General features: G+C 62.6%; 116 protein-coding genes and 2 tRNA genes (2 of these 118 running past the window's edge). 46 read left to right on the top strand and 72 right to left on the bottom strand.

Translation table 11 applies throughout. The features are described from left to right. A protein-coding gene (locus tag J1C56_RS01145) for a coniferyl aldehyde dehydrogenase (protein WP_214385203.1) crosses the window boundary here: on the top strand, window positions 1-1,170 show its 3' portion. The gene continues 255 nt to the left of window position 1, outside the view; the window shows 1,170 of its 1,425 coding nt (coding positions 256-1,425); its start codon lies off the left edge, out of view; its stop codon occupies window positions 1,168-1,170. Between the two features lie 11 nt (window positions 1,171-1,181). Here J1C56_RS01145 and J1C56_RS01140 read toward each other — a convergent pair whose 3' ends face one another. Both J1C56_RS01140 and J1C56_RS01135 read right to left on the bottom strand, forming a co-directional pair. Next, window positions 1,182-1,652: a DUF1801 domain-containing protein gene (locus J1C56_RS01140; protein ID WP_338001391.1), complete on the bottom strand. Its 471-nt coding sequence runs from the start codon at window positions 1,650-1,652 to the stop codon at window positions 1,182-1,184. 87 nt (window positions 1,653-1,739) lie between these two features. Then, window positions 1,740-2,633: a DMT family transporter gene (locus J1C56_RS01135; RefSeq protein ID WP_184768997.1), complete on the bottom strand. Its 894-nt coding sequence runs from the start codon at window positions 2,631-2,633 to the stop codon at window positions 1,740-1,742. A 189-nt stretch (window positions 2,634-2,822) separates the two neighbouring features. On the opposite strand from J1C56_RS01135, the gene J1C56_RS01130 reads away from it, so the two are divergent. The 4 genes from J1C56_RS01130 (at window position 2,823) to J1C56_RS01115 (ending at window position 6,197) form a co-directional block, all read left to right on the top strand. Further along, window positions 2,823-3,137: a hypothetical protein gene (locus J1C56_RS01130; RefSeq protein WP_214385201.1), complete on the top strand. Its 315-nt coding sequence runs from the start codon at window positions 2,823-2,825 to the stop codon at window positions 3,135-3,137. 217 nt (window positions 3,138-3,354) lie between these two features. Continuing rightward, entirely contained in the window at window positions 3,355-4,077 is a 723-nt protein-coding gene (locus J1C56_RS01125; protein WP_214385199.1) for an SGNH/GDSL hydrolase family protein, read from the top strand. A 235-nt stretch (window positions 4,078-4,312) separates the two neighbouring features. Then, the gene (locus J1C56_RS01120) at window positions 4,313-5,287 is read left to right on the top strand and encodes a YeiH family protein (RefSeq protein ID WP_420797362.1); all 975 of its coding nucleotides are present in this window, start codon (window positions 4,313-4,315) and stop codon (window positions 5,285-5,287) included. A gap of 16 nt (window positions 5,288-5,303) precedes the next feature. Continuing rightward, window positions 5,304-6,197, top strand: coding sequence for a LysR family transcriptional regulator (locus J1C56_RS01115; protein WP_214385195.1), 894 nt, complete (start codon window positions 5,304-5,306; stop codon window positions 6,195-6,197). Window positions 6,198-6,214: 17 nt separating this feature from the next. Here J1C56_RS01115 and J1C56_RS01110 read toward each other — a convergent pair whose 3' ends face one another. Further along, window positions 6,215-6,700: a GNAT family N-acetyltransferase gene (locus tag J1C56_RS01110; RefSeq protein WP_214385193.1), complete on the bottom strand. Its 486-nt coding sequence runs from the start codon at window positions 6,698-6,700 to the stop codon at window positions 6,215-6,217. Window positions 6,701-7,039: 339 nt separating this feature from the next. On the opposite strand from J1C56_RS01110, the gene J1C56_RS01105 reads away from it, so the two are divergent. Next, window positions 7,040-7,480: an NlpC/P60 family protein gene (locus tag J1C56_RS01105; protein WP_214385191.1), complete on the top strand. Its 441-nt coding sequence runs from the start codon at window positions 7,040-7,042 to the stop codon at window positions 7,478-7,480. A 208-nt stretch (window positions 7,481-7,688) separates the two neighbouring features. Here the strand turns inward: J1C56_RS01105 and J1C56_RS01100 are convergent, their stop codons facing one another. Beyond that, a complete protein-coding gene (locus J1C56_RS01100) occupies window positions 7,689-10,985 on the bottom strand; it encodes an autotransporter domain-containing protein (protein WP_246591056.1) in 3,297 nt (1,098 codons plus the stop codon). 240 nt (window positions 10,986-11,225) lie between these two features. Here J1C56_RS01100 and J1C56_RS01095 point away from each other — a divergent pair, with 240 nt between their 5' ends. Then, the gene (locus J1C56_RS01095) at window positions 11,226-12,017 is read left to right on the top strand and encodes a DeoR/GlpR family DNA-binding transcription regulator (RefSeq protein WP_246591055.1); all 792 of its coding nucleotides are present in this window, start codon (window positions 11,226-11,228) and stop codon (window positions 12,015-12,017) included. On the opposite strand, the gene J1C56_RS01090 is transcribed toward J1C56_RS01095, so the two are convergent. The 7 genes from J1C56_RS01090 to J1C56_RS01060 all read right to left on the bottom strand — a co-directional run bounded on the left by J1C56_RS01090 (window position 12,014) and on the right by J1C56_RS01060 (window position 17,283). Continuing rightward, window positions 12,014-12,412: a GFA family protein gene (locus J1C56_RS01090; RefSeq protein ID WP_246591054.1), complete on the bottom strand. Its 399-nt coding sequence runs from the start codon at window positions 12,410-12,412 to the stop codon at window positions 12,014-12,016. The genes J1C56_RS01095 and J1C56_RS01090 overlap by 4 nt on opposite strands. A gap of 124 nt (window positions 12,413-12,536) precedes the next feature. Beyond that, window positions 12,537-12,764 (bottom strand): hypothetical protein, encoded by a 228-nt coding sequence (locus tag J1C56_RS01085; protein ID WP_214385189.1) that lies wholly within the window; start codon window positions 12,762-12,764, stop codon window positions 12,537-12,539. Between the two features lie 251 nt (window positions 12,765-13,015). Next, a complete protein-coding gene (locus J1C56_RS01080) occupies window positions 13,016-13,480 on the bottom strand; it encodes an aminoacyl-tRNA deacylase (protein ID WP_214385187.1) in 465 nt (154 codons plus the stop codon). Window positions 13,481-13,720: 240 nt separating this feature from the next. Then, window positions 13,721-14,653 (bottom strand): alpha/beta fold hydrolase, encoded by a 933-nt coding sequence (locus J1C56_RS01075; RefSeq protein WP_214385185.1) that lies wholly within the window; start codon window positions 14,651-14,653, stop codon window positions 13,721-13,723. Between the two features lie 1,222 nt (window positions 14,654-15,875). Beyond that, complete coding sequence (locus J1C56_RS01070) at window positions 15,876-16,343, bottom strand: SRPBCC family protein (protein ID WP_214385183.1); 468 nt, start codon at window positions 16,341-16,343, stop codon at window positions 15,876-15,878. Window positions 16,344-16,429: 86 nt separating this feature from the next. Next, the gene (locus J1C56_RS01065; protein WP_214385181.1) at window positions 16,430-16,678 is read right to left on the bottom strand and encodes a ParB N-terminal domain-containing protein; all 249 of its coding nucleotides are present in this window, start codon (window positions 16,676-16,678) and stop codon (window positions 16,430-16,432) included. A gap of 98 nt (window positions 16,679-16,776) precedes the next feature. Beyond that, on the bottom strand, window positions 16,777-17,283 hold the full coding sequence (locus J1C56_RS01060) for a hypothetical protein (RefSeq protein ID WP_214385179.1): 507 nt from the start codon (window positions 17,281-17,283) through the stop codon (window positions 16,777-16,779). A 340-nt stretch (window positions 17,284-17,623) separates the two neighbouring features. Here J1C56_RS01060 and J1C56_RS01055 point away from each other — a divergent pair, with 340 nt between their 5' ends. Together J1C56_RS01055 and J1C56_RS01050 are read left to right on the top strand one after the other, a co-directional pair. Further along, the gene (locus tag J1C56_RS01055) at window positions 17,624-17,794 is read left to right on the top strand and encodes a hypothetical protein (RefSeq protein ID WP_154383983.1); all 171 of its coding nucleotides are present in this window, start codon (window positions 17,624-17,626) and stop codon (window positions 17,792-17,794) included. A 66-nt stretch (window positions 17,795-17,860) separates the two neighbouring features. Next, a complete protein-coding gene (locus J1C56_RS01050) occupies window positions 17,861-18,901 on the top strand; it encodes a DUF1176 domain-containing protein (protein ID WP_214385178.1) in 1,041 nt (346 codons plus the stop codon). 5 nt (window positions 18,902-18,906) lie between these two features. Here the strand turns inward: J1C56_RS01050 and J1C56_RS01045 are convergent, their stop codons facing one another. The 7 genes from J1C56_RS01045 to J1C56_RS01015 all read right to left on the bottom strand — a co-directional run bounded on the left by J1C56_RS01045 (window position 18,907) and on the right by J1C56_RS01015 (window position 25,757). Further along, complete coding sequence (locus J1C56_RS01045) at window positions 18,907-19,833, bottom strand: alpha/beta hydrolase family protein (RefSeq protein ID WP_246591146.1); 927 nt, start codon at window positions 19,831-19,833, stop codon at window positions 18,907-18,909. Window positions 19,834-20,028: 195 nt separating this feature from the next. Continuing rightward, on the bottom strand, window positions 20,029-21,639 hold the full coding sequence (locus J1C56_RS01040) for an NTP transferase domain-containing protein (protein ID WP_214385176.1): 1,611 nt from the start codon (window positions 21,637-21,639) through the stop codon (window positions 20,029-20,031). Beyond that, the gene (locus J1C56_RS01035; protein ID WP_214385174.1) at window positions 21,636-22,346 is read right to left on the bottom strand and encodes an XdhC family protein; all 711 of its coding nucleotides are present in this window, start codon (window positions 22,344-22,346) and stop codon (window positions 21,636-21,638) included. The genes J1C56_RS01040 and J1C56_RS01035 overlap by 4 nt, the downstream gene beginning before the upstream one ends. A 4-nt stretch (window positions 22,347-22,350) precedes the next feature. Continuing rightward, window positions 22,351-22,686 (bottom strand): XdhC family protein, encoded by a 336-nt coding sequence (locus J1C56_RS01030; RefSeq protein ID WP_214385173.1) that lies wholly within the window; start codon window positions 22,684-22,686, stop codon window positions 22,351-22,353. A gap of 18 nt (window positions 22,687-22,704) precedes the next feature. After that, window positions 22,705-23,940 (bottom strand): vWA domain-containing protein, encoded by a 1,236-nt coding sequence (locus J1C56_RS01025; RefSeq protein ID WP_214385171.1) that lies wholly within the window; start codon window positions 23,938-23,940, stop codon window positions 22,705-22,707. Window positions 23,941-24,312: 372 nt separating this feature from the next. Further along, window positions 24,313-25,242 carry an AAA family ATPase gene (locus J1C56_RS01020; protein WP_214385169.1) on the bottom strand — a complete coding sequence of 310 codons (930 nt, stop codon included), beginning with the start codon at window positions 25,240-25,242 and terminating at the stop codon, window positions 24,313-24,315. 20 nt (window positions 25,243-25,262) lie between these two features. Next, entirely contained in the window at window positions 25,263-25,757 is a 495-nt protein-coding gene (locus J1C56_RS01015; protein WP_214385167.1) for a flavin reductase, read from the bottom strand. 152 nt (window positions 25,758-25,909) lie between these two features. Here J1C56_RS01015 and J1C56_RS01010 point away from each other — a divergent pair, with 152 nt between their 5' ends. From J1C56_RS01010 to purB, 5 genes are all read left to right on the top strand, one after another. Continuing rightward, window positions 25,910-26,983 carry a branched-chain amino acid ABC transporter substrate-binding protein gene (locus J1C56_RS01010; RefSeq protein WP_214385165.1) on the top strand — a complete coding sequence of 358 codons (1,074 nt, stop codon included), beginning with the start codon at window positions 25,910-25,912 and terminating at the stop codon, window positions 26,981-26,983. After that, a complete protein-coding gene (locus tag J1C56_RS01005; protein ID WP_214385163.1) occupies window positions 26,983-27,993 on the top strand; it encodes a P1 family peptidase in 1,011 nt (336 codons plus the stop codon). The genes J1C56_RS01010 and J1C56_RS01005 overlap by 1 nt, the downstream gene beginning before the upstream one ends. Before the next feature lie 75 nt (window positions 27,994-28,068). Further along, window positions 28,069-28,785, top strand: a complete 717-nt coding sequence (locus J1C56_RS01000) for a DUF2259 domain-containing protein (protein WP_214385161.1) — start codon at window positions 28,069-28,071, stop codon at window positions 28,783-28,785. Window positions 28,786-28,826: 41 nt separating this feature from the next. Next, window positions 28,827-29,321, top strand: coding sequence for a hypothetical protein (locus J1C56_RS00995; RefSeq protein WP_214385160.1), 495 nt, complete (start codon window positions 28,827-28,829; stop codon window positions 29,319-29,321). 60 nt (window positions 29,322-29,381) lie between these two features. Further along, window positions 29,382-30,683 carry an adenylosuccinate lyase gene (gene purB, locus J1C56_RS00990; RefSeq protein ID WP_214385159.1) on the top strand — a complete coding sequence of 434 codons (1,302 nt, stop codon included), beginning with the start codon at window positions 29,382-29,384 and terminating at the stop codon, window positions 30,681-30,683. Between the two features lie 99 nt (window positions 30,684-30,782). Here purB and J1C56_RS00985 read toward each other — a convergent pair whose 3' ends face one another. Together J1C56_RS00985 and J1C56_RS00980 are read right to left on the bottom strand one after the other, a co-directional pair. After that, window positions 30,783-31,073: a putative quinol monooxygenase gene (locus tag J1C56_RS00985; protein WP_214385158.1), complete on the bottom strand. Its 291-nt coding sequence runs from the start codon at window positions 31,071-31,073 to the stop codon at window positions 30,783-30,785. A 102-nt stretch (window positions 31,074-31,175) separates the two neighbouring features. Further along, window positions 31,176-32,078, bottom strand: coding sequence for a VOC family protein (locus J1C56_RS00980; RefSeq protein WP_420797351.1), 903 nt, complete (start codon window positions 32,076-32,078; stop codon window positions 31,176-31,178). Between J1C56_RS00980 and J1C56_RS32720 the strand changes: the two genes are divergently transcribed. Together J1C56_RS32720 and J1C56_RS00970 are read left to right on the top strand one after the other, a co-directional pair. Next, entirely contained in the window at window positions 32,004-32,792 is a 789-nt protein-coding gene (locus J1C56_RS32720; RefSeq protein WP_246591053.1) for a GNAT family N-acetyltransferase, read from the top strand. The two genes, J1C56_RS00980 and J1C56_RS32720, sit on opposite strands and share 75 nt — an antisense overlap. Before the next feature lie 46 nt (window positions 32,793-32,838). After that, window positions 32,839-33,393 (top strand): RBBP9/YdeN family alpha/beta hydrolase, encoded by a 555-nt coding sequence (locus J1C56_RS00970; RefSeq protein ID WP_214385156.1) that lies wholly within the window; start codon window positions 32,839-32,841, stop codon window positions 33,391-33,393. Window positions 33,394-33,434: 41 nt separating this feature from the next. Here J1C56_RS00970 and J1C56_RS00965 read toward each other — a convergent pair whose 3' ends face one another. Together J1C56_RS00965 and J1C56_RS00960 are read right to left on the bottom strand one after the other, a co-directional pair. Next, window positions 33,435-34,205 carry an HpcH/HpaI aldolase family protein gene (locus J1C56_RS00965; RefSeq protein ID WP_214385155.1) on the bottom strand — a complete coding sequence of 257 codons (771 nt, stop codon included), beginning with the start codon at window positions 34,203-34,205 and terminating at the stop codon, window positions 33,435-33,437. 123 nt (window positions 34,206-34,328) lie between these two features. Then, window positions 34,329-34,649, bottom strand: coding sequence for a DUF1476 domain-containing protein (locus J1C56_RS00960; protein ID WP_214385154.1), 321 nt, complete (start codon window positions 34,647-34,649; stop codon window positions 34,329-34,331). Between the two features lie 286 nt (window positions 34,650-34,935). Here J1C56_RS00960 and purC point away from each other — a divergent pair, with 286 nt between their 5' ends. The 5 genes from purC (at window position 34,936) to J1C56_RS00935 (ending at window position 37,428) form a co-directional block, all read left to right on the top strand. Continuing rightward, window positions 34,936-35,703: a phosphoribosylaminoimidazolesuccinocarboxamide synthase gene (purC, locus tag J1C56_RS00955; protein WP_115732345.1), complete on the top strand. Its 768-nt coding sequence runs from the start codon at window positions 34,936-34,938 to the stop codon at window positions 35,701-35,703. Window positions 35,704-35,776: 73 nt separating this feature from the next. After that, window positions 35,777-36,019: a phosphoribosylformylglycinamidine synthase subunit PurS gene (gene purS, locus J1C56_RS00950; protein ID WP_214386607.1), complete on the top strand. Its 243-nt coding sequence runs from the start codon at window positions 35,777-35,779 to the stop codon at window positions 36,017-36,019. Between the two features lie 19 nt (window positions 36,020-36,038). Next, the gene (locus J1C56_RS00945) at window positions 36,039-36,293 is read left to right on the top strand and encodes a hypothetical protein (protein ID WP_214385153.1); all 255 of its coding nucleotides are present in this window, start codon (window positions 36,039-36,041) and stop codon (window positions 36,291-36,293) included. Then, window positions 36,290-36,964, top strand: coding sequence for a phosphoribosylformylglycinamidine synthase subunit PurQ (purQ, locus tag J1C56_RS00940; RefSeq protein ID WP_214385152.1), 675 nt, complete (start codon window positions 36,290-36,292; stop codon window positions 36,962-36,964). Before J1C56_RS00945 ends, purQ begins: the two co-directional genes overlap by 4 nt. A gap of 56 nt (window positions 36,965-37,020) precedes the next feature. Continuing rightward, complete coding sequence (locus J1C56_RS00935; protein WP_214385151.1) at window positions 37,021-37,428, top strand: hypothetical protein; 408 nt, start codon at window positions 37,021-37,023, stop codon at window positions 37,426-37,428. Between the two features lie 116 nt (window positions 37,429-37,544). Here the strand turns inward: J1C56_RS00935 and J1C56_RS00930 are convergent, their stop codons facing one another. Next, window positions 37,545-37,781: a DUF1127 domain-containing protein gene (locus J1C56_RS00930; RefSeq protein ID WP_214385150.1), complete on the bottom strand. Its 237-nt coding sequence runs from the start codon at window positions 37,779-37,781 to the stop codon at window positions 37,545-37,547. 83 nt (window positions 37,782-37,864) lie between these two features. Here J1C56_RS00930 and J1C56_RS00925 point away from each other — a divergent pair, with 83 nt between their 5' ends. The 7 genes from J1C56_RS00925 to J1C56_RS00895 all read left to right on the top strand — a co-directional run bounded on the left by J1C56_RS00925 (window position 37,865) and on the right by J1C56_RS00895 (window position 44,855). After that, the gene (locus J1C56_RS00925; protein WP_214385149.1) at window positions 37,865-39,295 is read left to right on the top strand and encodes an aminotransferase-like domain-containing protein; all 1,431 of its coding nucleotides are present in this window, start codon (window positions 37,865-37,867) and stop codon (window positions 39,293-39,295) included. Window positions 39,296-39,428: 133 nt separating this feature from the next. Further along, the gene (purL, locus tag J1C56_RS00920) at window positions 39,429-41,654 is read left to right on the top strand and encodes a phosphoribosylformylglycinamidine synthase subunit PurL (protein ID WP_214385148.1); all 2,226 of its coding nucleotides are present in this window, start codon (window positions 39,429-39,431) and stop codon (window positions 41,652-41,654) included. 14 nt (window positions 41,655-41,668) lie between these two features. Further along, complete coding sequence (locus tag J1C56_RS00915) at window positions 41,669-41,902, top strand: BolA family protein (protein ID WP_067962623.1); 234 nt, start codon at window positions 41,669-41,671, stop codon at window positions 41,900-41,902. Beyond that, window positions 41,899-42,663, top strand: a complete 765-nt coding sequence (locus tag J1C56_RS00910; protein ID WP_214386605.1) for a class I SAM-dependent methyltransferase — start codon at window positions 41,899-41,901, stop codon at window positions 42,661-42,663. The genes J1C56_RS00915 and J1C56_RS00910 overlap by 4 nt, the downstream gene beginning before the upstream one ends. A 78-nt stretch (window positions 42,664-42,741) precedes the next feature. Beyond that, window positions 42,742-42,966 carry a hypothetical protein gene (locus J1C56_RS00905; RefSeq protein ID WP_214385147.1) on the top strand — a complete coding sequence of 75 codons (225 nt, stop codon included), beginning with the start codon at window positions 42,742-42,744 and terminating at the stop codon, window positions 42,964-42,966. 195 nt (window positions 42,967-43,161) lie between these two features. Continuing rightward, entirely contained in the window at window positions 43,162-43,497 is a 336-nt protein-coding gene (gene grxD / locus J1C56_RS00900; protein ID WP_214385146.1) for a Grx4 family monothiol glutaredoxin, read from the top strand. A 92-nt stretch (window positions 43,498-43,589) separates the two neighbouring features. Further along, a complete protein-coding gene (locus J1C56_RS00895; protein ID WP_246591048.1) occupies window positions 43,590-44,855 on the top strand; it encodes a multidrug effflux MFS transporter in 1,266 nt (421 codons plus the stop codon). A 39-nt stretch (window positions 44,856-44,894) separates the two neighbouring features. On the opposite strand, the gene ttcA is transcribed toward J1C56_RS00895, so the two are convergent. From ttcA to J1C56_RS00875, 4 genes are all read right to left on the bottom strand, one after another. Further along, window positions 44,895-45,749 (bottom strand): tRNA 2-thiocytidine(32) synthetase TtcA, encoded by an 855-nt coding sequence (gene ttcA, locus J1C56_RS00890; protein ID WP_214385145.1) that lies wholly within the window; start codon window positions 45,747-45,749, stop codon window positions 44,895-44,897. 173 nt (window positions 45,750-45,922) lie between these two features. Next, window positions 45,923-46,540, bottom strand: a complete 618-nt coding sequence (gene rpsD / locus J1C56_RS00885; RefSeq protein WP_214385144.1) for a 30S ribosomal protein S4 — start codon at window positions 46,538-46,540, stop codon at window positions 45,923-45,925. A 223-nt stretch (window positions 46,541-46,763) separates the two neighbouring features. Further along, complete coding sequence (locus tag J1C56_RS00880) at window positions 46,764-47,471, bottom strand: 2OG-Fe(II) oxygenase (RefSeq protein WP_214385143.1); 708 nt, start codon at window positions 47,469-47,471, stop codon at window positions 46,764-46,766. Window positions 47,472-47,548: 77 nt separating this feature from the next. After that, window positions 47,549-47,959 carry a winged helix-turn-helix transcriptional regulator gene (locus J1C56_RS00875; protein WP_214385142.1) on the bottom strand — a complete coding sequence of 137 codons (411 nt, stop codon included), beginning with the start codon at window positions 47,957-47,959 and terminating at the stop codon, window positions 47,549-47,551. 148 nt (window positions 47,960-48,107) lie between these two features. Between J1C56_RS00875 and J1C56_RS00870 the strand changes: the two genes are divergently transcribed. Next, window positions 48,108-48,743 carry an NAD(P)-dependent oxidoreductase gene (locus J1C56_RS00870; protein ID WP_214385141.1) on the top strand — a complete coding sequence of 212 codons (636 nt, stop codon included), beginning with the start codon at window positions 48,108-48,110 and terminating at the stop codon, window positions 48,741-48,743. A 17-nt stretch (window positions 48,744-48,760) separates the two neighbouring features. On the opposite strand, the gene J1C56_RS00865 is transcribed toward J1C56_RS00870, so the two are convergent. From J1C56_RS00865 to J1C56_RS00855, 3 genes are read right to left on the bottom strand one after another with little or no spacing between them, the layout of a single operon-like run. Further along, window positions 48,761-48,949 (bottom strand): DUF3008 family protein, encoded by a 189-nt coding sequence (locus tag J1C56_RS00865; RefSeq protein ID WP_214385140.1) that lies wholly within the window; start codon window positions 48,947-48,949, stop codon window positions 48,761-48,763. Window positions 48,950-48,994: 45 nt separating this feature from the next. Then, a complete protein-coding gene (gene murI, locus J1C56_RS00860; RefSeq protein WP_214385139.1) occupies window positions 48,995-49,789 on the bottom strand; it encodes a glutamate racemase in 795 nt (264 codons plus the stop codon). Beyond that, a complete protein-coding gene (locus J1C56_RS00855; RefSeq protein ID WP_214385138.1) occupies window positions 49,782-50,663 on the bottom strand; it encodes an RNA methyltransferase in 882 nt (293 codons plus the stop codon). The genes murI and J1C56_RS00855 overlap by 8 nt, the downstream gene beginning before the upstream one ends. A gap of 422 nt (window positions 50,664-51,085) precedes the next feature. On the opposite strand from J1C56_RS00855, the gene J1C56_RS00850 reads away from it, so the two are divergent. Together J1C56_RS00850 and J1C56_RS00845 are read left to right on the top strand one after the other, a co-directional pair. Then, window positions 51,086-52,297, top strand: coding sequence for an NADP-dependent isocitrate dehydrogenase (locus tag J1C56_RS00850; protein WP_214385137.1), 1,212 nt, complete (start codon window positions 51,086-51,088; stop codon window positions 52,295-52,297). Window positions 52,298-52,319: 22 nt separating this feature from the next. Then, on the top strand, window positions 52,320-53,105 hold the full coding sequence (locus J1C56_RS00845) for a hypothetical protein (RefSeq protein WP_214385136.1): 786 nt from the start codon (window positions 52,320-52,322) through the stop codon (window positions 53,103-53,105). A gap of 29 nt (window positions 53,106-53,134) precedes the next feature. Here J1C56_RS00845 and J1C56_RS00840 read toward each other — a convergent pair whose 3' ends face one another. The 3 genes from J1C56_RS00840 to recA form a co-directional block, all read right to left on the bottom strand. After that, entirely contained in the window at window positions 53,135-53,983 is an 849-nt protein-coding gene (locus J1C56_RS00840; RefSeq protein WP_214385135.1) for an AraC family transcriptional regulator, read from the bottom strand. A gap of 135 nt (window positions 53,984-54,118) precedes the next feature. After that, on the bottom strand, window positions 54,119-56,785 hold the full coding sequence (gene alaS, locus J1C56_RS00835) for an alanine--tRNA ligase (protein ID WP_214385134.1): 2,667 nt from the start codon (window positions 56,783-56,785) through the stop codon (window positions 54,119-54,121). A gap of 236 nt (window positions 56,786-57,021) precedes the next feature. Beyond that, window positions 57,022-58,113, bottom strand: a complete 1,092-nt coding sequence (recA, locus tag J1C56_RS00830) for a recombinase RecA (protein WP_214385133.1) — start codon at window positions 58,111-58,113, stop codon at window positions 57,022-57,024. Window positions 58,114-58,395: 282 nt separating this feature from the next. Here recA and J1C56_RS00825 point away from each other — a divergent pair, with 282 nt between their 5' ends. Both J1C56_RS00825 and J1C56_RS00820 read left to right on the top strand, forming a co-directional pair. Continuing rightward, window positions 58,396-59,337, top strand: coding sequence for a carbohydrate kinase family protein (locus J1C56_RS00825; protein WP_214385132.1), 942 nt, complete (start codon window positions 58,396-58,398; stop codon window positions 59,335-59,337). Window positions 59,338-59,357: 20 nt separating this feature from the next. Next, a complete protein-coding gene (locus J1C56_RS00820; protein WP_214386601.1) occupies window positions 59,358-60,275 on the top strand; it encodes a pseudouridine-5'-phosphate glycosidase in 918 nt (305 codons plus the stop codon). 308 nt (window positions 60,276-60,583) lie between these two features. Here the strand turns inward: J1C56_RS00820 and J1C56_RS00815 are convergent, their stop codons facing one another. From J1C56_RS00815 to J1C56_RS00770, 10 genes are all read right to left on the bottom strand, one after another. Beyond that, window positions 60,584-60,901 (bottom strand): TfoX/Sxy family protein, encoded by a 318-nt coding sequence (locus tag J1C56_RS00815; protein WP_214385131.1) that lies wholly within the window; start codon window positions 60,899-60,901, stop codon window positions 60,584-60,586. Between the two features lie 14 nt (window positions 60,902-60,915). Continuing rightward, window positions 60,916-61,434: a DUF2199 domain-containing protein gene (locus J1C56_RS00810; protein ID WP_214385130.1), complete on the bottom strand. Its 519-nt coding sequence runs from the start codon at window positions 61,432-61,434 to the stop codon at window positions 60,916-60,918. A gap of 9 nt (window positions 61,435-61,443) precedes the next feature. Continuing rightward, complete coding sequence (gene sufA / locus J1C56_RS00805; protein WP_214385129.1) at window positions 61,444-61,830, bottom strand: Fe-S cluster assembly scaffold SufA; 387 nt, start codon at window positions 61,828-61,830, stop codon at window positions 61,444-61,446. Window positions 61,831-61,931: 101 nt separating this feature from the next. Next, entirely contained in the window at window positions 61,932-62,330 is a 399-nt protein-coding gene (locus tag J1C56_RS00800; protein ID WP_214385128.1) for an SUF system Fe-S cluster assembly protein, read from the bottom strand. Between the two features lie 5 nt (window positions 62,331-62,335). Continuing rightward, window positions 62,336-63,571, bottom strand: a complete 1,236-nt coding sequence (locus tag J1C56_RS00795) for a cysteine desulfurase (protein ID WP_214385127.1) — start codon at window positions 63,569-63,571, stop codon at window positions 62,336-62,338. Window positions 63,572-63,637: 66 nt separating this feature from the next. After that, on the bottom strand, window positions 63,638-64,903 hold the full coding sequence (gene sufD, locus J1C56_RS00790) for a Fe-S cluster assembly protein SufD (RefSeq protein ID WP_214385126.1): 1,266 nt from the start codon (window positions 64,901-64,903) through the stop codon (window positions 63,638-63,640). Window positions 64,904-64,913: 10 nt separating this feature from the next. Continuing rightward, entirely contained in the window at window positions 64,914-65,669 is a 756-nt protein-coding gene (sufC, locus tag J1C56_RS00785) for a Fe-S cluster assembly ATPase SufC (RefSeq protein WP_214385125.1), read from the bottom strand. A gap of 83 nt (window positions 65,670-65,752) precedes the next feature. After that, the gene (locus J1C56_RS00780; RefSeq protein ID WP_214385124.1) at window positions 65,753-65,914 is read right to left on the bottom strand and encodes a hypothetical protein; all 162 of its coding nucleotides are present in this window, start codon (window positions 65,912-65,914) and stop codon (window positions 65,753-65,755) included. Continuing rightward, the gene (gene sufB / locus J1C56_RS00775) at window positions 65,914-67,443 is read right to left on the bottom strand and encodes a Fe-S cluster assembly protein SufB (protein WP_214385123.1); all 1,530 of its coding nucleotides are present in this window, start codon (window positions 67,441-67,443) and stop codon (window positions 65,914-65,916) included. The genes J1C56_RS00780 and sufB overlap by 1 nt, the downstream gene beginning before the upstream one ends. A 171-nt stretch (window positions 67,444-67,614) precedes the next feature. After that, window positions 67,615-68,778 (bottom strand): cysteine desulfurase family protein, encoded by a 1,164-nt coding sequence (locus J1C56_RS00770; protein ID WP_214385122.1) that lies wholly within the window; start codon window positions 68,776-68,778, stop codon window positions 67,615-67,617. A 218-nt stretch (window positions 68,779-68,996) separates the two neighbouring features. Here J1C56_RS00770 and J1C56_RS00765 point away from each other — a divergent pair, with 218 nt between their 5' ends. From J1C56_RS00765 to J1C56_RS00755, 3 genes are all read left to right on the top strand, one after another. After that, the gene (locus J1C56_RS00765) at window positions 68,997-69,671 is read left to right on the top strand and encodes an alpha/beta hydrolase (RefSeq protein WP_184768933.1); all 675 of its coding nucleotides are present in this window, start codon (window positions 68,997-68,999) and stop codon (window positions 69,669-69,671) included. Between the two features lie 13 nt (window positions 69,672-69,684). Next, window positions 69,685-70,335 carry an FMN-binding negative transcriptional regulator gene (locus tag J1C56_RS00760; RefSeq protein ID WP_214385121.1) on the top strand — a complete coding sequence of 217 codons (651 nt, stop codon included), beginning with the start codon at window positions 69,685-69,687 and terminating at the stop codon, window positions 70,333-70,335. Window positions 70,336-70,398: 63 nt separating this feature from the next. Further along, the gene (locus tag J1C56_RS00755) at window positions 70,399-70,848 is read left to right on the top strand and encodes a GNAT family N-acetyltransferase (protein ID WP_214385120.1); all 450 of its coding nucleotides are present in this window, start codon (window positions 70,399-70,401) and stop codon (window positions 70,846-70,848) included. A 48-nt stretch (window positions 70,849-70,896) separates the two neighbouring features. On the opposite strand, the gene J1C56_RS00750 is transcribed toward J1C56_RS00755, so the two are convergent. Continuing rightward, window positions 70,897-72,255, bottom strand: coding sequence for an esterase-like activity of phytase family protein (locus tag J1C56_RS00750; protein ID WP_214385119.1), 1,359 nt, complete (start codon window positions 72,253-72,255; stop codon window positions 70,897-70,899). Window positions 72,256-72,481: 226 nt separating this feature from the next. Here J1C56_RS00750 and tyrS point away from each other — a divergent pair, with 226 nt between their 5' ends. After that, window positions 72,482-73,735, top strand: a complete 1,254-nt coding sequence (gene tyrS, locus J1C56_RS00745; protein ID WP_214385118.1) for a tyrosine--tRNA ligase — start codon at window positions 72,482-72,484, stop codon at window positions 73,733-73,735. Window positions 73,736-73,814: 79 nt separating this feature from the next. Here tyrS and J1C56_RS00740 read toward each other — a convergent pair whose 3' ends face one another. Then, window positions 73,815-77,219, bottom strand: coding sequence for a DUF3971 domain-containing protein (locus J1C56_RS00740; RefSeq protein ID WP_214385117.1), 3,405 nt, complete (start codon window positions 77,217-77,219; stop codon window positions 73,815-73,817). 103 nt (window positions 77,220-77,322) lie between these two features. On the opposite strand from J1C56_RS00740, the gene bcp reads away from it, so the two are divergent. Together bcp and J1C56_RS00730 are read left to right on the top strand one after the other, a co-directional pair. After that, window positions 77,323-77,790, top strand: a complete 468-nt coding sequence (bcp, locus tag J1C56_RS00735; RefSeq protein ID WP_214385116.1) for a thioredoxin-dependent thiol peroxidase — start codon at window positions 77,323-77,325, stop codon at window positions 77,788-77,790. A 393-nt stretch (window positions 77,791-78,183) separates the two neighbouring features. Continuing rightward, window positions 78,184-79,449, top strand: coding sequence for a M23 family metallopeptidase (locus J1C56_RS00730; protein WP_214385115.1), 1,266 nt, complete (start codon window positions 78,184-78,186; stop codon window positions 79,447-79,449). Window positions 79,450-79,801: 352 nt separating this feature from the next. Here the strand turns inward: J1C56_RS00730 and J1C56_RS00725 are convergent. Then, window positions 79,802-79,878, bottom strand: a tRNA-Asp gene (locus tag J1C56_RS00725). A 213-nt stretch (window positions 79,879-80,091) separates the two neighbouring features. Here J1C56_RS00725 and J1C56_RS00720 point away from each other — a divergent pair. From J1C56_RS00720 to J1C56_RS00705, 4 genes are all read left to right on the top strand, one after another. Next, window positions 80,092-80,167: transfer RNA gene (locus J1C56_RS00720), tRNA-Val, on the top strand. Between the two features lie 167 nt (window positions 80,168-80,334). After that, on the top strand, window positions 80,335-81,312 hold the full coding sequence (locus J1C56_RS00715; protein WP_214385114.1) for an alpha/beta fold hydrolase: 978 nt from the start codon (window positions 80,335-80,337) through the stop codon (window positions 81,310-81,312). Window positions 81,313-81,396: 84 nt separating this feature from the next. Continuing rightward, on the top strand, window positions 81,397-81,570 hold the full coding sequence (locus J1C56_RS00710; protein ID WP_214385113.1) for a hypothetical protein: 174 nt from the start codon (window positions 81,397-81,399) through the stop codon (window positions 81,568-81,570). A 519-nt stretch (window positions 81,571-82,089) separates the two neighbouring features. After that, window positions 82,090-83,034 carry a LysR family transcriptional regulator gene (locus J1C56_RS00705; RefSeq protein WP_214385112.1) on the top strand — a complete coding sequence of 315 codons (945 nt, stop codon included), beginning with the start codon at window positions 82,090-82,092 and terminating at the stop codon, window positions 83,032-83,034. Here the strand turns inward: J1C56_RS00705 and J1C56_RS00700 are convergent. The 12 genes from J1C56_RS00700 to add (J1C56_RS00645) all read right to left on the bottom strand — a co-directional run bounded on the left by J1C56_RS00700 (window position 82,987) and on the right by add (J1C56_RS00645) (window position 94,865). After that, window positions 82,987-83,280, bottom strand: a complete 294-nt coding sequence (locus J1C56_RS00700; protein ID WP_214385111.1) for a hypothetical protein — start codon at window positions 83,278-83,280, stop codon at window positions 82,987-82,989. The two genes, J1C56_RS00705 and J1C56_RS00700, sit on opposite strands and share 48 nt — an antisense overlap. Before the next feature lie 50 nt (window positions 83,281-83,330). Beyond that, window positions 83,331-84,329: a L,D-transpeptidase gene (locus tag J1C56_RS00695; RefSeq protein ID WP_214385110.1), complete on the bottom strand. Its 999-nt coding sequence runs from the start codon at window positions 84,327-84,329 to the stop codon at window positions 83,331-83,333. A gap of 15 nt (window positions 84,330-84,344) precedes the next feature. Next, entirely contained in the window at window positions 84,345-86,417 is a 2,073-nt protein-coding gene (locus J1C56_RS00690; protein ID WP_246591141.1) for a M13 family metallopeptidase, read from the bottom strand. A gap of 43 nt (window positions 86,418-86,460) precedes the next feature. Next, complete coding sequence (locus tag J1C56_RS00685; protein ID WP_214385108.1) at window positions 86,461-86,781, bottom strand: putative periplasmic lipoprotein; 321 nt, start codon at window positions 86,779-86,781, stop codon at window positions 86,461-86,463. A gap of 42 nt (window positions 86,782-86,823) precedes the next feature. Continuing rightward, window positions 86,824-87,525, bottom strand: a complete 702-nt coding sequence (locus J1C56_RS00680) for an SH3 domain-containing protein (protein WP_214385107.1) — start codon at window positions 87,523-87,525, stop codon at window positions 86,824-86,826. Between the two features lie 217 nt (window positions 87,526-87,742). Further along, window positions 87,743-87,892, bottom strand: coding sequence for a hypothetical protein (locus J1C56_RS00675; protein ID WP_214385106.1), 150 nt, complete (start codon window positions 87,890-87,892; stop codon window positions 87,743-87,745). Between the two features lie 426 nt (window positions 87,893-88,318). Beyond that, entirely contained in the window at window positions 88,319-88,993 is a 675-nt protein-coding gene (locus J1C56_RS00670; protein WP_246591140.1) for a helix-turn-helix domain-containing protein, read from the bottom strand. An 87-nt stretch (window positions 88,994-89,080) separates the two neighbouring features. After that, a complete protein-coding gene (locus J1C56_RS00665; RefSeq protein ID WP_214385105.1) occupies window positions 89,081-90,013 on the bottom strand; it encodes an ABC transporter permease in 933 nt (310 codons plus the stop codon). Further along, a complete protein-coding gene (locus J1C56_RS00660; protein ID WP_214385104.1) occupies window positions 90,010-91,074 on the bottom strand; it encodes an ABC transporter permease in 1,065 nt (354 codons plus the stop codon). The genes J1C56_RS00665 and J1C56_RS00660 overlap by 4 nt, the downstream gene beginning before the upstream one ends. Then, a complete protein-coding gene (locus J1C56_RS00655) occupies window positions 91,071-92,651 on the bottom strand; it encodes an ABC transporter ATP-binding protein (RefSeq protein ID WP_214385103.1) in 1,581 nt (526 codons plus the stop codon). Before J1C56_RS00655 ends, J1C56_RS00660 begins: the two co-directional genes overlap by 4 nt. Before the next feature lie 63 nt (window positions 92,652-92,714). Further along, entirely contained in the window at window positions 92,715-93,626 is a 912-nt protein-coding gene (locus J1C56_RS00650) for a BMP family lipoprotein (protein ID WP_246591042.1), read from the bottom strand. 180 nt (window positions 93,627-93,806) lie between these two features. After that, window positions 93,807-94,865, bottom strand: coding sequence for an adenosine deaminase (gene add, locus J1C56_RS00645; RefSeq protein WP_214385101.1), 1,059 nt, complete (start codon window positions 94,863-94,865; stop codon window positions 93,807-93,809). A 295-nt stretch (window positions 94,866-95,160) separates the two neighbouring features. Here add (J1C56_RS00645) and J1C56_RS33410 point away from each other — a divergent pair, with 295 nt between their 5' ends. After that, entirely contained in the window at window positions 95,161-95,994 is an 834-nt protein-coding gene (locus tag J1C56_RS33410; RefSeq protein WP_214385100.1) for a helix-turn-helix domain-containing protein, read from the top strand. Between the two features lie 52 nt (window positions 95,995-96,046). On the opposite strand, the gene J1C56_RS00635 is transcribed toward J1C56_RS33410, so the two are convergent. From J1C56_RS00635 to J1C56_RS00625, 3 genes are all read right to left on the bottom strand, one after another. Then, window positions 96,047-97,078 (bottom strand): BMP family lipoprotein, encoded by a 1,032-nt coding sequence (locus J1C56_RS00635; protein ID WP_214385099.1) that lies wholly within the window; start codon window positions 97,076-97,078, stop codon window positions 96,047-96,049. A gap of 87 nt (window positions 97,079-97,165) precedes the next feature. Beyond that, complete coding sequence (locus tag J1C56_RS00630) at window positions 97,166-98,179, bottom strand: PDR/VanB family oxidoreductase (protein WP_246591040.1); 1,014 nt, start codon at window positions 98,177-98,179, stop codon at window positions 97,166-97,168. A 78-nt stretch (window positions 98,180-98,257) separates the two neighbouring features. Beyond that, window positions 98,258-99,313 (bottom strand): aromatic ring-hydroxylating oxygenase subunit alpha, encoded by a 1,056-nt coding sequence (locus J1C56_RS00625; protein ID WP_214385098.1) that lies wholly within the window; start codon window positions 99,311-99,313, stop codon window positions 98,258-98,260. Window positions 99,314-99,531: 218 nt separating this feature from the next. Here J1C56_RS00625 and J1C56_RS00620 point away from each other — a divergent pair, with 218 nt between their 5' ends. Beyond that, window positions 99,532-100,365 carry a helix-turn-helix domain-containing protein gene (locus J1C56_RS00620; protein WP_214385097.1) on the top strand — a complete coding sequence of 278 codons (834 nt, stop codon included), beginning with the start codon at window positions 99,532-99,534 and terminating at the stop codon, window positions 100,363-100,365. 103 nt (window positions 100,366-100,468) lie between these two features. On the opposite strand, the gene add (J1C56_RS00615) is transcribed toward J1C56_RS00620, so the two are convergent. Continuing rightward, window positions 100,469-101,503, bottom strand: a complete 1,035-nt coding sequence (gene add / locus J1C56_RS00615) for an adenosine deaminase (RefSeq protein ID WP_214385096.1) — start codon at window positions 101,501-101,503, stop codon at window positions 100,469-100,471. A gap of 243 nt (window positions 101,504-101,746) precedes the next feature. Between add (J1C56_RS00615) and J1C56_RS00610 the strand changes: the two genes are divergently transcribed. Next, the gene (locus J1C56_RS00610) at window positions 101,747-102,586 is read left to right on the top strand and encodes a helix-turn-helix domain-containing protein (protein WP_214385095.1); all 840 of its coding nucleotides are present in this window, start codon (window positions 101,747-101,749) and stop codon (window positions 102,584-102,586) included. Between the two features lie 127 nt (window positions 102,587-102,713). On the opposite strand, the gene J1C56_RS00605 is transcribed toward J1C56_RS00610, so the two are convergent. The 10 genes from J1C56_RS00605 to J1C56_RS00560 form a co-directional block, all read right to left on the bottom strand. Beyond that, entirely contained in the window at window positions 102,714-103,541 is an 828-nt protein-coding gene (locus tag J1C56_RS00605) for an aspartate dehydrogenase (RefSeq protein ID WP_214385094.1), read from the bottom strand. Beyond that, window positions 103,528-104,229 carry an ABC transporter ATP-binding protein gene (locus J1C56_RS00600; RefSeq protein WP_214385093.1) on the bottom strand — a complete coding sequence of 234 codons (702 nt, stop codon included), beginning with the start codon at window positions 104,227-104,229 and terminating at the stop codon, window positions 103,528-103,530. Before J1C56_RS00600 ends, J1C56_RS00605 begins: the two co-directional genes overlap by 14 nt. Next, window positions 104,223-104,981 (bottom strand): ABC transporter ATP-binding protein, encoded by a 759-nt coding sequence (locus tag J1C56_RS00595; protein ID WP_214385092.1) that lies wholly within the window; start codon window positions 104,979-104,981, stop codon window positions 104,223-104,225. The genes J1C56_RS00600 and J1C56_RS00595 overlap by 7 nt, the downstream gene beginning before the upstream one ends. Then, complete coding sequence (locus J1C56_RS00590; protein ID WP_214385091.1) at window positions 104,978-105,961, bottom strand: branched-chain amino acid ABC transporter permease; 984 nt, start codon at window positions 105,959-105,961, stop codon at window positions 104,978-104,980. The genes J1C56_RS00595 and J1C56_RS00590 overlap by 4 nt, the downstream gene beginning before the upstream one ends. Window positions 105,962-105,980: 19 nt before the next feature. Next, window positions 105,981-106,895 carry a branched-chain amino acid ABC transporter permease gene (locus J1C56_RS00585; RefSeq protein ID WP_214385090.1) on the bottom strand — a complete coding sequence of 305 codons (915 nt, stop codon included), beginning with the start codon at window positions 106,893-106,895 and terminating at the stop codon, window positions 105,981-105,983. 77 nt (window positions 106,896-106,972) lie between these two features. After that, complete coding sequence (locus J1C56_RS00580) at window positions 106,973-108,136, bottom strand: ABC transporter substrate-binding protein (RefSeq protein WP_214385089.1); 1,164 nt, start codon at window positions 108,134-108,136, stop codon at window positions 106,973-106,975. Between the two features lie 27 nt (window positions 108,137-108,163). After that, window positions 108,164-109,126 (bottom strand): MBL fold metallo-hydrolase, encoded by a 963-nt coding sequence (locus J1C56_RS00575; protein ID WP_214385088.1) that lies wholly within the window; start codon window positions 109,124-109,126, stop codon window positions 108,164-108,166. Window positions 109,127-109,130: 4 nt separating this feature from the next. Continuing rightward, a complete protein-coding gene (locus tag J1C56_RS00570) occupies window positions 109,131-109,676 on the bottom strand; it encodes a 3-hydroxyanthranilate 3,4-dioxygenase (protein ID WP_214385087.1) in 546 nt (181 codons plus the stop codon). A gap of 45 nt (window positions 109,677-109,721) precedes the next feature. Further along, a complete protein-coding gene (locus tag J1C56_RS00565; RefSeq protein WP_214385086.1) occupies window positions 109,722-110,681 on the bottom strand; it encodes a dihydrodipicolinate synthase family protein in 960 nt (319 codons plus the stop codon). A 45-nt stretch (window positions 110,682-110,726) separates the two neighbouring features. Beyond that, on the bottom strand, window positions 110,727-112,152 hold the 3' portion of the coding sequence (locus J1C56_RS00560; RefSeq protein ID WP_214385085.1) for an NAD-dependent succinate-semialdehyde dehydrogenase. The gene runs 8 nt beyond the window's last position; the window shows 1,426 of its 1,434 coding nt (coding positions 9-1,434); its start codon lies beyond the right edge, outside the window; the stop codon is at window positions 110,727-110,729.

Below are 112,152 nucleotides of genomic sequence, written 5' to 3'. Positions count from 1 at the left end.
AAGTCCTGGATGAAACCCGAGCGCCGCTCGGCGGGCTGGAAGCTGCTACCCGCCAGCGCCGAGATCCGCCACGTGCCGCTCGGCGTCGTCGGCATCATCGCGCCATGGAACTATCCGGTGAACCTGGCGCTGGCGCCGCTGGTCGCTGCCATCGCCGCCGGCAACCACGTCTTCCTCAAGCCCTCCGAACACACGCCGCGCACCGCTACCTTCCTGCAGTCGCTGCTGGCTGACGTCTTTCCGCCGTCGCGCGTGGCGGTAGCGCAGGGTGGCGCCGAGCTGTCGGCCACCTTCTCCGAACTGCCCTTCGACCACCTGTTCTTCACCGGCTCGACCGCCGTCGGCCGCAAGGTCATGGCGGCGGCCGCCCGCAACCTGACGCCTGTAACCCTCGAACTCGGCGGCAAGTCGCCGGCGATCGTCGCCCCGAGTGCCAATCTCGAACGCGCGGCCCGGCGCATCGCCACCGGCAAATTCTTCAATGCCGGCCAGACCTGCATCGCGCCCGACTATGTGCTGGTGCCGAGGGACAAGCGCGACGAGCTCGTTCGCCTGCTCAAGCAGGAGGTCAGTGCCCGCTACAACGGCAAGCAGGGTTTTGACGACTACACCTCCATCGTCAATGACGGCCAGTTCGCCCGCCTGAACGGCCTGCTCGACGATGCAGCAACGCGTGGCCACGAACAGGTTGCGCTGCTCGACGCAGCCTCACTGCCCGCAGGCCGCCAGCGCCTGCTGGCCCCGACCGCCGTGCTCGACCCCGCCCCAGACAGCGCCGTCATGCGCGACGAGATTTTCGGGCCGATCCTGCCCATCGTGAGCTACGGTTCGCTCGACGAGGCCGTCGCCTATGTCGTGGAACGCGACCGGCCGCTGGCGCTCTACTGCTTCGGCGACGACAAGGCCGAGATCGAGGCGATGTTGCAGCGCATCGTCGCCGGCGGCGTCTGCGTCAACGACACGCTCTACCAGTTCGCCTGCGCCGACCTGCCTTTCGGCGGCGTCGGCGCGTCTGGCATGGGCCACTACCATGGCCGCGAGGGTTTTCTCACCTTCTCCAAGGCGATGCCGGTGTTGCGCAAATACGAGCCCTCGGCAAGCGACCTGATCCGCCCGCCCTACAAGGGCCTGACCGACTGGCTTGTTCGGCTGGTGACGAAACTGCACTGACAACTGCGGCGTCAGCGCGATCGCCGGTGATAGGTCAGCGCCATCGCCAGGCAGATCGCCAGCGGTGCCGCCGGCAGCGGGCGGGAGGCGTCGAGCAGGATCGCCCTGTTGCCCTCGTAGGCAAAGACATCGCCAAAATGCGCGCGAAAACTGTCCACCAGCGTCGTGCGGCAGTTGACGAACACCGCGCATGTGCCGCCGCCCGTCTTAGAACAACCCAGCCGTATGGTGGTCCCGCTGCCGCTGGCTTCGGTCAGGTAGGCCGGCTCGCCCCATTTCAGCGTTTCGGTCAGCGGACCGACGCCTGATGTCTCGGCCGCTGTGGCCAAAATCAGCGCGCGCACCTCAAGCAACCGCGCACGCACCGGCACAGGAAACGCGGCGAAAGCCGCTGCCACCGCGTCGGGCATCGCCGTTTCATGCGCAGCCAAGCTGCCCATGTCAGCGTGAAGGCGATCCATCATGTCGGCCCGGTGCATCATCGCGTGCTTCCTGCTCCGCCTTGCATGATTGCATTACCCGAATTGACAAATCCTGCTGAATTCAAACTTTGGCGCCGCCTGCCATCCTCATTTCATGAACAGCAGCGCCATGCCGGCGACCACCAGTGCCGCGCCCGCCCAAGCGCCGCCGGCCGGGCGCTCGCCGGTCCTCGCCCACAGCATCGGCAGGATGATGACAGGCGAGGTCGCCGACAGCGTCGAGACGATGCCGACCTTGCCGCCCGACAGCGCAAACAGCAGCAGCGTCATGCCAACGGCGAGCGCGATGAAGCCGGTCAGCGCCGTCAGCAATGCCACCTTCCAGGTCAGTGGCCCCTTCGGCTTCACTGCAGGGATGGGCAGTTGCAGCAGCACCGTCAGGCAGAAGGCGGCGATGCCAACGCGCAGCATCGAAGCCAGGAACGGGTCGATGCCCGTCGCCATCACCGGCCTGGCGATGATCGAGCCGATCGCCTGACCGGTCGCGGCCCCGAGCCCAAGCGCCACGCCGATCCACAACGGCCCCTTCACCGTCTCCCAGGCATGCAGCTGGTCGCGGCGCTTGCCAAAAAGGATCGCCAGCAGCACGCCGGCGACCGTCAACCCGATGCCGGCGGCGGCCTTGGCGGAAAGATCCTCGCCGAGCATGAGCCAGCCGAGCACGGCGGCAATCGGTGCGTTCAGCGCAAACAGGATGCCTGAACGGCGCGGGCCGAGCCGGTTCAAAGCCGCAAACAGCAGCGTGTCGCCGGCGAAGATGCCGATCAGGCCCGACAGCAGCAACGGCCCGGCAACGCTGGCGTCGAGTTCGCGCCATGTGCCGGTCGCCAGCACATAGAGTGCCAGCAGCCCGGTCACGAAGAGCTGGCGCAGCCGGTTGAACGCCGGCGCGCCAAGATGGCCGGCCGGCCCCGCCGAAATCAACCCGGTGATGGCCCAGCATGTCGCCGCACCCAGTGCTGCAAGCTCGTAAACAGGCATTGGCGACTCGGCTGGCAAGAGGAACGAAGGGCCGAGAGATACCAGAGGCGAAGATGGCATGAAATCCGCCTTGCTCGCACACCGGGCAAGCGCCAGCCCTCTCCGGACAATTGTGGTAAAACCCGCGCCGCGTGGAAACCGCAGATCATCCGCGCTGTCGCCGGCGAAAGGTCCGGCATTGTCTGCTGGATGGATGCCGGCAACATCATAGCCGAACCGTTGCTCCGGCTGTGCCGGGAAACCGTCCGCTTCGGCTACTACAGTGCCAGTTCCGCTGGGACGCTTGGCGCGTGGACGCATCCGGGCATGCTCAGATATCTCGGCCTGCCGGCTGGCTGGAAAGCTGACGCGACCAACTTGAACGGGGCCTGCATCGCCTTCGACAGCCGCAACCCCGCGGCCGTCGATCTGCTCGAGCGATGGGCGAACCTTTCCCTGATCGAAGATTGCATCGCCCCCGGGGTTCCGACCGGAGCAATCACCGCCAGGACCAGGCGCTTCTGACCGTCCTTGCCCATATGGCGGGGCTGCCGGCCAAGGCATCGACAAAACTGCTGGGATACCGGATTCACCAGGACGTCGAAGGCCAGGCCTCTGCCTGAAGCGGATCGGCTTGGCGCCACGAGCAATCAACGCGGATTGCAAGTAGAGCAACGACAAAACTCCACTTCGGAAGTGGCCCTTCGTTTCGTTTTCCAGTTTTCAGAGGTATTGGAAGCGAATGACCTTGATGACCCTAGGCGACAGCCACTCGCTATTCAGTTTTGCAGGAGTTTCCAACGCCAGGATTTTCTGGCGTGGGCCGGTTACCATGCACAGGGCGGCCAGGGATGGTATAGCCTCTTTGGTTCCCAAGAACTGCCGCCCCGAAGTAGGTGACGTGCTCATCCTGTCGTTCGGAGAGATCGACAGCAGGACGCACATTCCGCGCCTTGCCCGCTCCAACGGCCGTCCGACGTCGGAAGAAGCCGACCTCTTGCTCGATCGCTTCGAACAGGCGCTGTTGCACTTTCGCGCCAGTTGCCCGGCAATCGTCGCCTTGTCATGCATCGTGCCATTCAATCCGGCGTTTCTGGAACCGCAATGGTACGGCAGCGACGAACAATGCCGCGTCGACGTGAAGGATATACGCGACCGGATGAACGCCCGCATGGCGGCCATGGGCGTTCCGTTCATCGACTTCCGGGCAGGCTACACCTTGCCTGACGGCTCGATCGCCCCAGCGTTCTCCGATGACAACGTGCACATCGACGCGCGCCACTCCGAGCCGGTGCTGGCCGCCTTGCATGCTGCGTTGCCTGGTGATTTCAGTTTTCGCGAACCGCCCTGGCCGCCCCACCCGTTGGCCGAAGGTCCATATCAGTCACCTTGGAAGCGGTTTCGCCGAGCGGTCCGGGCCCGTTTCAAGGCAATCGTGTTCAAGCAACGCGCTACTGTAACCTAGGCACCGCTGTAGCAGACCAACGCGTCAGTTCCCTGCGGTCTAACCAATCGTCTGTACCGAACGATTCAAGCGATATTACGCGTTGGATTGATCAGAAGCCGGCGCATAGCTTGCACCTGAAATTGACAGGTCCAAGCCCATGAACGCTCTTGCCCGCACCGAAACCGCAATCCCTGCCAGCTCCAACCGGGCGGGGCGCCAGGCGGTGCGCGGTGATCGCAACAGCGCCAGGCTGCTGCCCGGACTGATGCTCGCTGCAGGCATCGCCGCCCTCGCCTTTGTGCTGCGCCACCTGCCGGGCCTCTCCTCCTTCAGCCCGATGATCATTGCCATCGTCCTGGGTATCGCCTTTCACAATCTTGTCGGCACCCCTGCTACAGCCAGGCCCGGCGTGGCGTTTTCGATGCGCAAGGTGCTGCGTTTCGCCATCATCCTGCTTGGCCTGCAACTGACCGCGAGCCAGGTCGCCGAGGTCGGCGCCGCTGGTATCGCCATCATCGCCGCCACGCTTGTCGCAACCTTCGCCTTCACCGTGTGGCTGGGCCGGCTGATCGGCGTCGATGCCAAGCTTGCCGAGCTGATTGCCGCCGGCACCTCGATCTGCGGCGCGTCTGCCGTCATCGCCACCAATACGGTCACCAAGGCGCCCGACGAGGACGTCGCCTATGCGGTCGCCTGCGTCACCGTCTTTGGCTCCATCGCGATGTTTGCCTATCCGCTGCTGCCCGGGCTGCTTCAGCTTGGTCCCCACGCCTATGGCCTGTGGGCAGGCAGCTCGATCCACGAGATCGCCCAGGTCGTCGCCGCAAGCTTCCAGGACGGCCAGCAGGCGGGCGAGTTCGGCACGGTGGCCAAGCTCACCCGCGTCATGATGCTGGCACCTGTTGTGATCGCGCTCGGCCTGGCCGCCCGCCAGCGCGCGAGCGCATCACGAGCCACCCGCAGCAGCACGGCGGCGCCTATGCCCTGGTTCGTGCTCGGCTTCGTCGCCATGGTCGGCATCAACAGCCTCGTCGACATTCCCACCGAGGCAAAGGCGTGGGTCGTTACATCAACCACCTTCCTGCTCGCCATGGCACTCGCCGCCATGGGCCTTGAAACCGACATCCGCAAGCTCCGGGCCAAGGGGCTTCGTCCACTCCTTCTTGGACTTGCCGCGTTCCTTTTCATCGCGACTTTCTCTCTAATGCTGGTCAAGCTTCTGGGCTGAGACCGAAAGGAAAGCCGTGACCCTCGAACAGCTTAGGATCTTCGTTGCCGTCGCCGAACGCGAACATGTCACCCAGGCCGCCCAGGCGCTGAACCTGACGCAATCGGCAACGAGCGCCGCGGTGTCGGCGCTCGAGGCGCGCTACCAGACAAAACTGTTCGACCGCGTCGGCCGCCGCATCGTGCTCACCGACGCCGGCCGCATCTTCCTGTCCGAGGCACGCGCCGTACTGGCGCGCGCCGGCTCGGCCGAAGTGGTGCTTGCCGATCTTGCCGGGCTGAAGCGTGGCTCGCTCAAGCTCGCCGGCAGCCAGACGGTCGCCAACTACTGGCTGCCCAGCATCGCCCATCGTTTCCAGTCGCGCTTTCCCGGCATCGCGCTCGCCATCACCATCGGCAACACCGAAACCGTGGCGGCACAGATCCATGACGGCTCTGCCGATCTCGGTTTTGTCGAGGGCGAAGTCGACGACCCCGCGCTCGCCATCGAAGCGGTCGCCGAAGACGAGCTGGTGCTGGTCGCCGCCCCCGGCCATCCGTGGACCCACACGCCGCCATCCACCTCGGGCGACCTCAAGTCGCAGCGCTGGATCGTGCGCGAGCAGGGTTCGGGCACGCGTGCCCATTTCGAAGCTATCAGGGCGTTGCGCGGCGTCGAAACCGGCAGCCTCGACATCGCGCTCGAACTGCCGTCGAACGAATCCGTGCGCGCGGCGGTGGAAGCAGGTGCCGGCGTCGCCATCATGTCGCGGCTTGTCACCCACGCCTCGCTCAGGGCCGGCACGCTTGTCGCCATCGATTTCACGCTCCCCAAGCGCAGCTTCTTCGTGCTGCGCCACAAGGAGCGTTATGCCACCCGCGCCGCGCGCGAATTCCTCGCACTCGTCAGGAGCGACGATGGCCGCACCTGACGAGGACAAGGGATCATTCAGTTCGCGAAGCTCAGCACGGCTTCGACTTCGTCGTCATAGGTCTCGCCGGTCGTTGAAAAACCAAGGCGCTTGTAGAAGCCTTCCGGGCTCGCCTCGCCCAGACCATAGCTGGTGAAGAGCTCGGCAAAACCCCGCGCCTTCATCTCGCGCACGACGAGCGCGATCGCTTTCTGGCCGAAGCCCATGCCCTGGTACGGGCCGGCGATCATGAAGCGCCACAGGAAGGCGCCGGGGCAATCGATGACGTCGTGGTCGGAACCGATATGCAGCATGACGAAGCCTATCGGCGTGTCGTCGGCATAGACGGCACGAAACCAGGCGTTATCGGAAAAATGCGCCTCGGCGATCGAGGTGCCGTTGTCGGCCACCTTGTTGCGCTGGGCTTCGGTCAGTGTCTCGCTGAGCTCGCAGACTTCGTAGACGGTCTGCGAGGAGATGCGGCGCAACGAGACCTCGGAGGCCGAAGTTATCTGTTCGGTCATGGCAGTTTCCAGGAGTTTGGATATTTGACCCGGCGAATGCCGGCGCGGTTCGTGTCGTCCGCCAACGGGTCGGGCTGTTGCCCAGACCGCACATAAATTCGGATTTCAGGCACGTCAAGCAACACACAGTGCAATTTATGTATTGCGCCCGACATGTAAACAACAGTATGAGCCTCGCCCCGAAGCGAGAGCAAATTGCTTCGGAAACCGCAGCAACATATCAGGCATATATCCTGATATCACTAATGTATTATCCTGGAATGGAGGGTCGAATGGCGCGCATCGCAACAATCATGATCGAGATCGACATACCCACCATCTCAACAGGATATCTGCTCCGTGAATACACGCACAGAAAACTACATAGATAGCGCCATCATCTGGGCTATCTCCCAGCTCGGCAACGAGGACTACTGCTTTCGCTGCCTCTCCTTTGTCGAGGACGCCTATGAAGAGAGCAACGCCATCGAAATCTTCGGCGGCGACTGCGCCAAGGAATCGGCGGACGAATACGGCGTTACCGGCAGCCCGGAGGGCGAGCCACCGCGCGGCGCTTTCGTCTTCTTCGACATGACCGGCGAGTTGTTCGACGTCACGGCCAACTACGGCCATGTCGGGCTTTGCCTCGGCGATGGGCGTGTCATCCATGCCTGGGACGAGGTCCGCATCGACGACATCCGTGCCATCGAGGCACTGGAGCCCGCCGAAGGCTGGACCCAGCCGCGCTACATCGGCTGGGCGCCCGTCGAGCGCATCCTGCAGGGCCACAAGGTCAGGTAAGTCAGGCATCCGCGACCACGGCCCCATGGCCGCGGATGCCTTTTTCGACGCCAGAGACCTTTTTCCTCGCCCTGTCTGCACAGGTACCGGCAGGGCGGAGGTCGCAGTTCCTGGAAGCTGACAGCGAGCTTGGCGTCGATCTTGGTCCGCGAGCACCGGAAGCGGAAAAACCACTTCCGGTTCAGCAAAGCGAAGCTGGCGACAGCGCCTAGAAGCTGACCGCCAGCTTGGCGTCGATGCCGTGGTCGGACGCACCATTGCTCAGCTGGCCGGAATAGCTGATGCCGAGCTTGGCCTTCGGCACGATGTCGAAGTCGATGCCGGCGCCGAGGACCGCCGCGTTCCTGGCGATCGGCGTGCCCGCCACCTCGAAGCCGTCGGAGCCGGCGAAGGCCACCGACGAGACCGGCGTGACGTCGCCGAAGGCATGGCGCCAGCCGATCGTGCCGCGAATGGTCGCATCGACAGCGCCAAGCGCGACATCGGTCGAGCCGCGCACGCCAAACGTCGTGAAGGTGACGTCGTTGCTCGTTGCCTGGCTCGACAGCGCCGCTGCCCCGCCCGTTTCGGTGAAGGCGTCGGTGCGCAGGTTGACGTAGGACAGGTTGGAGAAGCCTTCGATGGCGAAGCGCCCGGCATCGACCTTGTAGCTCGCCTCGCCTAACAGCTGCGCCGTGCCGCCGTCATACCTGGCGGTCAAAGCATCCGCGAAGCCCGTAAACGCAACCGAGCGCGCGGTGTCGAAGCGGTGCCAGCTGTAGGTCGCACCGGCCGTCAGGCCGAAGGCGCCAACCCGCGTGCCGGCATTGATGCCGACATGGTAGTTGTCGCTGCTGCCGTTCGACGAGCCGTTCGCCGCGTCGAAGGCCGAGCGGCTGTAGCCGGCCAGCACGCCGACTCGCCAGCTGTCGCCGACCATCGCGTCGGCACCGCCGACCAGGCCGCCGCTGCTGCGGTCGAAGCCCATGGCGTTGCCGTCGCCATCGCTGCTGCCCCACGAACCGAAGGCGCGGGTCCACAAGGCGAAGCGGTCGGTATCGGCGGGCGCCAGTTCCAGGCCATCATCGCCATAGGCCATGACCGGCATGCTGGCTGCGGTCGCATCGCCAAACGCCTGGCCGATACGGCTGGTGGCGGCATCGACCAGGACGCCGCCGTCCTGCATCATAAGCCCTTGCGCCGATGCATGCACCTCGCCCGAAAGCTGGCCAAACGCCTGCTGCGCGCCGGCCTCGTCGAGATTGACGACAGCGGCGTAAGCCGCATTGCCAAAACCGGTGCTTTCGAGTGCCGCGGCTGCTGCCTTCTGGTTTGGCGTCGTGCCGACATCAACAAAGGTGATGTCGTTGCGGTTGAGCGTCAGCGTCACGTCGTTGGCGCCATAGGCCAGCGACGGATCGAGGAAGGAAAGGTTCGAGCTGACATCGGCAAACGAACCGGTCACGCCGCCGTCGGCGGTGACGATCTTGTAGAGGGTCTGCGGCGCATAGTTGTTGCCGCTCGCCAGGGTCAGCACCGAGCCGCCCTTCAGGATCGCCTTGCCAGTGGCTGCAACCTTGTCGCTCTCGCCCTTGTCGTTGGCCTCGACCTCGAATTTCGATCCCGCCTCGAAGGTGATGTCGCCGGCAACCTTGATCGTGCCGATCGAATTGCCGGGTGCCAGGGTGCCGCCCGAGGCGACCACCGTGTTGCCGAGCGTGCCGATGCCGCCCAGCATGCCGCCGGCACCGATCGTTACCAGCTTCGACGCAGCGATCGAGCCCTGCAGCGAAAGCGCGCCGGCCTTGACGATGGTCTCGCCGGTGTAGCCGTGCGTGCCGTCGAGCAGCAGCGTGCCAAGGCCGAGCTTGGTCAAATTGCCGGCGCCGGAAATCTCCTTGTTGATGCCAACGGCATTGCTGGCGTCAGCGATGTCGAGCGAGCCGCCGCCCGCCTCCAGCACGACGTTGCGGCCCAGCACATGCATGTCGGTGCCTGCGATCCTGAGGCTGCCGCCGTCGAGCCTGAGCTTGGCCTGTTCGCCGCCGAGGGCCGCGTCCTCCTCGACGATGACGGTGCCGCCATCGGCGACCCTCGTCTCGCCGATGAAGCTGTGGTCGTCGATGCAATAGTCGCGGATCGCCTGCTGGAAGCGCGCATCGGTGCTCTTGCAGTCGAGGAGCGTCTTCTTCTCGGCATCCGTCAGCCCGGCCAGGGTCGGCATGCCGTTGGCGTCGGAGATCTGGCCGAGATAGACGTCGTCGCGCATGTTGTTGCGCGAGAGGAAGAATTCCTTGCCCTTCTCGCCGAAGGTCGAGGCATCCTTGCCCCAGACCAGACGCGTCTTGGCCGTGCCATTGTCGTCGTAGCTCTGCAACTGCGGCCCGACCCAGCGCAACGTATGCGCCACCGGCTCGTGGTCGGACATTGGCGTCTTGGAACCATCCGGATTGGTCACGTAGGAGACATCGCGGATGACACCCAGATACTTGTCCGCCGGATCGTCATTGATCACCCACCATTTACCGAACGGTCGCGAGGCCAGGAAATGGTCGATCTTGACCCGGTGCCAGCTCGCCCAGACGTTGGTCGCGTCCTCGCCGTGCGACGGCCAGGTCACCGAGCCGTCATTCAGCGCGTGCGGCGAAAACTGCTCGCGCTCGTTGGGCAGCTGCAGCAGCTGGTACTGCTTCTTGAGGATGTTCATCGTCTGCGGCAGGTTGCCGGTGACAGGATACATCTCGTCGGCGAACAGGTCCGCCGGGATCTGGGCCGCGTTGATCTCGGCCGCCGTCTTGCCCTTCCATTGGGCGATGAAGGCATCGAGCTGCGTCTGGTTCTTCGCGTACTGCTTCAGGAGATCGAGATAGAATGCGTTGCTCGGGCTCTTGAGATAGGTCCTGAGCAGCAGATGCTGCTGGCTCACCGAATGCAGCCCGCGTTCGGAGACGTCGCCGGCGTTGAAGTCGCCGGTCAGGATCACGGGGCCCTGCCCCTTTGCCCAGTTGTTCAGCGCCTTGGCCTGGCCGATGCGGTTGGTCGAGGGATCGAAGTAGTTGAGATGGGTGGTGGCAACGATTGTCTGCGGCTTGCTCACCGTCGCATCGAGCTTGGTGTAGGTGGCGATGACCCCTTGGGTTACCGCGCCAAACGTGCCCGGCAGGCGCGAAAACACGCCGACGTCATTGTCCTGGCGCGTACCGTAGGTGCCGAGGCCGGCAGCCTGCATCAGGCCAGGCAGATCGCGAGCATAGGTGCTGTTGGCGCGGAATTCCTGGAAGGTCAGGACGTCGTAATTGCCCTTGATGAAGAAGTCCGCCGCAACGGCGGGATTGGGCTTGAAGCGGTCGAGCCAGGTGTTCAGCGTCAGGATCCTGATCGAATCCTCCGCCGCCTGTGCAGCCATCGCCGACACGGCCAGTGTCGTGCCGCACAAAAGTGCTGCAGCAAGCGCGCGCAACCGTCTCTGGTGCTGGCCGTGGGTGGCGGCCGGCTGCTCGGCCATGCCGTTGTGGATAGTGCTCATCGCGTAACTCCGTTTTTGCGATGCGACCGCGCATTGTCACAAAACCGCCAGGGCCAGCGTGCGAATGACATGTTGCGGTCACTGAAAAGTACGAAAACGGACATTAATGATGGTAGATGTCACTTTTACAACATTTTCGGAAATGGATACGATTTCCGGAATGGACCGCGCGGCGAATGGCATGGCGGATGAAACTGCCCGACTATCTTGCTAGCTGGAATCGTTGAGACAGGATCGCAGATGCCCAAAACCGACGGACCTGGCATGGACACGGACAACAAGAAGTCGGCCCGTCAGGCCCAGCTGCTCGGCTATCTCGAGAAGAACCACTACGTCTCGATCGAGGAGATCACCACGCTCTACGGGGTGACGACGCAGACCGCGCGTCGCGACATCATGGCGCTCGAACAGGGCGGCAAGGTGCGGCGCCTGCATGGCGGGGCGACGATCTCGGCGCCGGTCGATCCGGCGGTGCTGCGCCAGCGTCGCGTCGAAAACGCCGCCGCCAAGGAACGCATCGGCAGCCTGACCGCCGAACTGGTGCCAGATGGTGCTGCCGTCTTCATCGACACCGGCACCACCTGCGAGGCGGTGGCGCGCGCGCTGGTCAAGCGGCGAGACCTGCGCGTCGTCACGTATTCGCTGCGCGTCGCAACGACCTTGAGCGAAAGCACCAATTTCGCCATCGCCGTGCCCGGCGGCTTCGTCCGCCAGGTCGACGGCGGCGTGTTCCGCGAGGAAACATCCGAATACATCAGGCGCTTCAAGTTCGACGTCGCCATCATCTCGGTCAGCGGCGTCGACCATGACGGCGACATCGGCGACGACGACCATGCCGAGGTCGCGGCCGTCTCCGCCGCCATGGGGCAGTCCGCGCGCACCATCATGGCCGTCGACAGCTCGAAATTCGGCCGCCGCGCACTGGTGCGCCTCGGCTCGCTCTGCGACATCCACACGCTCGTCACCGATACGCTGCCGGAAGAGCGCCTGCTCGCCAGGCTACGCGACAGCGGCGTCGAGATTTGTGTCTAGGTCGGCGCTGCCTCGGCAAATTGCGGCAGGCCGTCATCGAGCTTGAGCCAGGGCTGCTTCGACGACATCCAGATATGCATTGCCGGGCGAAACAGGGCGGGATCGTCGAGCGAGCCCGACGTCACCGCCAGCACGCCGGCCGACTCGCGCCCCGACAGCACGGTCGTGCCGCATTCGGCACAGAAGCCGCGCTTCACATCCGGCGACGAAAACGCCGTTTTCACCGGCCCTGTCATCGCCACCTGCTCGGCACGGAACATCAGCCGCGCGTTGAACGCGGCGCCCACCGCCTTCTGGCAGCTGCGGCAATGGCAGATGCGTTCGTTCAGCGGCGCGGCGTCCACGACGTAACGCACGGCCCCACACATGCAGCCGCCTTCATACCGTTGAACCATGGCAAAGCCCCTCACCCCAGATACCGCTGTTACTGGCATCAGGCATAAGGTGCGGCGCTATCGATTGTCGATGAAAAAGGTAGGGTGACTGCCTCAGGCGGCAGTCACATCGCAGGTTGCGGCATTACGCGCAAAGCGACGTGCACGACGCGGTGGCCGTGCGGAAAGCCAGGCGGTTCTGCCGGCGGGCGCTGGCCCGCGAAGATACGCTTTCCCATACCTGGGCGCCCGAGGTCGCGTGGCGTGCCAGAAGACGAATGTCGTCGGGGCAATAGCCGTCGCGTTCCATGACCTTCAGGATGATCGGATCCTGCAGCAGGTCTTCGAGTGTCAGTTCATGCTGGTCGTCCATAGTCGCCTCCATCCGTGACCATTTCGACATTGCTCAACATAGCCCCGAACCATGACCGCCTAATGGCGGATCCGTGACACGAAGCAGGTATTTTCCCGAGTGGCGAAAAAATCTCTCGCTCTCGATCGGATGGCCCCTTCAGGGCGTTCGGTCCGCCACTCCAGCCCAACGGCTCAAGTGGCAATAGGCATTGTCATCCAATGGCTTGCGTCAAAGGGCGCGCCCCGCCCTTCACGCCCGTCGCATCGCAATCACCAGCTGATGCGGGCCTGCGGCATGCCATACATCAGCCGCGAAAACTCATCGCCTGACACATGCACGAGCGTGCGGTGATCGCCACCTTCGAAATAGACGTCGCTGCCGCGGCGCAGTTGCTCGTCGATCACGCAGGCCACCCTGTAGGGCACGCCAAGAATCGGCACGGCACCTTCGTCGCAGTCGGGAAACAGCGAGCTCGCCTCGTCTTCGGTCGCCAGCCGCACCTTGTCACCGATGATCTCCCGCATCCTGGCAAGATCGACATGGCGCGTCGCCGGCAGCACGGCCAGCACATAGCCGTCATCCCATTTCAGCACCACGCCCTTGGCAAGTGCACTGCCGGGCACGTGGCTCGCTTGCGCCGTCATCATCGAGCAGCCAGTGCGGGAATGCTTGGCGGCATCGTAGCGAATGTGGTTGTCTTCGAGATATTCCTGCATCGTCAATGAGATAGCCATGACCACTTCCTTTCGTGGCATCATCGCGTCACTGCGGCCTGCATGTAGAAGGCGGTATCAACTGCCGCGCGGCAAATTGGGCCGCATCATCGCCAGCTCATTTTCAATCAGTTGCTGGCCGCATCTCAGACACCCTGCAAGGGGCATTCTCAGCGTGGGTGGACGATACCATCCGAAGCCGTGGTCCGGCAAGGAAATTGGCCGGGCACCGCCGATTTCCGACGGTGCCCGGCCATGGGGTTACTGCGATTCCTTGACCTGCTCGTCCCAGGTCTTGACCTTGGTCTCGCCATTGAGGAACGGCAGCACGGTCGTTGCCAGTTCCGGTGCGAAGAAGACGTCATAATGGGTGCGGTTGGGAATGATCGCGAGGCGGTTCTGCGACATGTTCTCGCGCATCCAGCCGGCATCCTTCAGCCCGCCGCCAAGCAGCTGGTAGAACTTCACGATATGCTCGGGCCGGTACATGTCGCTGTCGCCATAGACCAGCATGACCGGCATCTTCAGCGTCTTGACGTCTTCGGCCCAGTCATAGGGCTGGCGCATGAACTCGCCCATCTTGTCGAGCAGTTTCGGGAAATCCTCGACCTTGGGCGCTACCGCCGCATAGGCCTGGTACATCGGCGTCTGCTTCATCATCTCGGCCATGCCGGCGCCGACCTGCGCCTGCATCGGCAGCATTTCGGGATAGAAACCGTCCTGGGCATAGGCGGCGGAAACCAGCGTCAGCCGGCGCACCATCTCGGGGTGCTGCACGGCAAGGCGGAAGGCGACGCCCGAGCCGAAGGAATAGCCGAGCGCGTCGACCTTGGCGTAGCCGAGCTTCTTGACCAGCCCGGCCATGTCGTCGCCCATGTCGATCATGCTCATCTTGCGGTCGGTCAAGGCAGTCCGGCCATGTCCATAAAGGTCGACGGCGATGACCTGCCGGTTCTTCGATAGCCCCGGCAGCACCGGGCCGAACATGTCGATCGAGCCCAGGCCGCCATGCAGCAGCAGCAACGGCTCGCCTTCGCCACGGATCTCGTAATAGTAGTTCACGCCGTTGATCTCGGCATGGCCAGCCTTGACGCCGGCTTCCGTGGTCTTGGTCGTCTCGGCCATCGCCGCTCCTCCGGTCACAACTGCAAATGCCGCCGCCGCCAGCATGGTGATGAAACTGCGCTTGTTCATGTCCTCGTCCTCTTTGTCCGAGCCTCGTGGCTCTTGCCTCTAGGACGAACGGGATTATCGCATGCCGACACTGTGGGAGAATTTTTCCACGGGTGGAAGATTTTCTGCATGGGACCGGCAGGCGGCGACTTCGGGAGATGGCAGTCGGCGGACCTTCAGCGTCGAGATCATTCGCCCCCCTCAGCCCTGCCGGGCATCTCCCCCACAAGGGGGGAGATTAGTCTCGTCGCCTGCCGCGCCCGTCCTGCAACGGGGTCGGATTGCAATGTCAGTGGTTGGGCGAGGCGCCGATGAAGGCGTGATCTCCGTCCTTGTGGGGGGTGAGATGCGGTCCGCGTAGCGGACGAAAAGCCAATTGCTTGGCTTTTCGAGCGTCGAACGCCAGCAGGCCAGAGGGGGGTGCGCAGGATCGCGACGCCAAAGGTTGGCTTCGTCAAGCACTGCCCTCAAAGCTCGCTTGTCACCATCTGTCACCATCCACCGTGGATAGACCCGCCCCTCTTTTCCACGCCCTAAAAACCTCCCGTACAATCCATGCCAGTTCCTCCCGCGGGAACGCCGGTCGCGACGGTGATCAGTGGGGAGGGACCGGCGCCTCCGGCGACGAGCCAACGTAGCTCGTCGCCCGGGGAGGTTCCGCCCAAAGGTTCCCCTCCCGGGACTATGCCCGGGGTGCGCTGGACGATGCGCTAGTGCGGCTGCCGAAAAGCGCAAATGCTTCAAGGCAGCCTGCGGAAGCGGAACGGGCGGAAACAGAAATCGCCGGCGGAGCGCGAGGTCCGCGCCACATATCACTAATCGGCAGGCCCGGCCTCGCGCCCCGCTTCCCGAACCTTTCTCCCGACAAGGGAGTGTTCTTTGACAATGGCCAGACCGGAAACGGGGCGTGGCAGTGAAGAAACTTGGCTCCCCCTCATCCTGAGCCTGTCGAAGGATGGGAAGACGAACTCGGCCGCGATGGAGGCCAACGCCAACGCCGTCATCCCGGCCGAGCGAAGCGAGCGCCGGGATCCATTGACTGGACCATCGTCGAGCACGGCCGGGTCCTCATCCCGGCGACCAATGCAACCGCGAACCCAGCCCCCGGCCGCGCTCATCAATAGGTTGGTCTCGCTTCGCTCGCCCGGGATGACGGCCTGTTCGGGCCTGCGCGCTCGACGCCCCCAGAATCAAAAAAGGCCAGGTCCGCCGAACCTGGCCTCTTCGCAATCAGGCAAAACCCTCAGAGCGTCTTCGCCAGCGCCTCGAGCTGGTCGGCGCACTGGCCCCAGCCTTCGTGGAAGCCCATCTTTTCGTGCGCTTCGCGGTCCTCGACGCTCCAGTGCCGGGCAATGGCGGTGTATCTGGTCTTGCCGCCGCCGATGTCCTCGAAGGTCACGGTCGCCGCCATGAAGGGCTTTTCGGACGGCGTCCAGGCTTCGGTGAAGGCGTCGGTGAAGACCAGCTTCTCGTTCGGCACGACTTCGAGATAGACGCCCGAACTCGGATAGTCGACGCCCTCGGGGCTGCGCATGGTGACAGCGCTTGTGCCGCCGGCGCGGACGTCGAGCTTGGCGCTGGCCGTCGTCCACGGCAGCGGCGCGAACCATTTCGGCAAAAGTTCAGCGTCGGTCCAGCAGCGATAGAGTTTTTCACGCGGTGCGTCGATGATGCGGGTCAGAACCAGTTCGCGGTCGTTGGCAGCAGTCATTGGTGTTCTCCTCGTTGAAATCGGCTTTCGGACCAAGGACGAGCCACACCGAGCACTTCCGACAAGCCGGCACGAAAAAAAGCGGGCTAGTGTTTCCGCGCCTGCACGAGATAGGAATCGATATCGGACTCGCCCAACCATCGCGCCGCCTCGAGCCGATGCAGCCCCTCGACCAGCACGTAGCGCTTGCCGTCGTGGCGCACCTGGATTGGCGTCTTCATGCCGTTTTCAACGATGTCCTCGGCAAGATGGCGAACGGTTTCGGGATGCAGCGTCTTCTTGCGCGCCGTCGGCACATAGATGTCGTCGAGCGGTATCTTCTGGACTCTGAGCATAAGGCCTCCCGGCTGTGGAGATGCAGCATCTGGTAGATAGGACGTCTTGCTGCATCGGCCAAGCGGGCGCCAGGCCGGGACTCAGGCCGAAAGCGGGATCAGCTCTTTTTCTTGGCGGCGCGGCGCTTGGCGTCGTCGATCATCATGTTGGCGAGCTGCATGCGCACCATGGCGCGCTGACGCAGATGCGGCGCCACCCGGTCGGGATGGTTGGCCAGCGCAAAGATGCGGCGCAGCTTTGCGAGATCGGCGGGCTTGGCCTCGCCCAGGCCGAGCTCGGCGGCGATCGCCTCGGGATCTATCGATGGCGGTTCGGGCGCCTCGGGTTCGGCAGGGCCGGTGGCCGCTTCAACGGCGTCGGCCACGGCCTTGGCCCTGACCATGTCGAGCAGGGAGACAAACTCATCTGCGAGTTCTTCGCCCGCCTCGCGGTACCCGGCGGCGGCAGTCTCGCCGGCAACGCGGATGCGGCCGGAGTGCAGCTCCTCGGCAACGGCCAGATAGTCGAAGGGGATCGTCGGCGCGGGCGCAATCTCGGCAGGCTCCGAAACGACAAAAAGGTCGTCGAGCAACGAGGCAAAGTCGCGATTGATCTCGGTGCCCATGCAAGGCCCTCCGCACGAAGCCGCATGATACGGCATTATTTGCCGGAACCATAATCAGGCTCGGTTAAAAATCGTTTCGAAGCTTCGGCCGTATCTTAAAAATGTCGCGGGAAAAAATCGGGCCGCATGGGGGGTAATATGCGGCCCGAAGTCGCCTTGCGGCGAGGAAAGCCGGCAATGCCGGCATCTGAGATACGTAACCAGGGGCGAGATTGTTACGCCCTTCGCGAAAAAAGCTCTGCCGAGGTGGCCTGCATGGCAGCCATGCCTATGTTGCACTGCACAATCGCATTGGAATCACCTATATCTCTCGCTGGGAGGACCAACCGGAGCCTGAGTGATGGGTTTCTACACCGAATTGTTCGCCCGCCCTCGCCCCAAGGAACAGGTCCGCTACCGTGCGGCACTTGCCTTGCTGAACGCGATGAACTCGGCCGACCGCGCCGACATCGGCATCAAGCCTGCCGACTTTCCCCGCATCGCCCGCGAAATGTCGACGCGCCAGGCGTGATGGTCCCGCGCGTCACTGCGCTGCCGCAATCGATGATGCATCATTGCGGCAGGCAGGAGATTCGCAATGAGGACTTTTTCGAAACGGGCAGCAGCCACCGTCGCCTTGACCACCCTGTGGTCATTCCAGGCACTGGCCGCCGATCTGCCTTACCTCGATGATCGATCCGACGCGGCCGCCGTCGTGCGCTCGCTCTACAATGCGGTCAGCCGCAAGGAATATGCCCGCGCCTGGGACTATTTCGGCGAGACCAAGCCGGCGAAGGATTTTGCCGAATTCGCCAAGGGGTACGAGGCGACCGAGCGCGTCGATGTCGAAACCGGCGCCGTCGGCTCGGAAGGTGCCGCCGGCTCGATCTTCTACAACATCCCGGTCGCCATCCGTGCCGTCGACAAGGACGGCAGCGAGAAGGTTTTCGCCGGCTGCTACACCGCCCGGCAGGTCAACGGCTCTATCCAGGAGCCGCCATTCACCCCGATCCAGCTCGACAAGGGGACACTCAAGCCTGCGGAAGGCGAACTGACGGACGCGCTGCCCAAGCAATGCGGCGACGCTCCGCATGTTGAAACCGACGCAGTGCTTGAACTCGCCAAAAAGACGTTCGCGGCCAGCCACAAGGCGCAATGCGACACCGCCAGAGAAGGCGACGACGCTGCGCTGAGCTACAAGATTTCGTATCACAACAAGACCGACGCCGCCGACGCCCCAGCCAGCGAAGCCCGGCTGTTCCGCTTCTTCTGCCAGATGGGCGCCTACAACGAGACCCATGTCTATTATCTGTGGAACGAAGCCGACGGCCTCAACGAGCAGCATTTCGCCACGCCCGAACTCGACGTCCACTACGAAGGCGACAATCCCGACGGCAAGCTCGAGAGCGTCAACGTCATTGGCTATCGCTCCGAAAACACGCTGGTCAACTCGTCCTTTGACGAAAAGACAATGACGCTGCTGTCGCACTCGAAGTGGCGCGGCGTTGGCGACGCCTCATCGGACGGCACCTGGATTTTCCGCGACGGCGCGTTTGCGCTGGTCCGCTACGACGTCGATGCGTCCTATGACGGCGAGATCAATCCCGAGACCGTGCTCGACTACAATTCGGGGCCTTGAGGCTACTACCTCGCGGCCAGCATCCAGTTGAGCGTCTCGCGCCAGTCGATCATGCGGATCGGCGTGCCGTGCGTGCCGGTCTCGAAGCGGACGAAACGCGCGGGGTAGCCTGCTTTCTTGGCCAGGATCGAGCGGAAGAATGCCTCCTGCTTGTCGATCGGAAAAACCGGGTCCTTGCTGCCCTGGCCGAAGAACACCGGCACCTTGGCCGCGAAGGCCGGGGACTTGAGAAAGCCGTCGTCCCACAGCGAACCAAGCAGCATCAGTCCGCTCAATTGCCTGGCTGCCTTGGCATCACGCGCCAGGCCCCAGCATAGCTGGCCGCCCATCGAGCCGCAGGCGACGACGATCCTGGCGGCAGGCGATTGCGCCGCGTAGTGATCGATGAGAGCGGATACCTCTGAAACACCCTTGTCGCCGAAATCGGAGAAGTCAGGCGACAAATAGAGCCCGCCATTGGCGGCCATCAGGTTCTTGATGCGGTTGAAGTTGCCGCCGAAAGTGAAGTCGTCGACGCCCTGCTTGCGGCTGCCGCCCTGGCCGTGAAGATAAAGCACGATGACCGAAGCACCCTCGGTCTTGCCGACCGCCACGTGCCTGATGTCGCCGGCGTCGGTCTTGAGCACCAGGTCCTGCTGCACCTTGCGGACGCCCGTCGAGACGTATTTGCCCTGCACCCGGCGCTCCGGCACCTGGTCGCGCTCGTTGATGTCGCGCATCTCGCGATAGTCGACGACGCGGTAGGCCTCGCCCTCGGAGGAGAGAATCGCCGGATAGGCGAAGAGGTCGTCCTTGTAGGGGGCGAGAGTTTGGGCCAGTGCGGGAAATGAAATGAATGCGGCAAGGACTGGCAGAATCAGGCGGCGTAAGCGGGCTTGAAGCCAAGCGCTCGACGCTGCCCCCCTCTGTCCTGCCGGACATCTCCCCCACAAGGGGGGAGATTGGCTGTCATCGATGCGTTCGCCAACTTGCAGCCACACGAGGCCAGCGCAGCTGCTGATCTCCCCCCTTGTGGGGGAGATGGCCGGCAGGCCAGAGGGGGGCGCGAGGGAATGAGACTTCGATCTGAAAGCCTTGAGAGACATTGCCAAGGCTTGCGTGCTAGCCATGCTATTTGTCAACTGCATTCAATCCTGCAGTACCCCGCCCGCCCCTTCGAGCGCTTCGGGCGTATCGACATCGACGCCAGCACCCTTGCCGATCTCGACGTCGATGACATCGACGCCTTCGCTTTCGATCAGATGCCTGGCGCCGGTGTCACCTTCGAGATGGGCTACGGCGGCAAACAGCGAGCGCGGCAGGATGACAGGGTTGCCGCGCTTGCCGTCATGGGTGGCGCGGACGATGGCGCGGGCTTCGGCGCGTTCGAAAGATTCGATCAGCCGGTCGAGGTCGGCCGGCAACACCTCGGGCATGTCGCCGAGAACGATCAGCGCGCCGGCGGCATCCTCGGGAAGTGCTGAAACACCCACCTTGAGCGAACTGGCGAGGCCGCTAGCGAAGTCGGCATTGTAGACGACAGGGATGTCGAGCCCGGCGAGGGCTTCGCGGATGCGGCTGGCCTGATGGCCTGACACGACGACGGTGCTTTCGGCTTTCGAGGCAAGGACCCGCTCGGCGGTGCGGCGCACGAGCGGCTTGGCCCCAAACAGCGCCATCAGTTTGTTGGGCCCGCCCATGCGGCTGGAGCGGCCGGCGGCGAGCAGCACGGCATGCACCTTCGGAACCGGTGGAATGGCGGACAGGTCGCGCGGCTGCGGCCGGGTCGGGATTTCCATCAGCAAACCGCCGACGCCCATGCCGGCAATGTCGGCCGCGGTCACCTCGAGCCCTGACATCAGCCGGTCGAGCACCCAGTCGAAACCGTTTTCCTTGGGGCTGCGGGCGCAGCCGGGCGCGCCAATTACCGCCGTCGTTCCGATATGGCCAAGCACCAAAAGATTGCCGGGGTCGACCGGCATGCCCGAGCGAACAACGATACCGCCGGCGGCACGGATGGCAGCGGGAATGACGTCGTCGAAATCACTGAGCGCCGAAGCCCCGAAGATCACGACCATGTCGTGGTCGCGGGCCAGCGCCCTCGCCGCCTCGGCTACCGCCCCGGCTTCGTGGGGGGTGCGCCGCTCGGCGGTCAACCGGCTGCCCGAGCGTGCCAGCCGGTGCTCTGTCAGGCGGCTCGTCTTGTCGAGCACGCTTGCCTTCACGCTCGGCAGCACGGTCTGGATGACGCCGACGCGCTTAGGCACGAACGCATTGACGGCAAAGACCTCGCCGGCGGCGCACAGTTCGGTCGCCTGCCGCACGAGGTGGCCGCCGACAGCGAAGGGAATGATCTTCACCGTCGCGACCATCTGGCCCTTCTCGACGGTCGCATAGCGGGCGAGCGTGGCGACGGTGATCGACGGGTCGATGGCGTTGAGCGCGTCTATCAGGCCGGCATCGACAGTGAAGACACCGGCCTCTTGCGCATGCAGATTGACCCGGCCCGTCGCCGCCTGCCTCACCTCGACATGGCGGTGCTGCATGCTTGCCGCTATCGCTTCGGCAGCCCTGTCCTCGCCGAGGTCGCCCGGCTCCAACACCGCAACGACGATTTCCGTCAGCCCCGCGGCCTCAAGGATGGCGATGTCTTCGGCGGCGAGCACATGCCCCTTTCGATAGCGGTGGTCGCCGGCGCTGGTGGAATGTGCGAGCACCGCGCCCGTTGCCTGTCCGACAGCTATCGTGCCGAATTTCACGCCGCCTCGCTTTTTGCCTTGGCGCCCAGACCGCGCGAACGGAAAGCCGCAATGACCTGAGCCAGCACCGCAACGGCGATCTCGGCCGGATTGGCAGCACCAATGTCGAGGCCGATTGGCGCGTTGATGCGCTCGATCTGATCAGGCGTGGCGCCCATGCCGAGAAGCCTCTCGACCCGCTTGGCATGCGTCTTTCGGCTGCCTAGAGCGCCGACATAAAAGCACTCGGCATCAAGCGCTGCCTTGAGCGCGAAGTCGTCGATCTTGGGATCATGGGTCACCGCAGCAAGCGCTGCGTAACGGTCGAGCGGGCAGTGTTTCAGAACGTCCTCGGGCCATTCGGCATGGAGGGTGACATCAGGAAAACGATCGTCGCTGGCAAACGCCGTGCGCGGGTCGATGATCTCGAGCGGAAAGCCAGCGATCTTGGCCATCGGCGCAAGCGCCTGGCTGATATGGACGGCGCCAATCACCACCAGACGCGGTTGCGGCAGATGCACGTTGAGGAAAAACTGGCGGCCTTCGGCATCGACGGCCCCGGACAGGCCGGTGCGGAACGCCTTGACGATGGCAATGCCGAGATCGCCGGCAACCGCATCGCCCTCCTTGACGACGCGATCGCGGCCATCACCGATGTCGGTGACGAGAATGGCGGCGCGGCGCGCACGGCGCTCGGCATTCAGGGTCTTCAGTGCAAACGGATCCATCGCCTCAACCCAATCGCTCGACATAGACCCGGATGCGGCCACCGCAGGACAGGCCGACCTGCCATGCCGTTTCGTCGGCGACGCCGAACTCAAGCATCTTCGGTTTGCCGCTCTCAATCACATCGAGCGCTTCGGAAATCACTGCACCCTCGACGCAACCGCCCGAGACCGAGCCGTGGAAGGTGCCCTCGGCGTCGATGACAAGATGGCTGCCGACGGGGCGTGGCGCCGAACCCCAGGTCTCGACCACGGTGGCAATGGCGACATCCTTGCCGTCCTTCATCCAGCCTTCGGCGATGATCAGCGGGTCGCGGGCCTCATCGAGAAACTTGCTTGGCATGGAACCTCCTTCGCGACCTTACGCCGCCCGGCGCTGGCCGTCGATCATCCACAATCTGGGGTCGCTTTGGCGCGATGCGGGCGCGCCGAGCGAGGCACAAAGATCGCCGAGCGCGTTGAGATTGTGCACCGGACGGAACTCGTCAACATAAGGCAGCATGGCGCGAACGCCGCGGGCGCGCGCCTCGAAACCGTCGAAGCGCAAAAGCGGGTTGAGCCAGATCAGCCGCCGGCATGATTTCTTGAGCCGCTCCATCTCCTCGGAAAGCCCAGCGACATCGTCGCGCTCGAGCCCGTCGGTGATCAGCAGGACCACCGCGCCCTGCCCGAGCACGCGGCGCGACCACAGCCGGTTGAACTCGCCGAGCGTGTCGCCGATGCGGGTGCCGCCCGACCAGTCCTTGACCGCGGCAGAACAGTCGGCAAGGGCGGCATCGGGATCGCGATGCCGCATCTGACGGGTCAGGTTGGTCAGCCGGGTACCAAAGACGAAGGTATGGACCCGCCTTCGCTTTTCGGTCAGCGCATGCAGGAAATGCAGGAAGATGCGCGTGTACTGGCTCATCGAGCCGGAGATATCGGCGAGCACCACGAGCGGCGGATGCACCTCGCGGACGGAGCGGAACTTCGGCAGGATCAACTGACCGCCGGTACGGGCGGCCGCACGCATCATGGCGCGCGGGTCGATCTTGGCGCCATGCGGATCGGGCTTGAAGCGGCGCGTCCGCACCGTGTCGAACGGCAGCCTGAGCGCTGCGATCTCGCGGCGCGCGTCCGATATCTCGCTGGCCGTCATCTGCGCAAAATCCTTGCCGCGCAGCATCTCGTTGCCTGACACGGTGAAACGGGCGTCGACCTCGATCTCGGGGATCTCGCGCGGGGGCTGGCTGTTATGGTGGCCCTCGAACATCGCCTGGCTGACGCGGTTTTCGGCAGCGCGGGGCTTCTGCTTCTCGCGCCGATCGGGTGCGACAGGCGAAAACATCGCCAGCATCTTTTCGATCAGCTCGCGTGACTTCCAGAACAGCCGGAAGGCCTCGTCGAAGGTGGCGTGATCCTCGTGCCGGCTGACCAGCACGGCGTGCAGGGTCCAGTAGAAGTCGTCACGCGAGCCGATGCCCGAGGCCAGCACGGCTTCGATGGCGTCCATGACCGAGGCCGGGCCGACGCGCATGCCTGCCTTGCGCAGCGCGCGGGCGAAATAAACGATGTTGTCGGCGATGCGGCCGTCGGGCGTTGCGCTGTTCGGGGTCATGTCGCCATGCCCCCTGCGCCGTTACCGGCTTCAGTGATGTTACGGCATGGATTCCCGACACTCTCCGCTCGCTTTGCTCGCTCACGAGGTCGGGAATGACGAATGTGAGGAGGCGCCTCCTCAAATCCCAGACCTCTGCGATTGGCTGCGAGCGGCATGCGTTTGCGATTGGCGGCGACGGTCATGAAGGTCGTCATTCCCGACCTCGTGAGCGAGTGAAACGAGCGGAGAGTGTCGGGAATCCATGCCGTGACATCAAAGCAATCGAGAGCGGACACATGGCCGGGTTCTGCCAAATCGAAGCGACCGTCGAGCCCACGCCCGCAGGTTCTACCAGATGGGATGACGTAGGCGAATGGAACGCCATATCAGCTACTCCGCCGCCGCAAGCTCCGCCTTCACCTCGTTGAGGATGCGGCGGCCTTCGCCCTGTTCGATGCGTGCGATGTCGTCCTGGTATTTTAGCAGCACGCCGATCGTGTCCGAAATCGTCTCGGGATCGAGCGCAATCTTGTCGAGTTCAGTCAGCGCCGAGGCCCAGTCGATGGTTTCGGCGACACCCGGCACCTTGAACAGCTCGATCTCGCGCAGCCTCTGGATGAAGCTTACGACCTCCGCCGAAAGCCGCTTGTTGGCTTGTGGCACCTTGCGGCTGACGATCTCCAGCTCGCGCTCGGCGTTGGGGTAGTCGACCCAATGATAAAGGCAGCGGCGCTTCAAGGCGTCGTGGATTTCGCGGGTGCGGTTGGTGGTGATGATGACGATCGGCGGCTCCTCGGCCTTGATCGTGCCAAGCTCGGGCACCGTCACCTGGTAGTCGGAGAGGATTTCGAGCAGGAAGGCTTCGAAAGCCTCGTCGGTGCGGTCGAGTTCGTCGATCAGGAAGACCGGAGCGGCCCCGGCCTTGCCGGTCAGCGCGTCCAGCACCGGTCGGCGGATCAGGTATTTCTCGGAAAAGACGTTCTTTTCCATATCCGAGCGGTCGACCTTGCCGACAGCCTCCTCCATGCGGATCTCGATCATCTGCGCCGCATAGTTCCACTCGTAGACGGCGGAGGAAACGTCGAGGCCTTCGTAACATTGCAGCCGGATCAGCCGGCGCCCGAGCGCACTCGCCAGCACCTTGGCGATCTCGGTCTTGCCGACGCCGGCCTCGCCTTCGAGGAACAGCGGCCGGTTCATGCGCAAGGACAGAAACAGCACCGTCGCCAACGCCCGGTCGGCGATGTAGTCCGCACTGGTCAGCATAGCCAGCGTCTCGTCGATCGTTTGCGGGATGGGACGAGGCGTGCGGTCGGTCATGGCGTTTCCGGAAAAGCGGGCTACAGCACGTGGTAGCTGCGACCGTGATAGATCAGCGGACGAAGGTTATCGCCGATACGAAGGCCTGTCACCTTGCCGAACATGATACGGTGCGTGGCCATCTCCTTGGCGTCGATCAGCTCACAGTCGAACACCGCGACGGCATCGAGCAGTACGGGCGCGCCGGAGGCGAGCACCTGCCATTCGGCAAGCGCGAATCGCTTTTCGGGCGACATGCCGGTGACGCCCGAAAACGCCACGGCCAGCGGCTCGTGCCTGGCGGCGAGCGTGTTGAGCGCGAAGTTGCCGTTTTTGACAAACAAATCGTTGTTGGGGTTCTCGCGATTGACGCAGACGAGAACAGTGGGCGGGCTGTCTGAGACCGAGCAGGCGGCAATGACGGTGGTGCCGCGCTTGCCGGCCGGACCGTCGGTGGTCACCAGATGCACCGCGCCGGCAAAATGGCTCATCGCATCCCGGTAGGCCTGCGGCCCGACTTCAAACTTCTTCAACACCGGATTTTCCTGCAACCAACCATACCGCTATATATGGCCGCGTCGCCCGGCTCACAAGCGAGTATGCCACAAGCACGTTGCGCTTGGCCGGGCCAGGCAGTAGGTCAGGTAAATCGCGCAAACTTGGGCGTGCAGAGGATTTTTCGGACCGAATGCGAGCCGCGACGGCCTTCACCACGCTCCTTACCGCATCGCTCCTGGCGCTGACCGCCCATGCCGAGCCGGTGAGGATTGGCGTGGCGGCTCCCCTGTCGGGCCCGTCGGCGATCCTTGGCGAACAGGTCAAGGCCGGTGCGCAGCTTGCGGCCGCGAAGGTGGGGGCGTCGCTCGTCGTCGCCGACGACCGCTGTACCGCGGAAGGCGGCGCGAAAGCAGCGCAGGGCTTCGTCGACGCCAAGGTGTCGGTTGCCACAGGCTTTCTCTGCACCGAAGCCATCGAGGCCGCCCTGCCCGTGCTCAAGGCCGCCAGCATCCCGGTCATCACCGTCGGCGTCCGCACCGACAGCCTGACCGAACTGCACGACAAGACCGGCTGGCTCGTGTTTCGGCTTGGGCCGCGCGGCGACGGCGAGCGCAACGCGGCAGCCGCGATCCTGACCCGACTGTGGAACGACGAGCTCTTCGCCATCGTCGACGACGGCACGATCTATGGCCGCGAGCTGGCCGAGAGTTTGCGCGCCAGCGCCGAGCAGGCCGGATTGAAGCCGGTGTTCTTCGACACCTACAGGCCCCAGCTCGACAACCAGGTCGCGCTGATCGGCCGGCTGCGCAAGGCTGGCGCGACGCACGTGTTCGTCGGCGGCGACGGCGAAGACATCGCCGTGATGGGGCGCGACGCCGCCTCGCTCGGTATCGACATCGTCTTTGCCGGCGGCGAGACACTGCGCATCGCCGACCGCGCGGTGCCCCCGGCCAAAGGCACGCTGATGGTCGCGCCGCCTGAATGGTCCACTATCGCAAATCCCGAGATGCGCGCGGCGTTCGAGGCCGCCAACACCATGACCGACGGCTACACCTTGCCCGGTTACGCTGCCGTGGAAATCGCCGACGCCGCGGCGAGGCTCGCCTCTGCGGGCGGAAAGCCTGTCGCGGACGTGCTGACCGGCCAGGATTTCGACACTGCCATCGGCAAGATCCGCTTCGACGCCAAGGGCGACCTCAGCGAGAGCCCGTTTCGGCTGTTTCGTTTCGACGGAACCAACTACCTGCCTGTAGAGACCCAATAATGCTGAAAGCCGGACCGCTGAACCTGATCACCGACGTCGCTGGCCTGCGCGTCGGCAACGCCACTGATGAAAAGGTGAAGTCGGGCGTAACGGTGGTGGTCTGCGACACACCTGCCGTCGCCGCCGTGCAGGTGCTGGGCGGCGCGCCGGGAACGCGCGAGACCGACCTGCTCGAAGCGCACAACACTGTCGAGACCATCAATGCGATCACCCTTTCGGGCGGCTCGGCCTTCGGCCTCGATGCCGCGTCTGGCGTGCAGGCGGCATTGCGCGAAAAGGGCATCGGCTTTGCCATACGCGACCAGGTGATCCCGATCGTGCCGGCGGCGATCCTGTTCGACATGCTGAACGGCGGCAACAAGGACTGGGGGCGTTATCCGCCCTATCGCGAGCTTGGCTACGACGCGGTACAGGCGGCCACGCGCGAATTCGCGCTCGGCACGGCGGGCGCCGGCACCGGCGCGCTGACCGCCGGGCTCAAGGGCGGGCTGGGCTCGGCTTCGACTGTCATGCCGAACGGCGTGACTGTCGGTGCACTGGTCGCAGTCAACGCGACGGGATCTGTGACTGTCGGGCGCTCCAGGCACTTCTGGGCAGCGCCGTTCGAGCTGGACGGCGAGTTTGGCAACCTCGGTTATCCCTCGCCGCTGCCTGGCGATGCCGCTCGTGTCTTCAAGAAATACGAGGAACTGGACAATGCCGTCGCCAACACCACGATAGCGGTGATTGCCACCGACGCGGTGCTGACCAAGGCCGCGGCCAAGCGGCTGGCGATATCGGCGCATGACGGTTTCACCCGCGCCATCTGGCCAGTGCACACGCCGTTCGACGGCGACCTGGTGTTCGCTCTGGCAACAGGCGCAAGCGGAATTGAGATCGGGCAGGCTGACGTCGTCGACTTCTTCGCCGCCGCGGCGTCGACAATGGCGCGCGCGATCGCACGCGGCGTGCATGCGGCGACCGCCGTACCAGGCGACATCATGCCTGTGTGGTCGGCGCGCAAAGGCTGAACAAAGCCCTTTGTTGACGGTATGTTAGCGCCTTCGTTTGAAAAATCGATTCAGCTGGAAAGAGGGGCCACCGCCATGAAAGTGATGAAGCTTCTTTGCCTCGCAGCCATGTGCGCTGCCTCGCCTGCGGCTCAGGCGGGCGACGCAGCCGAACTCAACGTGCTTGGCTTCAGCGCCGACGGCAAGGTATTCGCCTTCGAGGAATACGGCATCCAGGACGGCTCGGGCTTTGCCTATGCCAACCGCTTCTACATCGACACCACGTCGGACAAGTTCCTGCCCGGCACGCCGGTGCGCGTGCAGATGGAGGACGAGAACGTCGGCCTCGACGCGGCGCGCGCGGAAGCGCGCAAGCGCGGCGACAAGATCGTCAAGGAGGATGAGCTCGCCGCCAATCGCGGCCGCCTCGCCGGCTTCAACGCGGTGACCGAGACAAGTGCCGACCCGCACAGGATGACGGTCAATCCGCGCCCGGTGTTTCCGCCGATCGATCCGCAGCTCGAGTTCAAGCTCGAGGAGATTTCGCTCGGCGAGATCGAGCGCTGCCCCGGCATCGGACCGGTAAAGGGCTTCAAGCTGGTGCGTGTCGGCGATGGCGGCAAGACCGAAGTGCTGCAGGAGGACAAGGACGTGCCGCTGAGCCGCGGCTGCCCGACCGGCTACCGCATCGGCGGCGTGCAGACCTTCTTCGGCGATGGCGGCACGCCTGCCTATGCGGTGCTGGTCACCGTCATCCGCCATGGCTTCGAGGGACCGGACCACCGCTGGATCGCGGTGACGGGGCGGATGTGAGCGACAGCATTGCTGCCGGCGCGGCCCGGACCACGAGACAGATGCGCATACGCCACAAGCTAGGCCAGGCCCTGCCGTCACTACGGCTGGCGGTCCTTGGTGCTGCCGTATGGGGCTTTGCCATGGGCGCCAGCGCGTTCCTGACGCTTTTGGTGGACCATTGGGAAACGCCGGTACGGGTCCGTTCGGTGGTGCTTCTGTTCGCGCTGGGCGGGGCTATCGCCTTCCCCATCGGCTGGACGCTGGCGCGACTGCTGTCACACGGCCGGGGGCGCGAGACGGCATTCGCATCCGCGTTCGTGTCGCTTGGTGTGCTGACGATCGGCCTGACCGGACTGTTCTACGCGCTGCAATACAGAACCTACTATGCCGAGTGGCACGCGCCGGCCTTCACCATCACCTGGGCATTCCAGTTCGTCTTCACCGGGCTTGTCGCGCTCTATCAATTCGCCGTCCTGGGCCTGCGGCTCTACTTTCCCGGCGGATTCGTCGCCCTTTTCGCCGCAGCACTGTGGTTTGCCTGCCGTTCGCGTTGAGCATTGCGCCCACCTCTGTTAGGGGAGCCGCAACGAAACTTCAGCAGGACGAGCCCCGCCATGATCCCTCGCTATTCGCGGCCCGAGATGGTCGACATCTGGTCTCCTGAAACCCGGTTCCGGATCTGGTTCGAGATCGAGGCCCATGCCTGCGACGCTCTGGCCGAGATTGGCGTGATCCCCAAGGAAGCGGCAAAGACGATCTGGGAAAAGGGTAGTGCCGCCAAGTTCGACGTCGAGCGCATCGACGAGATCGAGCGCGTCACAAAGCATGACGTCATCGCGTTCCTGACCCATCTCGCCGAATTCGTCGGCCCGGATTCGCGCTTCATCCACCAGGGCATGACCTCGTCCGACGTGCTCGACACCTGCCTTTCCGTGCAGCTGGTGCGCGCCACTGACCTTCTGCTCGCCGATATCGACGCGCTGCTGGCCGCTCTCAAGCGCCGCGCCTTCGAGCACAAGGACACTGTCACCATCGGCCGCAGCCACGGCATCCACGCCGAACCGACGACCTTCGGCGTCAAGCTGGCTTTGGCCTTCGCCGAGTTCACCCGCTGCCGCGAGCGGCTGGTGCATGCGCGCGAAGACATCGCCACCTGCGCCATTTCGGGCGCCGTCGGCACCTTCGCCAACATCGACCCGCGCGTCGAGGAACATGTCGCCGCCAAGCTCGGCCTGAAGCCGGAGCCGGTATCGACACAGGTCATCCCGCGCGACCGCCATGCGATGTTCTTTGCGACACTGGGCGTCATCGCCTCGTCGATCGAGCGCGTCGCGACCGAAATCCGCCACCTGCAGCGCACCGAAGTGCTGGAAGCGGAAGAGTATTTCTCGCCGGGCCAGAAGGGCTCGTCGGCAATGCCGCACAAGCGCAACCCGGTGCTGACCGAAAACCTGACCGGCCTCGCCCGCATGGTCCGCTCTTATGCCGCCCCGGCGATGGAGAACGTGGCGCTGTGGCACGAGCGCGACATCTCGCACTCCTCGGTCGAGCGCATGATCGGCCCGGATGCGACCGTGACGCTCGACTTCGCGCTGGCGCGCCTGACCAACGTCATCGACAAGCTCGTCGTCTATCCCGACAACATGCTCAAGAACATGAACAAGTTCCGCGGTCTTGTGCATTCGCAGCGTGTGCTGCTGGCACTGACGCAGGCCGGCGTGTCCCGCGAGGACGCCTACCGCCTGGTCCAGCGCAACGCCATGAAGGTCTGGGAAGAAGGCAAGGATTTCCTTGAGGAACTTTTGGCCGACAAGGACGTGACTGCCGCCCTGCCGGAAGCCGAAATCCGCGAAAAGTTCGACCTCGGCTATCACACCAAGCATGTCGACACGATTTTCAGCCGCGTATTCGGCTGAGATGGAAATGCAGGGCCGGTCGTAAGGCCCGCATGAATGAAGAGGCCTTCACGGCGATCTGCCGCGAGGGCCTTTTTGTTTCTAGACACCTGACGATCGTCAGGCCGCAAACGCGTCCATCAGGATGAAGGTCGCATCCTGTCGCTGATATCCGTTGATCAGCGGCACCAGCCGCGTGAAATGCTCGGTCTGGCAATGGAAATCCAGAGCCGCGCGATCAGGCCATTCCTCGATGAAGACGAAATGGCCGGGATCCTTCTGATCGACATACAGATCATAGGCAATGCACAGCGGTTCGAGCTTGGTCTTCTCGACAAGCTCGGCATAGAGCGGCAGCACGATTTCGATGAACTCAGGCTTGATGAAATCCTGAGCGATGACCTTCAACATGAACGACCCTCGATGATGCACGGCAACAAAACGAACCTGCCGGATCGGCAGGTTCGTTTCCGCCTAGCACATGCCGCGGCCAGACGATGTCAGGAGCAACGCTCAGCCCGGCTGGCCCGGCAGCGCCCGGATGACGGTACCCCACGGATCTTCGTAGCTCGAAGCAGCCTTGGCGTCGGCCGAGCGCATCTCGACCCAGGCAAGGCCGGTGCGCGAGAGGTCACGCTTTCCGGCACCGGGGCTCTGCCAGGAATTGGCGCCGATGTGGTGGTGGTAGCCGCCTGAGGACAGGAACACGGCGCTGTTGCCGTATTTCGCCACCGTGTCGAAGCCAAATTGCGTCTTCCACCAATCGGCAGCTGCCGCCGGATCGCCGACGCGCAGATGGACGTGGCCGACGATGCTGTTTTCCGGCATGCCCCGCCAGCCGGCATCGCCAGCCGACACCTCGGCGACGATCGAGGGGATATCCAGTTGATCGGTGGCCATGGCGACCTGCGAACCGTTCCATTTCCAGCTGTCATGCGGCCGGTCGCGGTAGATCTCGATGCCGTTGCCCTCGGGATCGGTCAGGTAGAGCGCCTCGCTGACCAGATGATCGGATGCGCCGTCGACAGGAATGCGCCTGTCGATGGCGTGCTTGATCCAGCGGCCGAGATCGGCACGGCTGGGCAACAGGAAGGCGGTGTGAAACAGGCCCGCACTGCGCGGATCGTCGGGCTTGGCTGCCTTGTCGGCCTCGATGTCGAGCAAGGCTCGGCTGCCAGCACCCAAGGTGATGGTTTCGCCGTCGCGGCTCAGTTCCTGCAGACCGACGACATCGCGATAGAAACCTGCCAATGCGTCGGCATCCCGCGCCTTGAGGCCAACGCGGGCAACGCTGATCGGGGTCGTCGCTGCAAAGGGAATGTTGCTCATCGTGGGCTCCGTATGGCCGGTCCGCACTCCGGCACCGAATGCGAGGAGTGCCGCGCTGCCAACCAGTTTGCGTCGTGTCAGTTCCAAAATCCACTCTCCGGCCAACACGGCTGTTTGTCTCCAGCCATAGATCGGCTGGGCGCATCGTTCACACAAGTCAGCAAAGACCGAACACCGCGTTCAACGATTCGATATCAATCGGAAAATCGCGCAACCGAGCCGAGGATCGTTGGCAAAAGTTCGTTGTGCCAGGCGGCAATCACCGGAGACAATCCTATCTCCGGCCAGCTACCTGTCCGGCTCATCAATGCGATCCGGGTGAACGTCATGAATGACAATGCACATACAACGCTCAGGCCGGCACGGAGCGGGGACGGACAAGCGGTGTTCGATGTGACGCGGCATTCCGTGCGCGAGCTTGCGCAGGGCCACTATTCCGCCGAACAGATTGCCGGATGGATGGGCAACCGAACGCCGGACACTTACGAAGCCCTCATTGCCAAAGGGCTGATGGTTGTTGCCGAGCAAGACGACAGGGTCGTCGGCTTCGTCGATTCCGAGCCGGGCGAGGTGACGCGGCTGTTCCTTCTTGCCGGCGCGGCAGGCTCAGGTCTCGGCAAAGTGCTGCTCGAAATCGGCATCCAGAATGCGCGGCGGGACCATGACGGACCAATCAAGGTCGAATCGACTATCAATGCCGAGGGCTTTTATCGCCGCCACGGTTTTCGCACGGTCGAGCGAGGCTATTTCTCGCATGGCGTCGGCGGCGAACCGATCGAGATCGTGCACATGGAACTGTGAGTTGCCCCGGCTTGCACCGGCGAGATCGGATCGCTACATCCCCGACATGAAGGTAAAAGACGCCGATATCATCATCGTGCCCGGATACACCAATTCGGGGCCATCCCACTGGCAGAGCCGCTGGGAGGAAAAGCTGTCGACCGCGCGCCGCGTCGAGCAGGACGAGTGGACGAAGCCGGTGCGCGAAGACTGGACTGCCAAGGTCATCGCTGCCGTCAACGCGGCGGAACGGCCGGTGGTGCTGGTTGCGCACTCGCTCGGCATCCCGACGGCGATCCACGCCATTCCCGGCTTCAAGAAATACGTCGCGGGCGGCTTCTTCGTGGCCCCGCCTGATGTTTCCAATCCGGCGATCCGGCCAAAGCACCTGATGACGTTCGGGCCCTACCCGCGCGATCCGCTGCCGTTCCCGTCGGTCGTGGTCGCCAGCAGCAACGACCCCTATTGCAAGCTCGACGTCGCCGAAGACATCGCCGCCGCTTGGGGCTCCATGTTCGTCGAAGCAGGCGATTCAGGCCACATCAATGCCGATTCCGGCCACGGGCCCTGGCCGGAGGGGTCGATGGTGTTCGCGCAGTTCCTGTCGCGCCTGCAAGGCTAACCCGGAAATCGTGGGTGCCGCCAAAGACGGCGCTTGGCGCCTTAGCCGAGCGACTTCTTGAGATCGGCAAGCAAGCTTGCCGCACCGCTTGAAATCAGCTGGTGCTCGGAGCCCGTCGCCAGCAACTGGTAGCCCATGTCGACGAAACGCCCTGCGATGGCAGGATCGGTGACATAGATCCCGGCATGCTTGCCGGCGGCGCGGGTCCGCCTGCCGACGTCGGCGACTGTTCCCATCATGTCCTCGAGCGTCGAATTGATCGTCTCGCCCTTCGTCCAGGCAATGGAGAAATCGCCCGGCCCAAGGAAAATGCCGTCAATGCCGGGCGTTTCCAGGATGCCGTCGAGCACGGCGACGGCGGCATGAGTCTCGACCATGGCGAAGGAGACGGTGCGGGCATTGCTTTCCTTCAGCCATTTGACCGAATCCTTGCTGCCATGACGTGGCGAAGCGAAGGTCGGCCCCCATGAGCGCTCGCCCAGTGGTGGATACTTTATCGCGGCGGCAAAGCGCCTGGCGTCCTCGACTGAATTGACCATCGGCGCGATGACCGCCTCGGCGCCGAAATCGAGCGCCCGGCTCGCCATGTCGAATCGGCCAACCGGAACGCGCACGAGCGAGTGCTTGCCTGCCCGCAGCACGGGGGCGATCGAACGCAGCACGCTGTCTTCATTGTGGCCGCCATGCTGCATGTCGAGGGTGACGGCATCAAAGCCCTGCCCGGCAAGGATCTCGACCGTCAGTGCATCCGGCACGCCTGACCAGGCGGTGATGATCGTCTCGTTGGCATGCAGTCTCTCGGCAAGCGACATTTTTCTCTCTCCCTAAGTCCGCAGCTATTTCAACCGGAAGCCGGCATCGGCGCAAACAAAAACCGCCCGGAATCCGGGCGGCTCGTTGGTCCAGAAAACTGGAGCCCAGCTATGCTGGCTGGATCAGGTGTTCTTGATCTGGTCGATCGCCTGCGCCATCAGCTCGTCCATGGTGCGGCGGATCTGATGGTCGGACTGGTCGACGCCGGCTTTGTCGAAATCGCCGCGGATCTTGCGGAAAACGTCATGATCGCCGGCTTCCTCGATATCGGAAACCACGACTTCCTTGGCGTAAGCGTCGGCGTCGGCGCCCGACTTGCCCAGCTTTTCGGCAGCCCAGAGGCCGAGCGCCTTGTTGCGCCGCGCGTTCGCCTTGAAACGCAGCTCTTCGTCGAAGACGAACTTGCGTTCAAAACCTTCTTCGCGGTCTTTCATGTTGCTCATGGCAATCCTCCAAGGAGTAGGAAATCGATTCGACGTCCGGTGCATATGATATCGACTTCCTCAAACCAAAAGCCCGGCGCCCGGTCAATATCTCTCTTTTGCGCCATTTGGGTGTGCGGTGCGGCATTTCCGTACCAAAAGGAGTTGATTGGCGGGAAATGATGATTGAGCAATGGGCCCGATTAAGATAGAGACCGGCCTTGAAACCCACTGCCGCCGCGGCTTTGCGGCGTGAGAAAGGGACCGGTAACTTGCCGTCCACCCTTCCAACCAGAGAATCATTCAAATGAAGAATCGCCGCCGCATCTACGAAGGCAAGGCCAAGATCCTTTATGAAGGCCCCGAGCCGGGCACCCTGATCCAGTTTTTCAAGGACGACGCCACGGCCTTCAACAAGAAGAAGCATGAGGTCGTCGACGGCAAGGGCGTGCTCAACAACCGCATTTCCGAGCACATCTTCAACCACCTGAACCGCATGGGCATTCCGACCCACTTCATCCGCCGGCTCAACATGCGCGAGCAGCTGATCAAGGAAGTCGAGATCATCCCGCTCGAGGTCGTCGTGCGCAACGTCGCCGCCGGTTCGCTGGCCAAGCGCCTTGGCATCGAGGAAGGCACGGTTCTGCCGCGCTCGATCATCGAGTTCTACTACAAGGCCGACGCGCTCGACGACCCGATGGTCTCGGAAGAGCACGTCACCGCCTTCGGCTGGGCAAGCCCGCAGGAAATCGACGACATCATGGCGCTGGCCATCCGAGTCAACGACTTCCTCTCCGGCCTGTTCATGGGCGTCGGCATCCAGCTCGTCGACTTCAAGATCGAATGCGGCCGCCTGTTCGAGGGCGACATGATGCGCATCGTGGTAGCCGACGAGATTTCGCCTGACAGCTGCCGCCTGTGGGACGTCGCCACCCAGGACAAGCTCGACAAGGACCGTTTCCGCCGCGACATGGGCGGACTTGTCGAGGCCTACCAGGAAGTGGCGCGCCGCCTCGGCATCATGAACGAAAACGAGACCCCTCGCCCGACCGGGCCGGTTCTCGTCAAGCACTGACAATTCCAAGCACGGGCGCGAGTAACTTCGCGCCCGAAACATTTCCAGTCGACACTTTCGGAGTGAAATGCCCGTGATCAAGGCCCGCGTCACCGTCACCCTCAAAAACGGCGTCCTGGACCCGCAAGGCAAGGCGATCGAGCATGCGCTTGATGGCCTCGGCTTCGGCGGCATAGGCTCCGTGCGCCAGGGCAAGGTCTTTGACGTTGAAATCGAAGGCGCCGACAAGGCAAAGGCGGAAGCCGACCTCAACGCCATGTGCGAGAAGCTTCTGGCGAACACGGTGATTGAGAATTATAGTGTGACGCTTATCTGAGGTTGCACCGGAGGGTGTAGTGGCAGAAGTCACCAATGACCTGATGTACGAACTGCTGAAGCGGATGAATCACGACCTGTCCGAACTTCGCCAGGATGTGTCCGAGGTCAAAAGGGAACTTAATGTCATTCGCGGCCACATGGTCGGGATACAGAGTGACATTCATAATATCTACGGTGTTCTTGCGCGCCACGACGAACGGCTAGAGCGCATCGAGCGTCGTCTGGAACTGCGTGAACTCGCCGAACCTCAGAGGCCTTACGAACCGAAATGAAATCAGCAGTCGTCCTCCTCCCCGGCCTGAACCGTGACCGCGACATGATCGCGGCGCTGACCAAGATTTCGGGCAAGGCGCCCGTCACCGTATGGCAGACCGACACGGAAATCCCCGATGTCGACCTGATCGCCATCCCCGGCGGCTTCTCCTTCGGCGACTATCTGCGCTGCGGTGCGATCGCCGCCCGGATGCCGGTGATGCGCGCAGTGGCCGAAAAGGCCGCCAAGGGCGTGCAGGTCGTCGGCGTCTGCAACGGCTTCCAGATCCTGGTCGAGGCCGGCCTCCTGCCCGGCGCCTTGATGCGCAACACTTCGCTCAAGTTCGTCTGCCGCGAAGTGAAGCTCGAGATCGCCAACGCCAACACGGCCTTCACCCGCAACTACGCAGCCGGCCAGGTCATCCGCTGCCCGGTGGCGCACCATGACGGCAACTATTTCACCGATCCAGAGACGCTTGCGCGTATCGAAGGCGAAGGCCAGGTGGTGTTCCGCTATGCCGAAGGCACCAATCCGAACGGCTCGATCAACGACATCGCCGGCATCATCAACGAGAAGGGCAACGTGCTCGGCCTGATGCCGCATCCGGAGAACCTGATCGAGACAGCGCATGGCGGCAATGATGGCCGTGCCCTGTTCGAAAGCGCGCTCGGGCTGCCCAAGGCAGCTTGAGTGGCGTCCGGGAATTCCCTTCAGTTCATCGACATGGAAAAGGCAGGCGTCGGCGCATGAAATCACTGCGGATTCTGGCGGCAACGGCCGCGGTCATCGGTTTGGCAGCCTGCAATTCAAGCCCAAAGACGCCGGCACCGTCGGTGTCGGGAAAGAGTGCCTCGCTTCGCTCCATGGAACAGGTGGCGATCGCCGCGCACAAATGCTGGTTCGCCAGCAAGGATCCGGCCTTCGCGAAGTACCAGATGGCCAACGAGCTCAACAATTTCGGTGGCACGCCGCGCTTCCTGGTGGTGCCGGCGAAGCAATATGGCGCAAGGCCGCTGCTGGTGGTGCAAGCACAAGGCAATTCCAGCCAGGTCCAGGTGTTCGGTCCCCTGATGGATCAGGCGCTGGGCGCACGCATCAGCTCGGACGTCAACCGTTGGCGCTCCGGCAACCCATCCTGCACCGGCACCGCCTGACGGAGCCAACGGCGCGCATCGATGCGCGCCGAAGAAAAGAGGTGGAGGCACCGGGGAGCGCCTCCACCAATGTCGAACTGCCCGTGGGTCGGGACAATCCGAAAAGCCGTGACCAATCAGTCGTAGAAAGGGCGAAGCCCTTCGCGATAGGCATCGCAACGCGAGATGCCGATATCCGACAGCTGATCATCCGTGAGTTCCAGCAGGGACATCCGGGTGCGGCGGCGCTCAACGCAGTGCGCAAGCCAGCGCATCAGCCGGGAAAGCGCATTTGCCCTTTTGCGGGGCGAGCCACGCTCCATCTGTGAAGATGCACCTGTGACGCCCCCGCCAATTGCATCCATTGTACTCATAGCGATGATCCAAATTGTATCTATTTTCGACAATGAATGCTATGAATTGACTCAACGATGATCGCAATGTAGGAATTGTCACCATGACAATTTGGCTTCCCGATCTCTCATCCGGCGCCGGGCCGCTTTATCTGCGGCTGGCGGAACGCATCGAAAGCGACATCGACAGCGGGGTGCTGGCCTCCGGAACCAAGCTGCCGCCGCAGCGCAACCTTGCCTACGACATCGGCGTGACCATCGGCACGGTGGGCCGCGCCTACGCCTTGCTGCGCGAACGCGGGCTGGTCAGCGGCGAAGTCGGGCGCGGCACTTACATTCTGGCGCGCCACACCTTGGCGCGCCACACCGAGCAGGTGGCTCCCAGCCCTGTTACCACCCTGCCCTTCGAAGGTTCGCGCGCCGTCGAAGCCCCACCGGGAAAGCTGCATTTCGACAGCACCGCGGCACCCAATGTCGGCCAGGCCAAGACAATCGAGTCAATCCTGGCCGTGATCAGCCGGGACAATCCCGACGATGTGACGAGCTACACCAGGACCTTTCCCGAACATTGGTTCGAGGCAGGCAGCGTCTGGCTTTCACGCAACGGCTTTCGCCTCGCCCCCGATACGATCGTGCCGACGCTCGGCGCACATGCGGCGGTGATGGCCATCATCGCTGCAGTGACACAGCCGGGCGACCACATCCTGTTCGAGCATGTGACCTACACCCAGATCGCGCGCAGCGCCGGGCTGATCGGGCGGCGCATGGCGCTGGTCAATTCGGACGAGCACGGCGTCGATCCTGACGATTTCGAGGCGGTCTGCGCGCAAAAACACCCCAAGCTGGCGTTCCTGATGCCGACCGCGCAGAACCCCACGGGCGTGATCATGCCGGGCGAACGGCGCGCGGCGATTGCAGCGATTGCCCGCAGGTACAATGTGCTGCTGGTCGAAGACGACATCTATGGCGCGTTGACGGACGACCGCACGCCTCAACTGGCCGAGTTCGCGCCGGAGCGCGTCTTCGTCGTTGGTGGCCTGTCGAAATCGGTGGCGGCCGGCGTGCGTGGCGGCTGGGTTTCGTGCCCGACGCATTTTCGTCACAGCATTCGCGTCGCCCACAAGATGGTGACCGGCGGCATGCCGTTCCTGCTGGCCGAACTCTGCGCGCAACTCGTGCTGTCAGGCGAGGCCACGGCAATCCGCGCCCGCTCGATTGCCGAGATCAACGCCCGCCTCGACATCGTTCGCGCAGCACTTGGCGGCTATGATTTCAATATCACCCCCAACATCCCGTTCGTCTGGCTGGCGCTGCCGGAACCATGGAATTCGGGCACGTTCAAGAATGCCGCCTATGGCCAGGGCGTGCTCGTCGACGACGAGGACGAATTCAAGGCCGGACGCTCGGACCAGGTGTTCCACCGCGTCAGGATAGGCATTTCCGCGCCACGCACGCGCGGCGACGTCGAAAGGGGCCTGGCCACGGTCCGCCGCCTGCTCGACGAGGGCGATGCCGGCTACGACAGTTTCGGTTGAGACGGCGCCAAGCTGCGGCGGATGGCTGTTTCCGTGCCATAAAGGGTGACTTTCTGGCCATTGACGGTATATCCCGGGCCAATCATGCGCTATGGAGCCACCAACGCTCCCCCAACGGATTCTGCGATCTACGATGACCATTCAGAATGACGTGAAGATCACCAGCGAACTCATCGCCGCGCACGGGCTCAAGCCGGACGAATACCAGCGTATCCTTGACCTTGTCGGACGCGAGCCGACCTTCACCGAACTAGGCATCTTCTCGGCGATGTGGAACGAGCATTGCTCGTACAAGTCGTCCAAGAAGTGGCTGCGCACGCTGCCGACCAAGGGCGACGTCGTCATCCAGGGCCCAGGCGAGAATGCCGGCGTCGTCGACATCGGTGACGGCGACTGCGTGGTCTTCAAGATGGAGAGCCACAACCACCCCTCCTTCATCGAGCCCTATCAGGGTGCGGCGACCGGCGTCGGCGGCATCTTGCGCGACGTCTTCACCATGGGCGCCCGCCCGGTTGCCTCGATGAACGCGCTGCGCTTCGGCGCGCCTGACCATCCCAAGACCCGCCACCTCGTTTCGGGCGTGGTTGCCGGCGTCGGCGGCTACGGCAATGCCTTCGGCGTGCCGACCGTTGGCGGCGAAGTGAATTTCGACGCCCGCTACAATGGCAACATACTAGTCAACGCCTTTGCCGCTGGCCTCGCCAAGACCGACGGCATCTTCCTGTCGCAGGCCAAGGGCGTCGGCCTGCCGGTCGTCTATCTCGGTGCAAAGACCGGCCGCGACGGTGTTGGCGGCGCGACCATGGCTTCGGCCGAATTCGACGACAAGATCGACGAGAAGCGCCCGACCGTGCAGGTCGGCGATCCGTTCACCGAGAAGTGCCTGCTGGAAGCGTGCCTGGAGCTTATGGCTTCCGGCGCGGTCATCGCCATCCAGGACATGGGTGCAGCGGGCCTCACCTGCTCGGCGGTCGAGATGGGCGCCAAGGGCGACCTCGGCATCGAGCTCGACCTCGACAAGGTGCCGGTGCGCGAAGAGCGCATGAGCGCCTATGAGATGATGCTGTCGGAGAGCCAGGAGCGCATGCTCATGGTGCTGCGGCCGGAGAAGGAAGAGGAAGCCGAGGCGATCTTCGTCAAGTGGGGCCTCGACTTCGCCATCGTCGGCAAGACCACCGACGACCTGCGTTTCCGCGTGCTTCACCAGGGCGTCGAGGTTGCCAACCTGCCGATCAAGGAACTCGGCGACGAAGCACCTGAATATGATCGCCCGTGGGTCGAGTCGGCCAAGCGCGCGCCGCTTTCGGCCGACGACATTCCGCAGGCCGATGTCGCCGACGCGCTGCTCAAGATGCTCGGCGGACCGGACCTCTCCAGCCGCCGCTGGGTGTGGGAACAATACGACACGATGATCCAGGGCAACTCGCTGCAGCGCCCCGGCGGCGACGCTGGCGTCGTTCGTGTCGAGGGCCATGCCACCAAGGCGCTGGCGTTTTCGTCTGACGTGACGCCGCGCTACTGCGAGGCCGATCCTTACGAAGGCGGCAAGCAGGCGGTGGCCGAATGCTGGCGCAACCTGACCGCCACCGGCTCGCTGCCGCTGGCTGCCACCGACAACCTCAATTTCGGCAATCCCGAGCGACCCGAAATCATGGGGCAATTGGTCGGTGCGGTGAAAGGCATCGGCGAGGCCTGCCGGGCGCTCGGCTTCCCGATCGTTTCGGGCAACGTGTCGCTGTACAACGAGACCAACGGCCAGGGCATCCTGCCGACACCGACAATCGGCGGCGTCGGCCTGATCGACGACTGGTCGAAGATGGCCAAGGCCTGCTTTGCCAAGGAAGGCGAAGTGATCCTTCTGGTCGGCGGCCCGGCCAAGTGGGGCACCCACCTTGCCCAATCGATCTACATGCGCGACGTCCACGGCCGCACGGACGGCCCACCGCCGGCAGTCGATCTCGAGCACGAGAAGAAGGTCGGCGATTTCGTCCGCAAGCTGATCCGCAATGGCACCGCGACCGCCGCGCACGACCTGTCGGATGGCGGCCTCGCCGTTTCGCTTGCCGAAATGGCGATAGCATCGGGCATCGGCGCCACGGTTCCGGGCCTGAGCGGCACCAACCCCATCCCGGTGTTCTTCGGCGAGGACCAGGGCCGCTACCTGGTGACCGTCAAGCTTGACCCCAAGTCGGCCGAGATGCAGGAATTGTGGAACGAGGCCAAGGCGCTCGGCATCCATGCACCGTGGATCGGCACGACAGGCGGCCAGGAATTGAAACTGGGCGAGGCGCGCGCCATATCAATCGACGAGTTGACCACGGCTCACGAATCCTGGTTCCCTCGGTTCATGAACAACTGATCGGGAAAAACGACATGGCAATGGACGCACACGACATCGAGCGCATGATCAAGGACGGCATTCCGGATGCTCGGGTGACCATCCGCGATCTCGCCGGCGACGGCGATCATTATGCCGCCGAAGTCGTGTCGGAAAGCTTCCGCGGCAAAACCCGCGTGCAGCAGCACCAGATGGTCTATGACGCGCTGAAGGGCAATATGGGCGGGGTGCTGCACGCGCTCGCCCTGCAGACCAGCATTCCGGAATAACGTCCCTCGCCCGTCGATGCCCGATAGCTCTGACACCGACAGCGAACAGATCGCCCGGCGCGCTTACGCGACCTTCGCCGAGCGCTACGACGCCGCAGCGTCGACCAAGCCACACAAACGCGCTTTATGAGCGCCCGGCTTCGTGGGCGCTGCTTGGCGACGTAAAATGCCAGGACGTCGTCGACGCAGGCTGCGGCTCCGGCATCTGTTCGGAGAAGCTGGCGCGGGAAGGTGCTAAGGTTAGCGCCTTCGATATCACGCCTGAAATGACCAAACTGGCACGGAAGCGATGCGCTGGGCTCGATGTCGATGTCCGCGAAGGCGATCTGGCCAAACCGCTGGACTGGCTGGCGAGCGACAGCGCCGACGCGATCCTGTGTTCGCTGGCGCTCGATTATGTCGAGGAACTCAGGCCGGTATTTGCCGAATTCCACCGCATTGCCCGGCCGGGAGGGCGGCTGGTCTTTTCGATGGGGCACCCGATGCGCGACTGGGCCGATCCGCGCACGCGTGGCGTCGCCGATTACTTCGCGACGAACCGCTGGGGCCTGCATTGGGGCGGCTTTGGCGAGCCCAACCCTTACGTTGAATCCTACCGGCGGCCGCTTCAGGACATACTGAACGGCCTGAGCGACGCCCGCTGGCGCCTCGACCGTTTTGTCGAACCGTTGCCGATGGCCGAAATGGCGGTCGTCGATCCGGAGCATTTCGCCGAGCTCAGCCATTCGCCAGCGTTCATCTGCGTGCGCGCGATCAAGTAGGCCAGGAAGCTGAATGCCTCGACATCGATTGGCCGATCTTTTATCCAAAACGTTCCACAGAACAGGAACTTGCCGCTCATGTCATTGATCAACGACCTGGTGCAAGGCGTCGTCGACGGCGTGCTGAAGGACATTCTGAAGAAACCGTCGAGCACGTCGAAGCGTACCCGCCGGCGCAAGCGCACGACCTCGACAAGTTCGGCAACACTGCGCCAGATCGAGAAGCTTTTGAGGCCAGCCAAGAAGCAGACAAGCCGCAAACGCACGGTTCGCTCGCGTTCCAAGGTGCGCAGGCGCCCCTAGCGATCGGCGCGTTGGCGAACGCAATCGCGCCAGGCTCTGGACGAGAGGAGCGAGTATGCTATTGCGGCTTTCTGGTTTTCGGGTCGACGTGCCGCTTGGAAAGCTCGACTGTTGCAACCACATAGTAGCAAGTGCTAGCAGTCTAGCGGATATTGCCGGCTACACGAGTTCGGCCAGATTGAGGTTTAGGGCGCCATGAGCGGAATCAACGAGTACATCGATAGCGAAGTGAAGAGCCAGGATGTCGTGGTTTTCATGAAGGGAACGCCGGGCTTTCCGCAGTGCGGCTTTTCCGGCCAGGTCGTCCAGATCCTCGACTACCTCGGGGTCGACTACAAGGGCGTCAACGTCCTGACCTCGAACGACCTTCGCCAGGGCATCAAGGACTACTCGAACTGGCCGACGATCCCCCAGCTCTACGTCAAGGGCGAGTTCGTCGGCGGCTGCGACATCATCCGCGAGATGTTCCAGGCCGGCGAGTTGCAGTCTTTCCTTGAAGAGAAGGGCGTGAGCGTCAAGGGCGCCGCCTGACCTAGAATTACCGGCTCCGGCCTGTTCCGGGGTCCCGTTTGTGGCAAATGCGCCGGCTTTCCGGCGCATTTCCGTTTGAATTGGATTCCTGAATGGAACAGAAAGTCTCTTCGAGCGCCCAGCAGGGCGTATTCCCGATTCCGCGTTGGGAATTCATCGCGCTCGCCGCCGCTTTGATGGCCGTCAACGCGCTCGCCGTCGACATCATGCTGCCGGCGCTGCAGCAGATCGGTGCTGCCCTCAACGTCGAGAGCGAAAACCACCGCCAGTACGTGATAACAGCCTACTTCGCCGGCCTCGCGCTGGCGCTGCTTGCCTATGGCCCGATCTCCGACCGATTCGGCCGGCGCAAGCCGTTGCTGTTTGGCCTTGGCATCTACGTGCTCGCAGCCTTCGCGGCTGCCTTCGCGCCGAGCTTCGAAACGCTGCTTGCGCTGCGCTTCGTCCAGGGCATCGGGGCAGCCTCGACGCGGGTGATCGCGGTGTCGGTGGTGCGCGACCGCTTCGGCGGAAGGCAGATGGCCGAGATCATGTCGCTGATCTTCATGGTGTTCATGATCGTGCCGGTCGTGGCGCCCGCCATGGGCCAGATCGTAATGCTGTTTTCGGAATGGCACATGATCTTCATCGTCATGGCGGTGTCGGCGCTTGCAATCACGCTGTGGGCGGCGATCCGCCTGCCCGAGACGATGCATCCCGAGGACCGGCGGCCGCTGTCGATCCTGTCGATCGCCAAGGGCTTCCGCACCGTGCTGACGACGCGCATGTCGCTGTGGTACACGCTCGCCTCGATGACGATCTTCGGGGCGCTGTTCGGCTTCATCAACTCGGCGCAGCAGGTCTATGTCGGCCTCTACGGCCTCGGCGTCTGGTTTCCGCTGGTGTTCGCGGCCATCGCCGGCATGATGTCGGTGTCGTCGTTCCTCAACTCGCGCCTGGTCGGCAAGCTCGGCATGCGCAAGCTTTCGCACGGCGCGTTGATCGGCTTCCTGCTCGTGAGCGCGATCTGGCTCATCTGGTCGCTGACCGGACCAGTGCCCTTCCCAGCATTCATCGTGCTGTTTGCCCTGGCGATGTTCCAGTTCGGCTGGATTGGCTCCAACTTCAACTCCATCGCCATGGAGCCGCTCGGCCATATCGCCGGCACGGCCTCATCAGTGCAGGGCTTCATGCAGACGCTGGGTGGCGGCTTGATCGGGGCGGCCATCGGCCAGTCCTTCGACGGCACCACAGTGCCATTGGCCGTCGGCTTCTGCGGCGTTGCCGCCATCGGCCTCGTGATGGTGCTGATTGCCGAGAAGGGCAAGCTGTTCCGCGGCCAGCACGACGTCAAACCGGTGCTGACCGAGGTCCACTGAGCGTAGCTACAGCCCGAAAGCCGGAACCGGTTTTCGGGCTTATGCCCCAGTCGGCATCAGGCCGGCAAAATCGAACAGCTTGCGATCGAGCAGATGCGACGGGCGCGTATTCGCAAGCGCCCGCAGCATCGTGTCCTTGCGGCCCGGCATGCGCTTTTCGATGTCGTCGAGCATCGCCTTCATGGCGTTGCGCTGGAGCCCTTCCTGGCTGCCGCACAGGTCGCAGGGGATGATCGGGAACTTCATGCCCTCGGCGAACTTGGCGAGGTCGGCCTCGGCGCATAAGGCCAGCGGCCTGAGCACCATGACGTCGCCCTCATCGTTCATCAGCTTGGGCGGCATGGCGGCAAGGCGGCCGCCATGGAACATGTTCATGAAAAAGGTCTCGAGGATGTCCTCGCGGTGGTGGCCGAGCACCAGCGCCGAACAGCCCTCCTCGCGCGCGATGCGATAGAGGTGCCCGCGCCGCAGGCGTGAACACAGCGAGCAATAGGTGTTGCCCTCCGCGATCTTCTCGGTGACCACCGAATAGGTGTCGCGATATTCGATGCGGTGGGCAATGCCATTGGCGTTGAGGTAGTCGGGCAGCACGTTCTTGGGAAAGTTCGGCTGGCCCTGGTCGAGATTGCAGGCAAGCAGCTCGACCGGCAGCAGGCCGCGCCATTTGAGATCCATCAGGACAGCGAGCAGGCCGTAGGAATCCTTGCCGCCCGACAGCGCCACCAGCCAGCGTTCGCCCGGCCTGGCCATGGCGTAGTCCTCGATGGCCTGGCGGGTCAACCGCAACAGCCGCTTGCGCAGCTTGTTGAACTCCACCGAGGACGGCGCGTCGCGATAGAGCGGGAACGCGCCTTCGGCAGGCTCGGCCAGTACATCTGCTTCGTGAATACCCATGGGGCCTTCCTTACACTCGGCATCGGCGGGCCAACGCCCGACTTCACCACTTAGAGCGGCATATTTCGCATTATCGGCTGCGGTGCAAGGCGCAGCCGATCGTGCACACGACGCACAAACGAAAAGAGCGGCCGTTTCCGGCCGCTCTCTTGAATTCGATGCTATCCGAAGGATTAGCGCGAATAGAATTCGACGACGAGGTTCGGTTCCATCTGCACTGCGTACGGAACGTCCGACAGGCCAGGAACGCGAGCAAAGGTCGCGACCATCTTGTTGTGATCGACTTCGATGTAGTCAGGAACGTCGCGCTCGGCGAGACCAACGGCCTCGAGCACGATGACCAGCTGCTTCGACTTCTCGCGGACCTCGATCACGTCGCCAGCCTTGCAGCGGTACGAGCTGATGTTGGTGCGGACGCCGTTGACGTTGACGTGGCCGTGGTTGACGAACTGACGGGCTGCGAAAATGGTCGGCACGAACTTGGCGCGGTAGACGACCGCATCCAGACGCGACTCGAGCAGGCCGATCAGGTTCTCGGAGGTGTCGCCCTTGCGGCGGTTGGCCTCTTCGTAGGTCTTGCGGAACTGCTTTTCCGAAACGTCGCCGTAGTGACCCTTCAGCTTCTGCTTGGCGCGCAGCTGCAGACCGAAGTCCGACATCTTGCCCTTGCGGCGCTGGCCATGCTGGCCGGGGCCGTATTCACGCTTGTTGACCGGGGACTTCGGACGGCCCCAGATGTTCTCGCCAAGACGGCGATCGATTTTGTATTTCGCGGATTCGCGCTTGCTCATCGCATTCCCTTTCAAAATGATACACCCGAAACCTCGTGTTTCGAGTGAAGGAAACGCGCCCTCCTCTGGCCCCCGTTTTCGGAGCCTGACAGGATCTTCCACGCACGCATTGCGGAAAGGCCCACGGGACACGTCAAATGAAACACCGGGCGTTTCGGCCCGGCGTTGGCGGCTAACTAGGCGAAACATCCCACAATGTCAACGCTTGGGGCCGGCAGCCGGCTCATTTCGCGTCGTGGAAGATGACGCCCATCGTGAAGCGCGCGCCGGAGCGGATGCGGCTGACACCGTGGCGCATCTTTACCCGGTAATCGCCGCGCGAGCCAGCCTTGGGCCGGTCGTTGACGGCAAACAGCGCGCCCTGCCCGATGCCGAGCGGCACCACCTCTGCGCGCGACTGCATACGCGGTCGCTGTTCTGTCATGACGAACTCGCCGCCCTCGAACTCGGCCTGTGGATCGGAGAGCAGAATCACCAGTTGGACCGGAAAGAGGTGCACTCCGTAAACGTCCTGGTGCAGACAGTTGTAGTCGCCCGCGCCATACTTCAGCAGAAGCGGCGTCGGCTTGGTCTGCCCGTCCGCCTGGCATTCGGCAAGGAAGGCGTCGATATCTGGCGGGTAATGCCGGTCGAGCCCCATGCGCTCGTTCCAGCCATTGGCGAAGGGAGCGAGGCGTTCGTAGAAGCCTCGGCGAAGACCGGCGATTACCTGGGGAAGCGGGTTGGCGAAGTACTTGTACTCGCCGGACCCAAATCCATGCCGCTGCATGACGATGCGGCTGCGGAAATGCTCGTCGTGGTCGTAAAGCGCCCTCAATTCGAGGCAAGTCTGCCGGTCGAGCAACGGGCCAGTCGGCGCGACACCGAACTCATCGAGGTCGCGAAGGATCACATCCCAGTCCAGCCTCGAAACTACATTGTCGGCGTGCATAGCGGCGCTCCATTTCACATTGGAGCCGAGGCTAGGCCGTTACATCAATCACCGCATTCCGATTCCTGCGGTGACGATCACGCCTCGAGATCGAACGCCTCCCTCGCCTGACGCATACGGTCGCGATTGCTTGCAGCCCAGCTGCCGAGCGATGCGATCGGCACGGCTATCGACTGTCCGAGCTCCGTCAGCGCGTATTCGACCTCGGGTGGCGTTGTCGGCCGCACAGTGCGGGTGACCAGCCCGTCGCGCTCGAGCGAGCGCAAGGTGACCGTCAGCATGCGTTGCGAGATGCCTTCGATCGAGCGCTTGAGCGCGTTGAAACGCACCGACTGCTCCTGAAGGTTGATGATCACAAGGATGCTCCAGGTGTCGCCGACGCGGTCGAGCACCTCGCGAATGGGGCACGTGTTGCGGCCGTCGGCTTCGAAGCCCGGCGTGGCGTGCAGCAGCGGCACCGCCACGGGTGCTTTCACTGGTGCGTTCATGTGGTTCTCCTGAGGTAACCTGGGCACGAAATCATGCGTTCTTTTCGCGCCCTTCCGTTCGATCTATATAGTTATCGTTGGTAACCTGATTACAGATCATACCTGCTTTTGCCGCGAAAGGCAAAACAGCCCGAACAGGAGAACAGTCATGAAAATCGCTCTCATCGGCGCATCCGGCTTTGTCGGCACCACCGTACTCAAGGAAGCGGCCGCACGCGGCCACAAGGTCACGGCGATCGTTCGCAGCCCGGAAAAGGTCGAGCAGATCGACGGCGTAACCGCGGTCAAGGCCGATGCCAGCGACGCCGAGGCGCTCAAGGCCGCGATTTCCGGCAGCGACGTGATCGTCTCGGCCTTCAACGGCGGCTGGGGCGATCCTGAGATCTATGCCAAGCACCTCGCCGGCTCAAAGGCGATCGTTGCGGCGGCCAAGGCGGCTGGCAAGCGCGTGATCGTGGTCGGTGGCGCCGGCAGCCTCGAAATCGACGGCAAGCAGCTCGTCGACGGCCCGCACTTCCCCGACGCCTACAAGGACGGTGCGCGGGCGGCACGCGACGCGCTCGCGGCACTGCGTACGGAGACCGGGGTGGAATGGTCGTTCGTGTCGCCAGCCATCATGATGGCTCCGGGCGAGCGCACCGGAAAATTCCGCATCGGTGGCGACCAGCCGGTATTCGACGCCAAGGGCGAAAGCCACATCTCGGTGGAAGACCTGGCCGTCGCCATCGTCGATGAAGCCGAGACGCCCAAGCATACCGGCAAGCGCTTCACCCTGGGCTACTGACGTCGTTCGGCCGGAACTCATTGCTTTGCCTTGTGCTCTGGCAAACCCTTGTGCTTGGTTTCGGCGAACTCTTCGAGCTGCTTTTCGGTCATCGACTCGTACATTTCCTTCGATGCGCCGAAAAGTTCGCTCTTCTTGGTTTCGCCTCGCTTGGCGGAAAGGGCCGCTCCGGCGGCCTTCTGCTGAGCTTTTGACGTCGCGGGCATGACGTTTCTCCTTACCTCTGGGTTTGGGAAACGCATGCCCTGCCGTCATGTTCCCTGAATTGTCAGCCCAAAGCCCTGCATCAGACGGCGGGTGGCGAAATCGGTCCGGTTCGAGGTGAAGACAGCGATATCGGGACCGGCATCGTCGCGCCTGCCGCGCGAGCCATCGAGCAGCGACAATGCGCGGCGCGCGATAGCCTCGGCCGGGTCGATCCAGTCGACCGGCCAGGGCGCCGTCTTGCGCATGCGGTTGACCAGGAACGGGTAGTGCGTGCAGGCGAGCACGACGATGTCGGTGCGGCGACCGTCCTGCTCGATGAAGCAAGGCGCGATCTCGTCCTTGACCGCCTGCTCATCGACAAAGCCGTCGCGCATGTAGATTTCGGCCATCTGCGCCAGCCGGTCGCTGCCGACCAGCCGGACATGGCATTTCGTCGCCCATTGGGTGATCAGGTCACGCGTGTATTGCCGCTTGACCGTGCCTGGCGTCGCCAGCACCGAAACCAGGCCTGAACGGGTCCGCTCCGCCGCCGGTTTGATCGCCGGTACCGTGCCGACAAACGGATGGCCGGAAAATGCCTGGCGCAGCGCGTCGATGACCAGCGTGGACGCCGTATTGCAGGGAACGACCGAAATCTCCGGGTCGAAACGCTCAAGCAGCCCGCCGAACAGATCAAGGATGCGTGCCTTCAGCGCTGGCTCCTCCCACGCGCCGTAGGGGAATGCCGCATCGTCGGCGACGTAGACGAATCGGCGCTCGGGCATCAGCACACGCGCCTCACGCAGCACCGTCAGCCCGCCAATGCCTGAATCAAACATCAGGATCGGGCGGTCAGTCATTGTCGAGCCCCCTGCCACCGACCGGCGGCGTGTCGTCTTCATCGCTATCCGCGCCGCCGGAATGGGCGGCATGGTCGACCTTCGCCTTGCGGTCGGGGTAGCCGGCACCGCGCGGTTCCTTGGGCGAAAAATAGTCGAGCGAGGCCACCACGCCGCGCAAAACCTTGAGTTCAGGCGCGAAGAAGCCGGGCCGCGTCAGCACCGAGCGCAAATTGTCGACCATCTTGGGCTTCTTGGCCGCCGGGCGGAAATAGCCCCGCGTATCGAGGGCAGATTCAAGATGGTTGAACAGCCCGTGCAGTTGGTCCTTGGTCGCCGGCGTCATTTCGGGGCCGCTGAAATTGGTCTGCGTCTCATCTTCCAGGCCAGACTTCATCCATTCATAGGACATCAACAGCACCGCCTGGGCGATGTTGAGGGAGGCGAACCTGGGATCGACCGGGAAGGTGACGATCTCGTCGGCAAGGCTCACTTCCTCGTTGTAGAGGCCGAAACGCTCGCGTCCGAACAAGATGCCGGTGCGAAGTCCCGAAGCGGCATGGCCGCGCAGCGTCCGCCCGGCTTCGACGGGTCCGGCGACACGCTTGAAACCGTCGCGCTGACGCGCTGTGGTGGCAAAGACAAAATTGAGATCGGCAACGGCGGATGCGAGATCTGGGAAGACCACGACTCCGTCGATGACATGATCGGCGTTGCTGGCGGCAGCCCTCGCCTTCTCGTTCGGCCAGCCATCGCGGGGATTGACCAGGCGCAACTCGCCGAGGCCGAAATTGGCCATGGCGCGCGCCACCATGCCGATGTTCTCGCCGAGCTGAGGCTCGACAAGAATGATCACCGGTGCGGCGGGTTGTGCGGGGATTGGGGTGTCTGACATTGCTGCGATTGAACCGAGAATTGCGCCTTTTGCGCGTCCCTGCCACATTCGGCGCTGAAAATGAAGTTCTGGTAAGGAACAAGCATGGCGGACGACCTTGCGGACCAGATCCGGGCTTTCATCGGCGACGACCTTATGATGGGAAGGATGGTGGCATGCTCGTGCGCGAGGATGCCATCACGGGCTGGATCGCCGCCTCGCGCTTTGTCTGGCCGATGTCCGTCAAAGACCAACGAAGAAATGACTTGCGCGGCTGCGACGGCACGTGTCGGCCGGAGACGATTCATACATTGTCAGCAGACACGTCCAAGGTAGCAAGGGCAATCATTTGCGCGCTCCGATTCGCTTTGGTATAGGGGCCGCACTCCCAATCGTGAACCCTCCGGAACCGGCTGGTTCCAGGCAAGAAGAGGCATTTTCCCATGGCGAAGATCAAGGTGGCCAAGCCCGTCGTCGAGCTCGACGGCGATGAGATGACCCGCATCATCTGGCAGTTCATCAAGGACAAGCTGATCCACCCCTATCTCGATCTCAACCTGGAATATTACGACCTCGGCATCGAGCACCGCGACGCCACCAACGACCAGGTGACGATCGACGCCGCCAACGCCATCAACAAGCACGGCGTCGGCGTGAAGTGCGCCACCATCACCCCTGACGAGCAGCGCGTCGAAGAATTCAAGCTCAAGAAGATGTGGAAGTCGCCAAACGGCACCATCCGCAACATCCTCGGCGGCACCATCTTCCGCGAGCCGATCATCATGAAGAACGTGCCCCGCCTGGTGCCGGGCTGGACCAAGCCGATCATCGTCGGCCGTCACGCTTTCGGCGACCAGTACAAGGCGACCGATTTCAAATTCCCCGGCAAGGGCAAGCTGTCGATCAAGTTCGTCGGCGACGACGGCCAAGTGATCGAGCATGACGTGTTCGACGCGCCGGGCGCCGGCGTTGCCATGGCCATGTACAACCTCGACGAGTCGATCCGCGAATTCGCCCGCGCCTCGCTCAATTACGGCCTGCTGCGCAACTACCCGGTCTATCTGTCGACCAAGAACACCATCCTCAAGGCCTATGACGGCCGCTTCAAGGACATCTTCCAGGACGTCTACGAGAAGGAATTCGAAGCCGAGTTCAAGGCGCGCAAGCTCTGGTACGAACACCGCCTGATCGACGACATGGTGGCTTCGAGCCTGAAGTGGTCGGGCGGCTATGTCTGGGCCTGCAAGAACTATGACGGCGACGTCCAGTCCGACACGGTGGCGCAGGGCTTCGGCTCGCTCGGCCTGATGACCTCGGTGCTGATGACGCCGGATGGCAAGACGGTGGAAGCAGAAGCCGCCCACGGCACCGTGACCCGCCACTACCGCCAGCACCAGAAGGGCGAGGAAACCTCGACCAACTCGATCGCCTCGATCTTCGCCTGGACCCGTGGCCTGGCCCACCGCGCCAAGCTCGACGACAACGCCGATCTGAAGCGTTTCTCCGAGACGCTGGAGCGCGTCTGCATCCAGACCGTCGAAAGCGGCTTCATGACAAAGGACCTGTCGCTGCTAATCGGTCCCGACCAGCCCTGGCTGTCGACCACCGGTTTCCTCGACAAGATCGACGAGAACCTGCAGAAGGCGATGGGCTGATAGCCTAAGACAGGCCGAACCAGTGCGTGCCGTCCACGTGACGTTTGCGACCGCGAACTATTCGCAGGCCGCCAAATTGCTTGCGAAGACGGCGCGCCGGTTCGGCCTTGAGACGCTTGTCTATACGCCGGACCATCCGGTTCTGCGCGATTTGGCGCAGCGATACCCATCCATCATGAGCGCGCGGCGGGGAGCCGGCTATTGGCTCTGGAAGCCATTTGTCATCATGGATGTCCTGAACAGCGTGCCGGATGGCACGTCGGTTCTCTATACCGATGTCGCCATGACCTTCATCGCCGACCCGGCTCCACTCATCGCGTTGGCGGAAAAGCACCCTGTGAGCCTCTTCCAAATGGGCGGTGCGATGCGGCAATCGATATGGACCAAGCGCGACTGCTTCGTCGAATTGAATGCCGACACGGAAGAATTCTGGTCGCTGCCGCAGTTATGGGCTGGAATGCAGCTTTACCGGGCCGGACCGGAAGCCAGGCAGTTTGCGACGCGCCTATCCGAAGCCATGGCGAGCGAAGCATGTCTGACCGATGCGCCGAACATTCATAACCTGCCCAACCTGCCAGGCTTCGTTGATCACCGACACGACCAGTCGGTGCTGACCATCCTTGCGAAAAGACACAACGCGGCGCTTTTCCCCGACCCGTCGCAATTTGGGCCGTGGGATTCAGGACTGTCCGGCGAAATGCCATTTCGCCAGACTGTCTTTCTTCATCGCCGGCGAAACCAGCCGCTGCACAAATGGGTGATCCGGCGGCTTCGCCGCCAGTACACCGGTGGCCGCGAGTTCATCTGACGGCCACTGATGTCTCCACGAACCGCTGCTCAGGCCAATGGCAGGTGGATGTCGGTCAGAAGCTCTGACGGCGCCACGTCGCGCGGGTTGTTGACGTATTCCTCGAACATGAGCGCATCGCGCAGCTGGCGGCCCGATTTCGGCAGCCATTCGGCATAGAGCCATTTGTAGGCCTTGTGCATCTCGGCATAGGGGCCCTTGTGGCGCAGAACGGCATAGTCGCCGCCCGAGATTGCGCGACGCTCGAGCGGTGCGGCGGCGGGTGCAGAGGCGTCGGCACTGACGCAGGCGACGGAGCGCAGCTTGTCCTCGGCAACGAGATCGGGATCGTCGAGATAGACGCCGATCATGCGCATGTCGGGCCGCGCCTGGCCACGGGCGTAGAGCGTGCCGAACAGCTGCTCGAAAGCCTGGCCGATCTGCAGGTAGGAGCCTTGATGGGCGACGCCAACTAGGCTGGTGTCAGGGATATTGCGGATGTGAACGTCGAACACGTGGGAAGCCTTTCCTCTGTGGGTTTCGAAGAGCTTGTGGCTTCCCTCCCTCCGGTAGCGCGCCGGCGGCATGCCGTAGACGGCCTTGAAGATGCGGTTGAACGACTGGACATTGGGATAGCCAGACCGCTTTGCAATTTCGCCGACACTCAGATCCGTTCCCACGATGTCACCTGCGGCGCGGTGCAGCCTGAGACGCTTGACGGTGGCGGCAAGCGTCTCGCCGTAGATGGCGCGGTAGATCCTGTGCCAGTGATAGCTCGACATGCAGGCGATGTCGGCCAGGCGGTCCATATCCAGCTCCTCGTCGAGGTGCGCGTGGATGTGTGCCGAAACCCTTCTCAGGCGGGTTTCATACACCGCCCATGCCGTCTCACCGTTCATGCCAAACCTCTTGCAAATCGATCGGCTGGACAGAACCATAGCCCGGTTTGACAAATCCTGCTGACTTGCGGCGCGTGCCGGAAACAAAAAAGGCCCGCCAAGCGGGCCTTTTTCGAGTTTCGATAGATGCCCGGTTCAGGCAGCCGTCATCGCAGCCTTGACCGCCGCGACCGCATCGGCTGCCTTGGTGGCGTCGGGGCCGCCGGCCTGGGCCATGTCGGCACGGCCGCCACCGCCCTGGCCGCCGAGTGCAGCGGATGCCACACGGACCAAGTCGACAGCGCTGAAACGCTTGGTCAGGTCTTCAGTGACGGCGACCACGACGCTCGCCTTGCCATCGTCGCCCGAACCGACAAACACCACCACGCCCGAACCGAGCGAGGCCTTGCCGGAATCGGCGAGCGGCTTGAGGTCCTTCGGCGCCACGCCTGATACCACCTTGCCAAGGAAGCTGACGCCAGCGACAGTCTCGCTCTCATCGGCGGAACCGGCACCATTGGAGCCTCCGAGCGCCAGCTTCTTGCGCGCCTCGGTGAGCTCGCGTTCGAGCTTCTTGCGCTCCTCGACAAGTGCCTCGACCCGCGCCAGCACGTCGGCGGGCGAAACCTTGAGCGATGCCGCAACAGCCTTCAGGCGGCGATCCTGCTCGTCGAGGTGGCGACGGGCGGCTTCGCCGGTCAGCGCCTCGATACGGCGGACGCCGGCGGCAACCGCGCTGTCGGAGACGATGCGCACCAGGCCGATATCACCGGTGGCGGTGACATGCGTGCCGCCGCAGAGCTCGACGGAATAGGGCCGGTTGGCCTTGGCGCCGTGGATACCGGTGCCCATCGCAACGACGCGGACCTCATCGCCGTATTTTTCGCCGAACAGCGCCATGGCGCCTTCGGCAATGGCGTCGTCAACGCTCATCAGGCGCGTCGTGACCGGGCTGTTCTGGACAACGATTTCGTTCGACATGCGCTCGACCTGCTCGAGCTCGTCCGCAGAGATCGGCTTGTTGTGCGAGATGTCGAAGCGCAGGCGCTCAGGCGCCACCAGCGAGCCCTTCTGCGCCACATGGGTGCCGAGCACCTCGCGCAGCGCCTCGTGGATAAGGTGGGTCGCCGAGTGGTTCGAACGCAGGCGGGTCCGCCTGTTATGGTCGACCTTCAGCTCGACGACGGCACCGGTCTTGAGCTTGCCGCTGGTCACCTTGCCGTAGTGGACGAACAGGCCGTCGGCCTTCTTCTGTGTATCGGTGACCTCGATGGTGAAACCTTCGCCCGACATGGTGCCGGTGTCGCCCATCTGGCCGCCGGATTCGCCGTAGAATGGCGTCTGGTTGACGACGATGGCAACGGTGTCGCCTGCCGCAGCGCTTGCGACTTCGGCACCGTCCTTGATCAGGGTCAGGACAACGCCTTCGGCCTGCTCGGTCTCGTAGCCGAGGAACTCGGTGGCGCCGTTCCTGTCCTTGATGCCGAACCAGACCGTCTCGGTTGCGGCTTCGCCTGAACCGGCCCAGTTGGCGCGGGCTTCCGCCTTCTGGCGCGCCATGGCATCGGTGAAGCCGGCGAGGTCGACCGAGATGCTGCGCTGGCGCAGCGCGTCCTGCGTCAGATCGAGCGGGAAGCCATAGGTGTCGTAGAGCTTGAATGCGGTCTCCCCGTCAAGCATGTCGCCGGAGCCAAGCGTCTCGGTGGCATCGGCGAGCAGGCCGAGGCCACGCACCAGCGTCTTGCGGAAACGGGTTTCCTCAAGCTTCAGCGTCTCGGTGATGAGCGCTTCGCCACGGCCGAGCTCCGGATAGGCCTGGGCCATTTCGCGGACAAGCGCCGGCACGAGCTTCCACATCAGTGGTTCGTTGGCGCCGAGCAGCTGCGCGTGGCGCATGGCGCGGCGCATGATGCGGCGGAGCACGTAGCCACGTCCTTCGTTCGACGGCAGCACGCCATCGGCGACGAGGAAGCAGGACGAGCGCAGGTGATCGGCGATCACGCGATACGAACCGACGTTGCTCGCGTCCGGCCCGCGGCCGATCGCCGATGAAGCCGCATCGATGAGATGGCGGAACAGGTCGGTCTCGAAGACGGTCTCGACGCCCTGGAGGATCGAGGCCATGCGTTCGAGGCCCATGCCGGTGTCGATGGATGGGCGCGGCAGATCGATGCGCTGCTCCTTCGTCACCTGCTCGTACTGCATGAAGACGAGGTTCCAGAACTCGAGGAAGCGGTCGCCATCCTCCTCGGGGCTGCCGGGAGGGCCGCCCCAGATATGATCACCGCGATCGATGAAGATCTCCGAGCACGGACCGCAAGGACCGGTGTCGCCCATGGCCCAGAAATTATCCGACGTGGCGATACGGATGATGCGGTCGTCGGAGAAACCGGCGATCTTCTTCCAGTAGCCGGCCGCCTCGTCGTCGGTGTGGTAGACGGTGACGAGCAGCTTGTCCTTGTTCAGCCCGTATTCCTTGGTGATCAGATTCCAGGCAAGCTCAATGGCGTGCTCCTTGAAATAGTCGCCAAACGAGAAATTGCCGAGCATCTCGAAGAAGGTGAGATGGCGGGCAGTGTAGCCGACATTGTCGAGATCGTTGTGCTTGCCGCCGGCACGCACGCTCTTCTGGGCGGTCGCGGCGCGCGAATAGGAACGCTTCTCAAGACCGGTGAAGACGTTCTTGAACTGCACCATGCCGGCATTGGTGAACATCAAGGTCGGGTCGTTGCGCGGTACGAGCGGACTGGAGGCCACCACCTCGTGCCCGTTCTTCTTGAAGTAGTCGAGAAATGTCGACCGGATCTCGTTCACGCCACTCATATTGCCGCCTTTGATCGCCGCCCTGGACAGATGCCCGCCCTTCGCAGGCGGAAATTGGAACTGGCCTTTTAGCGGCCCGCCAGACCACTGTCCAGAAACACCGGACCGGCAAAAGCCCGCAATTCCGCCGCCCGGATCGTCAAAGCCGGCTGCACAAACGCAAACCGCCGGCACGATGGCCGGCGGTCGCATGGATTGGCTGTCCTGGACCTTATCGATCCCCCCCCTGGGCGCTGTTACATCGCCCCGGCTTCGTCCTCGCCGTCATCCTCCTCGCGCGAGCCGTTCTCAAGGAACTTCTCTGCGATCAGCCCGGCATTCTGCCTGAGCAGCGCTTCAATCTCGCGCGCAGCGTCGGGATTATTGCGCAGGAACAGCTTGGCGTTCTCGCGACCCTGGCCAAGACGCTGCGAGTTGTAGGAGAACCAGGCGCCCGACTTCTCGACAACGCCCGCCTTGACGCCGAGATCGACAAGCTCGCCGGTCTTGGAAACGCCTTCGCCATACATGATGTCGAACTCGACCTGCTTGAAGGGCGGGGCCAGCTTGTTCTTGACCACCTTGACGCGGGTCTGGTTGCCAACGACCTCGTCGCGGTCCTTGACCGAGCCGATGCGACGAATGTCGAGGCGGACCGAAGCGTAGAACTTGAGCGCGTTGCCGCCGGTCGTCGTTTCGGGCGAGCCATACATGACGCCGATCTTCATGCGGATCTGATTGATGAAGATGACCATGGTGTTGGAGCGCGAGATCGAGGCGGTCAGCTTGCGCAGCGCCTGGCTCATCAGGCGCGCCTGCAGGCCGGGCAGCGACTCGCCCATCTCGCCTTCGATTTCGGCGCGTGGCGTCAAAGCCGCCACCGAGTCGACGACAAGAACGTCGATGGCGCCGGAGCGCACCAGCGTGTCGCAGATTTCGAGCGCCTGCTCGCCAGTGTCCGGCTGCGAGATCAGCAGATTTTCCAGATCAACGCCGAGCTTGCGGGCATAGACCGGATCGAGCGCGTGCTCGGCGTCGACAAAGGCGCAGATGCCGCCCTTCTTCTGGGCTTCAGCAACGGTGTGCAACGCCAGCGTCGTCTTGCCCGAGCTTTCCGGTCCATAGATTTCGACGATACGCCCACGCGGCAGGCCGCCGACGCCGAGCGCGATGTCTAGACCGAGCGAACCGGTGGAGACGGTCGCGATCTCGACAACCTGCTCATTGGCACCGAGACGCATGATCGAGCCCTTGCCGAAGGCGCGTTCGATCTGCGACAGCGCCGCGTCCAGAGCCTTGGATTTGTCCACCGAATTTTCCTCTACAAGCCGCAATGAATTCTGAGCCATGATACATCACCCCGTAGTCGTCAATGAAGGCCGGACTGTCCGATGCCGATATAAATTTGTACTGGTTTTGTTCACATTTGGCAATAGCAGTCAACGCATTGATATAGAATGATATTCATTGGTATGTTCTTTTTTTGTTTTCAAACGACACGCGATCGGATGTCGCATGGGCCCGACCGCCAATGTGCCAGCAAAGCCAGTCATTGCGAATCGCCGGCGGTTGCCGCCCCTCGCATGGAACACTAAGTTCGCCGCCTTAAACGCCCACCGGACCGCCTCAGCATGAAGTCACCCAGGATCCTCGCCGTCGGCGGCGCCCATGTCGATCGACGCGGACGCATGACCGCGCCATTCGTGCCGGGTGCCTCTATCCCCGGCGCGATGAGCGAGGAGGTCGGCGGCGGTGCTTTCAACGCTTTGCGCGGTGCGGTGCGACGGGGGGCCGTGGGTTCGCTGATGTCGGTGCGCGGTGGCGATGCCGCCGGCGAGGCTGTCGCCGCGGAGATTGCGGCCAATGGCATCGCCGACCTGTCGGCAGTTTTCCTCGACCGGGCAACGCCGAGCTATACGGCACTGCTCGACCGCGATGGCGACGTGGTGGCTGCCCTTGCCGACATGGGACTCTACGAGCTCGCCTTCCCCAAGCAGATGCGCCGCGCCAAGCTGCGCGAAGCCATCGGCACGGTGGATGCAGTGCTTTGCGACGCCAACCTTCCCGAAACAGCCCTTTGGCGCCTGGCGGAGGTCGCACAGCCAGTGCCATTGTTTGCCATCGCCATCTCGCCGGCCAAGGCGGTGCGGCTGACGCCTGTCCTCGACAAGCTGTCGTGCCTGTTCATGAACCGGCGCGAAGCGGCGGTGCTCGCCGGCATCGACGTCGACGCGGATGCCCGCGAACTCGCGCGCGGACTAAGAGCTGTCGGCCTAAGGCGCGGCGTGGTGACCGCCGGCGGCAGCGCGGTGTTCGCCTATGACTGCGACAGCCTTTCGATCATCGCGCCCCCTGCCCCCCGGCGGGTCGTCGATGTCACCGGCGCGGGCGACGCGCTCGCCGGTGCGACGACTGTGGCACTGCTGCGCGGGCTGCCACTTGATGCCGCGCTCAGGCAAGGCATTGCGGCAGCGGTGTTGGCGATCGAGAGCGCTTCGGCCGTGCCCGAACTCGATCAGACAGCCTTTGACGCGGCGCTGGCCCTTGTGCCGCACGCCTCGGAAATGGCATGACGCGGTCCAAGGAGACCAACATGACGCCTGAAACCGCCCGCCCCTTCATCGACATCCATGCACCCGTGGCCGCAGCCCTTGCAGCCGGCAAGCCGGTCGTGGCGCTCGAAAGCACCATCATCACCCATGGCATGCCTTATCCCGACAATTCGGCGATGGCGGCGAATGTCGAGAAGATTATCTCGGATGCAGGTGCTGTGCCCGCAACCATCGCGGTCGTCAACGGCCGCATCAAGATCGGCCTGTCGGATGGCGAGCGCGAGTCGCTGGCGATGACCGACGGGGCGATGAAGCTGTCGCGCGCCGACATTGCCTTTGCCATTGCCGAAGGCCGCACCGGCGGCACCACGGTTGCCGCAACGATGATCGCGGCTCATCTCGTCGGCATCAAGGTGTTCGCCACCGGCGGCATCGGCGGCGTGCACAAGGGTGCAGAGAAGAGCTTCGACATCTCCGCCGATCTGGACGAACTGGCGCGCACGCCCGTGATCGTGGTGTCGGCCGGCGCCAAGGCGATCCTCGACATCGAAAAGACGCTCGAAGTGCTGGAAACGCGTGGCGTGCCAGTCGTCGCCTACGGTTCCGACATCGTGCCGGCCTTCTGGTCGCGCAAGTCGCCCTATGCGGCACCGCTCAGGCTCGACGCAGCTGAAAAGATTGCGCGCCTCTATGAGACGCGTGCCGCACTTGGGCTCGACGGCGGCTTGCTGGTGGCCAATCCGGTGCCCGAAAGCGACGAAATCCCGACCGAACAGATGGCCGGCTACATCGAGGCAGCGCAGAAGGCGGCCGAAGCCCAGAACATCTCGGGCAAGGCGGTGACGCCGTTCCTGCTGGCCAAGATCCTGGAACTGACCGACGGCGCAAGCCTCAAGACCAACATCGCGCTGGTTGAGAACAACGCCCGGCTTGCGGCCAAGATCGCTCGAGAACTCTGAGGCTGCCTTCGTGCGTCCTTCGAGGCTCGCCCTTCGGGCGAGCACCTCAGGATGAGGATCGTGGAGCGCTCAGCTGTTGACCCTGCAAGGGCGCGGCGGACGATGTCGTGCCGCTCCCTCACCGGTTCGCCCCTTCGACAAGCTCAGGGCAAACCACCTCCCTCCCACATCAGTGGGTCGAGGAAACCAAGCTGAAAATGCCCTGACGCCTATCCCCAAGGTGCCCTAGAAGGGGAAGGCCGCGTGCCACGATCCTCATCCTGAGGTGTGAGCGCAGCGAGCCTCGAAGGACGCACCACGCAGAGGCGCTACCTCCTGGTACGAAGTGCGGCCTCATAGGCCTTACGCGTCCATATCGCCAACTCGTCGGGATCGTCGATGGCATTGTCGGGGATCGACCAATAGGGCATGTGGACCGGCCGGCCCTTGCCGTCATAGGCCCAGCGCTTCGCGCCTGCCGCCTCGAAATCGGGCGCGCTCACCACATCGGCCTTGAGCAGGATGTCGCCGCGCACCTCGACGCCGACGATCAGGCCATCGTGATAAATGCCCTTGCCGCCAAACATCTTGCGGATGGTGATCTCCCCAAGACTGGCGAAGACCTCGCGAATGGCGTCGTCGCTCATCGGTTACCCCTTGCCTATCCGCTGTGCATCATCGCCGCCCAGCGCTCGATCTGGACCGGTTCGATCCCGTCGCGCTGTGCAACGAACAAAGGATGATCGGTCTCGTGCAGAGCCACGCGCGGCCGAAGCCCGTCCGGCTGGAACCAGACATCGGCATTGAAGTACATGGTTCCAGGATATTCGGGAACGTCATGCATGAGATAGCCGAAGCAACCGCCTTCGGCGTAGCCGCCGGTGCCGAAACCCGCGCGGTAGATGTCCCAGCTGCGCTCCGACACCGACATCCAGACGCCGAAGCGGAATTCGACGGACATTTTCGGCACGGGAAAAGGCAGAAGGCAGCGGATGAAGCGGTCCACCTCGCCGGTCAAATAGCGGACCTCGCAAAAATCGTCATCCAGGCCGGACGCGGCCCGCGTGGCCTCATCAAGCGCGTCCCAATCGACGGGCTCGCCGAACATCATGTCCATCGGCAGGCCGACATGCTCTTCACCGCAACATGAGCACCGCCAGCGATACGCTTCGGCGCTCATCGGGAGCAACTACACTGCGCTTTGCGCGCGCGCCTCGGCAAGTGCCTTGAGGTCGGCGGGCTTCAGTTCGACCGACTCGCCACAGCCACAGGCCGAACTCTGGTTCGGATTGGAAAAGGTGAAGCCGGTGCGCAGCGTCGTGGTCTCGAAATCCATCTGGGTGCCGAACAGGAACAAGGCCGCCTCAGGCGCGACATAGACATGGGCGCCGTCGCGCTCGATGTGGTCGTCCTTGGGGTTGGGCTCGGTCACCAGGTCGACCGTGTATTCCATGCCGGCGCAGCCGCCCTTCTTGATGCCGAGGCGGATCCCTTGCGCGTTTTCGCGCGTGGCCATGATCTCGCGCACGCGCTCGGCGGCCCTGTCGGTCATCGTGATGACGGCGAAGCGTCCCATTCCAGTCTCCATTCATCGCCGGGTTCAAGGCCCGGGGAATGACTCATTCCAAACTAAGATGGTGAAGATTGCATGTCCTTGCAAGCACCACCATCAATGGCTCAATACCAGCCGACAGCGACCTGTGCCTCTTCCGACATGCGATCGGGGGTCCATGGCGGGTCGAAGGTCATGGTGACCTCGACGCCCGACACGCCTTCGACGGCGCCGACGGCGTTCTGCACCCAGCCGGGCATTTCGCCGGCAACCGGGCAGCCGGGTGCGGTCAGCGTCATGTCGATCTTGACGGTGCGGTCGTCTTCGATGTCGATCTTGTAGATCAGGCCGAGTTCGTAGATGTCGGCGGGAATTTCCGGGTCGTAGACCGTCTTCAGCGCCGAGACGATGTCGTCGGTCAGCCGCGCGAGGTCGTCGGCTGGAATGGCCGAGGCCGAAACGATACCCTTGCCCGCCGTTTCCGGCGCGGTGTCGTCAACTGTGGCAGCGATAGCGTCTTCCATGGTGCTCACCCGAAGAATTTACGCGCTTTTTCAAGCGCTTCGGCCAAAACGTCAATCTCGGCCTTGGTGTTGTACATACCGAACGACGCCCTGCATGTGGAGGTTACGCCGAAGCGTTTCAACAGCGGCTGGGCGCAATGGGTGCCGGCGCGAACGGCGACGCCCTGGCGGTCGATGACCATCGACACGTCGTGGGCGTGGATGCCCTGCAGCTCGAAGGAGACGATGGCGCCCTTGCCGGGCGCATCGCCGAAGATGCGCAGCGAATTGATGGAGCGCAGCCGCTCGTGGGCATAGTCGCGCAGCATCGCCTCGTGGGCGGCGATGCGCTCGCGGCCGATGCTGTCCATGTAGTCGAGTGCCGCGCCCAGGCCGATCGCCTGGACGATCGGCGGCGTGCCTGCTTCGAAACGATGCGGCGGCTCGTTGTAGGTGACGATGTCTTCGGTGACCTCAACGATCATCTCGCCACCCCCCTGGAAGGGGCGCATGCGCTCGAGCAGCTCGCGCTTGCCGTAAAGCACGCCGATACCAGAAGGACCGTAGAGCTTATGGCCGGTCATGACGAAGAAGTCGCAGTCGAGGTCCTGCACGTCGATGGGCATGTGGACAGCGCTCTGGCTGCCGTCGACAAGAACGGGGATACCGCGCTCATGGGCGATGCGGCAGATCTCCTTGATCGGCGTGACAGTGCCGAGCGCGTTCGACATGTGGGTGATCGCGACCAGCTTGGTGCGGTCGGTCAGGCGACTCTCGAATTCCTCGACGTGGAAGGTGCCAAGATCGTCGACCGGCACCCAGACAAGCTTGGCGCCCTGGCGTTCCCGGATGAAATGCCACGGCACGATGTTGGAATGGTGCTCCATGATCGACAGCACGATCTCGTCGCCCTCGCCGATGTTGGGCATGCCGTAGCCATAAGCGACGGTGTTGATCGCCGAAGTGGCGTTGGAGGTGAAGACGATCTGGTTGACATCAGGAGCATTGAGGAAGCGGCGCACGCTTTCGCGGGCCTTTTCATAGGCATCGGTCGCGGCATTGGACAGGAAATGCAGGCCGCGGTGAACATTGGCGTATTCGTTGGCATAGGCGTTGGCGATGGTGTCGATGACCACCTGCGGCTTCTGGGCCGAGGCGCCATTGTCGAGATAGACGAGCGGCTTGCCGTAGACCTCGCGCGACAGGATCGGGAAGTCGCGGCGGATCGCCTCGACGTCATAGGTTTCGACCTTTTGATCCATCAACAAATTCCCATACCTTCATTCGCCCGCCGGCGCTTTTCCCCGCGAACGGGGAAAAGGATCTGGTCAGGCGTGCGTCGCAAACCAGCTGGTCAGCAGCTCTTCCAGCGGTTCAACGACCGTTTCGTCATCGAGTTCTTCGATAACTTCGGCCAGGAACGCCCGGACCAGCAGACCACGTGCGGTCTTTTCGTCGACACCGCGCGCCATCAGATAGAACAGATGATTGCGGTCGATCTCGGTGACCGTCGCGCCGTGGCCGCAAGCCACGTCGTCGGCGAAGATTTCGAGCTCGGGCTTGGTCGAGAACTCGCCGTCGTCGGACAGAAGCAGCGTGTTGCAGGCCATGCGGGCGTCGGTCTTCTGCGCCACCTGATGGACGTTGATGCGGCCCTGGAACACACCCTTGGCGCGGCCGGTGACGACGTTGCGCACCACTTCCGTCGACGAGGTGTGCGGCACGGTATGGTCGAGCACCATGGTGACGTCGACATGGCTGTCGCCGGCAAGCAGGTTGACGCCGCGCAACTTGAAATCAGCGCCTTCGCCCGAAGCCTTGACGATGATTTCCTGGCGAACGAGCTTGCCGCCGGCATTCATCACGAACAGCGTGAGCTTGGCGTTCTTGCCGAGTTCGGCCTTGAACTGGGCGAGATGGGTCGCGGTCTCCGGCTGGTCCTGGACGATCAGCCACAGCACCTCGGCATCATCGCCAAGCAGCAGCTGGCTGACGGAGCTGACAAGGCCTGCACCCTCGCCCGTCTGGCGTTCGACGATGGTTGCCTTGGCGCCTGCGCCGACACGAACCGGCAGGCGGACGTGGACCTGGCCGCCGGCCTGGATGTTCTGCAGCTCGATCGGCTTTTCGACCTGGGCGCCGTCTTCGATGTCGACGAAATAGCCGTCGGCAACGAAGGCGGTGTTGAGCGCGCCGACGGCATCGTCGATGCCATAGGTCACCAGTGCCGGTGCGTAGCTGCCGTCGACGAGCTTGTCGCCGAGCCGCTGGAACGTGACACCATCGACGGAAGGCGTAGCCGCCGACACGCCGTTGACGATCGAAAGCAGGGTCGAACCTTCGAGCAGGGCCGCAATCGGCTTGGCTTCCGCGCTGGCGTCGAAGGCCGGCACCGAGGCCAGAAGACGACGCAGGTCGGTGTAGTGCCAGGATTCGACGCGGCGGGTCGGCAGGCCGGCCTTGATCTGCTCAATCGCATTGTCGCGCTTGACCATGACCGCGCCGTCGCCGGGCAGGAGCGAAAGCCGCTCGCCGAAGGCATCGACGATCGCCGCCTCCGCCGGGGTACGCTGTATTTCAGCACGCATGTTCATCGTCGACACCTCACGCAGCCTCTTCGATGATCCCGGCGTAGCCGTTCTCTTCGAGTTCGAGCGCCAGCGACTTGTCGCCCGACTTGATGACCTGGCCCTTATAGAGCACGTGCACCGTATCCGGCACGATGTGGTCGAGCAGGCGCTGGTAGTGGGTGATGACGATGATGGCGCGGTCGGGCGAACGCAGCGCATTGACGCCATCCGAAACGATCTTGAGCGCGTCGATGTCGAGGCCGGAATCGGTCTCGTCCAACACGCACAGCTTCGGCTCGAGAAGCTTCATCTGCAGGATCTCGGCGCGCTTCTTTTCGCCGCCGGAGAAGCCGACATTGACCGGACGCTTGAGCATGTTGAAATCCATCTCAAGCGTGCTGGCGGCATCCTTCACGCGCTTGATGAAATCAGGAATCTTGAGCGGTTCCTCGCCGCGCGCCTTGCGCTGCGAGTTCATCGCGACCTTGAGGAACTCCATGGTGGCGACGCCAGGTATCTCCATCGGATACTGGAACGCCAGGAACAGGCCCTTGGCAGCGCGTTCGGCCGGATCCATCTCCAGGATCGACTCGCCATTGTAGAGAATGTCGCCCTCGGTCACTTCGTAGTCGTCGCGACCGGCCAGGATGTAGGACAGCGTCGACTTGCCGGAGCCGTTGGGGCCCATGATGGCGGCGACTTCGCCCGCCTTCACGGTCAGGTTCAGGCCGCGAATGATTTCGGTGCCGCTCTCGGCGATACGGGCATGCAGGTTCTTGATCTCAAGCATTTTTCTTCAGCTTTCTTCACTTCTGGCGCCGAGGCGGGCGGCGCAATTCCTGTCACAGACGTTGCCGGCGCGACGTCGGGCTCTCAAATCCCGAATGTGCGACGCAGCAACGGCAAAAGGGCTGCAGCAACGATGCCAGTGATGGTCCCGACAACCAGCCGCGCCGGGCGCGACTGGAATGACGGCGCCGTCGCGGCGAGCCCGCCGCAAACGACCGCGTAAAAGACCATCGACACCGGGTCCATCAGCCGACGCTTCCTTCAAGGCTGATGCCGATGAGCTTTTGCGCCTCGACGGCGAACTCCATCGGCAGTTCCTGGATCACTTCCTTGACGAAGCCGTTGACGATCAGCGCAATCGCTTCTTCCTCGGGAATGCCGCGCTGCATGACGTAGAACTTCTGGTCGTCGGAGATCTTGGAGGTCGTCGCCTCGTGCTCGAACTGGGCGGTGGCGTTCTTGGCTTCGATATACGGCACGGTATGCGCGCCGCACTGGTTGCCGATCAGCAACGAGTCGCACTGGGTGAAGTTGCGTGCGTTGGTGGCCTTGCGGTGGGCCGAAACCTGGCCGCGATAAGTGTTCTGCGAGAAACCGGCGGCGATGCCCTTGGAGATGATGCGGCTCGACGTGTTCTTGCCGAGATGGATCATCTTGGTGCCGGAGTCGACCTGCTGGTAGCCGTTCGACACCGCGATCGAATAGAACTCGCCCCTGGAATCGTCGCCGCGCAGGATGCAGCTCGGATATTTCCAGGTGATGGCCGAGCCGGTTTCGACCTGGGTCCACGAAATCTTCGAGCGGTCGCCACGGCAGTCGCCACGCTTGGTGACGAAGTTGTAGATGCCGCCCTTGCCCTGGGCATCGCCCGGGTACCAGTTCTGGACGGTCGAATACTTGATCTCGGCGTCATCGAGCGCGACCAGCTCGACCACGGCGGCGTGAAGCTGGTTTTCGTCGCGCTGGGGTGCAGTGCAGCCTTCGAGATAAGAGACATAGGCCCCTTCCTCGCAGATGATCAGCGTGCGCTCGAACTGGCCGGTGTTCTTCTCGTTGATGCGGAAATAGGTCGACAGCTCCATCGGGCAGCGAACGCCCTTGGGCACGAACACGAAGGAGCCATCGGTAAAGACGGCCGAATTCAGCGTGGCGTAATAGTTGTCGGTCGTCGGCACCACTGTGCCGAGATATTTCTTCACCAGCTCGGGATGCTCGCGGATGGCTTCCGAGATCGAGCAGAAGATGACGCCGGCCTTGGCCAGCTCGTCCTTGAAGGTGGTAACGACCGAAACCGAATCGAACACGGCGTCGACAGCGACGCGGCCCGACTTGTAGACGTTGTCGCCAAGCTCTTCATCAGACAGGCCGTCGACCGGAGCCGCTTCCTTCTGGACGCCGGCGAGGATTTCCTGCTCGCGAAGCGGAATGCCCAGCTTTTCGTAGACCTTCAGGATCTCGGGATCGACTTCGTCGAGCGAAGTCGGTCCGGGCGTGCTCTTGGGCGCGGCGTAGAAGTAGATGTCCTGGAAGTCGATCTTGGGATAGTTGACGCGCGCCCAGTTCGGCTCCTCAAGCGTCAGCCAGCGACGATAGGCGCCGAGGCGCCATTCGAGCATCCATTCGGGTTCGCCCTTCTTGGCCGAGATGAAGCGGACAATGTCTTCGCTGAGGCCCTTGGGAGCCTTGTCCATCTCGATGAAGGATTCGAAGCCGTATTTGTATTGGTCGACGTCGATCTTGCGGACCTGCTCGATCGTTTCCTGCACAGCAGGCATAAGCGTTCTCCATCCACGCCGGGGTCAAGGCCCGACAGTTTTCAAACTATGGCACCGCTGCAGCGGCGTAAGTTCCATATAGTGTGCTTTTGCCGGAAATTCACCCGGAAGAACGCCTTCGGCGTCCCTGACACACCCGTTCACTGGCCCTTGGGCCAAATTTCCCGCCGATCAGGGGGCTTTCGTACGATCCGCGCGGCGCAAAAGAAGCGCAGCGAGGGCAGTCTCGAATTTTTCCACGTCCGCCTCGGCCGTGTTCCGGCCGATCGAAACGCGCAGCGCACCGAGATTGTCGGCAAAGCCCATCGCCTTCAGCACATGGCTGGGGCCGACCTTGCCCGACGAACACGCGGAACCGGCCGAGAGCGCGACGCCTGCGAGATCGAAGGCGATCTGTGCCGTCTCGGCCTTGACGCCCGGAATAGCGAAGAATGTCGTATTGGCAAGCCGTTCGGCTGCCTTTCCGAAGATTTCAGCATCGGGAACAAGCCGGATCACCGTATTTTCGATGCGGTCGCGCATGGCGCGAACCGCGTCGACCCCGGCCAATCCGGCCAAAGCGTCGCGCGCCGCAGCGCCAAATCCTGCAATAGCCGGCAGGTTCTCGGTGCCGCCGCGATGGCCCTTTTCCTGGCCCCCGCCGGTGACCAGCGGCGCCGGCATCATCAGGTCAGCGGTGGCGACGATCGCTCCCGCGCCCTTGGGTCCGCCGATCTTGTGCGAGGAGAGAATCAGATAATCGGCATAAGCCTCTGACATATCGAGAGGAATGCGCCCTGCAGCCTGGACTGCGTCGAGCACGAGCACGCCGCCCGCGGCCTTCACCAGGCTGACGATATCGCGGACGGGCTGGATGACCCCGGTCTCGTTGTTGGCGGCGTGGATCGCGACCAGCGGCAGGCCTTCCGACTTGTCGTGGGCCGCAAGCGCTGTTTCCAGAGCAGCAAGGTCGACAATGCCGTTGCTGTCGACGCCAAGCCGCGTGATGCGTTCAGCCGGGAAACGGCCGCCGTTCAGAATGCAGGGATGGTCCGCTTCAGTGACATAGAGGCGCGACATGCGCACAGCGCCGCGGCCCATGCGCCAGTCAGGCGAAAGCAGCGTGGTAGCGGCTTCGGTCGCGCCCGAGGTGAAGACCACATGCTCGGCCTTGGCGCCGACGAGGGCGGCAACATCGCGCCTGGCATCCTCGATGATCTTGCGGGCTGCCCTGCCCTCGCTGTGGACCGACGACGGGTTGGCTGCCACATCGAGCGCCGCAACCACAGCCGCATGCGCTACCGGCAGTAGCGGCGCACTGGCATTGTAGTCGAGATAGGCACGCGATCCGGCCATTTCCGTTCAATCTGCCCTGTCAAATCACGTTTGGGTGTCAGGACGCGCAATTTCCTTGAAATTCCAAGGCGAGCCGTCCTATCTACCCGCTTTGCCAAACGGGCGGTCTCGCCACCCAGTTTTGAACAGTTCTAAACTAGCTTCTAAGAAGGCGCGTCCCTCGCGTCAAGGCTGGACACAGGATTGTTTCATCGGCTTTGCGTCAAGTGGAGTAGTTTATGCCAGAGGTCATTTTCACCGGTCCGGCGGGTCGCCTGGAAGGTCGTTATCAGCCGTCCAAGGAAAAGAACGCGCCGATCGCCATCATACTGCACCCCCACCCGCAGTTTGGCGGCACGATGAACAACAAGATCGTGTACGACCTCTTCTACATGTTCCAGAAGCGCGACTTCACGACGCTGCGCTTCAATTTCCGCGGCATCGGCCGCAGCCAAGGCGAATTCGACCACGGCACCGGCGAGTTATCGGATGCGGCCGCAGCACTCGACTGGGTGCAGTCGCTGCATCCCGATTCCAAGAGCTGCTGGGTCGCTGGTTACTCTTTCGGCTCGTGGATCGGCATGCAGCTTCTGATGCGCCGGCCGGAGATCGAAGGCTTCATCTCGGTGGCGCCGCAGCCCAACACCTACGACTTCTCGTTCCTGGCGCCCTGCCCGTCGTCGGGCCTGATCATCCATGGCGATGCCGACAAGGTGGCGCCGCCCAAGGACGTGCAGGGGCTGGTCGACAAGCTGCACACGCAAAAGGGCATCACCATCACCCAGAAGACGCTTGCCGGCGCCAACCACTTCTTCGGCAACGATCCGGAGCTGGTGATCGAAGAATGCGCCGATTATCTCGACCGCCGTCTCGCCGGCGAACTTTCGGACCCGCGTCCGAAGCGCCTGCGCTAGAGGAGACACGCGCATGTATCAGCCTCCGCTGTTTCGCGAGACGCGGCCCGAGGTTCTGCATGCGCTGATCCGCAACCATCGGCTCGGCCTTCTGATCTGCAATGGATCGGAGGGCCCGGTGGCCAACCCGCTGCCATTCCTGCTCGACGCCGACGTCGGGCCGAACGGCAGGCTGCGCGCGCATCTGGCGCGCGCCAACCCGCAATGGCGGTTGCTGGCCGAGACGCCCGACATGCCTGTGCTGGTGGTGTTCCAGGGCGCCGACAGCTACGTCACGCCGTCCTGGTACGAAACCAAGCGCGAAACCGGCAAGGTGGTTCCGACCTGGAACTATGCGACGGTGCAGGTGCGCGGCAAGGCACGGGTGATCGACGACAAGGACTGGCTTGCCGGGCAGATCGCGGAGCTAACCGCCAGCCAGGAAACCGGACGGACAGAACCCTGGCAGGTGACCGACGCGCCTGACACCTACATCGCGGCCCAGATCAAGGGCATCATCGGGCTCGAGATCGACATCGCCAGCATCGACGGCAAGTGGAAGGTCAGCCAGAACCGGCCTGTCGGCGACCGCGTCGGCGTGGCCGAAGGCATCGAGGCCGAGCAGCAGCCCGGCGACGACATGGCGCAACTGGTCCGCCAGTATGGCGGGCTCGCGGGCGAATAGCCCTCCGCTGTTCCTGCGCCTCGTATGCGCCTACGTGTCATGATATCGAACGCAGTGGACCAAGTGAGCTTTCGGCCATTCCGCCGCGACGATCTTGCCACCTATGCAGCATGGTTCGACGACGAGGAGGTGGCGCGGCGCGTCAGCTTTCCCGATGCTGATTGGTTCGACTACGTCATGGCCCCGTCCAGCATCGCCCATGCTGTGGTGGCAGTACGGACACCCAGTGAAGCACCGCTTGGCGTCCTGCAATATGACGAAGAGGCCGAGGGAGGCATCAACCTCCTGATCGCCGTCGACCCGGCACGGCGCGGCCAGGGTTTCGGCAAGCGCATACTGGCAGCCTTCGTTGAACATATCGACCACAGCTATACGCATATCGGCGGCTACATCGAGGACAACAATTTCGCCTCGATCGCCTGTGTCGAGCGCTGCGGCTTCATCCGCCAGATCGAAGCACCGGACGACGGATTCTTGTTTTATCGCAAGCTACTTGGCGCCAAGATTTCATAAAATGAATCCGGGCCGCAAGCGCAGCCCGGATGTTGGTACAGCCGAACCTTACTTGGCCTTCAGGAACTCGCCGACCTCGAGCAGGACGAACTCGTTGTCGTCAGCCTTATCCAGCGAGCGGCCAGCCGAGAACGGCAGGTTGTTGTCGTCGCCGACGACGATGTGTGTGTCGTCGACCAGATCGACGTTCTCGATGGTGTTGAAGGGCATGTCGTAAAAACCCTCGCCGCCGCCCTGCCGCTTCTTGTTGTCGGGATCGGCGATGTTCATCAGGTCGATATAGCCGATCTTTCGGACAGCGCCGCCGACATTGGCGTCGGACATCTCGATCTTGTAGATGCGCTTGAACAGAGCCGGGTTGGCGAAGCAGTCCGGCTTGGGGTTCTTGGCATCAGCGCATGCCTTGGCGGCAACGCCGGCACCCTGGTCGCGCTCGATGACGAGGGCCGTGGTGGCATCGATCATGTTGAAGTCGCCGATGGCATCGCCGCCGGCGGACAGCGGATAGAGCCAGCTGCGGCCGGTCCATTCCTTCTTGGCGGCATCGAACTCGATGACACGCAGCGCACGGTTGCCTTCCGCCTGCTCCATCGTGCCGTCTTCCTTGAACAGCGCACCTTCGAGCAGGCCGTAGAGCTTGGAGCCGTCCTTCGACTGGGCGAGGCCCTCATAGCCGCCGGAGCGCTTGAGGTTGAACGTCGGCATCGGCAGCGACGGGTTGGCCTGGAGCGTCAGCGTCGGATGGTCGGGCGACTTGACCGGCTTGCCATCGACGACGGTGCCGACGACATCGGTCAGCTTGCCGTCGAGGTCGAACTTGAGCAGGAAGGGCCCGAACTCCTCGCCGACCCAGAAGCCGTCGGCAACCGGCTGGATCGACTCGACGTCGAAGTCACCGCCGGTGAGAAAGCGGGTGTCGGAGCCTTCGAGCACGATCGGGAACGGCGCCTTGCGGTCAGGATCGGTCAGGAACAGGGTCTTGATACGGTTCATCGTGCCCTTGTCCCAGTCGAACGAGACGTGGTGCAGCATCAGCGCGGCATCGGTGGAGTTCAGCTTGTTGCCGAAACCATTGTCCGATAGCGACCAGAACGTGCCGTCGCCGACGGCCTTGATGCCCGAGAAGCCCTGCACGGGCTGGCCGTCGAAGGGCAGCGAGAGCCCGGTCAGGCGGACGCCGTCCTTGCCCGGGACGGTGCCGAGGCCTTCGGAGCGCTTGCGGTCGGCGGTCGTGAACTTGCCCGATGTGCGCAGGTGCTCGGGCGCATTTTCAGGTGCTGCGATGATGGTGTTTGCCGGCAGGATCGCGTGACCGGCGAGCGTTGCCTTGAACTCCGTCTCGCCCGCGAAGGCGGAAGCGGTGGTGAGCGCGAGAACGGCCGCAGCCAGATAAAGAGAGCGTCGCATGGTGGACCCCGATTGGTTGAAGGAACGCCCTCCAGCTAGGTCCACGCCATGTCGGGCGGGTGACGCCTCGGTGAAAGTTTGATGAAGTCCCCGATCGTCTTGTTGCCCTCAAGGAAGGCATCAGGCCCCGCCAACCTTGTGATTCCAGCACTTCAGATGCTAAAGCGCTCGCGTCGCCGATCACATGCACGATCTGCCGTACCAATCGTCCGCCGAGAGAGAAACAATGTCCGTCTTCAAGTCCGATTTCCTGCGCACCCTTTCCGAGCGCGGCTTCATCCACCAGACCTCCGATGACGCCGGCCTCGATGATCTCTTCTGCAAGGAAACCGTGTCGGGCTATATCGGCTTCGACCCGACGGCATCGAGCCTGCATGCCGGCGGCCTGATCCAGATCATGATGCTGTACTGGATGCAGCAGACAGGGCATCGCCCCGTCCCGCTGATGGGCGGCGGCACCGGCATGGTCGGCGACCCGTCCTTCAAGGACGAGGCGCGCAAGCTGATGACGCCTGAGATGATCCAGTCGAACATCGACGGTATCAAGCAGGTGTTTTCGAACTACCTGACCTTCGGCGACGGTCCTCGCGATGCGATGATGGTCAACAACGCCGAGTGGCTCTTGCCGCTCAACTATCTCGAATTCCTGCGCGATGTCGGCCAGCATTTCTCGGTCAACCGGATGCTGAGCTTCGATTCCGTCAAGCAGCGCCTCGACCGCGAGCAGTCGCTGTCGTTCCTTGAATTCAACTACATGATCCTGCAGGCCTACGACTTCGTCGAGCTCAACAAGCGCTACGGCCTGCGCCTGCAGATGGGCGGCTCCGACCAGTGGGGCAACATCATCAATGGCATCGACCTTGGCCATCGCCTCGGCACGCCGCAGCTCTACGCCTTGACCTCGCCGCTGCTGACTACCTCGTCCGGCGCCAAGATGGGTAAGTCGATGAACGGTGCCGTCTGGCTCAACGCCGACATGCTGTCGCCCTATGATTTCTGGCAGTACTGGCGCAACACCGAGGACGCCGACGTCGAGCGCTTCCTCAAGCTCTACACGGCAATGCCGCTCGACGAGATCGCGCGCCTGGCAGCCCTCGGCGGCTCGGAGATCAACGACGCCAAGAAAGTGCTGGCGACCGAGGTGACGGCCATGCTGCATGGCCGCGCCGCAGCCGAGCAGTCGGCGGAGACCGCGCGCAAGACCTTCGAGGAAGGCGCGCTTGCCGACACGCTGCCGACGGTCGAGGTACCAGGCGACGAGCTGAAAGCCGGCATCGGCCTGCTCTCGCTGGTCGTTCGCGCCGGGCTTGCAGCATCCAATGGCGAGGCACGCCGCCACGTCCAGGGCGGCGCGGTGCGCGTCAACGATCAACCAGTCAATGACGAACGCCGGGCAGTGACCACGGCGGACCTCACGCCCGAAGGCGTGGTCAAGCTTTCGCTCGGCAAGAAAAAGCACATTCTGGTGCGCCCGGCCTGATTAGCCGCGCCTCGCGTGATAGCAAAATGGCCGGCCTTGCCGGCCATTTTCATGTCTGGAGACGAGCGTTGGCTTGAGCTCAATATTCGAAGATCGCCCGGAAGATGCCCGGCGCGATGACCGACAGCGGGTTGACGTGCAGCTTGGGCGTATTGGCGTCGCCCGACAGCTTGTAGGTGACTCCGATCAGGCCACGGTCGCGGCCGTTGCCCAGGATGACGCCAACCAGCGGCAGTTCGCCGAAGATGCGGTTGAGGCCATAGGCCGGCATGAAAGTGCCGGTCATGTTCATCTGGCCCTGCTGGTCGTAGAGCACGCCCTGGAAGGTCGTGCCGATCAGTGGCCCGCGCAAAACCCCGTTTTCCAGCGCCAGGTATTTCTCGCGCTTGTCGATCTGGGCGAAGCCGCGCTCGAATTTCACCTTGGACACGTCAATGTCCTTGCGCACCGCCTGGTTGAGGCTGCGGTCGTCGCCCGCCGGTTTGCTGGAGACGATCGACGCAAGCCTCGGCTCGTTGACCACCACGAAATCGCGCACGTCGACCTGGCCCTTGAGCGGCCCGTCGCCTGTCGATTCCAGGGCAAGCGCCAGGCTGCCGCCCTGCATGCGGGCATAGACGTCGAGGAAGCGCAGGATGGCACCGGCATCGGCCGAGCGTACATCAAGGCGCCTGCCGCCGCCTTGCAGCACATTGCTGACGGTTATCAGTCCACTCGAACTCGCCGTCGCGTTGACCTTCAGGCTGCCTACCTTCGATCCGGCGCCTGAATATTCGAGCGTGACGTTCGACAGTTTTTCGCCGCTGAAACCGATCAGCGCCCCGATATTGGCACTGACCGAGACCGAGGATCCACCGGTCGACTTGCTGGCCTTGTCGGTGTCGGCCATGAACTGCTTGATCAGCGCGCGCGCGTCGAGCGCATTGCCGTTGACCTTGACCGCAAAGCCTTTGCCCGAACGCTTGATCTTGACCGACACGTCATCGTCGCGGTTCAGCTTCACCTCGTCGAAACTGGCCGAAGACAGGCTTGCATCAACGAACGAAATACCGCCCTTGATGCTGAAGCTTTTGCCGCTCAGGTCGAAATCCGACAATGTCGCGCGCGAACCGTCGCTGTTCATGACAAACGAAGCCTTGGCGGGGATGCCTGGGCCCTTGCTCCAGCCGACCCATGGGAGATCAAGACGGGCCGCCGTCAAGTCGGCGACGATGTTGCGCTTGCCTTCCTCGAGTTGCTCGACATCGACCTTGATGGTGCCCGACAGCAGATCGGACAGGCCGGGCACCATCGCATTGCGCGTCTTGTCATCGAGCACCAGCTGGACGTTGCGTTGCTTTTCGACGCCGTCCTTGCCCAGCGGCTCGACGAGGTCCAGTTCGGCAGGCACCCCGTTGAGCTTGCCCTTGGCCGCAATCACCGCCTTGTCTGGCGTGACGGTGATGTTGCCGTCCGCCTCCGTCAATTTCTGGCCATCGAGCGGCTTGGCGACCGCCAGGCCTTCATAATCGAGCGCCACCTTCCAATCGAGCTTGTCGGTGTCGATGCCGCTGGTCAGCGGGATGTCGGCCTTGACGTTGCCGGTGACGTCGCCGGTCAGTTCCTCGGGCAGGATGCCGACGTGACGCATGGCATTGATCGGCTCGTAGGAAGCCAGCTCCGCCACGGCATCGGCGGTGCCGGCAACGTCGATGTCGAGCGAACCGATGACCGGCATGACATTGGCCTTCGCCACCTTCAGCTTGCCGTTGCTGGCGGCAACCGTGCGGCCGCTCGGCATGAAAACCGTGCCTTGCGACAGCGACACATCGACGTCGTTGCCGTGGAACTCGACAATGCCCTTGGCGTCGCGAATGGGCGGAATGCGGCCTGCCGTGTCGAAGCGCGAGCCATCGATTTCGAAACGGCCGAACACTTCCTGCGCATTGAGCGGCACGCCGTTGCCGAGCCGGTCGGGCTTGACGTCGAACTGGACATTGCCATCCACCACACGGCCGCCATACAGGTTCTGCAGCACCCAGAGCCGGGCATTTTTCGCCGAGAACCAGGGCCACAGCTGCTTCACATGCGCCACCGACATGTCGTGGACGTTGAACGCGACGAAGATGCCGGGCGCCCTGCCATCGACGAACTGCACCGAAGCCTTGCCCAATGCCTCGCCGCCCGGCCCAGATTTCAGGCCGATCTGCTCGGCGGACAGCGTCTTGGTGACGACATCATATGTGCCGGCGACACGAGCCAGGAAGCTGAGTGCCGGTTCAGGCGATTCGCCCGGCGCCAGGCGCGATTCGCGGCTGATCAGTTCGAAACGGTAGGCCGGATTGTCGCTGGCGACGCCGGTGGCCGGGCGTGGTCCGACAGCGCCATTGAAATCGAAGGTCGAACGGCCCGTCTGAACCAGCAACTGGCGGACATCGATCTTGTTTTCGCCGTCGGCGAGCCTCAGGTCGAGCGTGACGTCGCCAACAAGCTGGCCGCGCTCGTGAAGATCCAGCGTCGATTTGGCAATCGACCCCTTGGCGACCAATTCGGAACCGTCACCGCCGCTGCCTTCGCGGCCGGTGATGACGAGGTCGGCGGACCCGATGCGGCTGGCCTTGGCCGCCGGCACATCGGTCATGCCGGCGAACGGGTCGGTCATAGACACCGTGGCATTGAGCGAGGCGATACGCTCGGCGCCTTCAGCGCGCGCGACCGAAGCCTCAAGCTCGACATCACGGCCGTCGACGTCGACATTGGCACCGACGCGCAGTTCACCCAAGCGCGTCTTGGCCAGCGAGGCATGGACGACGCGCACGACCTTGACCTCGCCACCCGTGGGCAAGACGAAATCGACGTTGGACAGCGCGATCTCACGCATCGCGTCGAACTGGACGGCGTTGAAGCCGCGGTGAATGCCTCGGAATGTCTCGTTCAGCAGCTTCTGCGGGTCGATCAGGCCGTCCTGGTTGCGCAGCGCAACACTCCAGTCGGAGCCGCCCCTTTCCGGCATGGCATCGACGACAATCCGGGCATCCGAAATCCTGGCGTTGCCGAGGCGCACGTTGCCCGTGAGCAATGGCAAGAGGCGGATGCCGAATCGCATCAGGCCGGCCTCGGCCATGGGGGAGCCGTCAGCGCGCTTGAGCTTGACGTCGGGCACCTCGACCGCGATCAGCCTGAGCCCGTCGAGCGTCAGCCGCGCCTGTCCCATCGAGACGTCGACATCGACGCCGGCAAGGCCTTCGATCGCATGCTCGGCCTCGGCACGCAGCCTGTCCTGGCCGAAACCGGAATAGCTGAGCGCTTCGATCGCGATGATCGCCAAAAGCACCAACGAACCAAGGACCGCGACCGCAGCAAGCACGCAATGGCCCGCACGCCGCCGCACGGAGATACGTGGACGCGGCAGTTCCTGGCCCGCAGCCGACGGCATGGCGCCGAGATCGGTAATCTCATCGCGCCTGAACCGGATTTTCTCGTGCCGGGGCACTTCCTGATCCACGCTATGTCCCGTAGTCGTTTCGGTCGTGGACGAATCCAAGTCCGGCATTATTAACCTGACATCCTTGCCGGCTCACCCCGTAACTTCAAACAAGGGTATCGATATGTCTGAACTCGAGACTGGCCAATCCGCCCCGCAATTCACGCTGCCGCGCGACGGTGGGGGCATTCTGACGCTTTCCGACTTCGCCGGCAAACCTGTTGTCCTCTATTTCTATCCCAAGGACGATACGTCCGGCTGCACAGCCCAGGCGATCGACTTCACCCAGCTCAAGCCCCAGTTCGAAAAGGCTGGAGCGCTGGTCATCGGCGTTTCGCCCGACAGCGCCAAGAAACACGACAAATTCAAGGCCAAGCACCAAATTGGCATCGACCTTGTCGCCGACGAAGAGCGAAAGGCGCTCGAGGCCTATGGCGTGTGGACCGAAAAATCGATGTATGGCCGCAAATATCTGGGCGTGGAGCGCTCGACCTTTCTCATTGGTGCCGACGGCAGAATCGCAAGGATCTGGCGCAAGGTGAAGGTGTCTGGCCATGCCGCCGAGGTGCTGGAGGCAGTGAAGGCGCTCTAGCGAAAATCGCACGCCACGGAACCGTTCCCCTCTCCCGACGTTTCTCACCGGAGAACCTTATAGGGAGAAATAAGATGTTCCGCAGCATCATTCTATGGATGATCGGCATTCCGATCCCCATCATCATACTTCTGTGGCTGTTCCTGCGCTGACAACTGCGATTCGTTGATGTCATTTGGCGGTATTTCTACATACCGTTTAATTCACGACGAAAATTCCTCATAACTTTCCATTTCTTGCGAAGAGATCCCTGCCGTGCTCTTGCACGGCGGGGTTTCTTTTCTTGAACTTGGATCTACCAGCGATCTGGCATCGAGGCAGCGGCGCAAAGCTTTGTTAACCCTAATAATGTGTAATCGGATCGTCGCTGTCTCGTGATGAGAGTTCGGTCCGGTGAAAGCAGCAAGTCAGTCCGCCGTGTTCGGCAGGCGCAAAGAACCCCATACCGTCATCATTGCACGCGGCAACGAGATTCGGCATTTCACCGTGCGCCCCTGGGCCGCCGCGGCCGCCGGCTCGGCACTCGCCGCTGTCGCCATCGGCTATCTCCTGGCCACGTCCTACCTGGTGCTGCGCGACGACCTGATTGGTGCCGCAACAGCGCGCCAGGCCCGCATGCAGCATGCCTATGAAGACCGCATCTCGGCCCTTCGCGCCCAGGTGGATCGCATCACCAGCCGGCAATTGCTCGACCAGCAACTGATGGAAACCAAGGTCAGCGAACTGCTGGAGCGGCAATCGCAACTCAGCCAGCGCAACGGCAGGCTCGGCCCGATCCTTGACAAGGCGGCGGCCTCGGAGACGGCTGAACCCGTGCCTGCTGGCAAGACGGACGAACGTGCCGAAATTTCAGCCACGCCAGGGCTGCCCCTCGCCTACGCGGCGGCCGACGCAACAGCAGTGCGCCCCTTCTCGTTCTGGTCGACCAGGTCGGCCGAGCCTGACGACGAAAGCCGGGCCGACCGGGCCGACAAGCTGTTCGTCGCCATCAACAAGTCCCTGCGCAGCATCGAGGACGACCAGGCCCAACGCATCGATGCGCTTGCCGACAACGCCTACCAAACCGCGGGAGCGATCACCGACGCGCTTGAGGGCGCCGGCCTGCCTGTTGCTGCGGATTTCGGAAAATCGGGCGTTGGCGGCCCTCTGGTGACGCTCGACAACCCGATGGCCTTCGACAGCAAGGTCAAGGAACTCGACGAGGCGCTCGACACGCTCGACCGGCTCAAGAAGGAGGCGCGCAAGCTGCCGCTCGCCAATCCGGCCGCCGGCCGTTCGATATCGAGCACGTTCGGGGTCCGCACCGACCCGCTGATCGGCACGCCCGCCCTGCATTCGGGCATGGATTTTCGTGCGCCTTACGGCTCGCCGGCGCGCGCCACCGCCGCTGGCACCGTCACCAAGGCGGGCTGGAACGGCGGCTATGGTCGCATGGTCGAGATCGACCATGGCGGCGGCTTCACCACACGCTACGCGCATCTGAGCAAGACCCTCGTCGCCCCCGACCAGAAGGTCGTGGTCGGCGACGAGGTCGGCGAGGTCGGCAGCAGCGGCCGCTCGACCGGCCCGCACCTGCACTATGAGGTGCGCCGCGACGGCGAAGCGCTCGACCCGCTTCGCTTCATCAAGACCGGCAAGAAGCTCGGCCAGTATCTCTGAGCACACCTTCGAGAAGCGGCGTCCGGGAAGAGTCATCCACAGGCTCAAGAGGCTGTAGCGCATCCAAGGCGCATGGCGTTGCCGCGAATCTACGTGAAACCAGAATCATTCTGCGAGAGCAGTGCGCGAACTCAAACGGCTGGGGCGTACGTTGCCGGCTGTGCGCCGCGCTCTGCTGGAATCGCTATCAACGGGCCCCGCGCGCGTGCGCGATTCGCGCCTGGTACTGCTGGAAACAGCGGCCCGACTTACATTGGCAGGATGGAGGGATTTGGCGCCATCCAGCGCCTTTGGCGCCTGCGGCAAACTTAATCTAGAGGATCAGTCGGCAAAGGCTAAGCCTTTGAAAAACTGGCGCGAGTGACGGGGCTCGAACCCGCGACCTCCGGCGTGACAGGCCGGCACTCTAACCGACTGAGCTACACCCGCGCTCTGGACGTTGGCGCTGGGCGCCGCGTCGTTGGCGGTGAATTACGGCGTTCGATGGGAGGTGTCAAGCGACATCGAAGAGATAATCGACAATCTTCGTCGTCTATTTTTCGAAGTCCACAAAACCCGGCTTTCGAGTGCATCCGCCTACCCTTGCGGCATGTATTTGAACTTGCAGATCACAGGCGAACCGCTTATTGGTCCGCGCGGTTGGGGCGATTAGCTCAGTTGGTAGAGCGCTTCGTTTACACCGAAGATGTCGGCGGTTCGAGCCCGTCATCGCCCACCATTTTTCCTTGCGCCATGCCAAACCAGCAATAAGCCGCTGCAGATTCTTGGTTCTGGCCGGGCGCATTCGCCTAGCGCGCGCAAAGGTGCATTTCCGAATCCACGTTATGTGCATCAGCAGTTGGCAAGGCATGAGCTGCAATGAACTCGCAATGTTGATAGCGCCATATGCGCAAATTGACCCCGTTTTGCACCCTCGAACAACTCGACAGCATGAAGCAGCTTTGGCTGCCACCGCAAGCTTTGGGAGAATTTCTGATGCCGGCCCAGTCTGCATTCAAGTCCGACACGGCAAGAGACAGGGTTCTTGATGACTATCATTTGCTGCTCGCGCGATGGCCGGTATCTTATGAAAGCCGTTTCATCGATACCGATTTCGGCAAGGCCCATCTTATAGCTTCCGGCAATCCGACGGCGTCTCCGCTCGTGCTGCTGCATGGCGGGGGTGGCAACGCGACGATGTGGATTCATAACATCGCTATCCTAGCTGCGAAGTTTCGTGTCTATGCCCCTGATGTCATCGGCGACGTCGGCAGGAGCACAGGCGTGCGACCAAGCTATGCATCCGGCGGCTACGTTCGCTGGCTGGCGCAAGTGCTCGACGGTCTCGGCCTTGAACAAACGGCACTCGCCGGGACTTCTTTCGGCTCATGGCTCGCTGCCGATTTTGCGCTCAAACACCCGGAGCGCGTGCGAGGATTGGCATTGCTCGCACCGCCCCATATCGAGCCGCTGCGTTTGAGCTTTATGCTGAGGGCGGTTCTGGCGACCATCGCTCCAACCGACTCAAGAGTTCGCAGTTTTTATCGCCTTGTCTCATCGCTGCATGCACCGCAGCCGACTGAGCTGGTTATGCAGGATTTCGTCACACGTTGGCGGTCGCAACGGCAAAGCCCACCGCCGCCACCAAGGATATCAGCAGACGATCTGCGACGCTTGCCGCCGCGAACCTTATTTCTACTGGGGCAAGATGATGCCCTTTACGATGTAAACAAAGCAGCGGCGCGTATTCGCGCCAATGCGCCAGCCTGCGAAGTTGCGCTGTTGGCGCAAGCTGGGCATACGCTGACAGTGGACAGGCCCCGGGAGGTCAGCGAGGCGTTGATGGAGTTTCTTGCTGAAGTTCCAGCACCAGCTGCCCTTTGACAAGGAGGCCTGCGCCGCAGCAGCGGAATAGCTAGGATTTTCGGCGAAATGGATCGCTGCGTTCTCTGCAAGCGAGGCTTCGCGATGAGCGCGCCCGACCCGCAAGATGTCCACGCGAGCAAGCATGTCGGCGGTACCCACGTTGGTCATCACCGATCCGGCGAACTCGATCAGTTGACGCAGAGCTTGCGGAAAACTGAGATCGAAGCGGTCGCTGAAGTCGGTCAGGTCGGTCAGGTATACGTTTTCGACCCGTGACCGCGCCGGAAATATGCTTGGCGAACTTGTGCTGTACTCGCGGTCGCGTGTCGGCGATGATGAGCACCTTCTCATCCGCCCCCGCAGGAGTTCTGCCAGCCGCTAGACGGAGTTCGTGATCGCGTTGGTCGCCGGCCAGGCGCACCCAGGTGACATTTGGCGGGACGGCAGCCAAGTCGAGCGCTCCGCCCTGGTCAAGGTGCTCGCGCACCTGCAGCAGCCACCGGCCAAACGCCAATTCGCCGACCCGCTCCCACCGTTGTGAGATTTGAAGCTGGCCAACTATTGGAAAGTCACGGCAGACATGCGCTTCTTAATCAGCAAGCTGGTCCCCAAAACCGAAAATGGCCTGCATCGGATCACCCAACACGCAGGTCCGCAGAGTCTGCGCTGCATAGACGTGGGCATGCCGTCATCTGGACCAAAATTGGGCAGTGTCCGGCGCATTAGACGGAATGTTCGAACAATGGCTCAAATTCGGTATAGTTGCTTTAGCTCTCATGCCGTTGGCGAGGATTGATGTCGAGCAGTAAGCAGAACAATCTTCGTTCGCTTCAAACGTTCGAAGCCGTGGCGCGTCATCTTTCGTTGACGAAAGCGGCGACTGAACTCGGAGTGACACAGAGTGCCGTAAGCCACCAGCTTCGCCGCCTGACCGATCAGATTGGCGAACGCCTTATGATGAAGTCGGGGAGAAGCATTGTCCTGACGTCAGCGGGAGAGGCGCTGGCGCGAAAGCTTGGGGCAGCCTTTGGTGATATCGACAGATCGCTGTCGGAGGTCATCGGTCGGAATCGCAAGCTTGTCCGCTTAGCCATTTGCAGCAGCTTCGCTCCAGGTTGGCTTGTCCCCCGGCTGTCGAGCTTTCACCAAGCCAATCCCGAGGTGGGCTTGCAGTTGTGTATGTACGCGCGCGAACCAGTGCTTACCGATGCCGTTGCGGATGCATTTGTCACGACATTCCCTGAAGTGCCTGGCTTCTGGTCACTGCTCGTAAGGCGAGAAATGCTCGTTCCGGTGGTATCAGGCCGAAAGCCCGATCTAGATCAGATCGTGCCGCGCTTGATCACCACCGATCTGGAGCCGGCCAGGATCGGTGCTGACTGGAAAATCTGCGCAGCGCAAGGAATCCTGCCGTTCGAAATTCCTGCCAGCCAGGACTGGCTGTTCGCGTCGCACTACATCGTTGCGCTCGAAATGGTCCGGCAAGGCCTGGGCGCGGCTCTGGTCCCGGACTTCCTGGTTGAAAGAGAGCTAGCGGACGGCACTCTGAAAGTGATCTCCGATGGTGGCGTCGCTACCAATGAAGATTACTATCTGTGCATCAAGGAAAGCCGGCGCTCCGAAGCACCACTTGATGCGGTGGCGCGTTGGTTCCGGCTGCAGACCAACGGCCAAGGCAAACACGCAGCGCGCCTAGTTGACGGCGCAGACGCCGTTAGCGCCACCCTTGCCGGTATATGACACATCTGCGGAACCATCTGGATTGATGCTGAGCGAAATGGTTACGCCGCCGTCTTTGATCTCGTAGTAATTCTCGTTGAAGACTTTGAGCTTGCCTTCCTTGCCGTTGATGTAAACGGGACCGCCCTCGTCCGCATGTACCTCGATGCCGGTAGGGCACGTGGCGTTGACAAGCGGAATTTTGGCGGCGGCCTCCCCGGCAAACGCCACGCCAAACGCCGCGAAAATCAAAACATGCGACTTCATCTGTGCCTCCTTTGGACGTTTGTTAAACTTCCTCACCAGCGCCCGTGACGCTAGTAGAGGCCCTCACCCGTAAAGATAGTGAAATTGTCGGCGGTCCGATTTTTGGAACCACTCGACTCGTCGGTAATGACCAGAGTCATGCCCTGCCTCATCGCCTTCTGAACTTTCTTCAATATGTCTGGATGCGCCTTCACTCGCCGCAACGCATTATCATCGGCATTCTTGCTGCGGGAAGACATCGCCATCGACACCCACGTTAGCTCTTTCGTCCCTTCGTTGACCTGAGTGAGCGTATAAACGTGCCTGCCTATCGGCTTTTCCGGCTGTGCTATGTCGACTTTTCCGGTGGCGACGATCCTGGCATTGTCCCACAGGCTGATCGACCGGTCCTTTGCGCTGACAACGATGCTGGTCGCACTGGTTTCCTGGCTGCGCCCTTGCGCGTATTGGTAGTGCTTTATCGAGGCGTCCACCGCGCCGAATTCCTGGCTCGCATAGTTGCCGAGAACCATGCCGGGATGCACCACCGAGGCCGGCTGTGAATTCTCGTCGGCGATGATGACGGTCATGTCGAGCTTGGTGATCCCGCAGAGAAGTTCCGAGAAACCCAGCGGCAATCGCACACAGCCGTGAGACGCAGGATAGCCGGGCAGGTTGCCGGCATGCAGCGCTATCCCAGACCAGGTCAGCCGGTTCATGTTGGGCATTGGTGCGTTGTTGTAGGTGCTGGAACGGTGATGCTTGTCCTTCTGCAGGATCTTGAAGACGCCTGTCGGAGTGCCGTGCCCCGCCTTTCCGGTCGAGCAGGACGATGCTGCGATCCTGATGCCGTTTCGATAGACATGGACCATCTGGTCGGGAACGGAAACGATGATCACGACAGGCCCGGTCGGCGACCTCTCGGGGAACCAGTTGTATTCGCCATTCTGAAGGAAATCCGCGGTCTTGTTGACCCTGGTGTCGGCAAGCGCGCTCGCGATCAAACCCGACCCCACGGAAGCGGCGACACCCAGTCCGAACGCGCGTCTGCTGATACCGTTGTTAGGCAAAGATAGTATCCTTGGTCACCATGCCTTTACGCGCTTCTCGGGCGGCAGCCACATAGGATCGCCTTGCTTGATGTCGAATGCTTCATAGAAGGCGTCGAGGTGCTGGAGCGGCGCCACGGCTCGATAGTTGTTCGGCGGATGGCCATCACCTGCAACGATGGCGCGCAGGTATTGGTCCGTGGCCTTCCAGGTCCACATTTGGGCCCAGGATATGAAACAGCGCTGCGCCGGCGTCAGCCCATCTATTTTGACGTTCTCGCTCGGGTGCTCCTTCAGATAATCCATCAACGCAGCGTAGGCGAGCGTGATGCCTCCCACATCGGCCATGTTCTCCCGGACATTCAGGGGGCCATTGGCATGGAGACCGGGTAGGACTTCAAATGCGTTGGCCTGGTCAATCAGCTTCTGCGCCTCGGCTTCGAAGGCCTTGGCGTCTGAAGGCGTCCACCAGTCACGGAAGTTGCCCTGCGCATCGTATTGCCGGCCGCCGCTGTCGAAGCCATGGACCATCTCGTGGCCGATGATGCCGCCAATCCTGCAAAAATACACAGCGGCATCCATGTCGGGCAGGAAAGCGGGCGCTTGCAGGATGGCGGCCGTAACCTCGAACCCATTGATCGATGGCGTATATCCCGCATTGATGACGATTGGCAGCGTGGCGGAAGAGCTGTTGAACTCTTCGTGTACCGTCGGCTTCCCCTGCTTTTCGATTTCCCGCTTTTGGCCGAAAGCGCCAATATTGATAACATCGGCCACAAGGTCCGGCCCGATCTCGACACTTGAGTAGTCTATCCAATGGTCCGGGTAGCCGACGCGATAGTAGAATTTGTTCACCTTCTCGAGAGCCGCGGCACGGGTGGCCTCAGACAGCCATGCGCGCGATGGTATCCGCTCACGGAACGCGGTCAGGATGCGTTCGACCATGTCCAGCGCCTTTTGCTTGTTCTCTTCAGGGAAGAAGCTCTGGACGTAGATCTGGCTGACCGGGTGTCCGAGGTTGTCTTGCAGCAGTTTCAGCAGCCGCTCCTGTCGCGGCTGTTGAACGCCGACCCCGGTCAGGGCTTCCTGCAGCGCCAGTTCCGGCGCGTCGAACGCCGTCGTCAGGACAGGGCTGAACGACCTTACAATGCGAAAGGCAATGTAGTCCTTGATTTCGCCAAGCGGCCGCTCCCGCAGCAGTTTCGATAGCACCGGCAGATAGTGCGGTTCGTACATCACGACCGACTGAGGGACTTCATACCCGACGCTGCGGAAGTAAGCTTTGAGGTCCAGTTCAGGAATCTGGGCCTGCAACTCATCGAATGTCGCCTTCGTGAAGCGGTTGCGCGGGTCGGCGCCTTCGGCCGGAGACAATTTTGCGGCGTGGAGTTCGGTCTCGACGCTCAGCGTGAGGTCGGCGATTCGGGCTGCCTCTTCATCGGGGTATCCAGCGATCTGCATGACCGACGCGACGTACTTGCGATATGCCGCACGACGCGGGTCATCCGGTGCCTCGGCCAGGATCGAATCGAAGCCGGCTTCTATCCCGAAGCCTCCTCCAACGGCATAGAACGCGTTCCGCGTCGTGTCGGCCGGATCGTTCAAGGTCGCAAACGCGGCAAAAAGGATCGGTCCGTTGACATAGATTTGCCGGGCCATGACCTGAACCAGATCGTCGAACGACTTTATCGCCGCAACGCGGTCAAGCTCGCCACGGATTGGCTCAATGCCGGCAGCATCGAGCTTAGCTGTATCCATGTACGCGTTGTAGAGACTCCCGACCTGCTGCACCGGGGTGCCTTTCGGCGCGTTAGCAGCCTCCTCGCCCGCTTTCGCAACGGCAAGCGACATCTGGCCGCGTAGCCTCTCGGCCATGACATCGAAAACGCCGTAGCTCGACAGGCGGGCGGGACGCTCCACCCTGTCGAGCCAGGCTCCCGACGCATACCGATAGAAGTCCATCCCTGGCCTGACGCCCGGATCCATGTTGGAGATGGAGAAGACGAGCTTGTCGGCGTCGAGGGCCGGAAGACCGGCAGCATCCTCAGCGCGCGCGGAACCTGCGACCAGCGCGGCAAGGAAGAACGTGGCGGCAGCACGCAGGCGCATCGATCTCACGGCGTTCTCCTCCCACGCTCCGCAGTCTCGCCGATCAGAGCTTGCCCTCGTCCGTCAACGACATCACATTGGCGACGACGCCGCTGTTGGACACCGTGCACTGCCACCGCGCGCGCTCCGGACCGACGCCAATGGTGACCTGCGAGTTCGCCTCGGAATAGAGCATGTCGAGAATGACGCCCTGCTGGGTGTTGGTGGTACGGGCCACCTCGCGAAGGCAGGCGTTTCGTGCGACCTGGGGCACGCTTTGGTCCATCATAGGCGCTGCCGCGCCGGCAGGCACGGACGAGCCGGAATCGGTCGAGCAGCCGGCTATGAGCAACGATGCTACGAGCAGGAAATAGTATCGGTTCATGTCAGTCCTCCCTGAAACTCACTCTTGCGAACACGACCGTTGCTAACCGCCCGACTCGATCAGGAACCGTCCCGCCGCCCAGCCCGAACCGCCGCCGTCGCGCCGCTCGACCTTGCACCAGCGTATCTGGCCGTTCATGCGGCAGCCGAGATTGCGCAGGACCGCGCCATTGCGTAAGCGAACGATGATCGGGGCCTGCGCCGTCGGGCGTGACCGGACATTGAGCCGGTCTCCCGGCGGGACATTCGCCACTTCCCAGAAATCGGGGCCGCCCGAAAAGCCGTCGGCGTAGTCCGGTTGAGGCTCAGCATCGTCGCCAGAGGCCGGATCGCCGCCGGTAACCTCCACCTTGAGACTGTAGTCCGCGGTTTCGTTTCGGCGCGCCGCGTTGCGCATCAGGTACACCTGGATGCGATAGTCGCCGCTCGACCGAACGATCACATCGGCCAGTTCACCCGACGTCGAGCTGTTATAGATCGCCTCCGACACGCGGGGCGCCCAGATGTTGAAGTAGTTGCTCGCATTGTCGGTCCGCAGGCTAGCCGCAAGACGTTGCCCTGCGCGGACGTTGACACGGTAGTTGACCGTCTCGTAGCCCGCGATGCTGTCCTGCACGGTCTTCGAGGAACGTCCGCTTGCGAAACTTATACGTTCGGATCGCTCCTGCGCGCACACAGGCTGAACAACCGGCAGCAAAATAATTCCAAAAAGGATTGCTCCAAGGGCGGCAGCCAACTTGATCATTAGACCTCCCAAGGAAGTGCGCCGCAGCAGCCATCGCTTTACGTCAGGATGTTGCACGACTGAGCCCAACAGGACTAGTGAATTAATTTGCCGTTCCTGGAGCAAATCTAATGAGTTGGCCTGCGCCAGTGTGATCAGCCCGGCTATGATTTCGCTGGCGTCCACGAGACAGCCGGACGACAGGACTGCCCGGCGAGAGGTTCAGTTGGCCCGAGGCCTAGATTTGCAGATCCGACAGTCCGGCAAGGACCACGGCGTAAGACACTAAGCAGCAGATCCAGATGAACAGGTAGTTGAGCGAGGTTCTGGTGATGGCCCAGCGCCGCCAGAAATATCCGATAGGCGTCAGCAGCACGAACGGCACCATGGTCCGCAGCTGTGGATTGCGGCGACTGCGATTGAGATTTCTCGCATCGGCCCCCGCCAGCAGCAGGCCGATCCAGAAGCCGATGATCGGGATGGTGTCGCCCGGCGCGTGCGCGAACTTAGATGTCGGGCGCTTGCCGCATCCTCGCTCCCGACCCCCATCAATCCAAACTCATCGACGGCTCTTATGAGCGTCGGTTCTTGCCTTTGCTCACCATGCGCTATCTCAGCGTCGAGGGACGCGCTGGCGATTTCGGGACGGGCCGGGTCGCAACCACAAGCGTGCTTGCGGCGCCACCGACATGCGGCATTCACAGGCTGATATCGCCCATTTGCAGATGAGGGCTTGCAGCCTAATGCGATCCTGGCGTCGCTATTTTTGCCAGGAACTGCGAACGGCGGTCGAGCAAGAGAAGTGGCCCCAAGGTCAATCCTCTCCGCCGCCAACGCCATATGAAATGATCGACAGGAAGCGAATGGGGAGTTTGACCAGCTCGTCGGGGCCGTGCGGGGCGTCGGCATCAAAGAACAAACTGTCACCTGGCATCAGCCTGTAGACCGAATTGCCGTGGCGGTAGCTGACCTCGCCTTCGAGCAGGTAAAGCAGCTCCATTCCGGCATGCTGAAACAGCGGAAACGTGTCGGTGTCCTTGGTCAGCGTGATGAGATAGGGCTCGACGAAGATCCCGCCCGTGTTGGAGCCGATGTAACCCAGGAGGTTGTATTGATGGCCGGCTCGCGTGCCGCGCCGTCCGACCTCGACACCCGTTCCTGCCTTTACGAAGACAGCGGTGCGCTCCTGTTCGAAGCGCTTGAGCAAGGACGAGAGCGGGACAGCCAAAGCCTGAGCCAGCGCCTGCAACGTGGCCAGTGACGGCGAGATATGCCCATTTTCAATCTTGGACATCATGCCGAGCGATACGCTGGCGGCATCCGCAAGCTCCGCGAGGGTCATGCCATGACGCTTTCGACAGAAGCGCACCTCGCGCCCGATCGCTGTCTGCAAGCGGTTTTCACCGCTGTCGCGTAACGAATGCGGATTCTGGCAAAGGCTTGCGGGTTGCTCGACCAGGTCGTTCTGCTGCTCGCCAGGGAGCGCCAAGAGTGCGAGATGCGCGTCTTCCACTGTCGTTGACCTCCCGCTCAGAGTTGCTGGAAAAAGCTTCGCTCGGACACGCTATCGCCCGCGTCACTCGCGCGCGTAAGGAAACCCAAGCATTGCCGGCTGGCCGGTCCGGAAGCGAACCCCCATCAAAAGGATAATCGAGGCGATGTAGGGCAAAGCGAGCAACAACTGGCGCGGCACGCCGACGCCGACCACCTGGGCGTGCGTGGCGACAGCTTCCAGGAAGGCAAAGGCCACCACCGCCAACAGAACGCCCTTGGGCTTCCAGTTTCCGGCGATCAGCGCAACGACCACGATCCAGCCGCGGCCGGCCGAGAAGTCGGCGATGAAGCGATCGGAGAAGGCGAGCATCAGGAAGCCACCGCCGAGCCCGGTCATGGCACTGCCGAACATCACGGCACCATACTGGCGAACGGGCACGCTCAGTCCCTTGACGTCGAGCGCCTTGGGGTTCTCACCGAGGCAACGCAGTTCCAGGCCATAACGCGTGCGGTAAAGCAGGAACCAGATAGCGGGAACGATAAAGAAGGCGGCATAGGTCAAGAGACGCTGTGAGAACAGCACCGGGCCGATGAAGGGGATGTCGGACAGGAAGGGCAGCGGCACGTCTTCAAAACCGGAGAATGAGGGTTGCGGACCACCGTGAACGTAGCTTTGAAACCAGTACAGCGTGATGCCGCCGGCAAAGAGGTTGAGGCCGAGGCCGGTGACGAAATGATCGACGCGCATCGTTGCCGTCATGAAGGCGATGATCAGCCCCATGACGGCTCCTGCCAGGACCGCCGCCAGCACCGCCAGCCACAAGGATCCTGTCGCCGTCGCCACGAAATAGGCGACGAACGAGCCCATCAGCATCGTGCCTTCGACGCCCATGTTCCAGATCCCGGCGCGCTGGGTGACGAGTTCGCCCATCGCCGAAAACAGCAATGGGGTCATCGTTCGCAGGGTCGCGGCGAAGATGCTGATGAGGATGGCTTCCTGAAACAATCCGCTCATGACGCGGTACCCCTGACGATCTTGTAACGCGCCATCACGCTGGCACAGAGGACGAAAAGCAGGATGATGCCCTGCATGGCGGGAACCAGAGACGCGGGAATGTCGCTGACCACCCGCATCGACACGGCACCGCTTGCCAGCCCGCCAAACAGCAGCCCCGCAAGTACGGTGCCGAGTGGTCGCAGGCCGCCGATCATGCCGACGATGATGCCGGCATAGCCAAGCCCGACAAGGTTGTCGGCCTTCAGCCTGTGGCCGACGCCGTAGAGTTCGATGACGCCCGCAAGGGCCGCGAGCCCGCCGCTGATGCACATCACCACGACGATGGTCTTGGCGATGTTGGTGCCCTTGTGGCCGAGCGCGACGGGATTGGTCCCCAGCGCCTTGATCTCGTAGCCAAGTGCCGTGCGGTCGAGCATGACGGCACCGCAGATCGCGGCAATGAAGGGCAACAGCACGCCGAAATGTAGCTTCGTTCCAAACAGCAGCGGCAGATGTTCCGCCGCCGGAAGCGGCACAGACTGCTGGTAGGAGGCGCCGTCGCCAATTTCGGCCCAGGGGCCGCCCGCCAGCAGGTAGGACAACAGGTAGATGGCAAGGTAGTTGGTCATCACCGTCGAGACGATCTCGTTGACGCCAAAGCGGGTCTTGAGGATCGCGCAGGCGCCGCCCAGCAGAAGCCCGCCGGCGACGCCGAACAGGATAACCCCGGGAAAGAACAGCAGTGGCGGCAGGCCAGACAGGACCTGACTGCCGAGATAGCCGGCCATTGCGCCGGCGAAGACCTGGCCTTCCTGGCCGATGCTCCATATCTGGGCGCGGAAGGCGATGACGGTCGCCAGGCCCGTCAGGATCAGCGGCGTCGACTTGATGAGCGTCGTCATCATCGCTTTCTGCGAGCCAAAGGCACCGAAGAACAAGGTCCTGAACGCCTCGAGGGGATCAGCGCCGGCCGTCGCCACAATGAGCGCGGAGGCCAGCATGCCCGCGACCAGTGCGGCCACCAGCGTGCCGGCGGTCCACCATGGATTGGCTTCAATGCGCCGTTCGATCCGGATCATCGTCCAGCCTCCATCCTGCGTCCGGCCATCATCATGCCGACTTCTTCCACTGTCGTTGTCTTGGGATCGACGACGCCGACGATCTCGCCCTTGAACATCACCGCGATGCGGTCGGCGAGATTGAACAGGTCGCTGAGCTCTTCCGAGGCAAGCAGGATCGCGAAGCCCTCTTCGCGCTTCTGCAGCAATTGGGCGTAGACATATTCGATGACGCCGATGTCGAGGCCGCGTGTCGGCTGGTTGGCGAGCAGCAGCCCCGATGAATGCAGGAACTCGCGTGCCAGGATGACCTTCTGGGCGTTGCCACCGGACAGATTTTCGACCGGCACTTCGTCGTCGCGCGCGGCGATCTGGTACCGGGCCATCATCGTCTTCGACAGCGCCGCGATCTTGGTACGATCCAGAAAGAGGCCGCTGCGGTACTTGGCGTTACGCTGCCAGCCGAGGATGAGGTTTTCGGCAATGCTGAACGGCCCGACAAGGCCCTCGCGAAAACGGTCGTCGGGAATGTGCCCGACGCCCCTGTCCATCATCGCCCGCGGCGTGAGCCGGCTGACGTCCTCGCCGTTCAGCCTGATCGTGCCTTCGCGCGCCCAGCGCACGCCCGAAAGCACCTCGAAAAGCTCCTTCTGGCCATTGCCTGCAACGCCGGCGATGCCGAGGATTTCGTGCCGCGCGATCGACAGCGACACCTGGTTCAGGACGGCCTCGTTCCAGTAGCCCCTGGCGCCGAGACCACTGACTTCGAGCACGGTATCGCCGGGCGCGATTGTCGATTTGTTGACCGAAAACGACACCTCGCGGCCAACCATGAGCCTCGCCAGTTCCTCAGGCGAGGTATCCCTGGTCTGGACGGTGGCAACAGTCTTGCCCTTGCGCAGAACGGTGACGCGGTTCGACTGCATCACTTCGGCGACCTTGTGGGTGATCAGGATGATCGACATGCCGTTGGCGCACATCTTGCGCATGATCGCGAACAGGCGCGCGGACTCATCAGGTGTCAGCACCGCCGTCGGTTCGTCGAGGATGAGGATCTGTACGTCGAGGTAAAGCGCCTTGAGGATCTCGACCCATTGCTGGCGCCCCACCGCCAGTTGCCAGACATAGGCGTCGAGATCGATCTCGATGCCGTAGGCTTCGCAGAGGCTATTCAGCTTTTGCCTGGCCGCCCTGTCGTCCAGCCGCCAGCCGGATTTCTGGGTGCCGACAATGATGTTCTCCAGCACGGTGAACTCCGGCACCAGCACGAAATGCTGATGCACCATGCCGATGCCGAGCTTGATCGCGTCCCTTGGCGAATGCATCTCGACGGGCTGGCCACGCACGATGATCTGCCCGGCATCCGGCGTGCAGAAACCGAAGATGCAGGACGACAAGGTCGACTTGCCCGCGCCGTTTTCGCCGAACAGGCAATGGATTTCGCCAACCTCCAGGTCGAAGTCGACGCCGTCATTGGCCGTCACGCCGGCAAAGCGCTTGGTCAGACCTGCAACGTGCAGCGCCAGAGGTTTATCCTCAGTACCCGCCTTTCTGGCATTCGCCGGCGTCGGATCTTTGATGCTCGGTAAGAGCGACATGGTGGTTCCTTGATCAAGTTCACTCAAAAAATGGCGCAAGCAGCAGTGGAGGTGGCGCAGCGGCTAATCGGACTTAGGCTCCGACAGGTCGACTGGAATTTCGAGTTCACCCGAGGCGATCTTTGCCTTCAGCGTCTCAACTTCCGTCCGAACGTCCACTGGCAGGCTCGCTTCCAGATCATGGTAGGGAGCAAACGCGGCTCCGCCATCCTTCATGCCGAACCAATGCTCCTTGAGGTTGCCGCCATAAGGCTTGCCTTCAGCCTTGTGGCTCCACCAGTTTTCGATGATCCACGTCATATCAGGGTCCCAGACGGCTACGGTGCTGCTGAGGATCGTGGCCGGCGAAAAGTTGCTTTCATCCTGGAAACTACCGAAGCACAGGATTTTCGCGGCCTCGCACGGCTTGAAATTGCCGGACAGCTGGAAAATCACATCGGCTCCGGCCGCAATCTGGGCGCCGGCATATTCAGCCGCCTTGGCTGGATCATACCAGGATCCGACGAACGCTACTTTCCGGGCGATCGCCGGATTGACCGCCCGCGCACCGGCGAAAAATGCGTTGATCGAGTCATTGATGTCCTCGATGGAAAAGGGCGCGACGACGCCAAGCACATCGGATTTGGTCATCCGCCCTGCCAAAACGCCAAGCAGATAGGCAGGTTCGTGGAGACGCTTGTAGACCCAATACTGATTGCCACCGAGGCCCTCATTGCCGGCACCGACCACGACGAAGAGAATTTCCGGAAACTCGTCCTTCAGCTTCTTGACCTGGTCGGAATAGGTGCTGTGTGCCCAGATGATGTCGTAGTCGCCGCTTTCGGCGAACAGGCGCATCGCATCGCCGGCGTCGTCGCCCCATAGCGGTTCAGTCGACTTCCACTCGATGTCGAGGCCATGTGGCTTTGCTTGCTTGACGCGCTCGAGCGACTTGATCAGCGTTGCATCGAAGCCGTGGTCAAGACCAGCCGACAAGATGACCGCGATGCGGAGCTTTTCGGGTGAGCTTGCGTACGTGCCGTTTGTGTGTCCGAAAACGGCGAACAAAGTCAGCGCCCAGATGGCGAGTAGTCGTCTTGATAATTGACCTAACATTCCATTGCTCCCATTGATTTTCAGGCGGCGCTTATGTTTTTTTGTTACGCCGTCGCAGCCTTATGCAGACGTGAGTGCATCACTGTTTTCCGCATCCAGAAGAGCAATCTGCTCATCGATCTCGCGTGACCATGATGCGCGCCAATCCCGCTTGACGGACTCGTCGAGCCACGACGCCTCGAGCGAATTGAGCGCAAGCGTCTTCAATGCGGCGGCATCGAGATTCATGTTCGTGGCAAGCAGCTGATATTCGTTGGCCAGATCGGTCTCGAACATTGGCGGATCATCCGCTGCGACAACGATCGTGAGTCCGGCTTCGATCATTTGCCGAATAGGATGATCCTTCGCGGCAAGATCGCGCCAGATCGTCACCCCAACGGTTGAACTCGGGCAGATGGTGAAGACGGTCCGGTCAGCGCGACAGCGCGCGACCAGATCGAGATCCTCCATCACACGATAACCGTGGTCGATGCGCTCGACCTTCAGCAAATCCAGCGAGTCCCGCACGTTGGACGCCGGACCGCCCTCTCCGGCATGAGCAGTGCGATGAAGTCCCGCCTGGCGCGCCCGATCGAAAAGCGGCTTGAATTGTGCTGGCGGGAAAGGTGTTTCGTCAAAATCGAGACCGATGCCAATCACCTTGTCGGTTCGGTGGGCAAGCACCATGTCCAGAAACTCGAAACCACGCTCAAGCCCATGTTCGCGATTGTGCGCGGGTATCAGCTTCGAAATCAGCCCGAAGTCCGTCTCGATGTCGTCCATTGCGCGGAATATGCCGGCGAGCATGGTCTGATAGGCCACGCCGCATTCCAGGTGCACATGCGGACTGAAGAAGAACTCGACGTAGCGAGCGCCGCTGTTGGCGCAGCTCTGGAGCGCCTCGTAGGTGATGAGATGGAAATCATCGGCATCAATCACCGACCTGGAAGCCATACTATAGACTTTGAGGAAATCCAGAAGATTGTCATAGCGATAGAGATCAGAGACAATCTTGAATTGCGGAACTTCCAGCTTGTTTTTCCTGGAAATCTTAAGAAATGTCTCCGGATTTATCGCGCCCTCCAGATGAAGATGGAGTTCAGTTTTAGGTATACTTCGTATAAATTCCTGCAGATCCACTGATCTTCTCCGTCTGTGTATCGAAGCTTGAGACCCGTATCGCTCGATACGCTTCACCGGAACCGACCCGGCGCAACAGTCATTCCTGTCGACAATCACGGATGGATTTCCGTCCTCGATCGGATCTGGCTGTCTCTTCGCTACGACCGGATTGTCGTGCATCAGGGTGCCAAGCGGAATATCGCCGCCGATCCGAAGCATGTCTTGAATTAAGATTACGTTTGTCTAATGTTCTGAATTCCTGGAAGGCGGCGGGACCTGCCGCCACGGGCGAATAGCTGGGTGGAGCGAGCGAGTGGACAGTGTTGTAGATCCCGAACACGGCTTCTCGTTTGGCGAAGCCGACTACTCAACCGGAGGGGTCTACGGACCACTGACCAGACGCTATGCGACCTTGCTGATGATGCACGAAGGCAGCGCCAAGGTGACATGCGATGAGGAAGTCACCATCGTCGAACCCGGGCAATGCGGCTTCATCCTGTGCGAAGGCGTTTCGCTCTTCGAATATGAGAAAGGCGCGCGCGACAGGGTGAGCTGGTGCGAGGGATTTCCCGCCAGTCTGCCGGAGTCCGTTGCCTTGCGCATGCGCGACGTCCCGTCTCAAATTCCAATATCCGACCGGCTGTCAACACTTGTGCGCCTGGGGCTGGAACTGGGCTCAGGGACAGGCGCCTACGTCAACATGCTCCGCAACAACCTGGGGCAGTCGCTGTTCACCGCCTATTTCCATGAAGCACAGGTCTCGGAGCTGGAGCGTCACATCCCCCGTTCGATTCATCAAGCCCGGCGCTATCTGGAGGATAATTTCGAAAAGGAGATGACTGTCGGCCATGTGGCGGATGTGGTGGCCGTCACGCCCCAGCACCTGATCTCATCGTTCCGAAAACACATCGGAGTGACACCTGTCCGCTATCTCTGGCAGGTACGGGCGAACCGTGGCAAGCAGCGCCTGTTGCATACCGGTTTGACGATCGCAGAAATCGCGTATCAATGCGGCTACAAGAACCCCTTTCATTTCTCGCGGCAGATCAAGCTGCATTTCGGCATGTCGCCTACGGAACTGCGTGCCAATATGGATTACCGCAAACCAAGTCGTGTCGCCGAAAACGCAGTGAACATGGTCTTTTGACCGAGCCACGCCTCCCGCCGGACCGACCTCTCGGCCCGGCGGGAGCGTTGTCTCAATTGGGCTTGGGGGCTGATGTATCGAGCGGCACCTTGAACTCGCCTGAGATGATCTTGGCCTTCAGCGCCTCGACCTCTGATATCACCGGTTGCGGCAGCGTTGCCTCGAAGCCGTGATAGGGAGCCATGTCGGCACCGCCATCCTTCATGCCGCGCCATATCCGCTCCGTGCTTCCGGCGAGCGGCTTTCCTTCGACCTTGTGCTGCCACCAGGCGTCGACGACGTGCATGATGTCCGGATCCCAGCGGATCACGGTGCTGCTGACGATGGTGGTCGGGGAGAAGCTGGACTGATCCTGATTGCTGCCGAAGCAGATGATCTTGGCGGCTTCGCATTCCTTGAAGTTGTCGGTCTGCTGGAAGATGACGTCGGCGCCCGTTGCGATCTGAGCATGGGTGTATTCGGCCGACTTGGCCGGGTCATACCAGGACTCGATGAAAACGACCTTTTCCTTGATCGACGGATTTACCGATCTCGCTCCGGCGAAGAAGGCGTTGATCGAATCGTTCACATCGTCGGCGGGAAATGTGCCCACCGTGCCAAGCACGTTGGACTTGGTCATGCGGCCGGCGATGACGCCAAGCAGGTAGGCAGGCTCGTGGACACGCTTGTAGAGCATGTACTGGTTGCCGCCCAAGCCTTCGTTCCCAGACCCGGTAACGACGAAGAGTATCTCCGGGAACTCATCCTTCAGCTTCTTGACCTGGTCGGAATAGGTGCTGTGGGCCCAGATGACGTCATACTGGCCACTTTCGGCGAACAGCCGCATGGCGTCGCCTGCATCGTCGCCCCATAGCGGGTCGGTGTATTTCCAGCTCAGCTCAAGCCCATGCGGCCTGGCCGCCTTCACCCGCTCGAGCGATTCAATCAGCGTGCCGTCCCAGCCGCTTTCCACGCCGGAAGCCAGAATGACAGCGATGCGGAGCTTGTCCGGGTTTTCGGCGCGCGACACCGACGAAAGCGCAAACAGCGCAAGCACAGCCATTGCCAAGGAGGCAACGAGCCTGCCGGTCAATCGTCCAATCATGATTTCTAACTCCCATTGGTTGTCTAGTCCGGTTCGGTCCGGCCCTGCTTTGCCCGGTGTAGGTCCACCGGTGCATATTTCCCTCGTTCACAAATCCAGCACGACGATTTCCGACAACGCCCGCGAACAGCACGGCGTCATCTGGTCATTGGCGGCATGTTCGGCATCGGTCAGATAGAGGTCGCGGTGGTCAGGCAACCCGGCAAGGACGCGCGTCACGCAGGTTCCGCAGATGCCTTGCTCGCAGGATACCGGGATCTCGATGCCGTTGGCGCCGAGCACCGAGACCACGCTTTCGCCTGCCGCGATGGCAAAAACCTCGCCGGTGCTGGCAATCTGGACGGCAAACGGCCTGTCATCGCTTGACCCGACATCAGCGATCTTGCCGAAATACTCGCGGTGAATGGTTTCCTTCGGCCACGACCGTTCGGCTTCGCCGATGACGGCGTCCATGAAGCCGCGTGGTCCGCAAACATAGAGATGCGTGCCCTTTGGGCTCGACTGCAACAATTCCGCGATGTTCAGTTTCTGCTCGGCTGGCCCGTCGTCGAGATGGAAGTGAACCTGCCTGTTGAAAGCAGCCGCATCGAGCTCGGCGCGAAAGGCCATCCGGTCGGCGTTTCGGGCGCAATAGTGCAGCGCGAAGTCCCGTCCCAGGGCCGACAGCCTGTGGGCCATCGACAGGATCGGCGTGATGCCAATGCCACCGGCCAGCAGCAGTGAGGACGGAGACTGTTCGTTGAGCGGAAAGGCGTTGCGTGGGTGGCTGACCTCGATCACGTCGCCTGACTTCAGCATATCGTGCATGAAGATCGAGCCACCAGCGCCCTGCCGGTCACGCAGCACACCCAGACGGTAGCAGTGGCGCTCACGCGGATCGTTGCGAAGCGAATACTGGCGAACAAGCCCGTTGGGCATGAAGACATCGACATGCGACCCCGCCGTGAATTCCGGCAAGTCCTCGCCACCGTCATCGACCAGTTCGAAGCCTGCAATATCCTGGGCTTCGCTGGTTTTGGCGGCGATCCGGACTTGCAGACGCGCGGAACGGTTGACCTGGTGGATCATAGCATTTCCATGGGCAGACAGCGCGATGTTCATGCTCGGCTCCTTCCTGGCCTGTCAGGCAACACGTGGAACTTTGCGGCAACGATCCCGAATTCGCTGAATTGGCCGGGCTCAACTTGCGATCGGCGCGCCGAGCCCGAACTTCTTGGCAAGCGCACGCCGGTATTCAAGCGACAGGCGATCGCACGGAACGTGGATTTCTTCAGTCAGATCGAGCGGCAGGTCTTCCGGTCGCTGCTCCTCGACCATCGACTTGTCTTCGTCGTTGATCAGCATCTGGAACTTCTTCCAGTATTCGCCGTCCGGATTGCCGGTCGTGTCGGTGAGCAGCTGGAAGATGCGGGTTTCGCGGGCGGAAACCGGACACACCGTATCCGCCAGATATTGCACGTAGTCCGAGCCTTCCGGATCGATGATGATGATCGTCGAGAACGGATAGGTCAGCTCATAGCTGTAGACGACGTTGCGCTCGGCGCCCTCGACGCCATCGGGATAGTAGTTGGCGCCGTTCGGGTATGGATAAGAGAACCGCAGCCCGAATTCCGCGTGATCGACCGTGTATTGCGGAATCGGAACCGCTGTCGCCGAACCAAAGCTCTCGGCATGAACCCATGGGAAATGGGCGACATCGTTGAAGTTTTCGACATGGCGGCTCGCCGCCGCATTCCAGGTATCCTTGGGCAGATGGACCGTCTTCCAGGCCGCGTTGGAAAGTCCGGGCCATTCAGGGATCGGCCAGATCGGTTCACCGTTGAGGCATACCCAGATTATGCCGTATCGCTCCTCCGACAGCACAGTCAGCAGCCTCAGCTTGGGCGGAATCTTCGCCGTCGGATCGGTCATCGACGGGATCTTGGTGCACTGTCCGCCATGGTCGAAATGCAGCCCATGCATCGGGCAGACGATCTGGCCGTCGGCCATCCAGCCGGAGCTGATCCTGGTGCCGCGGTGAGGACAGATATCGCGAGCGACTGCTACGCCCTGCGGTGTCCGGTAGAGCACAAGGTCGACATCCAGGAGGCGGGCCCGCACAGGCTTTTCGCCAACTTCGTGAGCATATTCCACCGGATGCCAGAACGAGGAGAGGATATGCCAGTCGCTTTCCGCGAATGTGCATCCGGGCGGCAGCTCGCTTTTCGTTTTCGAGTTGTCGACGGGCAAAAACATAAGTTCAGCTCCCTGGAGCCCGGCCCGATTTGCCATATCTGGTTCGTCGGATCGGCTTTGATTTTCGTAGCTGAATAGTCGGCGAACAGAGGTTTTCGAGGAATGTCCTTGCCGGCCTAAAGGATACCTTGAATGAAGATCGCCATAAGCCGCCGCTTGAAATAGCTGGATAGCGGCGTACCGTGAGTCTTCGTCCCGTTAACGAGTGGAGCCAGCCATTGCAGACGATTGTCGACCCGGAGCATGGCTTCACTTTCGGCGAGGCGATGTACAGTGCGGGTGGGGTATATGGCCCGCTTCGCAATCGCTACGTCACGCTGCTGCTGGTCCACGAAGGAACGGCAAGGGTGACGTGCGACGAAGAAGTGACGATCGTGGATAGCGGCGAGTGCGGCGTCTTTCGCAACGAACGACAGGTTTTGTTCGAATATGGCAATGGTGATCGCTGCAGGGTGAGCTGGTGCGAAGGCTCACCAGGACTGCTGACGGACTCGATTGCGCGGCTTCTGCGCGAGGTGCCCGCCAAGATTCCGATATCAGAGCCGCTTGAAGCGCTTCAGCGCCTTGGCGTCGAACTGGGCTCCGGATCCACAGCCAATCTCAACATGCTGCGCAACGCCCTGGGGCAGGCTCTTTACGCGGCCTATTTTCACGAAGCCCACGTTTCAGAGCGTGATCGGCATATTCCCCGACCCGTCCATCGCGCCAGAAACTACATCGAAGAAAATTCCGAAAAGGATGTCACGATCAACAGCCTGGCGGCGTTGGTCGCGCGAACGCCGCAGCATCTCATCCTGTCGTTTCGCAAACATATCGGGGTCACACCGGCCCGCTATCTCTGGCAGGTACGCGCAAAACGGGCACGTCATCTGCTCTTGCACAGCGGCCTGACGATTGCGGAAATCGCATATCAATGCGGCTACAAGAACCCCTACCATTTCTCGCGTCAGATCAAGCAGCTTTTCGGCATGTCGCCAACTGAAGTGCGCGCGAACATGGGCTACCACAAGCCAAGCGAAGTTGCCGAGGATACGGTCGATATCGCATATTGAACGGCGGGGACTTTTCGTCGTCAGCCGGGCCCGCGACAAGGCAAGCCCAGCTGACGCAGCAGGTTGTGAGCGCGCCGGTACTGGCGACGCTGGAACGCCGCGCCTAGTTGGGCGACAACGCCGTCATCAGGCCGTCGATCTCTTCCGACCACTCCTGCAGCCACCGACGCTTTGTCGTTGCATCAAGCCAGGAGCCGTCGATGCCCGCCAGGATGGCGTCCCGGATGTCGCGCGGGGTGAACTTCAGCAGTTCGACCGCCTTTACGTATTCGTTCTCGAGGTCGGTGAAGAACATTGGCGGATCGTCGCTGTGGATCGAAAGCGTCAGGCCAAAATCGAGCATCTGGCGAATGGCGTGATCAGGCGCCGACAGATCATGCCACGCCGAAGTGACCGCTGCGGTTGAAGGGCATACGGTGAAGAGCACCCCCTCATCCTTGCAGCGCTGCATCAACTGCATGTCATTGACGACATTGTAGCCATGATCGATGCGTTCGACCTTCAAAGCGTCAAGCGAGCCCCTGATGTAGGCGGCCGGTCCCGTTTCGCCCGCATGTGCGGTCACATGCAGCCCGGACTTGCGCGCATGGGCAAAGACGTCGGCGAAGGGCTCGGGCGGAAATGGCGCCTCGTTGAAGTCCAGCCCGATGCCGATCACTTCATCGGTTCGATGCGCGAGGATCAGTTCGACCATCTCTTGCCCTGCCGCCGGCCCGCGTTCGCGATTGATGCCAGGCACGATGCGGCTGACAACGCGAAAATCCTTCTCGGCGTCCTTCATGCCGGTCAGGATACCCTTGAGCTGCGTCTCGTATGCAACCCCGCAATCCAGATGCGCATGCGGGCTGAAGAAGAATTCGACATAACGCGCGCCGCTTCTCGCGCAGCGCTCCAGCATCTCATAGGTGATGCGCCGGAAATCATCGACGTCGACGACGCTTGCCGACACCGCGGAGTAGATGACGAGGAAATCCTCGAGGCTCTTGAAGCGATAGAGATCCTTGGCATCGTCGACCGGGGGCAGATGCACGCCGTTCTTCCTGGCCAGGTCCAGCGCGGTTTGCGGGTGGATGGCGCCTTCCAGATGAAGGTGAAGCTCTGTCTTTGGGACTTTCCTGATGAACTCTTGGATATTCACTGGTCTTCTCCACTGCCAACGTAGCTCGCGACTTGCATTGGGCGGACGCCAGGTGGACCATTCTGGCCACATATCGCAGGCTGCGTCTCATCGCTCGTCGCAATGGCAGGAGTGTCATGCATCGAGGCATCAAACGAAATATCGCCGGCGCCGCGATGCATATCTTGAATAAAGATAGCGACGATCCAACGTTGCGGGGCTCAGGCCAATCGCTCAAGATGCGGCGGCTATCGAGGCAAGCAGATGAAAATCGTCGTGGACCACGAGGACGGCTTTGCTTTTGGCGAGGCCGTATATCCGGTAGGCGGAGTCTACGGACCGCTGACAGGCAACTATGTCGCGCTGCTCATGGTGCATGAAGGCACAGCCAAGGCGACGTGCGACGGCAACATCACCATCGTCGAAGCCGGTGAGTGCGGCCTGTTTCTGGGTGAGCAGCTTTCCTTGTTCGAATACGAAAAAGGTAAGCGCAACAAGGTGAGCTGGTGCGAGGCGTTTCCTGTGAACCTGCCCGAATCCGCAGCGCTAAGCTTGCGCGGCGCAATCAGCAAGATTCCGATCTCCGCACGACTGGAGACGATCCAGCGCTTGGGCCTGGGACTTACCCAAGGAACCGAAACGGATATCCGCATTGTTTGCGAGACATTGGCTCAGTCGCTTATCGCCGCATATTTCCATGAGGCGCAGATATCGGAGCGAGAACGGCACACGCCCCGCTCCATTCACCGCGCCCGCCGCTACATGGAAGAAAACTTCGCGAAAGAACTGACGGTCGGCCAACTGGCCGATATGCTTGCGCTCACACCCTCACATCTCGTTTCAGCGTTCCGCAAGCACATCGGCGTAACACCCGTTCGATATCTCTGGCAGATACGAGCGGCTCATGGCCGGCAATTGCTCCTTCACTCCGATCTACCGGTTCTGGAGATAGCGGAACGGTGCGGTTACAAGAATCCCTATCATTTCTCGCGCCAGATCAAGCTGCATTTTGGCATGCCCCCGACAGAGCTTCGCACTCAGGAGGCTCACGGGATGTCGAGCGCTTGGGAACACACGAGCAGATTGGTTGACGGCGGAGCTTGAACCAATCTGCCTGGTAGTCGACGTATCTGGCCGTCCTGTGTCGCCAAGCAGCGGCCGCGACCCTCGAACGCGGTCGTGCGCTGGCCGCTGCCGTCGGCGTGGTGGGTCCCGAGCGATGCGCCGCGCTTCAGCTGACCAGCGTTGCAACGCTGCTTTCGATAAGGCGCACGAGGCTGAGGGCCGTCATCTCGGACGATTTCGGATTGGTCTTCAGCGCCTCGTTTTCCAGTCTCAGGTCCAGCTTGCCGAATGCGCCGGACGCGCTGATCTCGTGAACATTGCGGCTGACATGGGGGTCGGCGACCAGCACGACGCGGGTGCGGTCGAGTCCAATGCCGGACAACGCAGTGATGACAGCGACATTGGCGTTCTGCGGAAAGCTTGCTGCCGCCTCGCGCGCCGAGCCGGCGAAAAACTCGGTTCTTTCGGTGAGCGTGTCGAGGTCGACAAGCTCGGCTGCCTTCGTGCCCCGCCAGGCGCGGGGCGGCTTGACGATCGAATGCCTGACCTGGTCGAGCGGCAGCACGGAGGCCGCGGCCAGCGCGCCGAGGTCACCGAGCGCGCCTGATGGGACAAGGATGCGGCTTCCAGCCTCCTCGGCGACCGACAAAAGCAGGCCAAGCATCGACTCGTCGGTAAACGCACTCGCCGAAGACACCGCGAAGCTGCGCGCGTGACGCAAGGCCGCCTCACCCCATATCGCGACGGCCGGTCGGCCCGCCGCCTCGATCACCATGTCGATGTCGAGCCCGGCCAGTTCCTCAGGGCTTGAGATCAGCTGCGCGCCAGCGGGAAGGTTGGCGCGCACCTGGCCGGCATCGCGCACGGCAACGGCGACGATCGCCACGCCCGCCGGCTGCCGCTCGGCAAGCAACTCACCGACGCGGCTGGCAATCGCGCCCCAGCCGATGAAGCAGAGCCGCAGGCGCCTGGAAGGCTTGTCAGAGGCCGACATAACGCTGCACCAGTTCGGCGTTGCTGGTCAGGTCCGCGCCGGTGCCGGACCAGACGGTGTGGCCCTTTTCCAGGATGTAGTGGCGGTCGGCGAGGCGCTTCAGCACATTGAGGTTCTTGTCGATCAGCAGGATCGACTGCCCTTCCACCTTCAGCGCCTCGATGCAGCCCCAGATTTCGGCCCGGATGACGGGGGCAAGGCCCTCCGTCGCCTCGTCGAGGATAAGCAGTTTCGGGTTGGTCATCAACGCCCGGCCGACGACCAGCATCTGCTGCTCGCCGCCGGACAGCGTGCCCGCGGCCTGCCCGGCACGCTCTTTCAGCCTTGGAAACAGCGCGTAGACGCGCTCCAGCGTCCATGGGTCCTTGCGGCTGAGGCGGTTGGCGGCGGTGGCGACCAGGTTCTCCCGCACGGTCAGCGTGGCGAAGGCCTGCCGCCCCTCCGGCACAAGCCCGACGCCAAGGCGGGCGACCGTCTCTGGCGTGGCGCCGCACACATCACGGCCGCTGAAGCGCACCTCGCCCGCCATCGGCCTGACCAGGCCCATGATCGACTTGACAGTGGTGGTCTTGCCCATGCCGTTGCGGCCGAGCAGCGTGATGACCTCGCCTTCGCCGATCTCCAGCTCGACGTCGAAGAGCACCTGGCTGCGGCCATAGCCCGATTGCAGTTTGGCGACGCTCAGCATAGCTCGTCTCCTTCGCCCAGATAGGCGGTGCGCACTTCCGGATTGTCCCTGATCTCGTCGACCGTGCCGGTGGCGATGACACGCCCGTAGACCAGCACCGAGATGCGGTCGGCCAGCGCGAACACGGCCTCCATGTCGTGCTCGACCAGCAGCATCGAGACCTGGCTCCTGAGGCCGCTCAGGATCTCGATCATCTGCTGGCTCTCGACATGGCCGAGGCCTGCCATCGGCTCGTCGAGCAGCAGCAGCCGCGGTTTGGTCGCGAGTGCCACCGCAAGCTCCAGCTGTTTCTGCTCGCCATGGGAGAGGTTGGCGACCAACTCGTCGGCGCGGCCATCGAGGCCGACGGTTCCGAGGTAGGTCGAAGCCTCTTCGGCGAGCGCATTCTCGCGGCGCACGTCGCCCCAGAAGCGGAAGCTGTGGCCCTGCCGGATCTGTACGGCGATGGCGACGTTGTCTCGCACTGTGTAGTCGGGCAGCAGGCAGGTGATCTGGAAGGTGCGCGCCAGGCCAAGCGATACGCGCCTGGCGGTCGGCATACCGTCCACGGTGCGGCCGTCGATCTCGATGGTGCCTTCGTTGGGCTTGAGCTCGCCCATCAGCTGCGAGATCAGCGTCGTCTTGCCGGCGCCATTGGGGCCTATCAAGGCGTGGATCTCGCCTGGATTGACGGTGATGTCGACATGGTCTGTGGCAAGCAGGCCGCCGAAGCGCTTGACCAGACCGCGGACATTGAGGATCGGCTGGCTCATGCGCGCCTCCCAAAAAGACGTGCGCCCAGCGCCTGCACGCCGCCCTGGGTGTAAAGCACGACGAACAGCAGGATGAGGCCGAGGCCGAGCTGCCAGTTCTCGGTCCACGAGGCAAGCAGCGTTTCGAGCACGATGAACACGGCAGCACCGATGAGCGGCCCAAACAGCGTGCCGACGCCGCCGAGAATGACCATTACCATCAGTTCGCCCGACTTGGTCCAGTGCAGCATGTCGGGGCTGGCAAAACGCAGGAAGTTGGCCATCAGCGCGCCGGCAAGGCCGCAGCCCATGCCCGAGATGACGAAGGCCATCAGCTTGTAGCGGTAGGCCGGCAGGCCGATGGCCGCCATTCGCTTTTCGCTCTGGCGCAGGCCGACGATGACGTTGCCGAAGCGCGAATTGACGATACGCCACAGGATGACGAAAAACAGCGCCGTGATCGCCAGGCAGACATAATAGACCGTCTGCTTGTCGCGCATGTTGAGACCCGGCAGCTCGTTGGCGCGGCGGATGATGAGGCCATCGTCGCCGCCATAAGTCTTCAGCGACACGAACAGGAAGAACAACATCTGGGCGAAGGCGAGCGTGATCATGATGAACTGCACGCCGCCGGTGCGCAGCGACAGCGCGCCGATGACGGCAGCCATGAGTCCGCTGACCACGATCGCCGCAGGCACAGTGATCAATAGCTGGTTGGTGCCGGGAATGAAGCCGAGCAGCGGCTCGCCCAGCGAATAGTGCTGGTAGAGTATGCCGACGACGTAACCACCGATGCCGAAGAAGGCTGCGTGGCCGAAGCTGACCATGCCGCCATAGCCGAGCACGAAGTTGAGGCTGGCCGCAGCGATGCCGTAGATCAGCACGCGCGTCGCGAGCGACATCAGCGCGGTGTAGCCGGTGGCGTCGGCTATCAGCGGCAATGCGATGAGTGCGATCACCACACTGATGAGCAGTGCGGGTCGCTTGAGTGACGTTTCCATTGGCGAAGCGGGGCCCATCTCAGGAATTTCGGATGAAGAGGCCTTTCGGCCGGATCAGAAGCACGATCGCCATCAAAAGGTAGATGCCCATCGAGGAGATGCCCGCGCCGAGCGCGTCGGCCTCGGGGCCAACCATGACCTGGCGCAGCAGGCCTGGCAGGTAGGCGCGCAGGCCGGTATCGACGATGCCGAGGATGAGGCTGGCGAAGAACGCGCCGCGGATCGAGCCGACGCCGCCTATGACCACGACGACGAAGGTGGTGATCAGTATCTGCTCGCCCATGCCGACCTGCACGGCGAGGATCGGGCCGGCCATGAAGCCGGCGAGACCGGCGAGCAGCGCGCCGAGGCCGAAGACCAGCGTGTAGAGCAGCCGGATGTCGACGCCGAGCGCGCGCACCATTTCGCGGTTGGTCGAGCCGGCGCGAACCAGCATGCCGATACGGGTCTTGTTGATGAGCAAATAGAGCCCCACGGCAACCAGCAGGCCAACGGCGATGATGGCGAGGCGGTAGATCGGATAGAACAGGCCCGGCAGCAATTCGACCGAACCGTCAAGCAGGGCCGGCATCGACACGAACAGCGGCTGGCGTCCGAACAGGATGGTAATCGTCTGGTTGAAAATCAGGATCAGGCCGAAGGTGGCGAGCACCTGGTCAAGATGATCGCGCTGGTAGAGCCTGCGCACGACGAGAAATTCGATCGCCACGCCCGATATCGCGGCCGCCGCAAGCGCCGCGGGAATGCCGAGCCAGAACGAGCCGGTCTCCGCGGCGACCCACGTGCCGGCATAGGCGCCGATCATGTAGATCGAGCCATGCGCCAGGTTGATGACGCCCATGATGCCGAAGATCAGCGTCAAGCCGGCTGCCAGCAGAAAAAGCATGACGCCGAATTGCACGCCATTGAGCATCTGTTCGAGGAAGAGCGTCATCGCCTGTCGCTTCGATTGGAAGACCTAAAGGGGGAGCGAGCGGCAATGTTGCCGCCCGCCACAGCGAACTGGTCGAACTACATCTTGCAATCGGCCGCGTAGGCGTCGCCATGGTCCTTGAGGATGTCGCCAACGGTCTTCAGGAAGGGCTTGCCGTCCTCGCCCTTCTCAACCTTGAGCGCATACCAATCCTGGACCGGATGCTGGTTGGTGCCGAAGGCGAACTTGCCGCGCACGGATTCGAAATTAGCCTTGCGCAGTGCTGCGCGGAAAGCATCGGCATCATCGAGGCTGCCGCTGGTGGCCTTCAGCGCCGAGGCATAGGCAAGGGCTGCGTCATAGCCCTGGCTGGCGTAATAGGTCACGGGACGGTTGTAGGCCTTGTTCCAGTCTTCCATGAACTTCTTGTTGGCGGCGTTGTCGAAGTCGGAGTTCCAATGGCTCGTCACGTTGAGGCCGATGGCCGCGTCGCCGACGGCAGCGAGCGTCACGCCATCCATCGACGGCTCGGCCACCACCATCGGGATTTCCTTCATCAGGCCGGCCTGCTCGTACTGGCGCAGGAAGGTGATGCCGAGGCCGCCCGGATGGAACTGGAACACAACGTCAGGCTTGGCGGCGCGGACCTGGGCGAGTTCCGCCGCGAAATCGGTCTGGTCAAGCCGGGTGTAGATTTCGCCCGCGATCTCGCCCTTGAAGTAGCGCTTGAAGCCGGCGATGGCGTCCTTGCCAGCCTGGTAGTTCGGGGCCAGCACGAAGGCCTTCTTGTAGCCGAGATTGGTGGCGTTCTGGCCGGCACTTTCATGCAGGGAGTCGTTCTGCCAGGAAACGACGAAATAGTTCTGGTTGCACTCCTTGCCGGCCATGTTCGAGGGCGCGGCATTGGGGCTGACATAGAAGGCGTCGTTGTCGACGATATCGGGAACGGTTGCGCCGGCGACATTGGAGAAGACGATGCCGGTAAACAGCTTGATGCCTTCCTCGCCAAGGAACCGCTCGGCAATCTGCTTGCCCTGCCCCGGCTTCAGGCCGTCATCCTCGACCACAAGCTCGACGGGCACGCCGCCAAGCTTGCCGTCTTCCATCGCCAGCATGAAGCCGTCGCGGATGTCCTGGCCGAGATAGCCGGCCGGGCCCGACAGCGTGGTGATCATGCCGATCTTGACCGGATCGGCGGCAAACGCCGGAAACGTCGCAAGTGCTGCGACCGATGCGGCAAGAAACGCTTTCCTCAAATTCATCGTCAGTTCTCCTCTGGTCGGCGCATTTCAGCGCGCATTGTTAGGTGCCGGCTGGCCGGGTGCATCGATCTGGAGAGGCACGAACCGGAACGAGGCCGCCTCTGCCGTCAGCCGGCCGAAGACAGGGGCGGGAAAATGGTAGGGCGCGAGCACGGTGCCCCTGGCTGCTGCCGCACCGAGCAGGCCGATCCGCGTCGAACGCGCGAGGATCGGGTCTTCGCAGAAGTTGCAGACGATGGCGTCGTCGCCGAGCTGCAGCGGATGATGAACCGCGTCGGCCAGGAACAGCACCTCGCCCTCGCCGGTGTCGAGCGCAACGACCACCATGCCGGGCGAGTGCCCCGGCGCCGGCTTCAGCCGCAGCCCCGGCGCGATCTCGGCATCCGATGCCACCGCATCGAAGCCGACGGACCGGATAATGGGCAACACGCTGTCCGCGAAGGCACCATGCAGCGTGTTGCCGTCGACCGAAGCCTCGTGGACGTTGGTCCAGTGGGCAAGCTCGGTTTCGGCGACGACGTAGCGCGCATTGGGAAAGGTCGGCCGCCAGGTCTCGCCTTCCCGCCTTGTGTTCCAGCCGACATGATCGGCGTGCAGATGCGTGTTGATGACGATGTCGACGCGCTCGGGCGAAATGCCGATCGCGGCGAGCGTGTCGAGGAACTTCGTCTCGCGGCGATGCCAGGCCGGCCGATGCGGCCGCTCCTTGCCGTCGCCAATGCCGCCGTCGATCAGCGCAACATAGTCGGGTGTCTCAATGACGTAGCAGTTGAAGCTGAGCGCGACCGTCTCGCCCTCGGGATCGACGGTGCCTGCAGGCGAACGCCTGAAAGCAGCTTCAAGGTCCGCGCGGGAAAGCCCCGCGAAGATCGCCCTCGCCGGCCAGGCGACATTGGCCATGTCGGGAATGCAGGTCACCACGACGGGACCAGCCAGAAGCTGCTCCAGTTCGATGCCGATTCCCTCGATATGTCGCCTGATTGCCTTCATGCGCCTAGAGCTTCACCCAGCCTTCAGGCGGGGTCTTGCCCGGATGGAGCGCACCGCAGTTCGGGCAGGTGCGCGCCTTCTCGTCGGCGTAGAACGCCTGGTAGATCGGCGGCAAGTCGCGGACGATGCTCTTCAGCGTGACTTCGACACGCTTGACCAGCGCGTTGCAATCGAAGCAGTACCACTCAAAGGCATCGAGCAGGCCGTCATTGCGCTTGGGCTCGACCACGAGGCCGATGGAACCTTCCTGCGGGCGCTGCGGCGAGTGGCGCACATGTGGCGGCAGAAGGAAGATTTCGCCCTCGCGGATCGGCACATCGTAGAAATTGCCGTTGTCCACCACCTTGAGCATCATGTCGCCCTTGAGCTGGTAGAAGAATTCCTCGACCGGATCGTCGTGATAGTCGGTGCGCTTGTTGGGGCCGCCGACGACAGTCACCATCAGGTCGGCATCTTCCCAGATCTGCTGATTGCCGACAGGCGGCTTGAGCAGATGGGCGTGCTCGTCGATCCACTTCGAGAAGTTGAAAGCCGAAAGGCGTCTGGTCATTGTCGTTCCTCCTCTGGGTCGGGGCGCAAGCGTCGGATTGATCGGTCAGGCGGTGGTTTTCAGGCCGCAGGCCTCGAAAGCCGCACGGGTGGCGCGCTTCTCCGCCTCGGTGAGTTCCAGCAGCGGCGGGCGCACCCGTCCACCCGCCTGCCCCAGCAGCTCCTGCCAGTACTTCTGGTGCGAATGCGGCTTCTCGGCCGGTCGCGTGTCCTTGAGCGCGGCGCGCACCGGATCGAGGCTGTCGCGAATGCGGCGGGCTTCCTCGGCTTTGCCTGATAAGGTAAGGTCGGTGTATTCGCGCATGCGGCGATCGTATTTGGTCTGGATCAGATAGGGCGGCGACGAGCACAGATAGAGCTGCCAGTTGAGCTCGAGGATGTTGTCCAGCCACTCCTCTTCCGAGGCCGTGCTGACGAGGATGCGGTCGCCCGCGAGCGCCGTCAGCTCCTTGTACATCGGGCGCGGCACCGAGTATTTGATGGCGACGACATTTTCGATGTCGGCGAGCTTGTTGCACAGCTCGGGGCTCATCAGGTAGCCGCTGTCGGGATGGCTCCAGAGCGCGATGCCGATGTCGACCTTGTCGGCGATGGTGCGGTAGTAGTTGAGAAGCGTCTCGTCCTGCTGCTTGAAGAAGTGCAGGATCGGCGCGTGCACGACGATATAGTCGGCGCCGCATTTCTGGGCATGCTTGGCGAGGTCGATGACCACGTCCATGTTCTGGTCCGAGCAGGACATGATGGTCTGGGCGCGGCCGGCGCAGGCGTCGACCGCCAGGTCGAAGCTGCGCTTGCGCTCGTCCAGCGACATCGAGAAGAACTCGCCCTGCTTGCCGGCGATAAAGAAGCCGTCGATGCCGAGGTCGCCGATCCAGTGGTCAATGTTGCTGCGGAAGCCGTCTTCGTCGATCGACAGATCATCTTTGAACGGCATCAGGCCGGCGGCCCAGATGCCCTTCATCGTCGCCCTCGAATGGGCCTTGGCGGTCTTCTTGTCGTATTTCATCGAATTGCCTTTTCCGAGGGGCCAGTCGGCGTTTGCGAGCTTCGGTTAGATCGCCATGCGGTGCGAGACGTTCTTGGCCACCATGTAGTGCAGGATGCCTTCGACACCGCCCTCGCGACCGAAACCGCTCTCCTTGACGCCGCCGAACGGCGTCTCGGCAACCGATGCCTCAAGCGTGTTGATCGAGACGTTGCCGGCTTCCAGGTCATCGGTGATCTGGTCGACATTGGCGGCCGAGTTGGTGAAGGCGTAGGCGGCAAGGCCGAAGGGCACGCCATTCGCCTTCTCGATCGCCTCTTCAAGCGAGGAAACGGGATTGATCACCGCCAGCGGGCCGAACGGCTCCTCGCGCATGACGCGGGCATTGTCAGGCAGATCGGCGAGGATCGTCGGCGGATAGAAGTAGCCGCTGTTGCGCGGGCGTTCGCCGCCGAGCAGGAGCTTGGCGCCCTTCGAGACGGCATCCGCGACCAGCATTTCCATTGCCTCGACGCGTCGATGGTTGGCCACCGGCCCCATCTCGATACCTTCTTCCAGGCCGTTGCCGACCTTCACGGCGCGGGCACGCTCGATGAAGGCCTCAGTGAACGACTTGTAGACCTTCTCGTGGACGAAGAAGCGGGTCGGCGAGGTGCAGACCTGGCCGGAATTGCGCACCTTGCGGATGGCCGAGGCGATGCCGGCCTTAACCGGATCGGCGTCGTCGCAGACGATGACCGGAGCGTGGCCGCCAAGTTCCATAAGCGTCGGCTTCACATAGTGGGAAGCGAGGCCGGTGAGCGTCCTGCCGACCGCCGTCGAACCGGTGAAGGCGATCAGGCGCACCTGCTCCTGCGGGATGAGATACTCCGAAATCTGCGAAGGGATGCCGAAAACGAGGTTGAGCACGCCAGCCGGAAGACCGGCATCATGGAACGCACGGGCGATGTGGAGGCAGCCTGCCGGCGTCTCTTCGGCGGCCTTGATGATGATCGAACATCCGGCGGCCAGCGCACCGGCGATCTTGCGTGCCGGCTGGCTCATCGGGAAGTTCCACGGCGAAAACGCCGCCACCGTGCCGATCGGCTGGTGATGGACGATGTAGCGGATGCCAGGCTCGCTCGGGATGACGCGGCCATAGGTCCGCTGCGCTTCGCCGGCATCCCATTCGAAGAACTCGGCACCGCGGATCACTTCGAGGCGCGCCTGCTGGAACGGCTTGCCGTGTTCGCGGGTGATGTCCCTGGCGATCTCGTCGATGCGCTCGCGCAGAAGCGCCGCTGCCTTGCGCAGCACCTCGGCGCGGCGGGCGGGCGAGGTCTTGCGCCAGACGGCAAAGCCGCGTTCGGCAGCTTCGAGAGCCGCATCGAGGTCGTGGGTGGATGCCACCGGAACCGCGCCGATCACGCTCTCGTCGGCCGGGTTGATGACAGGCAGCGTTTCCGCCGTCCGCCGCCAGGCGCCGCCGATATAAAGCTGGAGATCGGGGTAG

The organism is Aminobacter anthyllidis (assembly GCF_018555685.1).
GTDB lineage: Bacteria > Pseudomonadota > Alphaproteobacteria > Rhizobiales > Rhizobiaceae > Aminobacter > Aminobacter anthyllidis.
Note: the sequence above shows the minus strand (reverse complement) of the source record. Positions and strands in the feature narration are given on the sequence as shown.

Coding starts and splice junctions, on each gene's coding strand:
- J1C56_RS00600 (WP_214385093.1), bottom strand. CDS start 104,229: ATGCTGAGCGTCGCCAAACTGCAATCGGGCTATGGCCGCAGCCAGGTG.
- J1C56_RS01070 (WP_214385183.1), bottom strand. CDS start 16,343: ATGACTGCTGCCAACGACCGCGAACTGGTTCTGACCCGCATCATCGAC.
- J1C56_RS01095 (WP_246591055.1), top strand. CDS start 11,226: ATGCCCAAAACCGACGGACCTGGCATGGACACGGACAACAAGAAGTCG.
- J1C56_RS01055 (WP_154383983.1), top strand. CDS start 17,624: ATGGGTTTCTACACCGAATTGTTCGCCCGCCCTCGCCCCAAGGAACAG.
- J1C56_RS01050 (WP_214385178.1), top strand. CDS start 17,861: ATGAGGACTTTTTCGAAACGGGCAGCAGCCACCGTCGCCTTGACCACC.
- bcp (WP_214385116.1), top strand. CDS start 77,323: ATGTCTGAACTCGAGACTGGCCAATCCGCCCCGCAATTCACGCTGCCG.
- J1C56_RS00765 (WP_184768933.1), top strand. CDS start 68,997: ATGCCAGAGGTCATTTTCACCGGTCCGGCGGGTCGCCTGGAAGGTCGT.
- J1C56_RS00870 (WP_214385141.1), top strand. CDS start 48,108: ATGAAAATCGCTCTCATCGGCGCATCCGGCTTTGTCGGCACCACCGTA.
- J1C56_RS00675 (WP_214385106.1), bottom strand. CDS start 87,892: ATGGTGCCGTTCGTGCTGCTGACGCCTATCGGATATTTCTGGCGGCGC.
- J1C56_RS00985 (WP_214385158.1), bottom strand. CDS start 31,073: ATGTTGAAGGTCATCGCTCAGGATTTCATCAAGCCTGAGTTCATCGAA.
- alaS (WP_214385134.1), bottom strand. CDS start 56,785: ATGAGTGGCGTGAACGAGATCCGGTCGACATTTCTCGACTACTTCAAG.
- J1C56_RS00935 (WP_214385151.1), top strand. CDS start 37,021: ATGAAATCACTGCGGATTCTGGCGGCAACGGCCGCGGTCATCGGTTTG.
- J1C56_RS01000 (WP_214385161.1), top strand. CDS start 28,069: ATGAAAGTGATGAAGCTTCTTTGCCTCGCAGCCATGTGCGCTGCCTCG.
- J1C56_RS00800 (WP_214385128.1), bottom strand. CDS start 62,330: ATGGAAGACGCTATCGCTGCCACAGTTGACGACACCGCGCCGGAAACG.
- J1C56_RS01080 (WP_214385187.1), bottom strand. CDS start 13,480: ATGGCTATCTCATTGACGATGCAGGAATATCTCGAAGACAACCACATT.
- J1C56_RS00760 (WP_214385121.1), top strand. CDS start 69,685: ATGTATCAGCCTCCGCTGTTTCGCGAGACGCGGCCCGAGGTTCTGCAT.
- J1C56_RS00880 (WP_214385143.1), bottom strand. CDS start 47,471: ATGCACGCCGACAATGTAGTTTCGAGGCTGGACTGGGATGTGATCCTT.
- J1C56_RS00965 (WP_214385155.1), bottom strand. CDS start 34,205: ATGTCGCTTGCCGAGAGACTGCATGCCAACGAGACGATCATCACCGCC.
- J1C56_RS00605 (WP_214385094.1), bottom strand. CDS start 103,541: ATGTCGGCCTCTGACAAGCCTTCCAGGCGCCTGCGGCTCTGCTTCATC.
- purC (WP_115732345.1), top strand. CDS start 34,936: ATGAAGAATCGCCGCCGCATCTACGAAGGCAAGGCCAAGATCCTTTAT.
- J1C56_RS01030 (WP_214385173.1), bottom strand. CDS start 22,686: ATGCCAAGCAAGTTTCTCGATGAGGCCCGCGACCCGCTGATCATCGCC.
- grxD (WP_214385146.1), top strand. CDS start 43,162: ATGAGCGGAATCAACGAGTACATCGATAGCGAAGTGAAGAGCCAGGAT.
- sufA (WP_214385129.1), bottom strand. CDS start 61,830: ATGGGACGCTTCGCCGTCATCACGATGACCGACAGGGCCGCCGAGCGC.
- J1C56_RS00580 (WP_214385089.1), bottom strand. CDS start 108,136: ATGAATTTGAGGAAAGCGTTTCTTGCCGCATCGGTCGCAGCACTTGCG.
- J1C56_RS00970 (WP_214385156.1), top strand. CDS start 32,839: ATGAAGGTAAAAGACGCCGATATCATCATCGTGCCCGGATACACCAAT.
- J1C56_RS00925 (WP_214385149.1), top strand. CDS start 37,865: ATGACAATTTGGCTTCCCGATCTCTCATCCGGCGCCGGGCCGCTTTAT.
- rpsD (WP_214385144.1), bottom strand. CDS start 46,540: ATGAGCAAGCGCGAATCCGCGAAATACAAAATCGATCGCCGTCTTGGC.
- J1C56_RS00610 (WP_214385095.1), top strand. CDS start 101,747: ATGAAAATCGTCGTGGACCACGAGGACGGCTTTGCTTTTGGCGAGGCC.
- purB (WP_214385159.1), top strand. CDS start 29,382: ATGATCCCTCGCTATTCGCGGCCCGAGATGGTCGACATCTGGTCTCCT.
- J1C56_RS00635 (WP_214385099.1), bottom strand. CDS start 97,078: ATGATTGGACGATTGACCGGCAGGCTCGTTGCCTCCTTGGCAATGGCT.
- J1C56_RS00810 (WP_214385130.1), bottom strand. CDS start 61,434: ATGAGCGCCGAAGCGTATCGCTGGCGGTGCTCATGTTGCGGTGAAGAG.
- J1C56_RS00705 (WP_214385112.1), top strand. CDS start 82,090: ATGTCGAGCAGTAAGCAGAACAATCTTCGTTCGCTTCAAACGTTCGAA.
- J1C56_RS01090 (WP_246591054.1), bottom strand. CDS start 12,412: ATGGTTCAACGGTATGAAGGCGGCTGCATGTGTGGGGCCGTGCGTTAC.
- ttcA (WP_214385145.1), bottom strand. CDS start 45,749: ATGGGTATTCACGAAGCAGATGTACTGGCCGAGCCTGCCGAAGGCGCG.
- J1C56_RS00840 (WP_214385135.1), bottom strand. CDS start 53,983: ATGAACGGTGAGACGGCATGGGCGGTGTATGAAACCCGCCTGAGAAGG.
- J1C56_RS01060 (WP_214385179.1), bottom strand. CDS start 17,283: ATGGGCACCGAGATCAATCGCGACTTTGCCTCGTTGCTCGACGACCTT.
- tyrS (WP_214385118.1), top strand. CDS start 72,482: ATGTCCGTCTTCAAGTCCGATTTCCTGCGCACCCTTTCCGAGCGCGGC.
- J1C56_RS00665 (WP_214385105.1), bottom strand. CDS start 90,013: ATGAGCGGATTGTTTCAGGAAGCCATCCTCATCAGCATCTTCGCCGCG.
- J1C56_RS00565 (WP_214385086.1), bottom strand. CDS start 110,681: ATGAAATACGACAAGAAGACCGCCAAGGCCCATTCGAGGGCGACGATG.
- J1C56_RS00625 (WP_214385098.1), bottom strand. CDS start 99,313: ATGTTTTTGCCCGTCGACAACTCGAAAACGAAAAGCGAGCTGCCGCCC.
- J1C56_RS00570 (WP_214385087.1), bottom strand. CDS start 109,676: ATGACCAGACGCCTTTCGGCTTTCAACTTCTCGAAGTGGATCGACGAG.
- J1C56_RS01085 (WP_214385189.1), bottom strand. CDS start 12,764: ATGGACGACCAGCATGAACTGACACTCGAAGACCTGCTGCAGGATCCG.
- J1C56_RS00930 (WP_214385150.1), bottom strand. CDS start 37,781: ATGAGTACAATGGATGCAATTGGCGGGGGCGTCACAGGTGCATCTTCA.
- J1C56_RS01020 (WP_214385169.1), bottom strand. CDS start 25,242: ATGACCGACCGCACGCCTCGTCCCATCCCGCAAACGATCGACGAGACG.
- J1C56_RS01065 (WP_214385181.1), bottom strand. CDS start 16,678: ATGCTCAGAGTCCAGAAGATACCGCTCGACGACATCTATGTGCCGACG.
- J1C56_RS01005 (WP_214385163.1), top strand. CDS start 26,983: ATGCTGAAAGCCGGACCGCTGAACCTGATCACCGACGTCGCTGGCCTG.
- J1C56_RS01075 (WP_214385185.1), bottom strand. CDS start 14,653: ATGAACAAGCGCAGTTTCATCACCATGCTGGCGGCGGCGGCATTTGCA.
- J1C56_RS00750 (WP_214385119.1), bottom strand. CDS start 72,255: ATGCGACGCTCTCTTTATCTGGCTGCGGCCGTTCTCGCGCTCACCACC.
- J1C56_RS00630 (WP_246591040.1), bottom strand. CDS start 98,179: ATGAACATCGCGCTGTCTGCCCATGGAAATGCTATGATCCACCAGGTC.
- J1C56_RS00685 (WP_214385108.1), bottom strand. CDS start 86,781: ATGAACCGATACTATTTCCTGCTCGTAGCATCGTTGCTCATAGCCGGC.
- J1C56_RS01010 (WP_214385165.1), top strand. CDS start 25,910: ATGCGAGCCGCGACGGCCTTCACCACGCTCCTTACCGCATCGCTCCTG.
- J1C56_RS00855 (WP_214385138.1), bottom strand. CDS start 50,663: ATGTCAGACACCCCAATCCCCGCACAACCCGCCGCACCGGTGATCATT.
- recA (WP_214385133.1), bottom strand. CDS start 58,113: ATGGCTCAGAATTCATTGCGGCTTGTAGAGGAAAATTCGGTGGACAAA.
- J1C56_RS00690 (WP_246591141.1), bottom strand. CDS start 86,417: ATGCGCCTGCGTGCTGCCGCCACGTTCTTCCTTGCCGCGCTGGTCGCA.
- J1C56_RS00865 (WP_214385140.1), bottom strand. CDS start 48,949: ATGCCCGCGACGTCAAAAGCTCAGCAGAAGGCCGCCGGAGCGGCCCTT.
- J1C56_RS00660 (WP_214385104.1), bottom strand. CDS start 91,074: ATGATCCGGATCGAACGGCGCATTGAAGCCAATCCATGGTGGACCGCC.
- sufB (WP_214385123.1), bottom strand. CDS start 67,443: ATGCCTGCTGTGCAGGAAACGATCGAGCAGGTCCGCAAGATCGACGTC.
- J1C56_RS00585 (WP_214385090.1), bottom strand. CDS start 106,895: ATGACGCTCTTCCTCGAACAGATGCTCAATGGCGTGCAATTCGGCGTC.
- murI (WP_214385139.1), bottom strand. CDS start 49,789: ATGACTGACCGCCCGATCCTGATGTTTGATTCAGGCATTGGCGGGCTG.
- J1C56_RS00875 (WP_214385142.1), bottom strand. CDS start 47,959: ATGAACGCACCAGTGAAAGCACCCGTGGCGGTGCCGCTGCTGCACGCC.
- J1C56_RS00575 (WP_214385088.1), bottom strand. CDS start 109,126: ATGAAGGCAATCAGGCGACATATCGAGGGAATCGGCATCGAACTGGAG.
- sufC (WP_214385125.1), bottom strand. CDS start 65,669: ATGCTTGAGATCAAGAACCTGCATGCCCGTATCGCCGAGAGCGGCACC.
- J1C56_RS00995 (WP_214385160.1), top strand. CDS start 28,827: ATGCGCATACGCCACAAGCTAGGCCAGGCCCTGCCGTCACTACGGCTG.
- J1C56_RS01135 (WP_184768997.1), bottom strand. CDS start 2,633: ATGCCTGTTTACGAGCTTGCAGCACTGGGTGCGGCGACATGCTGGGCC.
- J1C56_RS00710 (WP_214385113.1), top strand. CDS start 81,397: ATGAGCGCGCCCGACCCGCAAGATGTCCACGCGAGCAAGCATGTCGGC.
- J1C56_RS00905 (WP_214385147.1), top strand. CDS start 42,742: ATGTCATTGATCAACGACCTGGTGCAAGGCGTCGTCGACGGCGTGCTG.
- J1C56_RS00850 (WP_214385137.1), top strand. CDS start 51,086: ATGGCGAAGATCAAGGTGGCCAAGCCCGTCGTCGAGCTCGACGGCGAT.
- J1C56_RS00825 (WP_214385132.1), top strand. CDS start 58,396: ATGAAGTCACCCAGGATCCTCGCCGTCGGCGGCGCCCATGTCGATCGA.
- J1C56_RS00655 (WP_214385103.1), bottom strand. CDS start 92,651: ATGTCGCTCTTACCGAGCATCAAAGATCCGACGCCGGCGAATGCCAGA.
- J1C56_RS00820 (WP_214386601.1), top strand. CDS start 59,358: ATGACGCCTGAAACCGCCCGCCCCTTCATCGACATCCATGCACCCGTG.
- purL (WP_214385148.1), top strand. CDS start 39,429: ATGACCATTCAGAATGACGTGAAGATCACCAGCGAACTCATCGCCGCG.
- J1C56_RS32720 (WP_246591053.1), top strand. CDS start 32,004: ATGGCCGGTCCGCACTCCGGCACCGAATGCGAGGAGTGCCGCGCTGCC.
- J1C56_RS00700 (WP_214385111.1), bottom strand. CDS start 83,280: ATGAAGTCGCATGTTTTGATTTTCGCGGCGTTTGGCGTGGCGTTTGCC.
- J1C56_RS00780 (WP_214385124.1), bottom strand. CDS start 65,914: ATGGACCCGGTGTCGATGGTCTTTTACGCGGTCGTTTGCGGCGGGCTC.
- J1C56_RS00795 (WP_214385127.1), bottom strand. CDS start 63,571: ATGGATCAAAAGGTCGAAACCTATGACGTCGAGGCGATCCGCCGCGAC.
- J1C56_RS00715 (WP_214385114.1), top strand. CDS start 80,335: ATGCGCAAATTGACCCCGTTTTGCACCCTCGAACAACTCGACAGCATG.
- J1C56_RS01035 (WP_214385174.1), bottom strand. CDS start 22,346: ATGGATCCGTTTGCACTGAAGACCCTGAATGCCGAGCGCCGTGCGCGC.
- J1C56_RS01125 (WP_214385199.1), top strand. CDS start 3,355: ATGACCTTGATGACCCTAGGCGACAGCCACTCGCTATTCAGTTTTGCA.
- J1C56_RS00680 (WP_214385107.1), bottom strand. CDS start 87,525: ATGATCAAGTTGGCTGCCGCCCTTGGAGCAATCCTTTTTGGAATTATT.
- purQ (WP_214385152.1), top strand. CDS start 36,290: ATGAAATCAGCAGTCGTCCTCCTCCCCGGCCTGAACCGTGACCGCGAC.
- J1C56_RS00590 (WP_214385091.1), bottom strand. CDS start 105,961: ATGGAAACGTCACTCAAGCGACCCGCACTGCTCATCAGTGTGGTGATC.
- J1C56_RS01140 (WP_338001391.1), bottom strand. CDS start 1,652: ATGATGCACCGGGCCGACATGATGGATCGCCTTCACGCTGACATGGGC.
- J1C56_RS00960 (WP_214385154.1), bottom strand. CDS start 34,649: ATGAGCAACATGAAAGACCGCGAAGAAGGTTTTGAACGCAAGTTCGTC.
- J1C56_RS01025 (WP_214385171.1), bottom strand. CDS start 23,940: ATGACCCCGAACAGCGCAACGCCCGACGGCCGCATCGCCGACAACATC.
- J1C56_RS01100 (WP_246591056.1), bottom strand. CDS start 10,985: ATGAGCACTATCCACAACGGCATGGCCGAGCAGCCGGCCGCCACCCAC.
- J1C56_RS00915 (WP_067962623.1), top strand. CDS start 41,669: ATGGCAATGGACGCACACGACATCGAGCGCATGATCAAGGACGGCATT.
- J1C56_RS01110 (WP_214385193.1), bottom strand. CDS start 6,700: ATGACCGAACAGATAACTTCGGCCTCCGAGGTCTCGTTGCGCCGCATC.
- J1C56_RS00895 (WP_246591048.1), top strand. CDS start 43,590: ATGGAACAGAAAGTCTCTTCGAGCGCCCAGCAGGGCGTATTCCCGATT.
- J1C56_RS00815 (WP_214385131.1), bottom strand. CDS start 60,901: ATGAGCGACGACGCCATTCGCGAGGTCTTCGCCAGTCTTGGGGAGATC.
- sufD (WP_214385126.1), bottom strand. CDS start 64,903: ATGAACATGCGTGCTGAAATACAGCGTACCCCGGCGGAGGCGGCGATC.
- J1C56_RS01130 (WP_214385201.1), top strand. CDS start 2,823: ATGGATGCCGGCAACATCATAGCCGAACCGTTGCTCCGGCTGTGCCGG.
- J1C56_RS00595 (WP_214385092.1), bottom strand. CDS start 104,981: ATGAGCCAGCCGATCCTCAATGTCCGCGGTCTGGTCAAGCGCTTCGGC.
- J1C56_RS00770 (WP_214385122.1), bottom strand. CDS start 68,778: ATGGCCGGATCGCGTGCCTATCTCGACTACAATGCCAGTGCGCCGCTA.